The following is a 115,343-nucleotide window of genomic DNA, read 5'->3' on the forward strand; positions in this document are numbered from 1 at the left end:
AGGGTGTCACGCGCAAAGGGCTGTTCGCACTGAGGGCAGTAACACGGCGTGGTGGTGGCATCCTCAACAATCCTTTCTTTAAAGCACTTCACCAATGCACCTTTGCCGCCTTTGCGATATTTAAACAGTGGCGCATTACAACGTTTGCAGAAAATATCGATGGTTTTGGTGGGGCTTTTTTTATTCGGTTTTGCCATTTTGATTGCCCGAGCGTCACTACATGCCGAAAGCTTGATAGTGACGAGTCGGGCGTAGGCTGTCAATCAGCTATCGTTTAATGACGCTTTACGTTATTAACGTGCTGCGTTGCTATTGGGTTTATGATTCGAACGTTTAAGTGCAAAGATGTCGAAATCGTTGACTATCACTAGGAGGTCGCTCATGCGTACTGTAGAAGCTGTCACACCTGGCGAGTTGCTAAAAGAAGAGTTCCTGACTCCGATGGGGATTTCGCAATATCGTTTGGCTAAAGAAATCGGAGTGCCCGCACAGCGTATTGGTCAAATTATTGCTGGTAAACGGGCTATAACGGCTGATACAGACCTGCGTTTATGCCGTTTTTTTGGATTATCGAAGGGCTATTGGCTGCGAGCTCAAGTCGTCTATGATACTGAAATTACTGAACATGAGCTCGAAGATCAGCTGAATAGTATTCGCCCATGGACAGAAGTCTCGACCATAAACAAAAGCCAACACGGGTGATCGTGTTGGCTATCGTTCCCGCCTCACAGCCAATGTAAGTGCAAAGGGCTTTTTTTGCTTAGTTCGCGATTTTCACGCGGATTTTGCTCTTTGCAACGCTGGCGAGGTTTAAAGCGGCCATTGCAGCGTTGGCCTGGGCATCGTCAGGCATGGTCACAAAAGCAAAACCTTTGGATTCGCCAGTCTCTTGGTCCAGCACCAGAGTGCATTCGGTGACATCACCATATTCAGAAAACAGCTGACGAAGTTGGTGTTCGGTAGTGGTGCGAGCAAGATTGCGAGCTAAAAGTTTCATTGTTGTCCGTTAATATCGAGGTAACAGCACCGATTGTGTCAGTAAAGGATGCCACGACCAAGTAATAGTTTGGCTTTCTTATCGATAAGCAACCATTCAAGCCGACGTTTATGCGTCACTCTCTCCCAAGTCATGATTGATCTTATCCAGTAGCTCGATGAGTTGCTGGGCTTGCTGATCATCAATGCTGGGAAACTTGCAGCGGATTTTCTCCGGAATAGCAGCGGCTTGGTGCTGCAGCTCAATGCCTTTGCCCGTCAATGTTACCCACCGCTTTCGTTTATCGTCTTCGTCTTTCACGATGGTGAGCAAGCCTTTATCGCTCATCTTTTTCAAAATCTGCGTCATCGCACCACCGTCGATCCCCGTCTTCTCAACTAACGTGGCGATCGATAGTTGATTTTCTTCCCACAGCGCCATCATCACCACATATTGCGGATAGGTGAGATCAAGCTCGGTCAGCCAGGTTCGGTAGGCGCGCGAAATACCGTTGGAGGCCTTGTATAAGCGGTGACAGATTTGGCTACTGAGCTTTAATTGGGGATAGGTCATGGCTTGTCATTATCAGTGTGTCTGGTTTGTATTTTATTTTGCGCGCAAAGTATTTGCAATGTTGCGTGATGTGATTTAATGTTTTGCATGCAAAATAAATAACACAAGCCGTCTTCACCGTGTTTGCTCAGTGCGATAGAGCAAGCCGCAAGTGGACTGGAACACAGGAGAGTGAAATGAAAGAGCTACAAAGTGTTGCCTATACAGCAAAAGCCACCGCTACTGGAGGCCGCGAAGGGTCTGCAAAATCTGATGACGGACGTTTAGATGTGGCGCTTTCCACGCCTAAAGGTTTGGGCGGAAACGATGGCGAAGGCACTAACCCTGAGCAGCTTTTTGCTGCCGGCTATGCGGCGTGTTTTATTGGTGCGTTGCGTTTGGTGGCCGGTAAAGCAGGCGTGACCTTGCCTGAAGACACTCACATTAACTCAGAAGTTTCGATTGGTCCTATTGATGGTGGTTTTGGTATTGCCGTGAAGCTGGCAGTGTCTGTTAGCGATCTGGATAAAGAGACCGCGCAGTCATTGGTCGAGCAAGCGCACCAGGTCTGCCCGTATTCCAATGCGACACGTGGCAATATTAAGGTCGAGCTGTCAGTGATTTAACATCGCTAGCACGCTATGATAGGGAGCGCTGTCAATCAGGGCTCCTTTTTTATGTCCGCTCTTTAAGGGAGCAGCGCGTTGTTGGGTGCTCCCTGACTAGAAGTGCTCAGCATTGACCACTAAAACTAGCGCACAGCCCTATACCAAACCAATAACAAGGATGATGAGAACTGGTATGTCAGAAACCACCACTAGTCAGCTCACCAAGATAAGCGTCGTTCCACTGACTGATGAGGACATCGACGGTGTTCGTCAGGTATCCCTACACGACCAACAAGTGAAATTTGCCGGCACCGCAGACGAATTTCTTGCTGAGGACAGTGAGACCATTCACCGCCATGTGATCAAGCGAGCGGGCAAGACGGTAGGCTTTTTTAAACTCGATACTGACTATGCGTCTCAGTATGACTTTTGCCCGCCAAAGGCGTTGGGTTTGCGCATGTTTGTAGTGGATGCGCGGTATCAAGGGCAAGGTCTAGGCACCGGTGCGGTTAAAGCCTTGCTTGAGTATTTGCCCGTTGCTTATCGTGATTTCAATTGGATGTATCTAACGGTGAACTGTCAAAACCCGGCCGCTAAAGCCTGTTACCAAAAAGGCGGCTTTACTGATACAGGCGAGCTGTACTGGGGCGGCGCGGCAGGGCCTCAGCATATTATGTATGCTGCGATTGACGCCGATAATAAGGGCAAAGCGCAATGAGAAAGGGCAGAACCACAACGTTTGGTCATACGCGACAATGGCTTAGGGCAGGCTTAGACTTGCACACGATGTGCCAACAGACAGCTCGAATCATGAGTGTGTTGTTTGTCGGGGGGCTATCAACGGGGGCTTATGCGCAAGGGTTGGATTTTCGCGTTGAAACCGGCGGGGTGACGTTTAGCAAAAATGATGTCAGCATCCCCGGAGATACTGGCACTCGCTTTGATATGACCGATTTAACCGGCCGATCCGCAACGCCTTACTTGCGTTTGTATGGCACGTATCAGTTCAATCCCCAGCACGCGGTGCGCCTAACCTTTGCGCCTCTCTCTGTCGATGGTCATGGCACGCTGTCAAAAAGCATCCAGTTTCAGGATCAGCGCTTTGCCGATGGGCAAGCGATTGACGCGGATTATCAATTCAATACCTATCGTGCGACATACCGCTGGACGTTTTACGATCATGGCCCTTGGCAGTGGGGCGTTGGTGCCGCCGCCTTGGTGAGAGATGCTGAAATCACCCTCGCGCAAGATGAAACAAAAGCAACGAAATCCAACGTTGGTGTAGTGCCCTTGCTGCATGGCTATGGGCAATATCGCCTGTCCGATCGCGCGGCGTTGATCTTGGATGTGGAAGGCGCGTGGTCACCCATGGGACGTGCGGTTGATGCGGCGCTAATGTTGGAGTATCACCTTGGTGATGGCTGGTATGGCGCTCTGGGTTATCGCACTCTAGAAGGCGGGGCGGACAACGATGAAGTCTATAACTTTTCTTGGCTCCACTATGGCCTAGCCAGCCTCCGATACCGGTTTTAGTGGGCGCAAGTATCAGTTGCAACAATCTCAGCTGCCAGTGTCATGAGGCGTGTATGAAATCTGTTTATGATTATGTAATTGTCGGTGGAGGTATTGTTGGCGCGTCTACGGCTTGGCAGTTAAAGCAGCGTCGTCCCGATTGTTCTGTGCTGCTGGTGGAAAAAGAGGCGAGCGTTGCCCAGCACCAAACCGGGCATAACAGTGGCGTGATCCACGCGGGTGTCTATTATCCACCAGGCAGTTTAAAAGCCGATTTCTGTAAACGAGGAGCGGCGCTGACCGTTGAATTTTGTGCCAAGCACGATATTGCAGTCGAAAACTGTGGCAAGCTATTGGTCGCCACCAACGAGCAAGAGATGGCTCGGATGCAGGCGCTCTATGAGCGTTGCTTAACCAATGATATCGACGTGCGCTGGTTGGATGCGGCGGAGCTTCACGCTGAAGAGCCCAATGTTAAAGGCTTAGGAGCCATTGCGGTGCGCGCGACCAGCATTGTTGATTATCGGCGGGTGACTGAGCAAATGGTGTGTGAGTTTGAAGCGCTCGGTGGTATTACCCAGCTTAATACAGAAGTCGTTGGAGCCAGCGAAGCGGCTGAACAAGTCACTCTCCATTGCCAAGCAAGCGGGGAGCCGCTAACGATTCATTGTCAGTTTGTGGTGACATGCAGTGGGTTGATGGCAGATAGAATGACCAACATGATGGGGATCCCAACCGCGTTTCAAATTATCCCTTACCGCGGGGAATACTATCAACTTGCGAGCCAGTACCAAGGCTTTGTTAATCACCTTATCTATCCGATTCCCGATCCCGATTTACCTTTTTTAGGCGTTCATCTCACGCGGATGATAGACGGCTCTATTACGGTGGGACCTAACGCTGTGCAAGGCTGGAAGCGTGAAGGCTATGGCAAGGTGAATGTCAGTCTAAAAGACACTTGGCAAATGTTAACGTTTGCCGGCTTTTGGAAAGTCACCCTCAATAATCTAAAAGCCGGGTTGGTCGAGCTGAAAAATTCCTGGTGGAAGCCGGGCTACGTCAAACAAGTAAATAAATACTGCCCGACAATCAAAGCTAAGGATTTGAATCCTTATCCAGCGGGGATCCGTGCTCAAGCCGTGCTAAATGACGGCAAATTGGTCCATGACTTTCTGTTTGCCGAAAGTGCAAGGAGTTTACACGTGTGCAATGCGCCATCGCCAGCCGCGACCTCTGCGATGCCGATTGGTGAATACATTTGTGACAAGGTGAGGGAAAAACAACACTGGCTCAGCGATGATGCTGATTAGCGTTACATATCGGAAAATGATAGCCAGCGCCTACACTCGGCCGCTGGCTTTTGCTTTGATTATTGATAACCCACGGTAAACGCTTGTTGCAGATGCTTAGGGGTTTCGGCTTCATCAAGCATGGCGACCGCGAAGTCTTCCATTGAAATGCGAGACTGTCCGTCACTATCTGTCACTAAGGTGTCTGTCCCCAATGTGTACTGACCGGTGCGAGTACCAGGTGCGATCATGGCGGCAGGCGAGAGGTAGCTCCAAATCACGTCTTGGCTGGCTAGGCACTGCTCATATTGCACTTGGCACGCGCGTGCAATCTCAACCGCTGAAGCAGGGAGAAATCCCTCTGCGTTTAACACGGTTTCACCGACAGTGCCTGGAATCATCAGTCGAGCCGCACCGCCGACAATCAGAACGCGCATTTGATGATGGGCTGCGCCTTGGACGACCGCTTGGGTTAACACGGGTAATTGTGCTTCTTCGCCTGTCGGTGGGCGTAACGCCGTAATGGCAAGATCATGACCAGCTATTACCGATGCCACCTTGCCTGCATCGTTCAAATTGGCGGCGACAGGCGTTACGGCGTCGGGTAGCTTGCTGAATGCTGCCTCGTTACGTGTCACTGCCGTGACCTTATGGCCGCGTTGCAACGCTTCCGACACAATTCGACTGCCAATATCGCCCGTGGCACCAAATACGATTATATTCATTGTGTTAGTCTCCATGTTATGACTCCTGTGTGTCCTTATGCCGCGCAATAGCCAGTAAAAAGGGTGGCTGTCATACGCTTGTGGTTAAACCATGCTGAACTGATTAAGTTATGATTAATTATTTATCTTGATGTAAAGATAGTTATTAAAAATCTTTACGTCAAGATAAATGTGTGGGTGTTTTTTTATTGAAGAAGACTGAGGGGAGCCAATGGAGATAGCGATCCGGCAGGGATGGCCGCTTGAGCAAGCACAAAACGTCGCTGAGTTATATGAGCAGGCGTTTGGGATGAAGTTCGCACGGGCAATCCCTAATCAGGCAGCGCGCGTAGCGGTGTTGTCTCAGTGTTTTGTCCCAGACTTTTCGTTTGCTGCTATGCAAAACGGCAAGGTGGTAGGGTTGGCTGGGTTTCAAACTCAAGCCGGCGCACTGACACAGGGCATGGGCGCGAAACAGTTAATCGATAATTTGGGGCCCATTAAAGGCATTTGGGCCTGTGCAGTATTGGCGCTGTTTGAGCGTAAAGCGGCACCCAATGAATTGGTGATGGATGGCATTGCTGTTGATAGCGCTGTGCGCGGGCAGGGGATTGGCTCCCAATTGTTGGATGCCATTATGGATTGTGCCCAAGCGCATGGCTTTGAAAGCGTTCGATTAGATGTCATTAATAGCAACCCCAGAGCCCGCAAGCTTTATCAAGCCAAGGGCTTTGTCGCTACCAAAGAAGAGCGTTTTCCTCACCTAAAATGGTTAGTCGGCTTTTCAGGCGCCACCACCATGGTCAAGGCGCTGAACTAAAACAACAAGAGAGACAAGGATGTTTATGATTGAAACACGTCGACTAGTGCTGCGTAACATGCAGCCAAGCGATGAAGAGGCGTTTGTTCACTTAACGCAACACCAGAAGTACCAGCGTTTTTATAGCGAAACGGACTGCCAGCCAGAGACATACCGAGACTTACACGCGCGCTTTATCGAACAAGCCAACGCAAATCCACGCGTGGCTTATCAGTTGGCGGTTATCTGCAAGCAATCAGAAAAATGTATTGGCACTGTCGGTTTAAGGCTTGAGGACAACCATCAAGCATCCATCGGGTGCGGCTTAGCTGTGGAGGCGCAAGGCGCGGGGCTAATGAGGGAGGCGGCTGTCGCGCTGGCCGACTTTGGTTTTGAGTCTCTGGGCGTGCATCGGTTATACGCTGAGACCATTTACGATAATCTTGCTGCAACCAAGCTTTGTCGTTCACTTGGCATGCGACAAGAGGCCCATTTTCATCAGCATCGTTTCTTTAAAGAACGGTGGTGGGATACGGTGGTTTACGCCATATTACGACACGAATGGGAGCAAGGATGATGAGAAAAGCACTGCTTGGGGCACTGATGGTGACACTACAAGCGTGTACCAGTGCGCCCGTTGATAATGAAACGACCGACGCTGCAGAATGTGTCGGTAGTTCGGCGTTGCCAAGCGCATGGGCAGACAAGTTTGTCGCTGTGGACGATCCTGCGTTACTGGCGTCGTCGTTGGGTCAGCCATTGGAAGGGAAGCTTTGCCAAGGCAAGGTATATCAGGCGACTGAAGGGGTGACAGTATATCGCGCGTGGAATAGCACCAACCCGCATAGTCAGTTTGGTCACTGGTGGGCGTTATCACAGCCGTCTGGCTTGGTGGCGGATTATCGCCAAGATTATGAGATTTGTTATCAATGGTCGCCGCTCGATAAATTGGTACAGTGCACCTTGCAACCGGGCACCAAGATTGTGGTGGGTAACGGTCAAAGTGCGAAATGTTCCGAGTATTTAACCTATCCAACCTCAAGTGCCCAACAAGTTTATCTGCAAGAGGCGGAGCAAGCGGTTCAACATTGTCAAACGTTTGATGCGGTGATGCGTTGGCAGTGATGCGCGGCAATCAATAACTCAATCACATCTAGGTGGCGAGCGCTAAGGCGGTGGGATGACAGGCGGTCAATAAGTGTTTATTTTTCAATATCAATGAGATAGCCTTATTCTATGACAGGAATTGGAACAAGTACATGGAATTAGTCGTCCCCGCACTCGATCACCAAGCAGCCTTTACGCGCTTTTATGATGATTTTGCTCAGTTTGACCCCGAGAATGCCGATTATTATTGGCCGGGGAAAGACGATTTCCCCACTTACGTGACTCGGTTAACGGATGAGTCATTGGGTAAAAACCTTCGTAAAGGTTATGTGCCGTGTAGTCATTTTTGGCTGCTTGATGCTGAGCAACAAATCATTGGCGCGATTCGGATCCGTCATCACATCAATACGCCATTTCTAACCCAAGAAGCTGGACACATTGGCTACGACATTGCGCCATCATATCGTGGGCGCGGATGTGGCAAGCAAATGTTAGCCTTAGCACTCCCCAAGGCGAGAGAACTGGGGATCACTCGCGCTCTAATTACCGCGAATGAAGACAATATGGCATCGCGCAAAGTAATTGAAGCTAATGGCGGCACGTTGGAAAACATCATCAATGGTGAAGTGTTCAATGAATCATTGGCGCGGTACTGGGTGGATATTAATGGATGATTCCCCGCGCGTAGACCAACTGGACAGCGATCGTCTGTTTCTGGTGGCACCCAATATGACCCATCAGCCTTTCATTTTAGAAGCCGTGTTGGAAAGCCAGCACACCCTTGCGCCTTTTATGGATTGGCTTCCGCACGCGTTGACCGAATCGAGCTCGATTGAAAACACCCAACAAGCGATTGATGACTTTGACATGTTTATTAATGAGCTACGCTACTCGATTTTTGAAAAATCGACGGGGCAATTGGTGGGTGTGATCAGCTTAATTATCCGCAACATCGCGATTCCTTATTTTGAAATAGGCTATTGGCTGCGGAGCTCCAAAGAAGGCCTTGGCTATGTGAGTGAAGCAGTGAGAACGCTAGAGCAGTACGCGTTTAATGACCTTAATGCCAAGCGTGTCGAAATCAAAACCGCCTACGAAAACACCCGCAGCCGCGCGGTAGCCGAGCGTTGTGGGTATCACCAAGAAGCGATACTTATCAATGACCGTATCCTGCCGAGCGGTGCGATTTCTAGCACTGTGGTTTATGCAAAAGTGGCGGCATTTGAAACGGAGGAGAAATAATGATCCCTGTGAATACTTCCGTGGTATCGGGCGTAGCGCTCTCTCGTATTGAGGGAGAGATAAAAATGCTACTGATGAAGCGAGTGAAAGGTGGCTTCTGGTGCCATGTTGCGGGCTCGATTGAAGCGGGCGAGACTGGAGTTGACGCCATCGTCCGGGAGTTTAGCGAAGAAACCCAAATTGCGGTGGCTGAGTTGTATAACGCGCAATTTTTGGAGCAATTTTATGAGGCGTCGGTGAATGTGATCGAGCTTATCCCTGTGTTTGTGGTGATATGTGGTGATAACCAAGCCATCACGCTTAATGATGAACACACCGATTATCGCTGGTGCTCACTTGATGAGGCAAAAGCCTTGGCGCCGTATCAAAATCAGCATGCCGTATATGACCATGTATGGGCTTACTTTGTTGATCAGCCCGTTAACCCGTTATATCACGTCAACTTACCTAACCATAAGGAATGAACCATTAGCATGGAACGCTTTTTTACTCAAGATGACATCATATTGCACGGTGACTCGGTTTCCTAGGTACCAGCTAAACCTTGATTATAAGCTGGCGCGCTACCGTGGTTAAATTCGCGTTTTGCAATATCGTCACGTAGAGTAGCGCTTTTATTGACGAGCGCGTGCTCGAGCTGCTGAGAACCCTTATGGATACACAACTCAATAACCCGCTGCACGGATTAACCCTACAAACCATATTGACCCGTTTGGTTGAACACTATGGTTGGCCAGGCCTCTACCAACATATCAATGTGAACTGTTTTTCTAACGATCCTTCGATCAAATCATCATTGAAATTTTTGCGTAGAACGCAGTGGGCGCGAGATAAGGTCGAAGCCTTGTATATTGATACCTTTTGTTCAGGGTGAAATACGTGGATTGTTTGCCGGGCGGGATATCTTTGTAAATGTTTGATTTTAAATAACTGTCGTGAAGGTGTCGGGGCGCTGTCGTGGTAATGTCGCCCCCATTTTGCATAGTGTCGATAGGGAAGAGCACAAAGGAGCAAGGATGAACGTGAAAGCACTCAGAGTTCAAAAAGGGTGGTCGCAAGACCAGTTGGCACAATTTAGTGGGCTCAGTGTTCGGACAATTCAACGTATCGAACGGGGCCACAAACCCGGATTGGAGTCGCTGAAATCGTTGGCTGCTGTGTTTGATATCGACATTAGTGATTTGCAAAAGGAGACAGACATGCAGGCAGATACTTCAATGAGTTCAGAGGAAAGAGCGATTGCCAAGCGCGTCCGCGCCCTCGGCGGTTTTTATTCTCATTTGACGCACTATGTGGTCGTGCTGGCGATTTTGTTTATTATCAACTGGCTAACCACACCAGGCTATTATTGGGCTTGGTGGGTCGCATTGGGATGGGGGATTGCCGTGGTCAGCCACGGTGTCAGTGCTATGGGCATTGTCGATCTCTTTGGTGATAAGTGGGAAAAACGTCAGATAGAGAAGCGACTGAACGCGCGGTCAAAGCGTTAACCTCTGCCCGATAACGCCGAGCGAATGTGCCTCGGCGTTTTTGTTTCTCACCAACTAACAGACATGTTTACTGAGAGGCCGCTTGTCGCTGCTGGAAGCGCGTTGCATGCTCGACTAAGCCCTTAAACAACGCACGCTGACAGCCAAGATAAAGCAAGAACTCTGGATGCCACTGAACCCCCAGTGTATAGGGGCCGTTGGGTGATTCAATGGCTTGTACAATACCATCTAAATCACGTGCGCTTACCGTTAAATCCTCGCCTAACGCGTTAATTGCTTGGTTGTGCAGGCTGTTTATTTTGCGTCTGCCTTGCCCCAACCGTTGCTGGATATGGCCGTTGACTTCACGCGATATACACAAGGTTTTCATCGGGAACACTGTCCAGCGATGAGAGGTTTTTTTGCGTTGTTCGCGCAAGCTTTGGTGCAAGGTGCCACCTAAACAAATGTTGAGAAGTTGCGCGCCACGGCAAATCCCCAGCAAGGGCTTTTGGCTTGCCAGCGCGCTTTTGATAACTGCGCTCTCTAGGGCATCGCGTTCAGAATCGTAGTTGGGTTTCACTTCGGGCTCAGCGGCGTACAGCACAGGCTCGACATCGTGCCCGCCAGCAATCACCACGCCATGATAGGCGTCTGGATCCAGCGCGGTACCGGGGTGTAGTTGTAACGGCTTGCCACCATAGAGTTTGACTGCCGCGGCAACAAAAAAACGTGGCAGCCGTGCGCCTTTGCTCGGGCCGGTTATTGCGATGACGGGTTTATCCATACATTGTGCACCTTTTCCGCCCAGTTATTAACGATACGTGCCAATGGGTCATTGATATACCCCAAATAGGCCTTGCAACACGCCTTGAGTCGCGCAGGGTCGGCGGCGAGTTTTTCCACTTCCACCCAGTCGTTCCATGCTTCGTGAATGCCCCAATCAGTCCGGCTGACTTTGCTGTCCGGCAACCGATAATGAAATGTGGGCCGCGCCTGTGTGAGCCCATCATTGATGACTTTATTCACTTTCTCGGCATCAAGGTGAGTGAATAAGGGCAACATGTCTAATGCACGGTTTCGTGTGGGATTGTCGGCAAGGTAGTCATCGATCAAGGTATTCAGATCTGGCCAGTAATCATCAGCCAGTACGCGCTCGACATACGCTTTCGGGAAAGGGTCGACATAGTTGGTCAAGCGCCGCGAGAGATCAATATCGGCGCGTTTTAAAAGCCAGTCATACAAACATAAAAATGCTTTTAAGTGCGCACAAATCGTCTTAGCGGTTAAATCAGGCAGCTCTGGATTGAGCTGCATGCCAAACGCATAAACCGGGCTGTCTTCGGTCCCTTCGGCGCCTTGCTGGCGTAGATGCGCAATGAGTTGGTCCACCTCTTGTAGGCGGTCAAGAGGGAGAGGCGGGCCGACGATTTCTACGGGAACAAAGGCTTTTGCCGCCCAGGCTAATAAGTCTTCAGCCGATTGATCCAGTCGATTGGTGACTGTGTTTTCGCTACGATCGCTTTGCCCTAACCGTTTGAGCTTGGCATAGTCGAGCTCGATGACCCAATCCCCGGCTTTGTCCCCGTTTAAGCGGCGGTCATATCGACCACCACGTTTAACGCTCAGAGAGAAAAAATCAGCCACTAGCTGGGTGATGGTATCCAGCTCTAGGCCACTGAGCTCTATCTCAACGCCTACGCGGCGCGTATTTCCCTCAGCGTTGGTGATCTGAGGCGGTGTTTTAAGTGGTGAATGTGGCGCATCCATGGTTTTTTAGCCTCATTTTTATCGATGATAGGGAATAGGTGGGGATAAACCTGTAACACTTAAAGGCCTAAGAGGATAAATAATCAACACCTGTTCAGGGACGCTGAGGACACGGAACAGGTTGATGCTTAGTCATTCATAACGGCATTTGGGCTTTATCTATTCGATCTTTAGCCCAACTCTCAACTGCCATACGCTTGATTTCATTGAGAGCGTCGCTGGGCAGAGGACGCTTTATACCGACCTGAATTGTGTCATCATGGTACAAATATAGTCGAGATAAAAACTGCTCAAAGGGTAGAGAAGCTTCCCCGTATTGCTCTCCTCTTCCTTGCGTTGATACCACCACGTTGTGTCCCCAGTCCTGGCCGCTATCATTATTGGGATTGTAGAAATATACCCGCATCACGCTGTCTTGATCGAGAGCGATACGTATCAAGGTAATGGCATGCCAACCGACAAATTGCCCCTGGCTGCTGGTGACCGCAATACCGACCGGCTGGGGATGTATAACAGGAATATTTCCATTATATAGTGGATGATAACTGCGGTAGAAGCGTTCAATAAAGCTGTCGAAATCTTTGAGCTGTCCGGTTTTAACGTCAACGGCAATCATGAACTCTCGTCCCACGTACCAACCATGAAACTCGGGATTGATCCATTCATGCGGGTCTTGCTCACGGTTAACACAAAGGCGACCCATTTCAATATAAAGTTTGTCTAAATGAGGGACGAGGACAACGGAAACGGGATCGGTGTCGAAAGGGAGTGCGGTACTAAGGCCTTGAAGCAGCGTGTGAGAGTCTAGCGACTGTCCTTCAAAATGCATGCGTAGGCTCTGATTACACGCCACTTGCACAATACAGTTAAGGAGGTAGTCAGGGTCGTTATACGCCCACATGGATATCGCACGTGCCGATTGGCAAGTCGGGTTGTTACCTTGGGCTACACCCAGCGGTTGGCCAAGCACTGACATAACACCGGCTAACAGATGAACGCGCGCAGGGAGCAGCTCACCAAACGCGAGGGTGAGTGTATTGGCGACGTCTGGGTGGAGGTTGAGATGAATCTGACGCCACAAACTAGGAGCGACGGGCGCATCGAACAGTACCCCCCGTTCAAGCATCATGGCCAAACCATATACGGCTTGGGCGGTTTGCGGATAAATGGCTTCTTTGATCAGTGTATGCACCAGTTGACGATAGGTTACTAGGCAGTCTAAGCCAGTATTACTTAAACCCAGCGCGGTAGGGAGTATGTCGTTGCCGTCATTGTCCAACAACCACCGTAAAAACATAGCGTGGTAATCAGACGCTAACCCGACATCATGCATCGCACGCGCAAACCCCAGCGCCTCTTGTTGTAAAGCATTACTGTCCATTGCATTGAGACGTTCACAGTACGCATCTAACCCCGGATCGTCATAGCAACCTTGGGTTGGCCCGTATAACGCACTTACTAGGCGATCGATGCCGAGTTTGGCTTCACCAAGGTTAATCTGCTCCTGCGACACCAAGATAGAGATTTGATTGATCATCGCCTTAATCGGGTTGACCTGAATGGGGCGCTGCGCGAGTACACGCCAAACTTCATCAACCAGCTCACTAAGAATGGTTTCATAGCCCAAGTGGCTGAGAATAAAACGATATAAAGTACTAATAGCGGGGGCCGTTGCACCGAGTCGAATACGGCTCGATTCATCGGTAAGACCCATCACCAGCGATAAATTGAGGCTTAATACCTTGGCAAGAAATTGGTGCGCTTCTTGGTGGGAAAAAAGCGGGGAAGAGAACTTCCCCTCGACGATAGCCAGCATCCTTAGCTGGCTGAGACAATCTAGCACCACGGTGGCTTTGTCGGCATGCGCGAGCGTGTCCGGCACCAGGTTCGGTACGAGGTACTCAGGCTGGCCCCAATCTGTGCCCTCAAAAAGTCCTGCTTCGGTGAGGGTCACAATGCGAGAGTACAGCTGGTTAATGTCATCATCCTGCGCCAATACACGGCCGCAAATATCAATCACGTGAAATTGGTGGCGCGCTTTGGCGATGGAACTCACTTGACCAAGTTGTTCAACCGCATGATCAAGCTTATTGAGTAAGCTAGACATAGAAATCAAGATCTTCCTGTGCTTTTAATAAGTCACGCATAACGTGTGGGTCTTCACCATAAAAGTGTAGCAAGCCCCAGTGTGTACCAAATGCACTGCGTTTAGGCACTTTCCCTTCCATAGGCGACTGTAGCTCATGAAACTCAAAGTATTTGTGACTCTCGGTCTCTTCAGGTATGGCCAGCTGGCTTACCACTCGGCGTCTTGGATATACCCCAAAGGTCCCCGCGACGCCTTTAGCATCTTTGATAGGCGTTGGGAAGAAGGCTTCTAACTCTTCGTCAGTCGTGTGTGGATCGAAGGCGACGACCATGCCTTGATAGCAGTTAAAGTCATAAACACGTTCAATAATTTCAAAGCCTTGGAAACCGGGTGGGCGGTAAGCCACTTCACCAAAGTACATTTGCCCATCGTTGGTCACAAAGTATTCAGGGTGGATAAAGCCAAAATCAATATCAAACGCTTCGATCAGCTTCTCGATTTCCTGAGTCACTTTTTCGCGATATTTTTCTAACTCGGGAGAGGCAGGAACAAATACCGAGTAGCCGAGGGTGACGTATTCGGAGATGTTCAAAAACTGGATTTTGCGGTTTTTAATAAATGCTTCGACGGCGAATTCCCAACCATCAAGGTGACTTTCCATCAATAGTGGAAACTCTTCATCGGAGACACGATCGAGATCATCAGGCTCACGCACCATCCAATGGCCTTCGCAGCCCGCTTTGTCAAAGGCTTTGAGATGGATTGGATCGTTGGGGTCGCCATCAAGTTTTAGCAATGCTTGGTTAACTCGGCGCAGAAAACGCACCACGTCGGATTTATCTTGCGCTTCTTCGAAGATCCCAACCCGAATACCGCCGATTTGTGCACGACGCTTCATCAAGGATTTATCACGGAAGAGGAGTGACTGTCCCATCAGTTTAGGGTTTTTAAGCAGCACGGCGTTAATGGCGCCGGCCCACTCTACGGTTTCCTCGAACAGTGGAATGGCCACATCGACACCCATTTCTTGCAAGGTGGTGGCAATTTCAAATGAGCGATCATTGAGGCGCTCAAAATCCCAAGGAAGGTAGGGGATATCATGCTCTTTGGCGTACTCTTCTGCCCATGTCGGGGCAACAACGACATATTTACGATCGAAACGGCTAATCGCATCAATTGCATTGAGGCTCCATCCCAAGATGGCGACGAAGCCTTTGTTTGGATCATAGTCAGCCATATTGCTTCCTTTAACGTCGAATGTGCCTCATCACTCTCACACAGCTAGGTGTAAATAGTAACCACTTGGTCCTGTTTCTCTGCTGGAAGTGTGCGCTAGCTAGCTGGAATCGGTAACAACGATGAATTGTTTCATTGACAAAGACTTACTTGCATAAGCCGGCCTGATAAGAGTGGGGAATGGGCGAAAAAGTGTGAGATTGATTGTTAAATACCTCTACCCGCATTGGTTAAAAGCTTGTAACTTATGAGCAAAAAGTAAACTACGGCATAATGACAAGCACAGGGCAATAAAACATTATTTCAAGCTATTCAGGGAGTGAAGCATGACAAAACGGGTGGTGGTATTAGGTGCAGGCATGGTGGGCGTGTCGGTGGCGTGGCACCTTTTAAAGCGCGGATACGAGGTCACCGTCATTGATAGGGTTGCGCCAGGGCAAGAGACCTCGTTTGGTAATGCCGGAATTATTCAGCGCGAGGCGGTGAGACCTTATGCCTTTCCGCGCGATCTTGCCACCTTGTTGCGCGTGTTACCCAATCGTTCGGTCGATATTCGCTACCGTCCCACCAGTGTGATCCGCGCTGCGCATCCACTGTTGCAATACTGGCACTACTCCAGTGAGAGTAAATATAAAAAACTGGTGCCAGAGTACGCGGCGTTAATTATGCAATCTTTAGAGACTCACGAGGAGATGATTACGTCTGCTCAAGCAGGGTCATTGATCCGCAAAGAGGGTTACCTAAAATTATTCCGCACCCAAAAAGCTTTAGACGAAGAGTGTACGCGAGCTGCGTCAGATAAGGCGCTTTACGGCGTGGAATACCAGGTGCTGGACGGTGAGCAAGTGGCGCGAATGGAGCCCGGTTTAACCGCTTCGGTTGCAGGTGCGATCCACTGGAAACAACCTTGGACAGTGACCGACCCAGGCGCCTTGGTCAAGGCCTATGCCGACGATGTCATGGCCAAGGGCGGTGAGGTAAAGCTCGCGAGCTTGCAATCATTGCAACAAACTGTCGAACAATGGGTGATTGAAACCGATCAAGAGCGTCTGCAAGCTGATCACGTGGTGATGGCAATGGGTCCTTGGTCTGCGTATTGGCTGAGGCAACAAGGTTTGGAGGTGCCTCTGTTCACCAAGCGTGGCTATCATATGCATTACCAATGCGATGATAAAAAGCCACTTAATCATTGGATCATGGATGCCGAAGTCGGATACTTGCTCGCACCGATGCGCGCAGGCATCCGTTTAACTACGGGCGCAGAGCTAACCGCCTTAGATGCGCCCATGGATGAGAGTCAGCTTCTAGCAGCAGAACAAGAGGCGCGTGCTTTATATCCGATCGGTGAACGTATTGATGGAACGCCATGGAAAGGGGGACGTCCATGCATGCCCGACATGAAGCCGGTGATTGGTGAGGCCCCCGGGCGTAAAGGGCTGTGGCTATCCTTTGGCCACGGACATCAAGGGTTCACGCTAGGCCCAGCCACAGGCAAATTGTTAGGGCAAATGATGGGTGGGGAGGCCACGGATGTGGATATGCAACCCTATTGTGTTACCCGATTCGGCGGATAGCCCTATGATGAGGCATGAATCGCACGCGATGAAAACGAGTCACCGCGTGCGACGCTTGATGCGCTCAGAGGCATAATAGCGACACCGCTAAGCAGAGCGTGCAACCCGCCATTGGCGTGGATGAGGGAGGCGTGGCAGCAACAGTCCTGCGATCACAATGACAATGCCTACCACCTGAAGCTGGCTCACGGCTTGTCCCATCAAAAACGCGGTGAGTACCGCGAACACAGGCACAAAGTTAAAAAAGAGTGCCGCATTGGCTGAACCTAGATGGCGCACGCCGTTGAGCCAGAGTAAGTAACCGGCGACAGTACCCAGCACCCCGATATACAGGAGTTCGGAGACGGTCAGCGGACTTGCAGCCCAGACTTCGCCAAATGGATGCACGTTTGGTGTCAGTGCACACATGATACCAATCACAGTCGCGCCACTAAGCATGCCCAAAAACGTGTAGGGGATCACCGGCATCCAGCGGCCAATGCCTTGGCTGAAGAAGGTGTACGCACTCCATGCAAACATGCCAGTGAAAATCATCTGATCGCCTTGGTTAAAGTTTAATTGGCTGAGCATCTGCCATTGACCATTGGTAATCACCATGAGCACGCCCGATAAGCTCACCACCAAGCTGAAAACTTGGCCTTTACGCGGCAACGCACGAATCGCTATACAGGCGATAAGTGAGGTCACCAACGGGCTGAGCGCCATGATTAATGACCCATTGGTCGCTTGGGTGTACTCGAGCCCGGTGAACAAACAGAGGTTAAGGCCGCCTATCCCGACGGCGCTGACGGTGGTTGCCCACAGCCATTGTTTAGCGCTGAGTGTGGGAACGCGGGTTCGGGTGAGCTTGAGATAAAAGCCTAGACACATTGCGGCGACGGCAAAGCGCCAAAAGACCAAGGTGAGCGCATTCACTTCATTCAGCGCATCTTTACCAATTGGGAAAGTGCTGCCCCAAAAAAAGGCACATAAAATGAGAAGGGCAACGGCTTTCCACAGTGAAGTAGTAGTTGTCATAGCAAGACCTGACTTGTTGAGTGATGGGCGCTAGTGTATAAGTTTCAAAATATGAATAAACCGACAATATCAGAACGGTAGATTCCAAATATGAAACCTAGCTATTCGTTAGACGATTTGCGCTGTTTTTGTACCGTGGCGCGATTGGGGAGTTTTAAAGCCGCGGCGCAGCAGCTTGCCATGCCGCAATCGACCCTCAGCCGTCGTATTCGCCAGCTTGAGCAGGATCTTGCTCTGCGTTTACTCAATCGCGATGCACATCGTATTTCTCTGACCCAAATTGGCCATCGCTACTTTGCTCGTGCCGCAGGACTGTTCGATGAGTTGCAGGCACTCAATGATGATTTAGTGGGCGAGAAATATCACCCCCAAGGCAAAATTCGTATTAGCGCACCGATCAATGCCGGTAAGCAGTTTTTACGCCGCGTCTTTTTCGACTTTATGCGTGAGTATCCGGAGATTCAACTGGATCTTAACTTTTCCAATAGCTTGATAGATATTGAAGCGGAAGGCATGGATGTGGTGTTTCGAGTCGGGAATCCAGTGGTAGAAAATTGGATTGCGCGGCCGCTCACCGATATTCATTTCATTTTGTGTGCTAGCCCTGACAGTGACTATCACAATGTGCGCTCACCCAATGATCTGAGTGGTCAGCCGGTGGTGATTTGCCATCCGATGACGGTTTGGGAACTTACACACCATCAAACGGGAGAGGCGTTTGATTATCAAGCCACCACCGGCATACGTGCAGAAGTGGATGAAATTCAAATGTTAACCCATGCCGTGCAAGCTGGATTTGGTATCGGCTATATTCCTGATTATTCCGCGTTACCTTTGATAGAGCAGGGCGAATTACAGCGCGTGTTGCCGCAATGGTGCAGTCGAGCGCGCACGCTATTTTTGCTCTATCGAGACCGAGAACAGGTGCCTTTGCGCGTCCGATTGCTGGTGGAATTTGTCCTCGCACGTTTTATGTCCTCTTAGAGCGTAATCGGACATAAAAAGGCTGTTGCCCGATGCAAAAGGGGCCACGTTTCAGTGGCCCCAATGGGTACTATTTTTCGATTAATCGCTATGATGCGTGTGCGCTGGCGATAACTCGGTGGATGCCGGCGTGATGGTTTTGGCTAAGAACAGATACATGGCAGGCACCACGAACAGGGTAAACAAGGTGCCCAATGTCATCCCACTGGCAATCACCAGCCCCATAGCAAAACGAGCGCCTGCACCGGCTCCAGAGGCAATCAAGAGCGGGATCATGGCGAGCACCGTCGCCGCCGTTGTCATCAAGATAGGGCGTAAACGGATGGCGGTCGCTTCTTCAATCGCCTCACGTTTGCTCCGTCCTTCTTGTTGGAGCTGATTGGCGAACTCGACGATCAGTATCCCGTGTTTGGCAATCAGGCCAACGAGGGTAAGCAAGCCGACTTGGGTGTAAATGTTCAAGGTGGTAAAGCCGAGGCTGATAAATATCAGCGCGCCACAGACACTCATTGGCACGGTGACCAAAATAATGATCGCGTTTTTAAACGACTCAAACTGCGCCGCCAAGATCAAGAAAATCACGATTAAAGCAAAGAAGAAGGTCACGACCAGTTGCTGGCCCTCGCTCATAAACTGGCGTGACTGTCCGGCATAATCGACACTGAAGCCTGCTGGCAATTCTGTCGCCGCAATCTCTTCGAGCACACCCAGGGCTTCCCCCAAAGGCACGCCAGGGCGGGGCACACCGGAAATTTTCACCGCATTCAGCTGCTGAAAACCGCGTAACGCTTGAGGTTGCACACTTTCTTCTAAGGTCACTAACGTTGATAGCTGAACCAATTCACCGTCTTGGTTGCGGGTATAAAACTGGCGCAGTTGTTCTGGCGTGAGACGTTCACTCCGCGCCACTTGCGGGATCACGCGATATGAGCGATTTTCCAGTGAAAAGCGTCCCGCATCTGCCCCAGATAACAGTGAGCCCATATCCGCGGCAAGCTGTTGCATGCTCACGCCCATCAAAGCCGCTTTTTCACGGTCGATGTTGACCGTTTGTTTGGGGCGGTCAATGCTCAGATCGGTATCGACGAAGATAAACCGCCCCGTTTGCATTGCTTTGCCCACGATATTGTTCGCCACCTCATTAATGGCTTCAAAGGGTTGTGTTGAACCGATAATAAATTCAACCGGCGTGCCGCCGCCCGGAGACGGCAGTGAAGGGGGCACCAAGGCAAAGCTGCTTAAGCTCGGTTGGCTGTCCATAAAGGGTTGAATCTCGTTTTCCAAGATCGCTTGGGTACTGCGCTCTCGCTCATCCCATGGCGCGAGTACAATACCCGCTATTGCGTTGTTGGTGCCGCCAGAGCCATTGATAATAAAGACGTTGTCGATTTCTGGTACATCGTCAATCAGTCGGTTTAATTCGTCGGTACTGGCAGACAACGCATCCAGCGTGGTTTGACTGTCAGCTTCGAGTATGGAGAACACAAACCCTTGGTCTTCAGCGGGCTCAAGCTCAGAAGGACTGGTGATAAACAAGAAATAGCAAGACACTAAAACAATCGCGCCGAACGTGAGGATCACCGCATTGGTATTCAACAAGCTATGGAGTGTGCGTTGGTAGCGATGATGCAATCGGTCAAACTGCTTATCCAGCCAGTGCTCAAGGGAGCGCTCTTGGGTCGCTTTGTCCGCCTGATAGGGCTTGAGGACATAGGCACACATCATGGGCGAGAGCGTAAGCGCCACCACACCGGATAAGATCACCGACGCGGCGAGGGTAAAGGCAAATTCAACAAACAGTACCCCGGTTAAGCCACCAACAAAGCCGATGGGCAGGAATACCGCGACCAAGGTGGTCGACATGGTGATAATCGGCCACGCCAGTTCGCGCGCGCCCTCAAGCGCGGCTTGTGTTCGGCTTTTACCTTCTTCGATATGGCGGTGCACGTTTTCAAGCATGATAATCGCATCATCAACTACCACACCAATGGCAAGCACCATAGCCAGCAGTGTCAGTAGGTTGATGGAAAACCCTAACAGCCACATTAAAAAGAAGGTGCCGATGAGCGATACGGGGATCGCGATCGCAGGAATAATCACCGAGCGCAACGACCCCAAAAAGCCATAAATCACAAACACCACGATGGCTAGGGCGAGAATAATCGATATCACCACTTCATCAATGGCGTTATCAATATACTCGGTAGAATCATAGGCGATATACGCCGACAATCCTTGAGGTAACTGGGTGATGATATCGGCATCCCATACCTGATTTACCGCCTCAATCACATCCAGTGCGTTGGCATCGGGCGAGACTTCGATACCGATAAAGGTGGCATCGAGCCCGTTAAAGTTCACCGACGTTTGGTAACTTTCGGCGCCGAGCTCAACGGTCGCCACATCACTCAAACGCACAACAGATTGGCCATCACTGCTGATCACCAAATCTTCAAACTGTTGAACGTCATGAATGTCGGTGGCGGCGTTTAAATCAATCGCTACGTCTTGCCCTTTGGTGCGCCCCAACGTAGCCAGCACATTATTGCTGCGCAGGGCGGCAATCACATCCGTGCCTGTGAGATCGTAGGCGGCCATTTTGACCGAGTCGAGCCAGATCCGCATCGCAAAGCTACTGGCACCCAACACATCAGCACGCTGTACGCCGGGAATCGTCGACAGCTGTGGCTCGACCACCCGGACCAAGTAATCGGTAATTTGATTGTCAGTGAGGACGTCAGAGTAGAAGGCGAGGTACATAGCCGCGACCGTTTCCCCCACCTGCAGGGTGACGACGGGCTCACGGGCATCATCAGGTAGCTCAGAGCGCACCTTATTCACCTGTGCGGCAATTTGCGTGAGTGCTTCGTTCGGATCGTAATCAAGACGCAAGTAGGCTTCGATGGTGCTCACACCGGCGGTCGAGGTGGAGACCAAGTAATCAATCCCTTCAGAGGCAGCAATTTCACGCTCCAGCGGCGTGGTGATAAAGCCTTGAATCAGGTCGGCATCGGCACCGATATAAGTGGTAGAGACACTCACCACCGCATTTTTAATCTCGGGGAATTGGCGCACATTCATGTCGGTGATGGCGCGTAAGCCGAGCAGGATAATGAACAGGCTCACCACGGAGGCCAACACGGGTTTCTTGATAAAGACGTCGGTAAATCGCATCGAATTGCTCCTATTGATTCACAACGTTGGGATCAAGATCTTCGCTCGGCTGAACACGCTCATTGTCACTGATCTTGATGTTGCTGCCGTTACGGAGCTTGAGCAGGCCGGAGGTGACAATACGATCACCGGGTTGAAGGCCGTCTTTAATCACAATCATATCACCGCGTCGCGCGCCCGTTTGCACAAAGCGCTGTTGTACCGTCAATGCATCGTCTTGCTCCTGGATCACGAAGACTGCGTTGCCATACGGATTAAATTGAATCGCGCTTTGTGGTGCCAGCAAGACATTTTGCGTTTCTTCACCCTGATCAAGGCTCACGCGTGCGAACATACCTGACCGTAAAACAGCATCTGGATTATCAAAGGTGGCTTGAATGTCGACACTGCGACTCGAGGGCGTGACAACCGGCGAAATCGCAGTCACTGTGCCGGTAAAGACCTCGTCGGGCCGTGCGCTAATCGTGGCAGAAACGGTTTGGCCATTTTTCAGCGTGCTGAGCTGCTGCTCGGGCAGGGTAAAGTTGAGGTGGATGGGAGTCACTGACGTGAGTGTCGCAACGGCTGTCCCAGGCGCGATGAGCTGGCCAAGACTGACGTCACGGATCCCAATGATGCCGTCGAAAGGCGCGGTTAACGACTTTTGCTCAATGCGCGCTTGTTGGCTGTCGACAGCGGCAATCGCTTGTTTGGCTTCGCTTTCTTTGCGCTTTAGCTCGGATTCAGAAATGTTTTTGTCTTTAAACAGCCGTTGATAGCGTCTTAACTCAAGTTGGGCTAGCTCTGCCACGGACTCGAGCCGACGTAATTCTGCTTCATCAACGCTGGCATCTAGCGTGAGGAGCAGTTGTCCCTTTTTCACCGACGTCGCGTTATCGAACAAGATATTGTTGACGATGCCGCTTGCCTCGGTAGTGAGCTGGGTTTCATTAATGGCCGCAAAACTACCAATGGTGGTTTGTTGTTCTCGCCAAGGATGGGTTGAGACTGTAGTGGCCGTCACGGTGACCGTAGGGGCAGGCATGTTGTCAAAGAATTGGTTCATAAAATGATTGCCTACTGCTTTGTAGGCAAAAATTCCCCCAAAAACGAGCCCACATGCGACTAACATAATAATCAAACGTTTTATCATAAAAATCCCTGAACAGAGTTGCTATCACCACCCTTGGCTAACAAGTACAGACGAAGGCGCAAAAGGTCGATTAAACCAATAACAAATATCGAACTGACCAATACAAACCTTATCACTGTTTGGTTCATTAATTGCGAGTAAATTGATGATCTTGTGGTATGACGCAGCTTAACGTTATCTGTCAGATAAAATAAGGAGAAAGCGAATGCTATTAAATGCAAACAGTACGGTGAGTGAAGCCGCGCTGCGTGCCATGGCGCATATGCCAACGCGCAGTTTGCCGGTGCTGGTGGATAACAGCTTCAGCCAAAAACTGACCGATGCCGACTTGATGCGCATTGCGGTGTTATTAGCCCAAAAAAGCGCGGATGAAGGAGGGTGCCCCATCGGCGCGGTGATTATTGACAATGAGACACGTCAAATTGTGGGCAAAGGACATAACACCTTGGTGCAAGACAATCACCCCTACAACCATGGTGAAACGGCCGCGATACGTGATGCTGGGCGAATTGATTTTAGCCAAACAACCTTGTTTACCAGTTTAAGCCCATGCGATGTGTGCGCGACATTGATTACCATGCGCGGTTTCTCTCGAGTGGTGGTAGGGGATGTCACCAGTGCGAGCGGTAACGAGACGATGCTGCAAGAAAAAGGGGTGACGGTTGATGTGCTGGAAGATCCCCAGGGCATTGCGTTGTATCAGCAATTTCGATCCGAGTACCCCGAACAAGAGCTAGAAGATTGGCAAGGTGTAAGTGCCGTCAAAGCACGTTTAGCCAAGCGTGAATGAGAGGAGAACGACATGGATGTTGCAATAGGTCCGACAACGGATGCGAAGTACAGCCAACGGCTGACCCAAGAGAATATGGCCCTTTACTACAAGGCGAGGAATATCACTTGGGATCCCCAGCGATTCATGGAAAGTTGGCGAATATTTGATAACTATGAAATTCGCCATGAGCGAAAGCGTTGTGGCGTGATTCGCTTGAAGTCAGACGGTGAAACGCTTTTTATCCGCGATTTACAGATTGAGCCGAGTAAACAGCGGCAAGGGATCGGCCGCGAGGCCATCACTTGGGCGATGGCTTATGCTCAAACGTCTGGCTATGCGCAGTTAGCGTTGCGTGTCTTTGCAGAAAACCCAGCCGTTTCATTGTACCAAGCGCTGGGTTTTGTGGAGACAGGGCGCAGCCGAGATGCGGTTCTCACGCTTTCGTTGTCTTTAAGCGCAACGTCCGAATGAACAACAAGGCGCTTGAGTATGTCGATAGAGAGGGCATGCTAGTCTTATAGACAGCTTAGCGAGTCAACAAAGTGAGTGGCTGGATGACCCATTGGATACAAGCTTGTATTGCGATTTGGCTAACCCTATTTTCATTTCGAGTATGGGCAGGGCCATCCATCTCAGATCCGCTCAATGTTTGTGTAGGGGATGGGAGCCCTTGGCCTCCTTACACTTATTGGCAGGGAGAAACGCGGCAGAAAAAAGCGGATACCTTGACTGGGTACGCCACAGATTTGGTGCTCACCGCATTAGATCGTAATGACATTGCCTATCAGCTGGTCTTTATGCCTTGGGCGCGCGTGCAACATGAACTGGCGCGAGAGTCCGGCCGTTGTGATCTTACTTGGGATGCGAGTTACAAACCCAAGCGAGCACAATATAGTCGCTTCACGCAGCCACTCTATTCGATATCCTTGGGTTACTTATACGTGGGAGCCCCTGACACTCAAGCACAACCGAATTTATCGGCGACACAATCGGTTTGTGGTGTGAATGGCTACAATTATGCCGCGTTTGGCGATAACCCCCGACCGAGGTTTGAAGCTAATACCTTGCAGCAAGCGTTGCGGATGTTAGAAGCGGGTCGGTGTCGCTTTCTTGCCAGTGAAATCGAGCCCGTTTTAGGTGGAATACGGCTCGGGCTCTATCAGTTTTCAAGCGATATCGCTTACATCACACTGCCCAACCCGAAAGCATTTCATGCTCAAGTGAGCCGCTATGCGCCACAAGCGAATGACTTAGTGGCGCAGATTGACGCGTATTTGGACAGTGCGGCTCAACGTGGTGAGTTACAAGCGCTTCGTGCACAGTACTTTCAGTCAGTTACCTCGCAGCCCCAGCCGCAACCAACGTCAGAGTAATGCGTTATCGCGTGCTACGCACAGAGGGTAGAGGGCGCTTGGCCCAGCGTGTGGGCAGCTTGGTCGTTGCTAAGTGAGTGTGTAGCTTTTTAGCATGTCGATGATAGGTCACTTGACGACCCGAGTGAAAACTCACCTTGAGTACCATGTTTCTCTCTTTGTGATTAATGTTGCGATAAAGTTACATTTTTATTCTGAATAAGTGTATTTAATTATTCTTAAGTCACATAAGAAAGCCTAATAGTGAATATGGGCTTGCTGGGCGTACTATTACCTAACGGATCTGTGCCCTTAGGCTCGGATGGAGACGAATAAGCTAACTAATAAGGAACAGCATGACAGGGACGCCACCACTTTCAGGTCAACAGACTGCGCTGCTTCATAGCCTCAAAGCGCACGGTATTTCAGTAAAAATATACCGCCATCAGCCTGTCTATACGTGTGAACAAGCAGACGCACTCGGTTTGCATACTGATGCAAACCCGACCAAGAACTTACTGTTGAAAGACAGAAAGAGTAAACAGTTTTTCTTGGTCGTGTTACCGGGTAAAGCCACCGTTAATTTAGCCGGATTGAGTGAAGCCTTGGGGACGTCTCGCTTATCGTTTGCGTCATCGCAGCAACTCGACACCTATTTGCAGGCGCAATCTGGTGCCGTATCGGTATTTGATGTAATGAACGATCCTGAGCATCGCGTCAGTTTGGTGATCGCGAATGCGATATGGCGAGTCCAAGCGGTGGAATGCCAGCCTTTTTGTCATGATCAAACGTGGGTCATTGCCACTCAAGATCTCGCCCGTTGGTTGCAAGGCATAGGCCGAAGGTATCAAACGGTGGATCATCAATGAGCCGATATTTCTAACTCAACGTAATACCAATACTATTACCAGTCGCACTAGCTCAGCACCGCTGAGCCTTTTTGCGTTATCGCCGCCATATCGACTTAAGTTGAATAGCGCAAGCTTGATGACATGCTAGGTTGATCTAGTTATCTAGACAAAGTCAGCAAGGAGCGCGTTATGTCAGCCAGCAACATCTATGAGCTTGGTTTGGACAAAAGTCCAGCCAATTATCAAACACTGAGTCCACTTTCTTTCCTCGAGCGAGCCGCTAGCGTCTATCCAGATTATCCGGCTAGCGTTCATGGTCATTTATGTTGGAGTTGGCAGCAAGTGGATATGCGTTGTCGTCAATTTGCGTCGGCATTGACTCAAGCCAGCATTGGGCTGGGTGATACGGTGTCGGTAATGGCCCCCAATCTACCTGAAGTCTTTGAGTTGCATTTTAGCGTGCCGATGACAGGTGCCGTTCTCAATACCATTAATACCCGGCTAGAAGCGGAAACCGTCGCATTTATCCTCGAACATGCAGAAAGTAAAGTCTTTATCGTCGACAAAGAGATGACAGCCGTCGCAAAGCGGGCGTTAAAAATGATCAAACACCGTCCGTTAGTGATTGCGATTGATGATCCCTTGTATCCGCATGGCGAATGTATCAGTGAGATTACGTACGAAACCTTTTTAGCCCAAGGCGATAGTGATTATCAGTACACATTGCCAGACGATGAATGGCAGGCCATTTCACTCAACTACACCTCAGGCACCACGGGCAACCCCAAAGGGGTAGTGTATCACCATCGCGGTGCCCATCTGAATGCGGTGAGTAATGTGTTGTCTTGGAATATGGATGCGCATCCTGTTTATCTTTGGACGCTACCCATGTTCCACTGTAATGGTTGGTGCTTCCCATGGACGGTGGCCGCAACGGCAGGGGTGAGTGTCAGCCTACGGCATGTGCGGGCAGAGCCTATCTTTGATGCAATAAAAACCCACAAAGTGACCCATTTTTGTGGTGCGCCGATTGTGCTGAACATGATGAATAATGCAGATCCGGCGCTAAAAGCTGAGATTCACCATACGGTTAAAGCGATGACCGCAGGGGCGGCACCACCGGCTTCTGTGATTGAAGGGATGGAAGCGATGGGGATTGAAGTGACCCACGTTTATGGCCTCACTGAAACTTACGGCCCTTGTGTGGTGTGTGACTGGCAACACCACTGGGATCAACTCTCGCAACGAGAAAAAGCACGCATGAAAGCACGCCAAGGTGTACGGGCGCCGATGCAAGGGGAGCTAATGGTTGCTGATCCAGTGACGTTTAAACCAGTGGCAAAAGATGGTGGCACGCTGGGTGAGATTTTTGTTCGCGGTAATATCGTGATGAAAGGCTACCTAAAGAACCCGAGTGCGACGGAAGATGCCATGAGTAACGGCTGGTTTCGTACTGGTGACCTAGCGGTATGGCATGCCGATAACTACATCGAAATCAAGGACAGACTCAAAGACATTATCATCAGTGGCGGGGAGAATATTTCCAGTATCGAAGTGGAAGACGTCCTGTACCGTCACCCTGATATTGAAGAAGTGGCGGTGATTGCGATGCCCGATGAAAAATGGGGTGAGGTCCCCTGTGCGTTTGTCAAAACGACCGAAACATCCGCCGTGACCGAAGCAGACATTATTGCTTTTTGCCGAGAGCAAATGGCGCACTTCAAGGCGCCGAAAAAAGTGATCTTTACCGCGCTCCCGAAAACCTCGACAGGCAAAGTGCAAAAGTATGTACTTCGTCGTAAAGTCACTGAAAAGTCAGTGTAAATCACGAAGCGGTGGCCAAAAAGTGCCACCGCTAGCTTACCGCTACAGCAGGGCGAGAATCGCCTCGGCACTGGAGACTTCAAAGCTTTTTGGCGCTTCAAGGTTCAAATGCGTGACGATGCCATTGTCAATTACCATCGCATAACGCTGCGAGCGAATACCACCAAACTTCCCTGAATCCATCTCTAGTCCGAGCGCTTGGGTAAAGCTGCCATCGCCGTCGGCCAGCATATGGATCTGATTGGCGTTTTGTGCTTCGCCCCACGCCTGCATCACAAAGGCATCGTTGACGGAGACGCAAGCAATCATATCGATGCCTTTTGCTTTAATCTCATCCGCTTTCACCACAAAGCCCGGTAAGTGCGACTCTGAACAGGTTGGGGTAAAGGCACCTGGCACTGCGAACAGCACTACCTTCTTGTTGGCGAAAAGGGCAGGGATATCGTGGGTTTGCATGCCCTCAGCGGTGAGTTCACTGAGGGTGGCGCTCGGTAGAGATTGTCCTTGCTGAATCATGATGACTCCTTGGTTATTGTCTTTGCGTTTTGCTCCAGCTTAGCATGGACGCGGTGTGCTTATATACTCAGACTGACGAAGGGTTACCCAGTCGAGCTCCTTGTAGAAAGGCGCTTTTTATATGTGTTGGTTTATCGTAAACTCTTATCATTCATATCGATTTGTAGAAGAATCTAAATGTCTCGAATCATTGACTTTCCAAACCGCCACCAGGCTTACCACGCCCATGTCTACTACGAGGCTGACACCGAAGCGCAGGCGGATGCTATCTATCAGGCTGCCGCTGCATCATCACTGCCCATCGACCTTGGCCGCTTTCATCGCAAATGTGTTGGCCCACACCCAAGATGGAGCTTCCAAATCGCCTTTGATAAGGCTGCGTTTGACGAGGTGATGGCATGGCTTGAGGCGCATCGCGGTGATTTAACCGTGTTTTTGCATGGCGTGACGGGCGATGACTACATTGACCATACGGCTCACGTGGGTTGGATGGGCCCGTCTGTTGAACTCAATCTGGCCATATTTAAGCCCAAGCAATGAGTGCTTTTCTTGCATACCCAGCACTGCTGATTTGGCAAGGCGATGATGAACTCTCATTTGCGTCAGACTCGGCGTCGCTTGAGGCGCTGAGTGACAGCGTGATCACTGAAGACGATCGGTTGGTAGATAGCGAAGGTGTTTGTTGGTTGAGCGAAAATGGGGGGCAGCACTGGCAGCCAAGTGGGCAAGTCATGCCACTTGAGCAGCTTGTGGCGCGTATTCAAGCGCATTATGCGCAGCAAGGGCAGTGTTGTGTGGGAAAAATCCAGTTTAAAGATAGGGCCGCCGCCATCAACAGTGTGGCGACGGTCCCTGGGAATTAACGGCTGTCAGCAATCCGACGTGACACTTTCAACGAAGAGTGCGGACGAATACACTTGATGTTCAAGCGCTGCTTGTTACGCATTCGAATGTGGCAGAGTTCAAGTATCAAACCAAATGCCATCGCAACATACACGTAGCCTTTGTTGATATGAATGCCGGCACCTTCGGCCATCAGTAGCAAGCCTAGTAGCACCAAGAACAGTAAAGCTAAGGTTTTAAATCCAGGGTAACGGCTGACCAGATTGTTCACGGGTTCGGCCGCGATCATCATAATGATGGCGGCGGTAACAATGGCGGCGACCATCACGGGCACATCTTGGGTGAGACCCACCGCGGTGATTACCGAGTCCATCGAAAACACCGCATCTACCGCAACGATTTGCAGCAAAATAATTGCCATCCCGGTTAGGACTTGTGTCGAGTGGCTTACGGGCTCGCTATAACCTAACCACGCCCACAGCTCTTTGGCACTTTTTAGCAGCAAAAAGCCACCACCAAACAGCATGATAAGATCTTTACCGGTAACCGGTTCCGTCCCAATCGTAAACAGGGGCACAGTCAACGACATGACCCAAGCGATGGAAAGCAATAAGCCAATCCGGCTAATCACGGCCAGACCAATACCCAAGGTGCGCGCAAAGCGGCGTTTCTCTTTAGGGAGACGTTCACACAGTACGGAGATAAAGACTAAGTTATCAACACCCAATACCACTTCAAGGGTTAGAAGGGTAAAGAAGACCACCCAGGTTTCGGGTTCCAAAAAGAGTGTTAACATACGATGGCCTCCTGGTTAAAGGAAGCGGGGAAGGGCATAACACGACATCGGTCGCTGTCCATGGATTGTGATTACCTCTGTAACTAAAGAGCGCTTATATAAGCACCAGTTTGGCGCCTTGGCAAGCAGAAAAACAGCGAGTTGACCAAAAATTGACAAAGCATGTAAACGATAAAACCTGTTGCTGAGTATGACTTATCATGTTGGGTTTAAAGAGGGAATAAGGATGAAAAGAGGCTGGGTGATTGGGTTATTATCCTTAATGTTAACTGGGTGTTTAGGCATGCCAGAACAGGTTACACCCGTAACAAACTTTGAGATTAACCGCTATTTAGGTACTTGGTATGAAGTAGCGCGACTGGATCACTCGTTTGAACGAGGATTGTCGGATGTGACCGCAACCTATACGTTGCGTGAAGACGGTGGCGTTAAAGTGATAAACCGAGGCTATAGCCGTGAAGAAGAAAAATGGCAAGAAGCAGAGGGTAAGGCGTACTTCGTTGAAAATGATAAAACGGGGTACCTGAAGGTTTCATTCTTTGGGCCTTTCTATGGGTCGTATGTGGTGTTTGAGTTGGATGATAACTACCAATATGCCTTTATCTCGGGGCCTGACCACGATTACCTGTGGTTGTTATCGCGCACACCGAGCGTGTCGGAGTCAGTAAAAAATAAATTTATTACAGAAGCGAAGCAGCGAGGTTTTGCTACTGAAGCGCTGATTTTTGTCGATCACACCCGCACGGACCCCAAAAACAAAAAAATCGAGCAGTAGAAGAGACGCATCATGCGAAAGACAGATAAGAAATATGACAAGGCGGTTCGAGAAGCGCTGACAGATGTTTGTGAATTGACAATGGAAAAAGTGGAGGGATTTGAATGGCTGACGCATGAGGTGAATTATCAGCGTTTTCCACAAAGCTTAATCGTGCGGCTGATGTTTAAAGACCGACAGACGCTAGCCAGCTTTGAACGAAGTGATGACTACCAAGTCGCTCTAAATGATATACAAAGTCGCCTTGCTGCTGTTGGTATCACACTGAAAAACATCAATCGACATGTTGAGTTAGCGACACTGTAAGGCTGTGATTACTCGCACACTTACCTTATGGCTGACACGCTACAGTGTAAAGTCGGCCATGAGGGGGATGCTGTGTATCAACTCGATACGTCAATTTGGATCGCTGATGGTGAAGCGGTCCCTTTCTTTACCTTACCCTACACCACACGTATGGTGGTGGTGAGGCTTGCTGATCACTCCCTGTGGATTCACAGTCCGATAAAGCTTACCGACGCATTGCGCACTGAACTAGCGTCGTTAGGGGTGGTGCGTTATTTAATCGCTCCTAATCAGTTGCATCACCTCTTTTTATCCGAATGGGTTGAGGCGTTTCCTGACGCACAACTAATGGGTACCCAACAAGTGGCGAAAAAACGAGATGATCTTTGTTTTGACCACTGTTTTGAGGACTTACCAGAGCCAGCTTGGCACAATGAGATCGCGCAATGTTTGATTTCCGGCTCGCCAGTGATGACAGAATGCGTGTTTTTCCATCGGCAAAGTCAAACGCTGATTGTCACTGATCTGATTGAAAATTTTCGCCCTGAGGCATTTTCACCTTTTAAACGCAAAGTTGCCGAGTGGGCAGGCGTGACAGCACCCAATGGTAAAACACCACTCGATTGGCGATTAAGTTTTTGGTTTCACAAAGACGAATTAGCAAAACATATTCGTACCTTGATTAATTGGGCACCGCAGCGTCTTGTCATGGCACATGGCGAGATTGTGGAAGCGGCTGTCCCTCATTTATTGCGCGCATTTTCATGGCTAGGTGAAAATCGTCTCAATGTCCCCACTCATTAAGCGAAGGAGCAGCGGTATGGAAGCAAGAATTAGTATCATCACATTGGGGGTTGCGGATCTTTCTCACTCTTATGAATTTTATCGCCAATTGGGCTTTCCAACGCACAGCCACCCTGAAGAAGGCATCGTGTTTTTTAGTACCGCAGGTACACGATTAGCGTTATATCCCGCAGACTCGTTAGCCGATGATATCAAACCCGGACTCACCGTTAACGAGACAGGGTTTGGTGGTATCACATTGGCGCATAACACGCGATCCAAAGAAGAGGTCGACGAGGTGCTTGCGCTGGCAGAGCGGTGTGGCGGTCGTATTGTTAAACCTGCACAAGACGTATTTTGGGGAGGCTACAGCGGCTACTTTGCCGATCCGGATAACTATCTTTGGGAAGTGGCTTATGGCGATTGTTGGCAATTTGATGATAACGGCAGCCTTGTATTGGACTAATGGCTATGGACGACTTACTGGAAAAGCTGCAAATGCAGGGGACAGAGAATGATGCCCTGCAACAGGATAAAAGTAAAAAATGGCTGAATATTACGCCTGGAACCGGAGAATTCTTAGCGCTGTTAGTGGATGAAATTCAGCCTACCCGCATTTTAGAAATTGGTACATCGATGGGCTATTCAACGTTATGGCTTGCGCACGCGGGCGGCAATAGCGTGCAAGTGGTAACGATTGAGTGCGATGAAGCAAAACACCAACAAGCGCAGCAGCACTTTAGGCAAGCCGGCATGGATAACCGGATAGATGCGAAATTGGGCGACGCGAGTGACTGGATTACTCGCCTTGAGGGACAGTTCGAACTCATTTTTCTTGATGCCGACCGAAGTCAGTACCTGTCCCTAGCGCCACGCTTATTCCAACTCCTCAAGCCTCAGGGCATGCTGGTGGTCGATAATGCGTTATCCCACGCTGATGATGTGGCTCCTTTTAAGCGATGGCTGGAGCAACAGCCTGAACTTGATGTGGGCGTACTTCCCATTGGTAAAGGTGAACTCGTCGTCTACTTACATGATGACTTTCGATAAAGACATGGAGAGCGCAACAAGCTATGGAAAGCAAAAACCATCAATCGGATACACATGTTGTTTTTAATCAACCCAAACCGCTGGAAAATTATAATGCCTTCACTGCCGATCGTATTTTGCAGTATTGGGTTGCGCAATTTGGCGGGCAATGGGGTGAAGACCGTTTAACCTCGTTTGGTGGCCGTATTGGCGGCGACTTATTAGAGGCGGGTATGAATGCTAATCAGTATCTCCCCACTTTCCGGCCTGTTGACCGCTTTGGCTATCGAATTGATCAGGTTGATTATCATCCTGCGTACCATCAACTCATGGCACATGCTATCGAGCACGGCCATTGCGCCATGCCTTGGAGTGAAAAAACCTCGGGGCGTCATGTGGTTCGCGCTGCCATGGCATTTCTTCACACCCATGCCGATCCGGGCTCTGGCTGTCCGCTCACCATGACATTTGCCAGCGTACCCGCATTACAAGCTCAAGCAGATATCGCAGAAAAATGGCTGCCTAAAATCGTGAGTGGTCGCTACGATGGACGTAATATTCCTTGGTTTGAGAAAGAGGGTGTCACTCTCGGAATGGCGATGACTGAAAAGCAAGGAGGATCGGATGTGCGGGCTAATACAACCTATGCAACGCCTTGTGAAGCGCCCGGAGGAGGTAAACGTTATTCACTGGTGGGGCATAAATGGTTTTGTTCAGCACCCATGAGTGATGCCTTTCTTGTTCTCGCAAAAACTGACCACGGTTTGTCCTGCTTCCTGGTTCCACGTTGGCGAGAAGACGGGAGTAAAAACTCGATTCACATTCAGCGTCTGAAAGACAAGCTAGGAAACCAATCAAATGCCAGTTCGGAAATTGAGTTTCGCGATGCGCAAGGATGGTTGTTAGGTGAGCCGGGAAAGGGGATTAAGACCATTATTCAAATGGTGGCATTAACGCGGTATGACTGCATGATAGGCTCTAGTGCTCTTATGGCACAAGCCACCAAAGAGGCCATTTGGCATACTGCAGGCCGTGAGGTATTTGGTAAACCTTTGCATCATCAGCCACTAATGCAAAATGTCTTGGCTGATTTGGCCTTAGAATCAGAAGCCGCGCTCGCGATTTCGATGCGATTGGCTCGGGCGCTTGAGCAACTAGATAACCCACATGAAGCCGCCTTGGTTAGGATTGGCACGGCTGTTGGTAAATATTGGATTTGCAAGCGCGCGGTACAGCACACCTACGAAGCGATGGAGTGCCTAGGTGGAGTGGGTTATGTAAACGAAAATGTCGCCAGTCGGCTTTATCGTGAGGCCCCTGTTAACGCCATTTGGGAAGGATCGGGCAATGTGCAATGTTTGGATTTGCTCCGAGTGCTGACTCGAGAGCCGGATACCGTATCGGTCTTCATTGCAGAATTACGCTATGCGATAGGGGCGAATGACGCTTTTGATCGTGCGGTGGATGGGCTTGAGGAGCAGCTAGGTAATGCTGAGATGTTAGCTTATCGTACTCGCCAAGTGATAGAGAAAATGGCGATATTGTGGCAAGCTGCGACATTGTTGCGTTATGGAGAACCAGACATTGCCGAGGCCTTCGTGCAAGCGCGTGTCGAAACGTCAGAATATCATCAATATGGTACGCTCCCTTCGCACATTGATATGACCGCGATCATCTCGCGCGCGATGCCGCAGTCCAGCGGATGAGCAAGGGGTAACATGAAGGCGTCTGGAAAGACGCCTTTTTAGTCTCTAAACCCCGTTTCCTTACGCGGCTGCTAGCGTTTGTGCTTGACGGTTTGCATGCCAGACCAAGCCAAAGCCAATAATCACCAGCGCACAGGTGGACAGCATGACGGTGGTGACGGCGATCAAGCCCGAGGCCGCAAACGCAGACACCACGGCGCTCGCCAAGAAGCAGATCATCATTTGCAAGAAGTTCAGCAGCCCCGCAGCGGTCGCGCTACAGGATTTAAAATATTCCAAGGCGCGATTGACGACCAGTGGGTAAATGGCGCCGTTCGCCGCCGCAAGGAAGCAGAATGGGCCAAGAATCACCCAGATATTAGTCACATCGGTGCGCCAGCTGATCAAAAAGATAACCACTACGCTGGCAACAAACAGCTTAAGCAGCCAAGGCAGGATACTGTGATCTTTGAGTTTGTTGAGGGCATGACGACACGTGTATCCGCCGACAACAAACGCGATCGTTTGTGGGATGTAGCTTAGGCCAATGTCTGCTTCGGTATAGCCCATCGCTGACATAATAAACGGCGATCCAGTGAGATAGGCAAAGAAAGCGGCCGAGCAACCGGCAAAGATAAGCATATTTCCGATGAACTTTTTTGATTTAAAAACTTGCTGGTAGTCACCCTTAAGTTTATCAATAATTTTAGTATCTTGTGCTGGGCTAGTTAAGCTTTCTTCCTCACGAAGGGTCAGTGCAACAAAAATAATACCTAGTGCGAATAAAACCACAAAAATACTGCGCCAATCAAAATGCTGGAGTAAATAGGAACCTAATAATGGTGCGAGAGCTGGAGACAAGGCAACTAAAGGCATGATAGTGGCGAACACTTTCTGCCCCAGTTTTCCCTCATAGCGATCAATGACCACGGCTTGCCAAATCACAATTGCGCTGCACGCGCCCAACGCCTGAACAAGGCGCGCACCGAGTAACAGATAAATATTATCTGCAAACAGACATACCACGGTCGCAACGCTATAGAGACTTAAGCCAATTAACAGCGCAGGTTTACGGCCAATACGGTCGGAGAGGGGGCCATAAACGAGCTGACCACAGGCCATGCCAAGCAAAAAGATGCTCAAGGTTAAACCGATATTGGCCGACGAGGTCGCAAAATCGATTTGCATGGCTTCAAAGGCGGGAAGATACATGTCGGTGGCTAAGAAGCCAAGCATACTGAGCCCTGCTAGCCAAAACAGCGTGATAAATGGCAAATTTTTGTTCATTTTTTATCTCTTGATACAAAGATTAATGTAAAGAGCAGTTTATGCCTAACAATTGATACTGTGAAACGCTATGATTTGAATACTACTTTCAAAATATTTGATGTGAATGTTTTCTTACCAAGATTTTCAAGTGATTGACGTGGTTGCACGGCGAGGAAGTTTCTCCGCGGCGGCTGAAGAGCTGCACAAGGTACCGAGTGCGGTGAGCTACACGGTACGACAGATTGAAGACAAGCTGGCCGTCACCCTGTTTGAGCGGCTTCATCGTCAGGTTCGGTTGACCGCCGCGGGTGAGTACTTTGTCTCCCAGTCACGTGAGATGATTAAGAATATGGAAGCCATTCGCCAGCAAACCCAACGTGTTGCTAATGGTTGGACGCAAAGTGTCGCATTGGCACTGGATAACGTCGTAAGAGAGGATAGCGTCAATACCTTGGTACGTGACTTTTATGATGCGTTTCCTGATGTCGAGCTGTTACTGACCATGGAAGTATTCAATGGTGTGTGGGATGCGCTGGCGGATGATAGAGCCGATATTGCCATTGGTGCTACAGCTGCTGTGCCAGTGAGCGGCGCGTTTCGCTATCGAGAAATGGGCACCCTGCGTTGGCGATTTGTGGTGAGCCCATCGCATCCACTCGTCCAGTGTGCCCAGCCACTGGCTAATGATCAGCTCGCGCCGTATCCGGCGATATGTTTGGAAGATACTTCGCGCCGTTTGCCGCGTCGTACTACCTGGCTATTGGATAATCAGCGCCGTCTTACCGTCCCCAATTGGCACAGTGCCATGCAATGCTTTAAGGCCGGGCTGGGCATTGGTGTGATGCCTTCACACATGGCAGAAGACGCGATTGCGCGAGGAGAGTTGGTGGAGCTTGCCCTTGAAGAGCCGCTATTAAGTAGTCCGTGTTGTATTGCATGGCGCTCGGATAAAGAGTCGCCACCGGTGCGCTGGCTGCTCGACTACTTGGGCGATAAAGAGCAACTGCAGTACCAGTGGTTATAAACGAAGAGCGCTTTGAATACAGTTGTTTCAAATCCATTAAACAAAGGATAATATCGTTAAAACAAACTGATAACATTTGAGTCTGCTTTGACGTATTGGAACAAATATGAAAATCAAACCGCTTCCGCCATTAAATAGCCTAGTTGCATTTGAAGCATCGGCACGACATTTGAGTTTTACGCTCGCAGCCGAGGAGTTGAATGTGACTCAAGGCGCAATTAGTCGACAAATTAGGCAATTAGAAGAGTACCTTGGTAAAGCGATTTTCACGCGTGCAAATCGCAACATTCATCTCACCGCAACGGGACTTCAATATTACCAATCGATCAGTCAAGCCTTGCTTGATATCGCGCAAATCACGGGAGAAGTGAGAAAGTGGCAGGGTGAACATAAGATAACAGTCGCAACGACCAATGCTATGGCTGCCTTATGGTTATTGCCCAAAGTTGCAGAATTCCAAAACTCGAACGATGAAATAGACATCCGTATACTTGCGTCAGACAGTGTGTTGGATTTACGTCGGTTGGAATGCGACCTTGCGTTATTTTACTGTCGAACTCCGCCGGCCGATATGCACGTCACAACCCTCTTTTCTGAAGAGGTCTTTCCCGTATGTAGCCCTGCTTATTTAGACAAAATTGGAAATCCGTCAGAACCTGAGAACATTTTTAGCAATACATTGCTTTACTTAGAAGAATCACAAAGAGACTGGGTGAATTGGGAGCAGTGGTTTTCGAGTGTTGGCCTACCTAATATCCAACCGCGCAACCGGATGAATATCAATAATTATCCTATGCTGTTACAAGCAGCCATGAATGGCCAAGGAATCGCTTTGGCATGGGGCTCGTTAGTGGATGATTACCTTCAGCGCGGTGCACTTGTGAGACCCGTTGAACATGTTCTTTCAACCCCTTCTAATTTTTTGATGTTGCAGCCGATGAAGCGAGGCGTTATTCCCTCGACAGTCAAGCAATTTAAACAATGGCTGCTTGAGCAGTTACCTAATGAAATTGGCGATCGTGGGCTCGTTTAAGTAGGGGGAGCATTGACGATTCCAGCATAATAAAAGGGGGACATATGTCCCCGCTTTGCGAGTATGATTGTTTTACCATTAACCTGGAATAGGTTTATCACGCAGTGGTGTGCTCGTGGAGTCACTTGACTGACTACGATCATTTTTACTATTCACTAACGGTTCAACCGGACCATAAAGCGTATCAGCACGAGGGTGAACATGTTCCGGTAGCATCGCCCATGGCTTGGGTTCGCGGCGAATACTGTAAAACAATGTCAGACTCATTATTGTAATGAAAATTGCAATGGGAAATCCAGCAATGATGGATGCGGTTTGCATTGCCTCTAAGCCACCAGCGTATAGCAATACACCTGCAAGAGCGGCAATTAAAATACCCCAAAGTACCCGGATCGATCTGGGTGGTTCGGGATGGCCGGCCGCATCAAGTGTGCAAAGCACCAGTGTCCCTGAGTCAGCAGAGGTGATAAAGTAAGTTGCTAATAATAGACAGGCCAATAGGCTTAGTACTTGGCCGAATACCCCGGAATCTAAGCTATCGAATAATGTGAATAACGCACGAGTCGTATCATCTTGAGTTGCGCGAAGAATAGGGCCGCCAATAAACTCGCCTGGAGGTGATGTGCTTGTTTCTTGCGCAGACGCTACCTGGGTTTGATGAGCGATGCGCGCATCTTTCTCTACGCTTAAAGCCGCCCCTCCGAATATGGAAACCCAGAGAAACGTTATTAGTGTCGGAACAATTAAAGCGCCGCTTACGAGTTCGCGAACCGTACGTCCTTTGGATATTCGCGCGATAAACATGCCGACAAACGGTGCCCAAGTCATCCACCATGGCCAATAGTATGCCGTCCACCAGTTTTGCCAATCGGTGTCATTTTGTGCATCGCTCCACAAACTCATTTGGACAATGTTATTGGCATAGAAGCCAAAAGTCTCAAGAAAAGTGTGAAGAATATAGCGTGTGGGGCCAACATAAAGCACCACCATTACGAGCAAGATAGACAACAGCATATTCCATAGGGAAAGGCGTCGGATGCCTTTGCTCACTCCTGATAAAACAGATGCAATGGCGCACGTGCACAAAATGACGATGATAAAAAGCTGGACACCTAAGCTGATATTGACTCCGAACGTTTGATTCAATCCGGAGTTTATTTGTATCACGCCCATACCGAGCGTTTGAGATATCCCAAAGGCGGTGACTGCCACCGTTAAAATGTCAACAGTATGACCGATCGGACCGTAAATTCTTTCACCGATCAAAGGGTATAATATGGATCGCAATGTAAATGGTAAATCTTTACGGTACGAGAAATAAGAGAGTGCCAATGCTACAATGATAAATACTGACCAAGGGTGAAGCCCCCAATGGAAAAAAGTTAGTTGCATTGATGTGGTAGCTGCCTCGCTGGTCAATCCCTCACTAAAAGGGTTGTCGGCATAGTGCCACATTGGTTCAGCGACAGACCAAAAAATCAAACCTATTCCCATACCGCCAGAAAACAACATCGAAATCCAGGATGCATAACTAAAATTCGGCCTTTCATCATCTTTACTTAATCTGACGTGACCAAATCGGCTGAGCATCAAGTAAAGAAGAAAACCCACCACTAGCGAAACAGCGCCAAGGTAAAACCACTTCATGTTATGTAACAGTATTCCAGAGACAGTCTCAAAGTACTGACCTGCTTTGTTAGCCAATATTGCGCAAAAAAGTACGAAGCCGATGACAACGACCTTAGACGCAATAGTCACGGTTGGATTAAGCCCTCTAAGTAACCCAGATTTTGCTCTCATAATTAGTACGCCCCATTGCTTTTGTTTAATTATTGTTAAATTTGTAAAAACACTAGATGACTAAGAATAGGGTTTCAACTGATTATTAATCAGGCACTCATGACTTTATGTAATGGGTAAGTAGAGCCTATCCAGTTAAAATTCTTCAAATTATTATCGAATGATTAAAACTCATAGAGGCCCAGCAAAAAAGTCGTTTGTTTGTTTCATTTTTGTTAACCAGAATGACGGTGACTTACGCAACTAGGTGATGTTGCACTGGAGAAAATCGATCTCTTGGAGGAACAACCATGAGCAATATTAACGAATCCATTATCCCTATTGAATTTTTTGACAAGGTTCTAAATCCAATCAGTGAAGCGACAGGAATGCCTAATCAAGCCTATGTAGATGAAGAATACTTCATTTTCGAGCGTGATGAGGTGTTTGGTAATACTTGGGTCTGTGTTGGGTTTGCGTCCGATTTGCCCAAAAATGGTTATGTAATGCCGATCGAATTCATGAACCTTCCTTTGCTAATGATGCGCAATCATAAAGGCGAGGTTCAGGTATTTCACAACGTATGCAGTCACCGTGGAATGAAGCTGGTGCATGAAGCAGGTGAAGTACAAGGCATGATTCGTTGCCCGTATCATTCTTGGACTTATGATCTTGATGGAAAATTGAAAGGAACGCCACATATTGGCGGGATCGCTAAGCATAAAGATGAGCGCTTTCAGTGTGAAAATCATGGCCTGAAACCGGTTCGTTCCGCGATATGGATGGATATGGTCTTCGTCAACCTATCGGGAGACGCGAAAAACTTTGAAGACCATATTGCCCCGTTGGAGCAACGGTGGAAGTCTTTTGTCGGAGACGAAGGGTTCAGTCTGCTTCGTCGTGTGAATATGGGTGGCAATTTAGAGATAGAAGTCAACAGTAACTGGAAACTTGCAGTAGAAAACTATTGCGAATCGTACCATTTACCTTGGGTTCACCCCAGTTTAAATAGTTACTCTCGCCTCGAAGATCACTACAACATCATGTTTTCAGATAACTTCGCAGGCCAGGGGAGTCTTGCTTATAACTTGGCTGACACCGCTGGAACACGGTTACCCAAGTTTCCAGGTTGGCCGAAGGACAAAGAGCGGCACGCGGAGTATGTTGCGATGTTTCCAAACGTCTTACTGGGCATACAAATTGATCATGCATTTGCCATGATGATTGAACCTATTTCTTCAGGCAAAACGGTTGAACATTTGCGTGTTTTCTATGTAGGAGATGAAGCAACCAATGACGAGTTTGCTGCTTGTCGTACGGCGACTGTCGAATCTTGGCGTGTTGTATTTGGTGAAGACATCGGTGCGGTGGAAGGGATGCAAAAAGGGCGACATTCCCCTGGATTTAGTGGCGGTGTGTTCTCCCCTGAAATGGATGTACCGACTCATTTCTTTCAATCTTGGCTGGCTAAGCAAGTAAAATCTGCGATGGAGCGGTAGAGGCATGCATTATCTCAATTATATCGATGGTGATTGGTGTAACTCTGATCAAACAATGACCGTCATGAATCCAGGTAGCGGAGAAGCCTACGCAACAATTGCAAAAGCGAGTGTCACGGATGCAGACCGCGCGCTCGCTGCGGCACGACGGGTTGTGGAGCAAGGTTTACTCTCCGACATCCGGCCCGCTGTAAGAACAGAATGGATGCTTAACGCTGCGCAAGCGATACGTGAGATCGCTGACGAAGGTGCATTAGTCGCGTGCCGGGAAAACGGTAAGTCTTTACAAGATGCGAAAGATGAGTTTATCGAATCGGCCCGTTATTTTGAATACTACGCAGGTATGGCCGATAAACTTGAGGGCTCGTCGATTCCGCTAGGTAGAGAATATGTCGACTTCACCCAATATGTCCCCCTGGGCGTGTCTGTCCAAATCGTCCCTTGGAATTTCCCCGTGTCGATTTGTGCTCGCTCCTTGGCCCCGGCGCTCGCAGCGGGTAATGCGGTCGTGATCAAATCACCTGAACTTTCGCCATTGGCGGTGACATTATTGGTTACGGCAGTAGAAAGTGCTGGTTTCCCAAAAGGTGCCGTGAATTTATTGTGCGGAACAGGTTCGATAGTGGGTAGCCATCTGGTAAAGCATGGTGAGACAGATCAAATCGTCTTCACCGGCTCTGTGCCGACAGGGAGGCGTATTCTGGAAGATGCTGCGTACCGAGCGACTCCATCGGTGATGGAATTGGGAGGGAAGTCGGCAGGAATTGTCCTACGTGATGCTGATGTGAAAAAAGTACTACAAAGTGTTCGCTCCGGTATTTTTTTTAATTCAGGCCAAGTGTGCTCTGCCATGTCTCGTTTGGTCATTGATCAGGCACGCTATACAGAGGTCGTTGATGCGGTGGTTACTCTGGCGCAGTCACTTACGATTGGAAGTGGTGAGAGTCAGTCGGATATCACACCGCTTATCTCGGCGGAACAGCAGTATAGCGTGCTTGACATGATTGAAGAGGCTAAACGGGAAGGGGCAAAGGTATTGACAGGTGGTTATGTGCCAGATCTCTCTGGCTATTTCATCGCACCAACCATTATTGAGGCAACGCCTGATATGCGCATTGCACAGCAAGAAGTATTTGGACCGGTGCTAGTTGTGATGCCATTTGAGACAGAGCAAGAGGCGGTCGCTATTGCCAACGGCACAGACTTTGGGCTAGTGGCTGGTGTTTTTGGGGAAAGTCTCAGTCAAACCTTACGTGTGGCCCAAAAGCTTCGTGGTGGACAGGTGTACGTGAACGAGTGGTTTGCCGGTGGTGTTGAAACGCCCTTCGGTGGTGTTGGTTTATCTGGTTTTGGCCGAGAGAAAGGGCAAGAAGCAATTTATAGCTACATGCAAACACGTAATATTGCCGTTCGTTTGTAGGTATTCAGGCCGTAGCCTTGTACATAGAGGTTCGCCCGAATCATGACGGTTATATAATCAAAACCTTATAAAAAGTAGCGCAGTTTAACACTCACAAGAGCTGGTCCAGTCAGCTGTGAAACGCGAACACTGTAACGGAATAGTGGGAGTGAAAAGATGAAAAAGTGGCTCTGTATTATTTGTGGCTTTATCTACGATGAAGCACAAGGTTGGCCTGCTGATGGTATTCCCCCCGGTACGGCGTGGGAGGACGTTCCCGAAAACTGGGTATGCCCTGACTGTTTGGTGGGGAAAGCGGATTTCGAAATGATCGAAATCACCGAAGATATCCCAGAAGAGTCAGTGTATGTAGACACCGGTAGCTCGGAGAGAGAGGCAGAGGTATTGTCAGCCTTTGCTTCTTCTAGTGCTCCCATCGTTATTATTGGCAGTGGCCATAGTGGCTACCAACTCGCTGCTCAGCTCAGAGAGCATGATGCGAGTGTTGCGATAACTGTGTTCACGGCTGACGATGGTGCGCTGTACAGTAAACCCAGTCTTTCTAATGCACTAACGATGGCAAAAGACTGTAACGCGCTACAAACAGCAAGTGCACTAGATTGGGAACAACGCTTAAACATTCGTGTTTATCCGAATACCTATGTTGAGCACATCGATCGTAATACTAAGACGCTAGAAACCTCAATTGGTCATTACCGATACAGTCGCTTAGTGATTGCAACGGGGGCATCTCCGATTGAGACCTCTATTGATGGTGACTGTTCATACCTATTCCATGTCAACAATTTAAGTGACTATCGCCAAGTTCGCGCCCAACTCACGCATAAAAAGCGGATTGCAATTCTAGGAGACGGATTAATCGGTTGCGAGTTTGCCAATGATCTTATCGGAAGTGGTTACGAAGTCACGGTCATAGGGCTGGGGGATTGGCCAATGTCGCGGATACTGCCTGAGAAAGTTGGCCAGGCTTTACAGAAAGGACTTGCTCGGCTGGGAGTAAGGTGGGAACTACAAGAGAGTATCAGGCGCATTGAGCCGGTGACAGAATCCAGTGCTCGCGTTTATTTGACCAGCGGAAAATACATTGATGCCGACTTAATCTTAAGTGCTGTCGGACTCAAGCCCAACGTAAGACTGGCCGAACAGGCTGGGTTAGAAGTGGGGCGCGGCATCAAAGTTAACCAGTATGGACAAACAAGTGATGAGCATATCTTCGCATTGGGAGACTGTTCAGAGACGAGTCAGGGTTGGCAACCTTACATTGCGCCAATTAATCAAATGGTGCCAGCGATTGCGGCGAACTTATTGGGTGATGACTCGCCAATAACTCTACAGCCGTCTCCAGTTATCGTAAAAACGCCTGTCCTCCCGCTGAGTGTTTACCCTGTACCGATTAATAGGGAGGGACGCTGGGTTGTTGAGCCTCAAGGCAACGAACTCACCGCGAGGTTTTACTCTCCTGAGGGCGAGATATTGGGCTTTGCTTTATTGGGTAAGCATGTTCAGGCTCTGAGAGGACCTTGGCTACAGCAACTTTCACCTCAACAGTCCGTAGCATAAAAGGGGCAATGAATAATGGTACATCTACCAAACGATGATGACCAATGTGGTTGGTATCACGCACTGCCAAAAGTACCAGCCAGACCGTCTTTGGTTGGCGAGCAAACAGCTGATTATTTGATATTGGGCGCGGGGTTCGCGGGGTTGGCAATGGCAAGACGTGTTGCGACGCATAAGCCCAATTCACGCATAAAGCTGATAGATGCGCAGAGAGTTGGTCAGGGGGCCTCTGGGCGAAACTCCGGCTTCGTGATTGATTTGCCACACAAGTTTGCTTTAGAACACCCTGATCCTGAGCATAAACAGAAACTACTGGCGCTGAACCGCTCTGCTATTGCGCAGCTCGATCAACTTGTTAACCAATATAGTATTGACTGTCAATGGTCAGCAAAAGGGAAATATCAAGGTGCGGTTGGTGCTCGAGGTGAAGCCTACCTTGATCACTTTGAGCATCTGATGAAGGAGCTTGGTGAGCCATATTATCATGTTGATAACAAAGAGCTATCGGAAGTCCTTGGTACCCCTTACTACCGTCGCGCGATTTATACCCCGGGGAGTTATTTAGTTCAACCAGCGGCTCTTGTTCGTGGATTGTCGGAGAGTTTGCCAGACAATGTCTCGGTGCTTGAGAACTCACCAATTCGTCACTTAACCAAAGAGAATGGACAGTGGGTACTTTATGGACACGAAGGAGTGATTAAATCACCAGTACTATTACTGGGAACCAGTATTTTTACGCGAGAATTCGGGTACTTAAAGAATCGCCTGTTGCCCGTCATGACATTTGCAAGTTGGACGCGGCCGTTAACCGATGACGAAATGCGTAAGTACGGGGGAGAATTGGACTGGGGGCTAACGCCTGCTGATCATGCCGCAACAACGATGCGTATGACCGCAGATCGTCGCATCATGGTGCGCAATAGCTACAAACATACGCCCAAATATGGGCGTAGTATTAGTCATGCAATGAAAGCAAAAATAAGAAACGATCACAGGCAAGCGTTTTTATTACGTTACCCAGCACTAGAGGATGTTCCTTTTACTCACACATGGGGAGGCGTGTACGCGATTTCACGTAACTTTACTAACTTTTTCGGGCAATTGGATGAAGGCCTTTACGCCAGTGCTTGTGATAATGGTGTCGGTGTCGCTTGGGGAACGATTTCTGGGACGTTATTGGCTGATCATGCGGTGGGCGCAACATCTAACCAATTAGACGATATTAAATATGTTACCGGGATGCCATCGTTAAACCCACCCGAACCTTTTTTAGGGATAGGTGTTAAAAGCCGTATTCAGCTGGCCAAATGGCAGAGCAGGAGTGAACTATGAAACAAGTAAAGCTGATCGACAGTGAAAGTTTAGAGTTTAGTGTTCGAGGCGACTCACCAGGTATGGCCTATGTCGCAAGAGCTGTTAGTTCGGAAATATCACCGCACATCGGTGTTGGTTTCGCAAAATGGGAAGGAGCAGTCGTGCCTTGGACGGTGTTATATGACGAAGTCATTTTTGTTATCGAAGGCTGCTTCGAACTTACCGCCAATGGTCAGACGCATTTTGTAAGGCCCGGACAAATGCTTTGGATCCCGGAGGGGACGGAACTGGTTTATGGTGGGGAGGCATTGTTTGGATATGTGGTCCATCCAGGTAATTGGAAGGCGTTACACGGTATTGAATAGCAGCCTCCGTGGCATTGACGAAACCGTTTATGCACAAGTTCGATGTAAGGCGGTAATGCTCTCTGCGATCTGGGAAGCCTTAGTTGACTTCGACGTCATGTAGTGTCCGATATCCCGCCCAAACCCGTGTTGCTGCCGTCATTAAACAGGCTGCGCCAAAAACGCCGGCAATCCATGCCATGTATGTAGGGAAAAGACACATCAACACAAAGCTGGCGATGGTTTCCGTGCCTTCGGTGATCCCGCCGATGTAATACATCGACTTGTTGGCGTACACCGGGTTATCAATCTGGTGTTTGCTCGCCATTATCGCAAACGCTAAAAAGCTTGCGCCTGTACCCATAAAGCAAAACAGCAGAAAGCTGGCGGCGATGGCGTTACTAGCGGGATCAGCCAGCGCAAAGCCAAAGGGAATGGCAGCGTAGAAGATAAAATCGAGGGTGATATCTAAAAAGCCCCCTGCGTCCGTGAGTCCTTGCTCGCGGGCGAGCGCGCCATCAAGGCCATCGAACAGTCGGTTAATGATAATGAACACAAGCGCCAGCCAATACACTTGTAGCGCCAGAGCGGGCACCGCCAGCAAGCCAATCAAAAAGCCCGATAGTGTGACGGTATCAGGTTTGATCCCCCATTTTGTGAGCTGCACCGCTGCCTGCTTCAATGGCCAACGGATCACGGCGATGGCATAGCGATCAAGCATTTTGTATCTCCTCTTGCAGTACTGAGCTAGCTGGGCGTTTAGGCCAATTTAAACAGCGGCTCTGGTGCGCAATATCCTCGGCATCATGTGTCACAATCAGCGCGGGGATGTTGCGCTGCGCGATTTGCTCAAACACGAAAGCCCGAAAATCCCGTCGTAGCGGCTTATCCAGCTTACTAAAGGGTTCATCAAGCAAGATAGCATCGGGCGCGGCGAGTAATGCACGCAACACACTGATCCGCGCGCGCTGCCCGCCGGAGAGCTGGCTGGGGGCATAATCGGCAAACTCCGCTAAATTGACAGACCCTAATGTTGCGATGGCCTGATCACGTTTTTGCGCTTTGCTCATCGATGAAGGCAGGGCAAAGGCCAAGTTTTGCCAGACGTTGAGATGCGGAAAGAGCAAATCATCTTGAAACAAAATCCCGATACGGCGCTGCTCCGGCGGCAAGTGATCAAAGGGTTCACCATTTAAGGTTAGTTGGCCGCTGTAATGCATGGGCGGTTGAATGTGTCCTGCCAATACGCTCAGCAGGCTCGATTTTCCGCAGCCACTGGGACCCATTACGGTGAGTATTTCTCCCGGGGCGACCGAGAATGATAAATCACGCACCAAGCATTGCTCAGGCGCGTTTATGGTGAGTTGATTGACACACAGTGTCATGGTGTTTCGCTCCTGAATAAGTCGGTGTTGATGTGGGTAAAAGGCGGCGCTCCGCAATACGGCTAAGCACGGTGGCCAAGGCGAAAACAATAAGGGGAAGCATCGCTTGCATCAGTCCATACAGGCCACTAATACGGCGATCGAGGCCGCTCGATAAGCTAACTGCCTCGGTAGTGAGCGTATTAATGCGTCCCGCGCCCAACAACTGCGTTGGCAGATATTGCGCCAAACTGACACTCGCGCCGACCGCCCACGCCAAGATGATCGCAGGCAAAAGCAGCGGTAGTTTAACGCGCCACCATGCGAGTGTCGCACTGACACCGAGGCTCCTGGCGGTTTGCATGAGCCGCATATCAAATTGCTGCCACGGCCCATCGAGCGCGAGATACACATAAGGAAACGCGAAAAAGATATGCGACCAGATAGTAGCTGGCACGTGCCACTGGCCGGGGAGGCTGTACACCGCCACCTGAATACCGAACAAGATAGAGAGTTGCGGAACCAATAATGGAATGGCGATGACGGCTCTCGGCACCGAGCGTCGCTGATTGGTTGAACGCTCCAAACACCCGATGGCAAATAACAAGGCGACACTGGCGCTGATCACCGCGAGAACAATGCTGTTTCCCACCAATGACCATACATAGCTCAGTTCTTGTTCCCAAAACCGTAAGCTATATCGACTGGGCAGCCAATCGGGAAATGACCAACGCAGCGCGAATGACCACACCAGCAACACAGGCATAATCGCAAGGGGAGTGATAAACACTGGCCACCAGAGTAACTTGCCAGGCAGCCATGCGTGGCGGCGGCCCGTGTATTGCCAGCGATTGAGACATTGGCAGCCAAGCCACTCCAAAAAGCGGAATAGCAATAACGCTAAGCCACATAGGGCAAATAACAGCAATGCCCCAGCTGAGGCTCTGGGCAATAACGCCAAATCAGGGTCATTGAACCATTGCCATACCAATACCGCATAAGTGGGCGGCGTATTGGGCCCGAGGATCATCGCCACATCAACCACCGACAGACTGTAGGCGATGACGGCAAAAATCGGGAACCGCATTTTGGCCAGCCAAAGCGGAAGAATGACTTTTAGCCAGGTTGCGGTGCGGTTATACCCGAGGCTGGTTGATACCATGGTCAGTCGAGCGACATCAATTTGACGCAGCACTGACAGGCTCATCAATAATAAAAATGGGGTCTCTTTTAGCGTTAGCGCCAAGGTGAGCCCGATAACATAAGGATCTTGTACTAACGCCCAAGTTACAGGTTTCTCACCGAGAAGGGGACTTAACAGGCGAAACAGCCAACCCGAGGGGGAAAGCAGTAAAACCAGACCAATCGCAAAGGCGACGTGTGGCAATGCCAGTAGCGCAGGCAAGCGCGTACTGATCTTTTGCCAAATGGGCGTGTGCCAAGCGGCCTGTAAAATTATAAAGCTAAATGCCACCGCGAGCAGGCTACTGCCCAACCCCGAGATGAGCGTCAGCTGAATTGATTGCCAAAGTGCCGGCCATGCCATGACTTGGTGCCAGCCGCTAAAATTGGCCTCTGTCAGCCCCAGGGTGGGCAAGAACGCAAAGGCACTCGCGAGCAAGCCGCCGACCCCTGGCAACAAGGGCAGGCAGCATACCGTTAGGGTGATGGCAAACAGCAAACGTGCCATATCAGCCTCGTTTCTATTGGCCGTAGCGTTTCAGCCAAGCAGCCTCAAGCGCGGTTTGCCAGCTTGGATGTGGCTCGGGCTGGGTATTAAAGCGGCTGACCTCGGCGGTGTCGGATAATTTAACGACCGGTGGATCGCCCCATACTTGGGTGTCGGCTTTACGCAGCTGTGCCTTTTCGCTCATCAAGAAATTGATAGCGACCATGGCGCCGGCTTTGGCATTGGCGTTGTATGGGATCGCCATAAAGTGAATGTTAGATAGCGCACCTTGGTCAAAGGCAAACGCACGTGCTGATGGGGCGAGCTTTCCAGATGCGACTGCCGCTTTTGCCGCATTGGGGTTAAACGCTATCGCCACGAGAAACTCGCCGTCGTCTAGCAGTTGTAGGGTTTCAGCACTACTTGAAGGAAATTGTGAGCCTTCGCGCCAGGCCACTTGATGTAATTGGTCCAGATAGCGCCATAATGGCGCGGTCACGGCGTTAAAGTCTACCTCATCAACGGGCAGGTAAAGGGCTTCGGGCGAATCTGTCAGCTCAAGCAGCGCCGCTTTCAAAAAGCTGGTGCCATGGAACTGCGGCGGTTTTGGGTAACTCACTCGACCTGGGTTCGCTTGCGCGAGACTCAGTAATTCAGCAAACGAGCGAGGCGGGTTGGCAAGTGTGCGCTTATCGTGGATAAATACCAGCTGTCCCACCCCCCAAGGCGCTTCGAGGCCGTCTGTTGGTTCCGTGAAGTCCTCTTCAACCGGTAAGCTTTTATCGACAATTTGCCAGTTGGGCAGCGTGCTAACAAAAGGGCCGTACAGCAAATCATTTTCTTTCATTGATTTGAAGTTTTCGCCGTTAATCCAAACCATATCGACGCTGCCGCCGCTATCCTTACCCGCCGTCTTTTCGGCAAGCAGGCGATTGACGGTTTCAGCGATATCCGCCACTTTGACATGTTTAAGCGTGACACCGTAATCGCGTTGCAACTCCCGATTTGCCCAACGTAAGTAAGCATTGATCTCTTGATTGCCACCCCATGCGTTAAAGTAAACGGTTTGGCCGTTGGCTTGTTGCTCAATACTTTCCCAACGGTCGTTTTCCGTGCTGGCGGAGGCGGTTAAACTTACGACACTTGCGATCGACAGTGTCATCGCCGCTATCCAATGTTTCATTTTAATCTTCCTTTTCAATTAGTGACGCATCCAACGGTGATATTTTTCGACCCATTTCAGCAGCTTCTCGGGGGCATGGGCTTGCTTCCACATCCCGGCAGTATACTTCACCGCTTCACTCATGGTGGGATAAGGGTGGACGGTGCCAAGGATCTTATTCAGCCCAAGCCCGTGCCGCATGGCGAGAGTAAATTCTGCGAGCAAGTCGCCCGCATGTTCGCCAACAATAGTTACCCCTAGAATGGTATCTTTTCCTTTCGGTGTCAGCACCTTAATAAAACCATGATCATTGCCATCAGCAATCGCGCGATCCAGATCATCAATGCCGTAATAGGTCACTTCCACCTCTTGCTGATTGGCCTTGGCTTCTTTTTCATTGATACCCACGCGCGCGACTTCTGGCGAGGTGTAGGTCGCGGCAGGCATCACTGAATAATCAGCACGAAAGCGCTTAAATTGACCAAATAGCGCATTCACGGCGGCATACCATGCTTGATGGGCACTGGCGTGGGTGAGCTGAAACGGCCCCGCGACGTCGCCCACCGCGTAAATATTGGGATAGGCGGTTTGCAGATACTCATTGACTTGAATTGTGCCACGCTCGGTCACTGGAATATCGAGCTTTTCGAGACCAAAGCCTTTGGTGTTAGCGCTGCGCCCTAACGCGACCAGTACTGCATCAAACGCGACGGATTTCTCCCCATCAGGACCGTCGAGTAACGCGACTTGTTGATCATTACGATGCTCAAATGCTTTCACCTTATGCTGAGTTAAAATCGTGACACCGTCACGCTCTAACGCCTGCTCAACCAATTGGGCGGCATCTTTATCTTCACGGCTGAGAAGTTGGTCGGCCATTTCTGCGAGCGTTACTTGGCTGCCTAGACACGCAAAACTTTGCGCCAATTCCGCGCCAATGGGACCCCCGCCTAACACCAATAACCGTGGTGGCAGTTGAGCCAAAGACCAAATCGTATCCGAGGTGTAATGCGTGACCTCAGCCAAACCGGGAATCGGGGGCAACATAGGGCGCGCGCCTGTGGCAATCACGATGTTGCGGGTAGTGAGGCGTTCGCCATTCACCTCGACTTCCCATGGCGAGACGATGTGTGCTTCGCCTTGCACGCACTCCACGCCGAGCTTGGTGTAACGCTCGACCGAATCGTGAGGCTCAATGTGGGTAATCACTTGCTTAACCCGCGCCATGACTGCCGGAAAATCAACAGATGGCGCTTGGGTATGAATGCCAAACGCCTTGGCCTTGCCAATTTCTCGCATGGTTTTCGCTGCGCGGATCAGCGCTTTAGAAGGCACACAGCCCGTGTTTAGGCAATCACCTCCCATCGAACCTTTTTCGACTAGCGTGACTTTTGCTTTCACCACGGCTGCGATATAGCTCGACACCAGACCGCCTGCGCCGGCACCAATGACCACCATATTGCGGTCGAACTGACCAGGCTTGCTCCAACCTTGATAGCGTTTACGACGCGTGATCCACGCCATAACCCACTTTGCCAGCAGTGGGAAGACACCCAGTAATGCGAGAGAGCCAAGCACCGAGGGTGACACCACGTCGCCGAGTGTGTCGATTTGGGCGAGTTGAGTCCCTGCATTCACGTAGACTGCGGTACCCGGCAACATCCCGAGTTGACTGACCCAATAGAAGGTGCGGGTTTTGAATGAGGTTAGCCCCATCACTAGGTTAATCAGAAAAAACGGGAAAATCGGGATCAGGCGCAGGGTCAACAGATACAAGCTGCCGTCTTTCTCGATACCACGATTAATGACGTCGAGCTTATTACCGAACTTGGCCTGGACCCAGTCGCGCAACATAAAGCGACTCACCAAGAAGGCGAGGGTGGCGCCAATCGAGCTGGCAAAGGAGACCAACACCAATGCCCACCAAAAGCCAAACAGTGCAGCGCCCAATAAGCTCGCCACCGCCGCTCCCGGTAGCGACAATGCTGTCATCACCACATAGCCGACAAAAAACACCAGACTTGCGGTGGTCGCGTTTTCGATAATGTAATCGTTTAATGCCGCTTGTTGTGCTTTGGCGTTTTCAAGCGTCAACCATTGGCTGAGATCAAAACTAAACCACAGGGCAATAAGCGCAACAATCACTAAACCAAGCAGGATTTTTTTTACTGGCATACTATGTCTCGTCAGGTAGCAAATAGGGCCCAGATATAACATTAGGTGCTTTAGACTAATTAACTGGCTGATTTTTTTAGTTGCATTAAGAAACTGTGCTCTTAATCGTACCTAGGATCAGACCTGTCCGATCGCGAGAGACTTTCAAATAGAGTGTGAAAAACGTGTGGTTGATGCTTTTTTGAGCGAAAAGCGAGGCGACACCGCCGAGAGGCGGTGTTGAACGCGAACATTGCTCACAGAAAAGATTAGAGCGTTATACAAGGGAGACTGTGAGAGGTTATTTTTCTAGATGTTGTAATAATTCTTGGCGGCGTTGAGGTGGGACAACTGACCAGTGTTTGCCAGTAATTGCGCCCTCTAGTGACCATAATAGCTCCAAGCTCAGGTCTTTATCGTGCGCCGATACCAAGGCTTTGTATGCGTTGACTGCGCCATGTTTTTGCAGCGTTTCGGGGGTGTCAATCCCTGCCTTTTTCAGCATTCTTTCTGTTGCTAACCGGAGGTTAGGGAGGTCTTTTAATCGCGACGGACTGGTTTCGGTTTTTAGCGAACGATCGCGAATAGCGACATCGAGTGCACTTTTAGCTTCATTGATGAGTTTTTGGTGATCGTCCCACCAAGCATCAGGAATGGCAAAGTACTTGGTCACCACCGGGAAACCACGCTTTTTGTAAACGTAAGGGGTAAGGCCCTGCTTCTTAAGTAAGGTTTCGTTTTCTTTGCCGGCGCGTAGATGAAGGGTGTTGTTGACGACAAGGGCGAACATGGTGTCTTCGCAAAATAAGCCAAATCCGCCGAACATGGATCGGGATTTGATATTGCCAAAATCGGCAAATAAACGCATCGCGTCTTTTAAAGCTGGTTTATCCATTAATAACAATCTCGATGAATGCAAATGCCTAAAAATAATGTGTCAGTGTAACAAGGCAAACAGGCAGGATTGTCAATAAGTTATCAGAATATCAATAATGATACTTCATATTGCATTGACGCCATCTTCAGCTTTATAACAACGATGCTGGCAACCCCGCTACCGTGACTGACTGAAACGATTGATCAGTGTCCGTAGGCCGGTGGCTTTGCGTCCCATGCTTTCGCCATGGTTTGCCTTGTTCAAACAGGGATAAGCATATAATACTTAGACAGTGATGTCGCCCTCACTAACCATACAAAATGTGATTTTGGTTCAAAAAGGTTGTAATTGATAAGTTAAAGTAAAGGCTCTTTTTGGCTCGAAAGACTAAAAAAGCCACCATACCCAAAGGCATTGGCGGCTTAAAAAACTTCTATAAAACACTAATTTATCGTTTTTACTGATTCACGACTAATGAGCTCGAGATCCATTTCAAATACTTGCTGTTGCGTATCATTATCGTTAATGCGTGCGAGCAAGAGTTTAACGGCGGTTTTACCGAGCCGCCGTTTAGGTTGGTGCACGGTAGTGAGTGGTGGTGAGTAATACTCGGTGAGATCAATATTGTCATAACCAATCACGGACATATCCTCAGGTACCTGCAACCCAGCTTGGTTAAAGGTGCTAATTGCCGCAAGCGCCATGATATCGTTGAAGCAAAACACGCCCGTGGGGCGGTGGGTCATATCAATGAACTGTTGTGCAGCGACTTTGGCCTGGTCTGCCTCGAAGTCAGCCTCTACAATCCAGTCAGGGTTCGCAGCTATATTGGCTTCATTCAGTGCGCGGTAAAACCCTGCTAGTCGTTGTTTACAGGTATTTTTATCCATTTGACCGGAAATGCAGCCAATTTGGGTATGGCCATTGTCAATAAAGTGTTTGGTGGCCAGATAGCCGCCTAATTCAGCGTTATCTTCGATGCGATCGGTGTTGATATGATGACTCCCCCAGTCCATAACCACCATGGGCAGGTCACGCTTTTTTTCCAATAGCAGCATGAGGTCTTCATTGAGATCCGAGCACACCACAATCAAGCCGTCGACGCGTTTTTCTGACAACATGCGCAAATAGTCACGCTGTTTTTCTAAGTTACCCTCGGTATTACATAAGATCAGGGTATAACCTTGCTCATAGCAGTAGTCTTCTACACCGTGAACCAGTTCAGCGAAAAAGGGGTTAGTCGATTTGGTCACCAACATGCCAAGCGTGCGCGTCGTATTGCATTTTAAGCTGCGCGCCACCGCACTTGGCGCATAGTTTAGATCATCAACCGCTTGCCACACCTTTTCGGTGGTCTTTTCGGCGACAAAGCGGGTTTTATTGATAACGTGTGAAACCGTCGTGGTCGAAACGCCCGCGAGACGCGCGACATCTTTAATCGTTGCCATCTTAATTCTTCTATATTGTGAAGCCTTGGGATCGTTACTCGCGACCTTACAGAAAAACGCCGCTGTAACGCAGCGGCGATGTCTTTCACAATCCCGGCTCATTAGACGGTTGCGAAGGTAACGAATCCGATTTCATCCATTCTCATAGTTAATCGGTTGCGATCTCAGTTTACTTAGGTTGCTGCTCAGTCGCAATTGGTCTGATGAGCAAGCCATCATCAACAGGTGGTTTTGTGACCCAGCTATGCTCTTGGAGAGTGATATTATTCTCTTCACTGTCGACAACCTTGTTATTAGGTCACTATCAGTGGGCAAGTATGCGTTGGGTGTGTCATTACTGTCAGTGGGTGTTGATAAATCTCAGTCATCTGATGGTGAGTAAAGCATTGCCAAGGCGTTCCCGAGAGAACCATTTCGCCTTGCTTCATAAAATACAGATGATCCGCATAGCGACTGGCTAGGTTAAGGTCATGAAGAACAATGATCACCGTCATGCCTTGGTCAACCAGTGCTCGGCACCGCATTAGCGTTTGGTGCTGGTGACTAATATCAAGAGCAGACGTCGGCTCATCAAGCATCATCATGGCGCGAGTCGGTTCCGTGTGCGCCAATTGCATGGAAATACGCGCCATATGGACTCGCTGCTTTTCACCGCCTGACAGTGTGGGGTAGGGACGATGGGCAAGATGAGATATGTGCCACTGGCGTAACTGAGCTTCGGCTAACGCTTGGATTTGTTTACGGTTTGCTTTCAATGGTGTGCCGCCCATTTCAACAACTTCTCTAACCGTAAAAGCAAAGGTTAACCCACTGGTTTGCGGCAAAAAAGCAACCTGTCTCGCGAATGCGTCGCGAGGCCATGCCTCTCTGGACGCTGACCAAAATGATACGTCGCCTTGTTGGTGTTGCTCACTCATTAGCTGTTTGAGTAAGGTGCTTTTTCCTGCTCCGTTCGGACCGAGTAAGACATGTAACTGTCCACTTTGAAACGCGACATTGATGTCGCGAAGCAGTGGGCGTTGGCCAAGGGTGTACTGAAGGTGTTGAACATGAAGCGCAATACGAGCCATTAGTGTACCATTGTTTGTCGTTGCTGAATAAGCAGCCAAATAAAAAAGGGGGCGCCCATCAAAGCGGTAATGATGCCGACTGGCAACTCCGCTGGTGCGACAATCACTCGGGCAATAATATCGGCAAGCGTAAGCAAAAGTGCGCCTAATACCGCCGATAAAGGGATGAGCATACGATGATCGGGCCCAGCGAGCAGGCGGCCAATATGCGGTACCACTAAGCCAATAAACCCTATTAATCCCGCAGCACTGACGGATATTCCCATCCCGGCAGCGGTTGCAATGATCAGTAAGCGTTTTAGTCGGTGAATATCGATCCCTAAATACGCAGCTTCGTTTTCACCGAGCAATAAAGCATTCAGCTGATGAGCCCGACAATAAGCAAATACCGTGAGGACGACAGCCGCTACGCCAGTTAAACCGATTTGCCCCCAACTGGCCCCGGTTAGGGAGCCCATCGACCACAGTGCGATATCGCGTAGGGTTTGGTTGTCGGCCACATAATTGATCATCCCTAACGCCGCGCCTGATAGCGCACTGATAGCGATACCGGCTAATAGCATGACGGTCACGGACGTGCCCATCGCGGTGGTGCCGATTCGGTATACAAATAGCGTCGCTAAAAGCGCACCGAAAAAAGCGAATAAAGGCACGGATAGGTGAAAGGCCAAATTTATACTGCCAAATGACAATAACAACAGCCCCAATGCCCCGCCGAGAGATGCGCCCCCAGAGACACCGATAATCCCAGGATCAGCGAGAGGATTACGAAATAGCCCTTGCATCAAAGCACCGCAAACAGCGAGCAAAGCGCCCACAAATAAGCAAAGCAGCGTACGAGGCAGCCTGACTTGCTGGACGATAGCGAGTACATGAGGCGCGAGCTGATCTTGCCAAGGCGTTAAACTTTGTAGACTGACCAGCCAACCTAGCTGCCATTGACCAACTGCAATCGAGGTCACTGATACGGCAAGCAACAGAATGAGCAACGCGGGAAAGAGTCGCTGATAAGGGTGCTGTATCTGCAATGACATCACTGATTACGCTCGATTAGCTGTGATTGCACACGAAGCGCCTCATCTAGCGTTTTCAGGCTCAAGCCGCCAACCAATACACTGCCATCAATCGCGAGGATCTTGTTTTGCTGAAATGCTTGGGTTTTTTCCAACAAGGGGACGGCATTGGCAAGTCCCGTTAGGCCGCCCAATTGGTCCAAAGAACGTTGCATCACCAGAATAAAGTCAGGGTTGAAACCGAGCAGCGCCTCGGGTGACAGGGGCTTATAACTGGTAACCGTATTGGCGGCCGGATTCGTCGCGCCGATAAGCTCAATGAGCGTATTGGGTGTTGTGTTCGCACCGGCAATACTTGCGGGACGACCTTGGTGGACGAGCAAGAAAATCCCCTGTTGGGTCGATGTCAAGGCATGACGTTTGAGTTGCGCACGTTTTTCATCGACGGCACGGAGCAGGGGGGCCGCTTCACTTTGTTTGTCTGTGAGGTTGGCGACTTGGGTTATGCGCTGCTTCAGTGCCGCGACCGTCGGTGCACTCGGTAGCGTAACCACCTCAACCCCGGCATTGTCGAGCTTTGTTAACACAGGTTTGGGACCCATTTCGTCAGAGCCCAATAAAAGCGTGGGTGATAATGAGAGCACCCCCTCCACCGCTAGCTGACGGTGATAGCCGATATTGGGAACATCTTTACTATCGAGCTGGCTCGTGGCGTCAATCCCCACAACTTGTTTTTCTGCACCAAGCTCAATCAGTAGATCAGTGACGCTTGCCCCCGCGCTCACTATACGTGGCGATGCAAAAATCGAAAATGAAGCGAGTGTCATCATCAGGGCAAGCAGTCGAACAGCAGCGGTTGCCATGTTTTATCCTTATTTTTCAGAGTCATTCGTGTCTAGAGGTTTATGTGCTGGTTAGATCGTCACACCGTGTGACATCAACGGAGACAATATATTACTCAATACAAACAAGATCAATTATCGTTTGCATTCCTGTTCTCGATCAATAGAATTGCCTTCAAATGATGATAAGTCGCATTTGCAGTAAGGCATAGAGAACCGTTATGAAAACCAGAAAGGATATTTGGACAGTAAAGCATAGCCACCGTGTCGCCCTGGCAGTCGGTGCCGTGTTGAGTACGATGAGTGTTGCGCCTCAGGCCGTCGCTGAGAGTGCCGACAGCCAGTCTAAAGAGGCGAACCCTGTAGAGACGCTCTCTGTCTACGGAAGCCGCATGAGCACACAAAAAGCGAACGCTGGTGTGGCCGTGAGTACCGTATCATTGGAGGAGATAGAGAAACGGCAGGGAAGTAACGTTACCGACTTAATCCATCACTTACCTAATGTGTCTGTGCTGGGCGGTGGGCGTGATGTGGCTCAATCTGTGACTATTCGTGGACTAAGCAGTGAAAACGGCCGCGTCATCCAGTTAGTTGATGGCACCCGCCAGAATTTCTCGGTCGGCCATCGCTCTAGCCTATTCATCGATCCTGAGTTACTCCGTTCAGTCGAAGTGGTCCGTGGCCCTTCCAGTACCTTGTGGGGATCCGGTGCATTAGGCGGTGTATTCGCCCAAAACACCAAATCAGCTAGCGATTTTCTTTCTGGCAGTCAGACCTTAGGTGGTTACCTTAAGCAAGGTTTCCATAGCAACAATAATGCTTCACGCACCAGCGGCGCGGTATTTGGTCGCACGGAGACGGTTGATTGGCTGGTACAAAGTTACTACAACGATAGTGATGATAATCAATTAGGCAATGGCAAAACCTTGTCTTATTCAGCCGAGCGAGAAAAAGGCGGGTTTGCCAAACTGGTGTTTACGCCTTCTTTGGATCACCAGTGGACGTTCACTGCTCGTCAAGGCGAACTTGATGATATGTCTCCATCAAATCCCTCAGTCAAAGAGCCGTCAGGTTCTTATCCGTTAGTATACCGTGAAACAAGGGACCAGAGCCTTTCCGTTGCCTACGATTATAGCCCCGCCAGTCATTGGGTCGATATTAACTCTCAGTTGTATTTCAATAATACTGAGATGAAAGAGCACCGTGTTGCATCGCAAGAACGTGACAATAATGAGACCCAAACCATAGGCTTCTCTATCACGAATACGTCCAACATAAAAAATATCGATTTAATTACAGGTCTGGATTTATATCGCGATAGTTATGAAACAAAACGTGATGACAGTAGTGCACCTGGAGAGCGTCCAGCAGGACAAGATGCAAATGCAGAAAGTATAGGGGCGTTTGGTCAAATAAATATTCCTGTATTCGACCAGCTTCGTTGGCAAGCGGGTGTTCGATTTGACTCATACCAAGGTGAAGATAATCGACCGACATCACTGGATAGTGAGAGCCGCGATCATGCATGGTCCCCATCGACGGCATTGACATGGAATGCAACCGAACAGCTAGCATTGACTGCCAGCTATCGCGAAGCTTTTCGCGCACCGAGCTTAGAAGAAATGTATGCCAGTGGTACTCATTTTACTACTCACATGGGGATTAACCAATTTGTCCCTAATCCGGACTTGAAACCCGAGCACAGTGCCAACAAAGAATTAGCCATCACGTACCGATTTACTCCGACGAGCTATGTCGATAACGCCTATGTTGATGCGCGCCTGTTCCGTAACGATGTTGACGATTTTATTGATATGAACGTTGACTTCATGGGCGGCACAACAACGCGCGAAAACGTTCAAGATGCCAAACTTGAAGGCATCGAGCTAAGCCTTCATCACCAACTCGGTGGTTTTACCAATAATCTAAGCTACAGCCAAACTGAAGGGAAAGACAAAGAGACCGGCAGTTACCTCGATAACATCCCAGCCCACAAGTTTGTCGCAGAAACCGACTATGCGCTGGCGACGTTACCAGTGAGTATTGGCGGTCGAGTCTCTCATTATGCCGAACAAACCGACACTAACGATGCCAAAACTTATGACGGCTACACCTTGTGGGATGTGTATGCAAGCTATAGCCCTAATGGCGAGTGGGATGGTGTGAAGTTCGATCTCGCGATCGATAACTTGACCGATGAACAATATACCCGAGCCTGGGCGCAAGTAGCCTCTCCTGGGCGTGATATTAAACTCAATGTTCGTTACCAATTTTAATCAAACACATACAAAGGGCAGGTAAACGCCTGCCCGCACTGATAGCACCTATCACAATACAAATAGGCTGGGAGTGATCAATGACAACCACCACGTTAACGGAACAGGTCAGCGCATTACTGAACGACAATGCCTCGATGCTACCTGCCGATATGGCAACAACTCTGGGGGTGAGTGAGGGGGAAGTGGTACGCGCTATGCCCGCAGACTATCAAACTTGGGTTGAGGGGCAGCATGCTGAAACCGTGCTCATGAAAGTGGCCGAATGGGGTGGCCCGGTCACGGCGATTGTGCATTCCGGCGGCTCAATCTTTGAAGTAAAAGCGCCGTTTCCCAAAGGAAAAATCGCTTACGGCTATTACAACTTAATGGGTAAGCCCGGCGAGATGCATGGCCACCTAAAGCTAGAGCGTATGGCGGGTATTGCTTTTGTCAGCAAGCCCTTTCGCGGCAAGACAACCCATTACATCGGCTTTTTCACCGAGCAGGGGGATTCAATCTTTAAGATTTACTTGGGGCGTGATGAAAAGCGTCAGCTTCTCGGCCATCAGGTTGAAGCATTCCATCAACTAAAAACGCAGTTAGCGACCTCAACACCAACAGACCTGGAGCAATAATTATGGATCAAGCGACGAAACAACAACGCCTACAAAACCGCCTTGGCCCTGAAATTAAAGAATTTCGTGAAAACTGTCGTACCTTGCAGCTCGCAACCGTCGATGCGCAAGGAAAACCTAACGTGAGTTATGCGCCATTTGCACAGCTAGAGGACGGTTTTTATATTTTAATCAGTGAAATAGCTCGCCATGCGCGGAACTTACAACAAAACCCTCAGGTCTCGTTGATGATGATCGAAGACGAAAGCGGCGCAAAACAAATTTATGCGCGCCAGCGTCTCAGTTTCGATGCCAATGCTGAATTAGTGATGCGTGACACCACGGCGTGGCAAACGGGGATTTCGGCGCTGTCCCACCGCTTTGGCGATATTATCGACAGCTTAAGCGGGTTGGCTGACTTCCATTTATTCCGCCTCAAGCCGGAAAACGGCCTTTATGTCAAAGGGTTTGGTCAGGCCTTTCAGGTTGGCAGTGATGACTTTGTCGATATGGTACACCTTGATCAGGGCCATCGAAAACTTGGCGACAGCCAGGATGTTCGTTCGACGGATGAGATAGCGGTTAACGACTAACCGAGTACGCTTTCCTCAAACGGCAATGTGTGATGCATTGCCGTTCTTGTGTCGCTTCAATCGGGCTTTACTTGGTAACAACCCAGTGATGAATATGATAAAGTTGCCGGCATCATAGAGCGTATAACCTGATTAACATGAATTATCTCCCGTTGTCTGAATATAAAAGGAAGTGGATCTTTACCCACCAGTCTTTACCTATTCCCGAACAGGAGCTGGCTGATATTAAACCCATGACAGAAGCTCGCGCCGCGCAGTTATGGCAAGAATTTATCAGCAAAGACAGCCCGACACCGGATCATTTTGGCAAGCAAGATTGGCCGACCCATCAAAGTGTTTGGACCCAGCGGCTGGTTTGGCAACAAGCCTGGGATGATGACGGTGACCTTCCTGATGAGTTTCTCGCTCACTTTCCATGGGAAGACAACATCACGGTCTACTTTTGTTATGACAAACACAATATCGTCGAAACGCACTGGGGGGTGTTTAAACGGTATTGGAAAAACTTTCTGTTCTACGACGATAAGCCTATTTTACTGGGGCGTCGGCGTAAGGAAGTGGCGATGTTTGAGCAATCAGGAGAAGTGGTAATTGGCAAGCGTGACTGACCTCAAGTTATCAGTGGTGGTGCCGTTATAAGTGATAGCAAGACGTCATTGTGACAGTAGACATGGTTTTATGGCGCAAACCTCTTGATAAGTAGCCTTAGAGAGAAGAGTGGTATTTGGTGCTGAGCGTAGGAAGAAGCGATGATTAGGATAATGGCAGCGGTGTGCTTGTCGATGTTGTTGGTCGGTTGCTCACTGCCAAAAATGTCGGACTTATGGCGCAATTACAGCACCATTGGCCTCAACGAAGCACTGCGTGGCGCGCAACAAGATCTTATCCATTGCCGCTATGATAAAACACTTGATACGGCGCAGCGTTATACCGTGATTGGTACGGCGCGAGAGAAAACACGTGCGTTTGAGCTAATGGGTATTGTCTACAGCGAACAAGAGAACAGCGCTGAGTTTGATCATACCTTGCAGCGCTTTTTGTTTTCAGAGCCGGGACGGACAATGACGGCCTCTCAGGTGCAGATGCAATGGCGCCAAGCCCAAATTGATATTGAACATCAACGCGAGGCTGTATTGAGTCAAACTCATTGCCTGCAATCGACCGACTCACCCAAAACAGGACCGCTAAAATAGCGCGAATATGACATTGAATCGTGGTTAATCAAATTAAAAAGGCAGCCACCGTAACCTGGCTGCCTTTTTATTATTCGAAACGCACTGACACTTAGGCTTTGAGAATACTCTCTGCCAGGGTCATCAGGCGTGGGTAGGCAAACTCGCTTTCTTTGGCGATTTCACCCTGTTCCGCCAACACTTCTTGCAAAATATCCGTGGTGGTGAGCGGATTGGCCAACACGACACGGAAAACCGTGGTGGTGCGTCGTTGCCATTGTTCTGGGGTGAGACGCGTGCGGGAGACAAAGGTTTTGCCTGATTCGCGCTGGCGCTTTTGAATAAACTTGGTTAAGTCGTTAAGCAAATTATGCATCAACTCAACTTGCTCTTCACTGGCCACAGCCAGTGCGGTTTGTACTTTGGCAGGGACAAAGCGGTAGGTGAGTAGGCACAACTCGGGTACCGAGATTAGCTCAAAATCTGAATGGGCAGTGATCATGTCTGCAAACGTCGCCGCTTTATCAATACTTTGATCAATCAACAACTCATAACCGCGGCGAGAGATAATGTTCATACAAGCAAACACCAACATTGCCATGCCACTACGAGAGCCCTCGAGTGTGTGACTGCCCAGATCTTTTGCTCCTTTACGGAGAATATACTCGGCGTGGTGCTCGATGGATGCGACCACGGACGGATCTTTAAACAGCACCATCCCCGCGCCCATCGGGACATAAAGCTGTTTGTGCGCATCAATGGTGACAGAGTCGGCACGTTCAATCCCACTCAGTTTATGTCGCTGGTTATTCGACATTAACGTCGCGCCGCCCCACGCGGCGTCAACGTGGAAGTGAATGCCCTCACGCTCCGCAATATCCGCCAATGCGTTGAGTGGGTCGATACTGCCGGTTTCTGTGGTGCCCGCGACACCCACGATGGCGACCGGCTTAATATTGTCTCGATTCAGTTGCGAAATGGTGTCTTCAAGTGCATCAATACATATGCGATTTTGGCTATCCGCAGGCACCGAGATCAGTTGGTCGCGACCAATACCCAGCACATCAGCCGCCTTACCCAGTGAATAATGACCACGCTCTGACACCAAAATAGCGAGGTCGCGATAGCCGTAGTGGCGCATCGCGCCAAACAAGCCAGCCTTGTTGATGCCAGGAAACTCTCCGTCAGGCTTGAGGACGTTATTTCGCGCGACCCATAAAGCGGTGATATTCGCCACTGTGCCACCTGAGCAAAAAGCACCGAGTGAATGGTTGGCGCTGTGCATCCAACTCTGATAGAAGGCGTCGTCTTGCTGATAAATCAGGTTATGCAACATGCCAAGCACTTGCCGCTCAAGCGGTGTAAACGCTTTAGAGGTTTCAATTTTGACCGTATTTTGGTTGAGGCCAATCATGATTTTAGACAGTGGCATCAAAAAATAGGGCAGTGCAGAGGTCATGTGGCCGATAAATCGCGGTGAAGCGGTATGTACTGATTGAGCAACGAGTTTCTCGAGCAGAAACTGCGTATGATCAGAGACAAAACTGGGATCTTCAGGGATGGCCGGGTCGCTAAAATCGCGCTCAATATCAGCGAGCGATCGCTCGGTGGCAGTAATATGGTTTTGTAAAAACCGGTTTAGATTCTGAGAGATCGCTTGCTCAATTTGGCTGAGCGTTGAATCTGGGGCTTCGGGGACAGTAAAAATCCGGTGCAAGGTTTCCGGTGTGGCGTCCGCGGCTTTATTGTGTGTTGCCATGACGTTCTTCTTATATCTGCTTGGCTGTCCAAATAGTGACTCTCTCTCAAGCGCATTGAGACTAGGGTCACGATCACTGACTGAAATTAGGCCTCAACATAGCAAAAAAAAGCCAGAGCATCAGGCTTTTTTTACTGAAGGATGACAGCTGAAACAGCGCACGCGATAGAGAGTAGAGTTGATAAGAGGAGCCAGCGATTGCTGGCTCTTACATGAGAGCGTGTTTACTGACACTGACGTTGGTTAATACTGTTCATTTGGTCATTATACTGATTGAGAGCTTTGTCAATCTCTTTTGGATGGCTTAGCAGATCAGCCAGTGCACTGCGAAGGGTATAGTTTCCGTCCATGGCTTCGCCTTGGCGAAAGTTAAACACTTTTTCAGCCAGCGTTGAGGGTGGCAATGAGCTTTGCGCGAGCGTTTTTACGTCTTCTTGACTTAGTTTTAGCCAAGACTCCACCGGTGCTTCCAAATTGAGCTTGGCACTGTCATTTTCTAGATAATAATCAAAAGCTTGTGCATTGAGATTGAAGTGATTTTTTCGGCCTTTCAAGAACCACGCGGCGACCTCATCCAGTGTCGGATCTTTTTTTACTGTCATATCGACCAGCGCTTGGTACCAATTGATCGATGCATCCACATAATCATGATATTTGGCCGAATAACAGTCTGCATTTTTGATAGGGGCAGCGTTTGACATTATTGGCAATAGTGCCGCGACCAGTGCAAGGGCATAGCGTTTCATAACATTATCCTAATCGTTATCGTGTTTGCGCTTTATGATTATACGCACTAACCGTGTGCGGGGCGCAAACAATGAGGTTTGGGCATCTTTGTGAATGATAAAACGCAGATATTGTAGAACGAGCCAGTTACAAAGTTAAATAACACATTGATATAAAAAGCCCTGTAGCAGAAAAGCTGTGACATCACGCTCAGTTAGCGCGTGACATGCCTTGCTGGTTCGACAATACCGACAGCCACTGGCGGGTAAATTCGGCAAAACCAAACCCTCCCGGCGCATCCGTGATCCAAGTTGGCGCGGTGGTCAATGCTGGAAGGTGAGGAGCAATATTCGCAACGCCGACGCTCAGAGGAAAGTGGGCAAACATGTCACTGTCGTTCGGTGAATCGCCAATAAACGCCGCGCGTTGCTGAGCCTGCCCACCGGTGACATTGTAACGCTCTAACCATGCTTGCGCTGCGCGTCGCTTACTATGGGTACCGAACCAAGCATTAATGTGAATCGAGCTGGCTGTTGCATTAATACCCTGTCCATGAAACTCGGCGAGCAATGCATTGATCTCATCTGTGGATGCACGTGACGTATGCTGGCCAATATCAACCGCTACTTCACAAAGGCGATAAGGCTGATCCGCAGCAAGTGCGCGATCTGGATAGCGCTGAAGTAAGCGGTTTACCCAGTCGACGAGGGCGGCTTGTTGTTGGCGGGCGGCTTGATTGATTTTCGTGAAGCGCTGACCGTTTTCTTGCCATAGGATCACCCCACCGTTTTCGCTGATCACCGTATCAACGGGCCACGCGTTAATCATGTGATCGCCCCAGCCGGCGCACGCGCCAGTAACAGGGACAACGTGAATGCCGGCTTCACGGAGATCGGCCATCGCCTTCAGTGTTTGCCAGGGCAGCTCACCTTGCCATGTCAAGGTGTCATCCACGTCAGTAAATAGCCATTGCACGTCACGCCAGCGTGTGGCGTGATCATGCATTGACGAGATGGGCAAACACTGATTCGGCATAGGTGTCGCGATCCTCGTTAATTAAATAGCCGCCACATGGCGATGATTAACCTGACGCAGATTAAGAGCCAGTCGTTTCCCTTGTTCATTGTCAAATACGTGGAGGTCGTCAGGGGAAATCGTCAAGGGAAGGTTATCGCCTTCAACCACCTTACTGTGCCCCTCTAAACGCAGTGTGATGAAGCTATCGGTATCGGTTATATGACCATAAACCAGCAAATCAGCCCCTAAAGACTCGGTCAAGGTGACTGCAAGCGTAAAACTGGCCTGATCGGCCGATACCACTTTTAAATGCTCGGGCCGCAATCCGACGGACACGGATTGTGTATCAACGTCCTGACACGCCGCCAAAACGTGTTTACCTATCGAGAGGGCATCACTGTCGATTTGACCCTCGACAATATTCATCGCTGGAGAGCCAATAAACGTGGCGACAAACAAGCTAGCCGGTGCATCGTAAACGTCTAACGGTGTACCAATTTGCTCAACGTTACCACCATTCAATACCACTAAGCGGTCCGCGAGGGTCATCGCTTCAACTTGGTCGTGGGTAACATAAACGGCAGTGGTATTCAGCTTCCTTTGCAAACTTTTGATTTCTAAACGCATTTGTACACGTAGTTTAGCATCAAGGTTGGATAATGGCTCATCAAAGAGAAAAACCTTGGGACGACGCACAATCGCACGGCCCATTGCCACCCGTTGTCGCTGTCCACCGGACAATTGATTGGGCCGTCTGTCGAGCAGGTGTTCTAGCTCGAGCATCGTCGCAACCTCGGTCACAAGCTGTTGAATGGTCGCTTTGGGTGTGCCGCGGTTTTTAAGGCCATAGGCCATATTGTCGAATACACTCATGTGTGGATAGAGCGCATAGTTTTGAAACACCATGGCAATATCGCGCTCGCCGGGCTCAAGATCATTCACTTTTTTATCGTCAATGACCAATTGGCCGCTGGAAATCGCCTCGAGGCCGGCAATCATGCGCAGTAAGGTTGATTTGCCACAGCCGCTGGGTCCCACCAACACAATCATTTCGCCATCTTTCACTGATAAGTCGACGCCGTGAATGGCTTTAAACCCATTAGGGTAGGTCTTTGCCATCTGTTCTAGGGTTACCGTTGCCATTTACTTCTCCGTTTCCACTAAGCCTTTCACAAAGAGTTTTTGCATGCCGAGCACCACGATCACGGGTGGTAGCATGGCCATCAGGGTTGTTGCCATTACGCGATTCCATTCCACTTCACCGTCGCCGACCGACAGCATGCGCTGAATACTCATCACAATGGTGTAATACTCATCATCCGTGGTGATCAATATCGGCCAAAGGTACTGGTTCCAACCGTATATGAAGGTGATCACAAACAGCGCGGCGATATTGGTACGCGAGAGAGGGAGCAGGATGTCTTTGAAAAACTTGAACGGGCCCGCGCCATCAATCCGCGCGGCTTCAAGCATTTCGCCAGGGACCGTCATAAAAAACTGACGGAACAAAAAGGTCGCGGTAGCACTGGCGATGAGTGGAATGGTCAGTCCCGACATCGAGTTGAGCATGTTCAGGTCGGCAATGACCTGGAACGTAGGCATAATGCGCACCTCCACGGGCAGCATCAGGGTCATAAAAATCACCCAAAATGCCAACATCCGACCCGGAAAGCGAAAATACACCACCGCATAGGCCGATAAAATAGAAATAGCCAGTTTGCCGATCGATATACCCATCGCCATTAAAAATGAATTCCACAGCATGCCGGCAACGGAAATATTTAACTCACGGGATGTCCCTTCGGTTAATACCTCTTTGAACACAGATAAGCCTTTGTCACCAAACCATAACGGCGTGACACCACTGACAAAGGCGCTGCTGTCATGGGTCGCAGCGGTTAACGCTAGCCACACAGGGAGTGCAACCGAGGCCACCCCTAAAATCAACACCAAATGCGAGAACACAGTAAGCCAAGGGCGACGTTCAACCATTAGTAAGCCACCTTCTTTTCAACATATTTAAACTGAATCACGGTTAATGCACCCACGAGGATCATCAACACCACGGATTGCGCGGCGGATGAGCCCATATTGAGGCCGACAAAACCGTCTGCATACACTTTATAAACCAGCGTCGTGGTGGATTGCCCAGGCCCACCTTGTGTCATGGCATGAATCACCCCAAAGGTTTCGAAAAAGGCGTACACCAAGTTCACGACCAATAGGAAAAAAGAGGTCGGAGAGAGCAATGGGAAAATGATGGTAAAAAAGCGTTTTACCGGGCCTGCGCCGTCAATGGCTGCCGCTTCCACCAAAGAGCGTGGGATGGATTGTAGCCCGGCGAGGAAGAAGAGGAAGTTGTAGCTAATCTGCTTCCATGTGGCGGCAATGATCACCATGGTCATGGCATCGCCAGAATGGATAAACGGATTCCAGTCTAAACCCATGGCTTTTAGCGCATGGGCCAATACACCGACAGTGGGATTGAACATGAATAACCACAGCACCCCTGCGACAGCGGGAGCGACGGCGTAGGGCCATACCAATAGCGTTTTATAGCCAGCCGCCCCTTTAATGACTCGATCGGCCATCACCGCAAGCACAAGCGCCGATAGCAGTGCGATGCCTGCAACAGAAAAACTAAATAATAAGGTGGTCAAAAAAGAGCGATAATAGCTGGCGTCTCCCAGCAACTCAGTGAAGTTTTCGCCACCGACAAACTCGGTACTGAGACCGAATGGATCTTCCAACAAGGTGGATTGCCATACTGCCTGCGCCGCTGGCCAGATAAAAAAGATAAAGGTGATCAGCAATTGAGGCGCGAGTAGTAAAATGGGAAACGCACAATGATTAAATGTGGGTTTATTGGACATAGGCTTTCTCAAAAAGTGGAGCGGCAGTTTATACCGCTCCGTCATACAACAAGGTTTTTTATGGAAGGAATTAACTGTCTATTGATTAGCTTTCGCAAACTTTGAAAGCAAGCCATTAGCGCGCTCAACGGCTTCATCCAGCGCTTCTTGAGCCGATTGATCGCCGGACCATACAGTCTCAAGCTCTTCGTTAATCACGTCACGGATTTGCACGAAGTTACCTAAGCGGATCCCTTTCGAAGCAGGCGTTGGTTCGACCTCGGTCATCTGCTTAATTGCGATGTCCGTGCCTGGGTTTTTGGCATAAAAGCCTTGCTTCTTGCTTAGCTCATAGGCGTCGTGGGTAATGGGTAAGTAACCGGTGAACTGGTGCCAGTCGGCTTGGATTTCAGGTTGAGACAAGAAGGAGAAGAACTGGGCGACGCCTTTATACTCTTCTGACTCGTGGCCTTGTAGAACCCAAAGCGTTGCGCCACCGATGATGGTATTTCTTGGCTGCTCAACGGCTTTGTCCCAGTAAGGGAGTTTCGCCACACCAAACTCGAAATCTTTCACGCTTTCACGCACACCGGCATAAGACGCTGACGAGTTCATATACATGGCACATTCACCACTGTAGAACAGCGGAGCACTGTCAGAGCGGCGACCGCCATATTCAAAAATGCCAGCCTGTTGCCAATCCGCCATTTTGGCAATGTGATCCACAAACGGAGACTGGTTAATCAGCATCTTGTTATCGACACTGCTAAAGCCATTGTCATTGGTGGCAATGGGGGCATTGTGGCGAGCGCCGAGGTTTTCAATTTGTACCCAAGATTGCCAACCAGTCGTGAAGCCGCACTGAGCACCATTGGCAAGCAGTTTCTCAGATACTTGCTCAACCTCTTCCCAGGTTTTGGGAGGATTAACGCCAGCTTTAGCAAATAGGTCTTTGTTGTAATACAGCACGGGCGTTGAGCTATTAAACGGCATCGACAGCATATTGCCATCTTCATCTGAATAATAACCCGTGACAGAAGAGAGGTAGTCAGATTGGTCAAACGGGACGTTAGCATTTTCCATCAGCTCATAGACAGGGTACACCGCTCCTTTTGCTGACATCATGGTCGCGGTGCCGACTTCAAACACCTGGACGATATGAGGTTGCTTGTTGGCGCGGAATGCCGATACGGCGCCTGTCATGGTTTCGGTGTAGTTACCCTTGTAGACGGGTTTGACGGAATAGTCATCCTGACTGGCATTGAACTTCTCGGCTATTTCATTCACTTTTTCGCCAAGATTTCCGCCCATTGCGTGCCACCATTCGATTTCGGTTGTCGCGTTGGCAGAAAAAGAGGCCAGCAACAGGGCCGAAGAAAGCGCGGTTAAGCGTTGGGTTTTCATGCGTCACTCCTTTTGAGGATTGGGTAATGTTCATTCGGCAACTTAATGAACAAAAATGAACATAATATGAACCCAAACGAAAAGGGAGATGACAATTGTATGACTTTTGACCGCCGTCTCATGCTGTGTGAAAAAAATGTTAAATAGAGCGTGTTTTGATGATGAAAATGCTGTAACCGCAACCACTTATTCGTAAAAACACTGTCATAGTTACGCGAGACAATGCGGTGAACGCTGTCCTACAATACCCGAATGACCGATTGAAATGAGACTGTTCAAATGAAAATCGCACCACAACAATTATGCGGGCATCGAGGTGTCGCCGCTCATGCACCAGAGAATACGTTAGCGTCTATTTCAAAGGTGCGAGAGATGGGGTTAAGCTGGGTGGAGGTCGATGTGCAATTGACCCAAGACGGGGTGCCCGTGGTGTTTCATGACCACACTTTGTTACGTTGCACGAATGGGACAGGGGCGCTAAAAGATACCGCCTTGGCAGACTTGCAGCAGCTTGATGCAGGCGGACATTTTTCACCCGTGTTTGGGTATGAAAGGGTACCCACGCTCGCGGCCGTTTTAGCCCAAGCGCACCGTGATGCACTTCATATCAACCTTGAGATAAAAACCTACCCGGATAGCGATATTCCTGCCTTATGCCGCGCGATATTTGCTTGCTTGTCGGCAAGCCCTATCAGCACCGAGAAGGTATTAGTCTCGTCTTTTTCTCTTGAAGCACTCGCGATTGTTCGTGATGAAATGCCTGAGTTAGCGCGGGCGATTTTATGGGAAACGATCCCTGACAATTGGCATGAGTTTCGGGACTTAGCGACGTTTAGTATTCACTGCAACTATCGCCACCTCACGCAAGACAAAGCGAAATCCGTGAAAGAATCAGGTTTAGTATTGAAGTGTTATACCCCTAATGAGCCAGCTGAAGTTGACACGTTATGGGCTTGGGGCGTAGATATGATGATCACCGACGACCCGGGCAAATACTTAACACACCCGTGCTAACACAGGGTTAAACGACTCGGTCGATGAGCGGTCGAGCATTTTCTGACAGCAAGGAGCATACGTGCCACAAGAGGCAGAGTTAAATTGGCGTCAGCGCGAAATATTAGCGCAATTAGCAAAAACAGAGCACCTAGAAACGGATGATTTAGCCACGCAGTTTTCGGTTACGACGCAGACGGTTCGTCGTGATATTAATCAGCTTTGTGCGCTGGGCTTAGCTCGACGTCACCATGGTGGCATTAATATGCCCTCTGCGCATGTCAATAGCGATTACCAGCGCCGTTTGCAACGGCACAGTGGTGTGAAAACGGCGATTGCACGGGCCGTGGCCGAGCACATTCCTGAGGGGGCGACCGTGATGCTCGGGATAGGGACCACGGTTTCTGCGATTGCTGAGCAGCTATTAACAAGACGCAACCTTCGCGTGATCACCAATAACGTCCAGATCGCGCACATTTTGGGGGCGAACCCCGACCTTGATATTTGGCTGGCAGGGGGGAAGTTGCGCGCCAATGACCAAGACATGGTTGGCCACTCAGTGCTTCAGTTCCTATCCCGTTTCCAACCGGATATCGCCATTATCGGCTGTGCGGCGGTCAATGAAGAGGGATGGGTGTGTGAGTTTTCACCCGATGAAGCAGATGTCAGTGACACCATGCTTAGCGCGGCGAGTGCGCGTTGGTTGGTGGCAGATGGGTCAAAGTGGCAGCGCAGCGCACCGGTGAAAGTGACAACCTTAAGTCAGTTCGACTATGTGTTCACTAACGATGTACTGAGCAACTATTCGACGCTGCCGCCAGATATCGCTTTTATTCCTTGTGACTAGCGCGATCCCAGCCCTACGCAAGCGCCCATTACCGGTTGAGAAGGGCTGGCTATACCTGTGTGGCGACATACCATAGCGGGGATCACGCTTGCGCGGATAAAATCGCGCGATACAGTGCCTCGGTGGCTTCACGCGGCGTTTGCTCAGGGTTATAGAAGAACTCATTAATCACATCGAACACCGCGCTTTGTACATAACGTGTGGTAGAAAGACCGTGTGACATGCTGGGACTTAAGGTGCCATTCTCCTGCGCATAAATAAACGCATCACGCGATTGCTGTGCACATCGGTCCCCTTGGGGGAGGGGCACATCAAACCGAATAGGCAACGAGCCTTTGTAACGGTTAAAGTCACGCTGGAACTGTGGTGTGAGTAGGTACGAGGCCATGTCTGTTTGGCTTTGTCGCTCACTTTGATTATTGGGTTTGAAAAACACAAAGCTGTCGACGTTGTAACTAAAGGCTTTTCTTGTTCCCGGGAAGGCGACACAGGTAAAGGCGTTGCCTTCTTGTTGGTTGGCGGCAAAAAACTCGCCTTTAGCCCAATCACCCATCACTTGCATACCCGCTTGATTTTCAATGAGCAGGCGTGTGGTGTCGCTCCAGTTGCGCCCTTGGCCTGAGTCATCCACGTATTGGCGCATCTTCGCCAACAGGGTAAAGGCTTTAACCACATCGTCACTCAGCAGCGCTTTGCGGTCAAAGTCTAAAAAGGCTCGTTGATAATCTTGTGGTCCCAACACTGATAGCGCCAAACTGTCGAAAAGTGTCGCGACCTGCCATGGCTCGCCGCCTAAGGCGAGTGGGATATAGCCTGCTTGCTGCAGTTTATCGGCGGCAGCAAAAAAGCTATCAAAGTCGGTCGGGATGTCGGCATTGGCCGCTTCAAAGGCGCGTAAGTTGACCCACAGCCAATTCACGCGGTGAATATTGATGGGCGCCGCTACATAGTTACCTTGGTACTGCATGACATCACGTAGTGGGGCAGGGATTTTATCTTCCCAGTGTTCCGCTTCCGCAATCTCATTGAGGTTGCGTAAAAAGCCTAAACGGGCCCATTCGGTGATCTCTGGCCCTTTGATTTGTGCCGCAAGGGGCGGGTTACCACTGATGGCACGGATCCTCAGGGTGTTCATCGCGCTTATCCCTGCGCGACCACCGACCGCGAAGTCTTGCCATTGATGGCCTCGTTGCTCAATACCTTCTCGCAAGACAGAGGCGGCTTTGGCTTCACCGGCAGATGTCCACCAGTGTAAAACTTCAACATCACTAGCGGACACTGCAAGGCTGTAGGTGGCAAGCATGCCACTGATGATCCAGTGAGAGAGGTATCTATTTAAGCGTGCCATTATTCTTCTACCCGCGGAAAACTGATATCAACTTGCAGGCCACCTTCACTGCGGTTACTAAGCACCATATCTCCGCCATGCGCGTGGATGATATCGCGTGCAATCCCCAAACCAAGCCCGGAACCGTCGTTATCATCGTGTAAGCGTACATAAGGGTCAAACACTGAGTCGAGCGCTTGCTCAGGAATACCTGGCCCTTCGTCAATCAGGGTAATATCTAATGTGTGTTTGGCGTCCATGACGTAAATCGTCACTTTATCACCGTATTTCACACCATTATCAATTAAATTGGATAAGCAGCGTTTAAAGGCGAGTGGCTTGCAAGTAAACGGAGGCACCGCGTCACTTTCAATACTGACTCGGATACGGTTTTGATTGTGTGGTTCGACAATCATCGCCAAGAAATCAATGACATCAATAGCCGCCATGTTTTCATGGATATCGGTGTCTCTGACGGTTTGTACCGCGCCTTTAACCATGATTTCAAGATCATCTAAATCTTTATTGAGCTTCGCTGCTTGTACGTCGTCATCGATTAATTCTGCCCGTAAACGTAAGCGGGTGATGGGCGTTTTTAAATCATGCGACATGGAGCGGAATAAGGTCTCACGCTCACGCAGGTGGCGTTGTAAGCGACGCTGCATACGGTTAAACGCTCGTGTCACAATCGCGATTTCAGCCGCGCCTTCTTCCTTAAGCGGTGGCTGCTCGATATCGGTGCTAAATAAGTTTGCTGCTTTAGCGAGTCGTTTCAATGGTCGAGCTTGCTGGCGAATCAAGATGTAAGTAAAAAACAGTAATAGCGCAGTGATCACCACAATAAAGACCACTTGATCGGCGGTAATCAGGGTGTCGTCGAGCGTCACATAGGGCGCAGGCAACAACGCGGCGATATAGATCCACTCATCTTGTTTCAGCTCCATTTGTACCACCAAAATGGGTGGGTTTAATGGCTCTAAACTTAACGTGTGATGTGCCCAGGACTTGGGCAAGTCTTGCAATAAAATGTCGTTATTCAGCACGCGTAAGGTTTCAGGGCGCGAAAAATCAACATCAATCGTATTCAATGACGGGAGCTGCTCATGGAGAATGCCCGATACGGTGCGGGTCGCGACTTTTTTCGCCTGTGTCTCTTCAATGGGCGTGATTTCGATTTTTTCTTTGTTGAAGGAGACAAAAAACCGTGTCCCGCCCATATTCCTTAACTGGTTAAGCGCAACATGCCGGTAAGCAACGGGCAAGGATTGAAAAAAGGTGGTGGTTGAGGCAAACATGTTAGCCAAGCTCGCCGATGCGGACTCTAATCCCTCTAGCTGGGTTCGCTTTGACTGGGTATACCAGATTGACGTCGCGATCCCTTGTGCTAAGACCACGGATAGCAGCGTTAATAGCAGGGTTCTGGAAAGCAAAGAGCGGGGGATCAGCTTTTCTAGCCAGTCATGATTCATATTGGATCTCAGCCACAAACATATAACCCGCACCACGCACGGTTTTAATCAAGTTCGCTTTGCCAGTATCACGTAAGCGCTGGCGTAAGCGGCTAACTTGTACATCGATGCCACGCTCTTGCGCCTGAGCATCGCGGCCTCGTGTCGCTTGGCTAATCGCATTACGATCGAGCAATTGGTGTGGGTGGTCGATAAACAACATCAGCAGGGCATAATCAGACGCCGACAACTCTATTTCCATACCTGTGACAACGTGATGCAATTGCTGGGTGGCAGGCTCAAGACGCCACTGGCCGAACCGAATCGCTTTGGGTCGGGACAAGGTGGTTTCCTGCAATTGCTGGGTGCGACGTAGTAATGCACGAATACGGGCGATCAATTGGCGCGGACTAAAGGGCTTGGCGATATAGTCATCGGCGCCTAACTCTAACCCTACAATTTGATCGGTTTCGTCTGACACGGCGGTGAGCATGATGATAGGCACACTCGAATCTTTACGAATACTTTTGCACAGGGTAAAGCCATCATCCCCTGGAAGCATCACGTCGAGTAAAATTAAATCCGGGTATTGGACAGCCAGTTTAGTTTGCATCTCATGACCGTTTTGCGCGGTCATGACTTCGTAACCCGCTTTGGTGAGGTAAGCTTGGAGAAGCTCACGAATTTCGACATCGTCGTCGACCACTAAGATGCGTTTGGCTGAAGCCATATCGCCATTGTCCTCGTTGTTATAGTCAGTGTCCCCATTATCGGTGCTTTATCGTTGAGATGCTACAAACAAAGCCGCACTTTGTGTAAATAATCAGCGACTTGTTGATAGCCGTATTGGTGATGATGTCAGAGCAGACACCCAGGAGGGGTAAAGGTATAAAAAGGCAGATAGTGCATCGCATGACGACGCGAGAGCGTGAAAAAGACAAAGCCCTCCATTGAAGAGGGCTTTGGTTGACATCACAGTGTGTTATGAACCGTGACGCGCTATTCGCTATTCGCTATTGCTGTGCATGGCTTTACGAATACATAAAGCCGCGCCACCCCAAGTGACGGCAAAGCCGATAAGCATCATGATAATTGCGCCTGTTGTCATGCGTCTGTCTCCATATCGCGAGCAGGGGGTGTGGTGCTATTAACGATAATCCCTACCACAAGCATGGCAGCGACCAAGCCCCAACCTAGGGTCAGTAATTCGAATTGTGCGTAACCACCGTAGCCTTCGTTGAAGGTGTCAATCAGGTTTTTCACCAAGATCACCGCCAGCATAATGGGGCTGATAAAGCGGATACAAATTTCCATCCACTGTCCCACGCTGAACTCAGAGATACGGTTAGCATATTGACGGATGTCTGATAGTTTAACCAGCCAGCCGACCAAGAGTAGCTCAAGCAAGCAGCTTGTGAGCAGTGCAACGTTGTTAACAAAGTAATCGACCAAATCTAGCAGCAACAAACCGCCGTTAGTGGCGAACGCCATTGAGACGACAAAACCCACACCACAGACGGCTGTCGCCGCTTTTTGGCGAGTCACATTGAGTTTGTCCATGATGGATGATGTGACGGCTTCGATGATGGAAATGTGCGAACTCAAGCCAGCAACAACCAACGCCAGGAAGAACAGCGGGCCAAGAATATAAGGGATAGGGAGCAGATTAATCGCCGCGGGTAAGGTGACGAACGCTAGACCAACCCCACCACTGACCACGTCGGTGATCCCTTTGCTCTGCTCCGCGGCCATATAACCAAGAATGGAGAAGATCAGCACGCCGGCGACAATCGAGAAACCACAGTTGATCAACACCGTCATCAAGGCGTTATTGTTGACGTCAGACTTTTCTGGCAAATAGCTAGAATAGGCAAGCATGATGGCAAAGCCCACTGACAGTGTGAAGAAGATCTGTCCGTAGGCGGCGGACCACACACTGGCATCGGCCAATTTGCTAAAGTCAGGCGAGAACAGATAGTTTAAACCATCTAGCGCACCAGGCAGCATTACCACGCGGCCAATGAGCAACAACACCATGACAAATAGCAAAGGCATCATGATTTTGCTGGCTTTCTCTATGCCGCCTTTCACGCCACGGAAAACCGCTGCATAGGTGATAGCCCAAGCGATGATCATTGGAATCGCGATGTGCCACTGCCAATCACCCAAGCTGGTGGGAGAATTTTCCCCGAGTTTTAGGTAATCGGAGAAGAAGAACGCGTTGGTATCCGTGCCCCAATCTTGGCCAAACGAAAAGCCAAAGTAGGAAATGGCCCAGCCAATCACGGCCACGTAGTAAATCCCAATGGTGGCCGCGATTAAAACTTGAAACCATCCCAGCCATTCAAATTTGGTATTGAGCTTGGAAAAGACCACGGGCGATGAGCCGCGCAGTTTTTTCCCTAGCCCAAATTCCATAATCATAAATGGAATACCCGCGGTGAGCATGGCGAAAAGGTATGGAATAAAAAAGGCCCCGCCACCGTTCTCATAGGCCATGTAAGGGAACCGCCAAATATTCCCTAGGCCGACTGCTGACCCCACGGCAGCCAAGATAAACCCAGCGCGTGAGCCCCATTGTTCTCTTTTCATATCTACTTACTCCTTTGCGAATCGCCTTTCTTTACGTCCATCCAAATATGCAGTGTTGTGAGGCTGCGTTTTTTGGGTCGATATGAAAGAAATAGCACATTCCCGCAATATTGATTTTTAACTTCCTGTTGCCCGAATGTTGAATTTTTTATCTAAAGCGGGCAGTCATTGCACATTAAGCACAGCGTGAGGGTAAATCAATAGCCTTAAAACCAACAAGTTAGCAATAAAATGGGGGTTAACCTGCTATCTGTGCATATAGACAGATATAAATCATGTCTTTTTGCGATAAAGTAGTTAAATGAGCTGTCTAAATTGTCAATAACTGGTGATTAATGGTTATTTTTTGTCGGTCGCCAATTGATGAAAAAAACAACGGGAATACGTATCGAGCCCGTGCCACAGCGCCAAAAAACATGATCTCATTAGCAGAATTTTAGGCAACAAAGACGCACACTAAACATGGTTTATACTTGTTATAGCAGCGTGATCATCTAGGAGAACATCATGAATACGACCCTCACTTATGCATTGCTGACGACAGCCTGCGCACTCGGCCTTATTTTTACATTTGCCGCCGTGGCGGTGCTGGCATAAACATCACCGAGGTGGCCGCTAGCTCGATAACGATGCCACGGCGCGCTAAGCGCTAGCACAGTATCACACGACGCGTTAGACTATGAGCTATAGCTAACTAAAAATATTCAATAAAACATAAGCATAACGCTAAGTGTGATGGTAAGGGGCGAACGTGGTAGAAACTAATCAAGCCGTGCAGCCCACGGTATTGACCGACAACGCGTTGACCGCTAGTGCACAGAGCGGGACGCGCGCGCGGCCGCAGCGCATCGCCCTAGTGCTTCAAGGGGGCGGACAACGAGGCATTTTTACAGCCGGTGTGCTAGATGCTTTTTTAACCCACCGATTTGATCCTTTTGAGCTTTATTTTGGCACCTCAGCGGGTGCGCTTAATATGAGCGCGTATGTGTGTCAGCAATATCAATATGGCTACCGCTTTATTACGCAGCTCACCACGCAAGAACGCTTCTTCCATTTGATGAAGTATGTGCGTCGCCAGCATTACATGGACTTGGATTGGGCGCTCGATACGGCCTTGCCGGGCAAAGAAACCGCGTTAGATATGGAAGCCGCGCGGCGCCACCTGCAAAGCCGCTATGCCTACGCGTGTGCGACAGACGTCGATACATTGCAACCGGCCTTTTTCTCACTGACAGAAGACAGCTGGCCAGATGCTCTGAAAGCGACCTGTGCGATACCGCTTCTTTACCCGCATCCGGTGACTATCGGGACGCACCGCTATGTCGATGGCGGGGTCACCGCGGCGATCCCGGTAAAGGAGGCGTTCGCGCGCGGGGCAGATATTATTGTGGTTGTACGTACCGAGCCTGTGATAGAGCAAGAAAAGCGCGATGACGAAAACCGCCGCTTTCTTGAGACACTGCGCGAACGCTTTGAGGCGAAAAGACCGCAATTTAAGCTCTCCGACTATTTATCAAATTTTGAGTCGAAATATCGACTCGCCCGCTTTGAAACCTTCCAGAAAGAGCTGAGTAAGCAGCTCGGGGAACTATCAGAGCGCTATAAGTCTAGCCGCGAGCAACTGGTTAATCGTGTGCGCGACAGCATGAAAGAAAAAGCGATGCAAAATGGTGGTCGTTGGCTGTTTGGTGGTGACACGATTTATCGGTTGCAGTCTTTATCGGGCAAACCATTGAATACGGAAATGCTCAAGATGCTGACCACGCATTACCAAAGCTACCAAAGTGAACTGCAGTTTTTGGCGTCACCGCCAGCGCGTGCTCAGATAGTGCAAATTGCGCCGAGCGCGCCGCTGCAAAGCAGTGCCTTGCTGAGTAAGCCGGCGGCATTAGAAGCCGACTATCAGCTGGGGGCCTCGCTGGGAAACCAATTCTTGCGTGAATACGGTGACTCGCTGGTCTCTTTGTCGACAGTGGATAACCCCGGCTTTGAGTCAACGTCGTTACAAATGCCGCATCAAGGGTAGCGCCGATGACAGAGTTTGAAAAAATGCAACGCGGCCTGCCTTATTGTCCCGCGGATGAAGAGCTGACTTTGTTTCGATATGCCGCGCGTCGACTTTGCCAACAGTTTAATCGACTTGATCCTGAAGATGCCGCCAGTTTAGCCGTGGTAACCACCAAGCTATTCGCCCGTATTGGCGATAACGTTGAAATCGATGCGCCTTTCTTTTGCCATTATGGGATGAATATTCATCTTGGCAGTAATGTAAGCGTCGGTCCCAATTGCACCATTTTAGACGGCGCGCACGTCAGTATTGGCGATAATGTGAGTATTGGCCCTAACGTGGGGATCTATACCACGCGTCATCGCGTATTACCGCTAGACATTGCCCGAGGTGAATGTGAGTCCTCTCAAGATGTCATCATCGGTAATAACGTCATCATCGAGGGAAATACCGTGATAAAAGCGGGTGCGGCGATCGGTGAAGGGGTAGTGATTGAAGCCGGATCAGTGGTTGATGCGGACATCGAACCCTTTTCTATTGTGGCTGGTAATCCGGCTGCGGTCGTCCGTCGTTTGCAGTGATGAGGGTAGAGACAACGCGACAGGTGCCTCCCAACACGATGTTATCGCATCCTCCCTATAAATGTTATAATATAACATTTTTGAATTGGCATACTGATGTGGGTGTAGTAATGTTAGCGCCCTCAATCGGGTATCAGCAGTAAGAGATAGACGCAGAATGGTTAAAGTTAGGGCCCGAGTGCCGTTGAAAGTCGGGGTGGGAAGTCAGATCCCAGCAGAGATCCTTTCCTTCCATGGTTTAGAATCTGAGCAAGAGCACGTCGCGCTAATTTTCCAACAAGCCGATAAGAAAGCTGATCCGCCTTTAGTTCGTATGCATTCCGAGTGTTTAACCGGTGATGTCTTCCATTCCTCTCGATGCGATTGTGGTGAGCAACTTGAAGAAACCATCCAAAAGATGGGTGAAGATGGCGGTATTATTCTTTATTTGCGCCAAGAAGGGCGCGGGATAGGGCTGTATAACAAGCTGGATGCCTACAAGCTACAAAGCGAAGGGATGACGACGTATGAAGCGAACAACCACTTGGGGTTTGCCGATGACTTGCGTGATTTTTCCGAAGCGGCGCAGATGCTAAAAGCGTTAGACGCTCACCGTATTCGCTTGATTACCAATAACCCCAAAAAGATCGAAGAGCTACAAGCGGCAGGGATTACTCTCAAAGAAGTGATTGGCACCAAAGCCCACCTTAAAGACGGTAATCGTAACTATCTTAAGGCAAAGATTGAGCACGGCAAGCATCGTCTCAATATTGAGCAAGATTAAACATTCGTCGATAAAAATGGGCTAAATTGCTCGCAGGGCAGTGACAATCACTGCCCATATTCGCTACATTATTGCCATTATATCAGTCATTGCTCAAGGACGAGTCATGCGTGTGCAAACATGGCATTATCTCTTTCCCCCATTGCCCCCTGTGGCGATGCTCATTGCGGTTGCAATTGGCTTATTACTGAGCCATTTCTTTCCTTTTTCGCTGGTGCTGGGTGCGCCGATTTGGGCTGCCTTGCCTCTGGGGTTAGCTGTGGGGTTATTAGCCGCAGCTAAATGGGCGTTCCATCGCCATCACACCACACTTGATCCGCTGCAAATGCCTTCAGCGTTGGTGACCACTGGGATCTATCGTTATACCCGCAACCCCATGTATCTGGCGTTGGTACTCATCATCGCTGCGGCTGGGCTGTATTTTAATGCGCTATGGTGCTGGGGGATGATTCCCGCTTTTATGGCCTACCTATCCGCCACATTTATTCCTGCTGAAGAAGCCCGTTTATCACGCCAATGGCCTGATGATTTTGACGCTTATGCAGCTCGTGTCCGACGCTGGCTTTAGGATTAGTTAAACTAATCTTTAATATAATAAAGAATCGGGATCGTTATGATCGACTCTGATTGCGACATGCTCTCTTAAAGCCTATCATTCGCCTGTCTATCATTAGGTGGCAGAGTGGGTTAGGCCTTTATCCTTAATCTCGCCACCTATTCCTTACTTATTTTCGCATAATTATTTTTAGGAGTGCTGGTATGTCCTCGGCAATGCCTATGGGCAAGCTATTGCTATTGATCGTTCTATTAGCGGCGGTTGGGCAAATGACCCAAACCATGTATGTACCATCCATCGGTGCAATGGCGGACGACTTCGCCGTATCGCCCGCTTGGTTGCAAGCGGTGATGGCTTGTTATCTTATTCCCTATGGGTTATCACAGTTTGTTTATGGCCCTGTCTCCGATCGCATCGGCCGCAAGCCGGTTATCTTGTTTGGTTTAGCATTGTTTTTAGTCGGGACGGCTATCACCTTATTGGCGACCTCCTTTGCGATATTTTTACTGGGCAGTATTGTTCAAGGCGCGGGGATTGGCTGCGGCGGTGCCATGGCGCGCACCTTAACCCGAGATTGTTTTGCAGGAGCCAAACTGCACCGCGCCAACAGCCTAGTCAGTATGGGACTGATCTTTTCTCCCTTAGTTGCCCCGCTTCTGGGAGGGTTTTTAACCGAGGCTTTACATTGGCGTGCCAGTTACTTCTTCTTATTGTTACTCGCGGTATTGGTTTATACCATTATGGCTTGGCGCTTTAGCGAGACCTTGCCCGCTGATTTACGGCAACCTGGGCATTTTGGCGCGCGCTATCGTCATGTGATGCGATCACGTCAGTTCAAAGGCTATTTGCTATGCTTGATTACCGTTTTTTCCGGTGTGTCTTTGTTCGAGGCAGCGGCGGGCGTGATCATGTCAGATGCGTTGGGGTTATCTCCGAGTATGATTAGTTTGCTGTTTGTCGTCCCCCTGCCGGCTTACTTAGTCGGGTCAGGCCTGTCGAGTCGGCTTTCCGAGAGCATGGGGTATTATCCTACCCTGACATTGGGTGGTGTCTTAGCCTTGTTAGGGGCAGGAGTTATAGGTTTACCCGGTATGCTCGGTGACGTCTCACTCTATGCGTTGGTCGGTGGCGGCTGTGTGTATTTTGCTGGCGCAGGTATTCTCTTTCCGGCTGCCAGTACGGGGGCGATTAACCCTTTCCCTCACCATGCGGGTACCGCAGGGGCCATTCTTGGCGGCGCGCAAAATCTATTGGCAGGCCTAGTAACACTCGCGGCCAGTAGCCTCGGTGTGGCGAGCCAATTGTCGTTAGGGATAATCATGCTGACATTGGCGACCCTGGCAAGCTTAGGACTGGTGACCAGTTATCGCGCTCAAGCCCATGATGACGCGGATTCTGTGACCGTACTGTAATCATTCAACCGGGGATTATTCCATGAAGTCAGCACCAGTCCGCACCGATAACGCTTAAGTCATGTCTCCGCGACAGGGTATCCACAACTGACTGGACGCTATGGGTGGGACAGTCGCATCCACAACGGCAGCACCTATCGCTGCCGTTATCCTGTGGGGCAGGGCTAGTGGAGCTGTGTTGGGCTGCGCTTCCACAATAAATGACAGAATTTATTATCGGGATCTCGGCTGATGAGCATACGCACAAAGACTTCATCTAACACCTCAGCGCCAGCTAAACCCATTTGCACCTCGGCACACTGAGACAAGTCAACATCGGCGCCCACATGCTCTGGCCAATCACTATTGACCTCAACCACCACAGCGCCCCCTTCTTCTTCAAAACGGGACTCATAGAGCATTAAATCGTCGAACTCCAAGTTGTCTGGGGCCGTTTCGGCAAAAATCTCGAACGCGATCTCTAACACGGTCTCCAAGCTGAGTTGATTCTCTTGCGTCATGATAAGCTCTCATTGTCTGTATGTATGCGCACTATATCATGCTGTACGGGGTATCTCAGCCGCGCCGTACCGGTTGCCTTTTACAAAGACGTACCTAGAGCGTATACGCATTCCTCCTCCCAACCGTCGGTGTCCATGGTGAAATCGACAACCTCTGGCTAAAATAAAAGCAGACCCACAGTTAGAGCGTTGATTTGTTTATGCAGATGACCAACAATAGCGCGCGTACCCAAACCTGTGTGAAAGTCGTGACTCAGTTGCAACCCAGAAACGCCTATTTACCGGAGCCCGACCGGCGCGCCCCGTTCCAATCTGAATTTATCCCCGTGATGATTAAAGCGGTGAAGCAACTCCGTGGCTTGCTCGGCAAGCGGCTTCACAGCGTCTATGTGAGTGGAGATATTGTTTGGCGGCGGGCCGTGGTGAATGAAAGTGTGCTATCGCTGACGGTGGTGTGCCAACACGCCTTGACGCTTGATCAATCGAACGCATTAAACACCTTGCTCTGGCGATTAAAAACCAGCCATAGCAAGGTGATCAGTGATTGTCATATCGATATCGTGACCGTGTCACATGTTAGAGATCTCTCACAAATCTTTCACTGGGGATTCTTTTTTAAGCACAGAGCCATTTGCCTCTATGGCCAAGACTTGTCGGCCAGTTTTGGTTTATTTGAAGCCAGCTGGGAAGTGGCGAAGGCGATGAATCCAGATATCTCTGACAAACTCGCGCGTGCCAAACAAAAGATCACTGCCGCCACCACATGGAATACCCAGCTCAATACAGCTCAAGCGATTGCGGATACCTTGATACGCGGTGCATTTGGTTTGGTACTTCATAAAGAAGCGTATTGGAGTGAATCACTCAACGAGTGTGCGGATGCCTTTATCAAACACTACCCGGATAAAAAAATGGCGATTGAGCGACTTTTTATCCTGCTAGAGCGCAAACCGGTAAAAAAACGTGCTGTCATGACCCTCCTCAATGACTTTGGCGATTGGTTGATCAAAGAATACGCGCGCATTGACTTTAAAATTGGTTAACGAGCGTTTGGCAACGATGCGGGCGTTGGACGCTTGAGCATTAAGCGTATTCTGTGAGCCAACCCGCCTCATTCTCTACAAGTGAGTAACAGAATCTGATCTTGGTCAATAAAACGACGTAACAAACTTTTCACAAAAGGTGGTTTGTTGAACTATAAAACCACCATTAGGCATGTGCAATCTGCTTTTGGGGTGTATTTATTCAGTATTTATGACTAAATAGTTATTTACATCCTGTGCATGATTCGATAATCTGCATGTCAGTTAGTCACGGTGAGTGAATAATTAATCAGCAAAGGCGCTGATACTCGCGGTGAGATAAATATAAATTCAGGATTCAGACGTATGCAAAAAACTGACACTCTCTCTACGAAGTCACCTTCGATGAGAAACATTCTGATGTTCGCAATCCCATCACTATTGGGGTTGTTCCTTTTCATGACGCCCGTCAGTTTCGGTGACAGTGTCACTATTCCGATTGCGGTGATGGCGAGCAGTGTCTTGGACTTACTAGGTAACAGTGCAACAGCGGTCGTCACTGCCTTAGTGGTGTTGAGTGCCGTTGTTTCAGTGTTGGTTACGCTGACCAAACCTGCTGTTATCATGCGAAATGGCTTTCTTAATGGCTTGTTTAACGTCTCACCCGTATGGCTTGTCACCCGTGTTTTCGGGGCTGCCTTTATCGTGATGGCGTTTTATGGCTTGGGCTCGCCGGTCATCATGGGAGAAACAACGGGGGCCTTTGTGCTCAATGAGCTGCTGCCTACCTTGTTGTCTGTGTTTATCTTTGCTGGCCTATTACTGCCGCTATTGACCAGTTTCGGTTTGCTTGAGCTGCTTGGCGCGATTTTCACCAAGGTAATGCGCCCACTATTCGGTTTACCGGGGCGTTCTGCGGTTGATTGTGCCGCGTCTTGGCTAGGCGATGGCAGTGTCGGTATCTTGATGACCAGTAAACAATATGAGCAAGGTTTTTACACCCAGCGTGAAGCAGCAGTGGTTGGTACGACGTTCTCTGCGGTTTCAATCAGCTTTAGTTTGGTGGTGATAGCCCAAGTTGACTTAATGCACATGTTTGCCTGGTTCTATCTCACCGTCTGTCTAGCGGGGATTGCCGCGGCGATTATCGTGCCTCGTCTACCGCCTCTGAGCTGGAAAAAAGATGCGCTTATCGATAACGCTGAGCGTGAAACCAATGATGAAGTCTTACCGGCTGGTCACAATACGTTGAGTTATGGACTGCACTGTGCACTGACACGTGCCGAGAAAATTCGCTCGGTAAGCAGTGTGCTAAAAGAGGGCGTACAAAACGCCGTCGATATGGTTCTCGGTGTATTGCCGGTTGTGATGGCGATTGGTACTGCCGCGTTGATGGTCGCCGAATACACCGATGTGTTCAGCATCCTAGGAGCACCGTTTGTACCATTGCTTGAACTGCTGCATATCCCTGATGCGGTGAAAGCGTCTGAGACCATGGTGATTGGTTTTGCAGACATGTTTATCCCGGCCATCTTAGCCGCAGAAATCGACAGTGAAATGACCCGTTTTGTGATTGCTACGGTATCGGTGACCCAGCTGATTTATATTTCGGAAGTTGGGGCGTTGTTGCTGGGCAGCAAAATCCCAGTCAAGCTGTGGGAGCTGTTCGTGATCTTTATTTTACGTACGCTGGTCACACTGCCTGTCATCGCGGGGATTGCGCACCTGATTTTCTAATTAGACATCACGCATAAGCCGCCATGCGCGTCCCAATACATCATCAACGCCTCACTGTTTGTGGGGCGTTTTTTGTTAACGCGTCCTCGTTGTTGTGATGCAAGCTCTCTGTCGTATCAACCCCCTATGGGCAGCAAGGGGCATACCTTGGTATGCTGGACGCAGCGGCGAATGGGAGGCGGGATGAAAATAGTGACTCTTCATGGGTTATACATGCATGGCGTATTTTTGATTCCGCTGTGCGAGCGCTTGGAAAAACAAGGGCATCAGGTACTGAATGTTTCTTATAATACGCTTAATCCGGATCTGGATGATATCACCGCTAAGATAAATGCTTTTATTGGCGACCAGCCCGCGGTCTTGGTTGGTCACTCGATGGGCGGACTCATTATTCGCCGTTACTTGGAACAGCACACAGAGCAGAACGATAGACCACCTCTCGACATTCGTGCCGTGATCACCTTGGGCACACCGCATCAGGGCGCGAAGTTGGCACGTATCTTTGGCGATCTGGGGTGGGGCGGCTGGTTGTTTCAACGCAGCGAAGAGATGCTTATCCCTGACAAGGTCAAACCCTGGCAAAACCTTCCGCCATTACATAGCCTTGCCGGCGATTGCCCGTGGGGACCCGCTGGATTGTTATTAAAAGACCAAGTTTGCGATGGCACTGTGCTGGTTGAAGAGACCAAAATCGAGGGCATGATCAGTCACGATCTGTACCCGGTGACCCACATTGCCCTCCTATTTTCTCGTCGGGTCAGTGATCGTGTGATTCAGTTAGTCGCTCAATATACGTCGGCGGCTGTGCCAGCCGCCGAGGGCTAAAGTGGTGATTTTATAAGGTCACTTTAGTTCGGATGATTCGTGTTCTCCCACCCAAGTCTTAACAAATGTGCCATCGGGATCGTACTGTGCTGCTTGTTTATCGAGATTAAATCGGCGGCTGCCGCGCGGATCGGCACCAACGCCTGCTAAGTATTGCCAATTGCCATAATTAGCCGCTACATCAAAATCAATCAGTTGTTGTTCGAAGTACGCCGCGCCATAGCGCCAATCAACGCCTAATTCATGGATTAAGCAGCTGGCGACCAATTGTCGACTGCGATTAGAGAGCCAACCCGTTTGCTTAAGTTGGCGCATCGCCGCATTGACGATAGGAAAAGGCGTGGTGCCTTCACGCCACGCCATAAAGGCTTCGGCATAAAAGGTCGTGAGTGGCCGTTTGTTGGCAATGCCTTTAAAGGCAAAAAAACGGGCACCGTAGTGATACAGCATCCATTGGAAATACTCGCGCCACAATAGCTCGAAATATAGCCAATAGGTGGACTCGTTCTTCTCGACATTGCGCTCATAGCGATCGAGCTCTGCAGCGACCCAGCGCACGGATAAACTGCCGTTAGCTAGCCAGGCCGATAAGCGTGACGAAAAATCCCAACCATCCAAGCCATTTCGCGTTTCTTTATAACGCTGAATGCGGTGAGTATCCCAAAGGTAATGATTGAGCTGCGCGCGGCCGGCTATTTCACCGCCCTGATAAGGGGCTATTCGGCGATCAGACAAGGGCGCGGGGTCGGACTTAATCGCTGTGATGGGGGCAGGCAACGACTCAGGCACCGGCAGCGGCAGGCGCGGCATGAGCTCCCGTTTTTCCACCGCTTTACGGAATTGGGTAAACGTGGCAGGGATATCCGGTAAATCAAAAGGTAGTTGGTGCTGGGTAAACAAGGTGTGAGCATCCGAGACGACCACTCGCTGTGGAAAGCGCTCGACCAGCATATCAACCTGATGACGCTCGCGCGTGCCTGGGTGATCCGTCACGCCAATAAGATCAAACGCGTGATCCATACACAAATTCGCCACCACCTCGAGCGGCTTGCCGGTGCGAATGATCAGCTTTTGTCCCATCGCATCCAGCGCGCGATGCAGCTCGGTTAAGCTTTGCCATAAAAACGCTTCTCGTGGAGCTCCGAGGTGCTTGCTTTGAAAGTGATCCGCGCGATACCAATTTGGATCAATCACAAACACGCAGGTTAGTTGATCGCAGCTCGAGGCTAAATTGGCGAGTGCAGGGTTATCATGTATTCGAAGGTCGTGGCGAAACCACATTAATCCGCGTTGCATACATCTCTCCTTTTTCTCACCAATACGCCAAGAGGCCACCGCCGGATTGCTTGATGTGTCTCGTTGGCGGACAATTCATCGATATCATGTAGCAAAGCCTCTCGCTCACATTCGTAACTCAACGGTTGTGGGTGAGTGTAGTGGCTAGGCGTTAGATTTGTCGCTGCCGTTGTGCCCACATACCAATAAAAATAAAGGTCGCGACCAAGCCGGCAAAAAGCCAATGATCTGGCCATCCGCGCATTTGTCGTGCCAACCAAGGGGAGACGGCGATAATAAAAGCACCGTAACCAAAGGCATTGATCGCCACAAAAACGAGTGTACGCACGATAAAATGATGGCCGGTCAGTAAACGGCGTAGCGTCCGGTTGATATCATTGCCAAAAACCACCAACAGTGACGCGACAATCGCCACTGCAATATCACTGAGCCAGGGTGTTAACCATGCGCCCGCCTGAGAAAACCAAGAGATTAAAATATTCATAACGATTTACACTGTGTAGAATGCAGCTAGGTTACTGATTTCTGCTGGCGACTTCCAGCGCGGACTTGGCCCGCGGGAACGCACGATGTAAGGAGAAGGCATGAAGATCGCATCGATCGGGTTAGGGGACATCGCACAAAAAGCCTACCTGCCATTGATGGCCAACTGGCCGGGGCTGGAGTGGGTATTGTGCAGCCGTGATAGCGCGAAACGGGCGGCGCTGGCCACGCAATATCGTGTGAGTGAGACCGCAAGTGATATCCACGAGTGCTTAGCCTTAGGGGTGGATGGGGTGATGATCCACAGCGCGACCGACTCTCATGCGGCCTTGATTCGTACCTGCTTACAAGCAGGCGTGCCAGTGTTTGTCGATAAACCCGTTGCTCAATCAGGCGCGGAGGTTGAAGCCTTATTCAACCTTGCAGAGCAACAACAAACCCCCTTATTTGCCGGGTTTAACCGGCGTTATTTGCCTTTGCTCAACACCCACCTTAATGGCCAGCGCCCTGAAGATGAGCTGGGCACACCGCTTTTATCGTTGCGTTGGGAGAAACACCGTCATGCGCTGCCCGATGCGCCACGTCGTTTTGTTTTTGATGATTTCATTCATCCGCTCGACAGCATTAATGTCCATGGTGACATCAATATTGATGACTTGGATGTGTTTGCGCAATTTAGCGAGGGCTTGCTCGGGCGTTTAGATGTGCGTTGGCACCGCGACAATAGCTTGTTTGAGGCCAGCATGAACCGCCAGTATGGGGTCACCAAAGAAACCATTGCCGCGGCCTATCGTAACGAGTGCTATTTCTTTGATGGCTTTACCCGCGGTGCGCGCATGCAAGACAACGTCACCACACAGCTGACCTTGCCAGATTGGACGGGTATGCAAGCGAGCAAAGGTTTTGCCGCGATGCTCAGCCATTGGTTTGAGGTAGTCAGCGAAGGGCGGATTGATGCTGCTTTAACCGCTCGTAATGTGTCGAGCCACTGGGCCGCGGAAGATTTGGTCGCCTATTGTGAGGCGCTGCGCGATAGCCCCTAGGACACCGCGCCGCACGCTGTGGGTGGTTACGCTTCGACCGACTTCGCCGTGTGTGAGTGGATTAAATAAGGCAGCAACAACTGGCGGACATTAAAGCTGACGTTTAACTTGGCCGCCAGCAAATACAACCCGGCAATTTTACGGTGTAAAAACAGCGCATCCGCCGGCGGCGTGTGCCAATAGCCTTGCTCCATGCTCAGCGCCATCCCTCGGTTACGTAAACGGGTCGCTAAATCGGCGTCGCCAAAATTAAATGGCGCATCCGTTGCGATCGGCTCACACGCCGTGTTCACAAGCTCCAGCACGCTGGCTTTTTGCTCCGGCAAGATGTGCTCGGCAAAAAAGCCAATTTGGGTCAGTGCCGCCTCAATACCCACGTTGTCTTTTTCAATCGCCGCTAAAAATAGCTTGCGATAGCCATCGGTAAAGGTCGGGGCATACTGACGGGTGGCGCCAAAATCGAGCAACACCACACGCCCGGTGTCAGGCTGATACAAATAATTGGCAAAGTTGGGGTCGGTTTGTACTTCACCGAATACAAAGACTTCCTCAAACAGCAACTGGAATAAGCGACTGATCACACGATGACGAATTGTCTCTGAGGCGTTGTTGAGCCGCTCAATCGGTTCTCCTGCCATATAGCTCATGGTGAGAACGCGATCAGAGGTAAGGGCTGCGTGCACTCTTGGCACCATTAAACCGTTGGCATTTTTCAAATGGTCGCCAAACCGTGTCAGTGCTTGTGCTTCTTTGCGGTAATCGGCTTCGTCATGCAGCTGCTGCTTGGCTTCATCGAGTAAGGCTTGATAGTTGGCTTCTTTGGGGAGCAGGCCACTGAGGCGCAATAAGGTGATCACATTATCCACATCGCTATCAATGCTGTCTTTGATGCGCGGGTACTGTACCTTTACCGCCACTTTTTCACCGGCATCGGTATAGGCCTCGTGCACTTGGCCAATCGATGCTGACGCGATGGGTGAGAAACGAAAATGAGTGAACTCAGCCTGCCAATTATCGCCCAGCTCGTCATTAAGTACTGCTTTAAGCTGCGCCGGAGGCATGGGCGTGGCGTTACTGCGTAAGCGGGCGAGCAAATCACTAAGCTCTGGCGGGATCAGATCTCCTGCATCCATCGAAAGCAACTGACCAACCTTCATCGCCGCCCCACGCAAATCCGCCAGTTTATCCGCCACGTGGGCAATATTGGTCGGCGACATTACCAGGTCCTTACGACTCGGCCGATTACCCTGGGCAAACTTTTTGGTTCCTTCCCACGCCACATTCGACGCCACCCGTCCCGCCAACGAAGCCAGTGCACCAAAGCGAGAAAACTTACCATGCGGCACTTTACGATTTTTCATAGCCACCTCCTGAATACGCCACTAAGAATACGGGATAAATAGCAGAATGGTTTGGTGAGACGAGTTGCTCGCTCTCACACAGACGCGAGTTAAAGAGTTAAATCCACACCAGGATATGACAAAGACCTTTCCATTTACATGACATTCCAACCCGGGTCACAGCCCCGGGGGTGAAACTGCGTTTAGATCAAATAAAACAGCAGTTTATATTTTTGTCTGTCTAGTTAAGTAGTAGCATTTGCTTACAAAGTTAGTCTGCAGGGTAATTGCCAATGAAGCTGATGTTTAAAACGAAGATACTGCTACTTGCCATCGTGCCACTGATCGCCTCGATGCTGATTATGAGTGCGGTAACGGCCTATAACGAACAGGCATTAATAGAGGAAAATATTGCTACGTTTCGGGACAAGCTGGTTAACGAGCGTAAAAAGCAACTAAAAGAAGTCACTCAGGTGGCGGAAAACATCGTTAAGCGTATTAATCCTGGCACCAGTGATGATCGCTTGGCCGAGGTGAAAACAGCGCTCACAGATGTACAGTTTGGTGACGCGGGTTACTTTTTTATTTACAACAAACAGGGGATCAATGTGTTTCATCCTGTTAAGCCTGCGCTTGAAGGGAAAAACCTGATTGATTTTACCGATCCGAAAGGCAACAAGGTCATTCAGGGCCTGCTTGAGGCCGCACAACGTGGCGATGGCTACTTCAATTTTATGTTTGATAAGCCGGGTACCGATGCGCTGATTGATAAAATAGGCTATGCGGTAATGGTGAATAACGGTCAGTGGCTATTAGGCACAGGTGCCTACACCGATGACATTGAGCAAGAGGTCGCAGCCTATCGCACCGACGCAAAGCAAACCCTGGATGCGCAAATTTTCCGTTTAACCTTGCTTGGGCTAGGTACGGTAGTGATTACCGGCTTATTAGTGAGTTGGTTTGCGCAGCGTATTGGTGAGCCGGTGAAAAACATGCTCGATAAGCTTAATGATATCGCCAGTGGCGAGGGTGATCTCACTCAGCGCTTGCACGTGCATGGCCATGATGAGATCGCTCAACTTGGCCATGCGTTTAATCGTTTTGTAGAGAAACTGCAGCAGACTATTCAGCGTGTGGCGCAAGTGACGGCACAAGTAAACAGCACCGCCAGTGATATGGCTCAGCAAACATCTGCGGTAGCGCAAAAACTACAAACCCATGATAACGAGACCGAGCAAGTGGTCACCGCGGTAACAGAAATGAGCTCTGCTGCGCAGGAAGTGGCACAGAACACTACTCAGGTTGCTGATGCCGCTACGTCTGCCACCCAAGACGCCCAGAATGCACAAACCCAAGTGCATGAATCTATCTCGTCGGTTGAGCGGTTGGTAGCGAAAATGGGTGAGTCGAGCGGGCAGGTGGACCAGCTTAAAGCCCAGTCGGACAAGATCACCTCGGTGCTGTCTGTGATTGGTGAGATTGCCGAGCAAACCAATCTACTGGCGCTGAATGCGGCGATTGAAGCGGCCCGTGCGGGTGAGCAGGGGAGAGGCTTTGCGGTAGTGGCTGATGAAGTGCGCACCTTGGCCAGTCGCACCCAAACCAGCACTCATGAGATCCGTGACATGCTCGATGGCCTGCATGTGCATGTGGATAGTGCGGTCAAAACCATAGCCGACAGTGATCAAGAGTGCCAAAACATGGCAACGATCTCATCAGAAATTGGCGAGCGAATCACCTCGGTGAGTGCGGCTTTTTCGCAAGTGAACGATATGACCTCGCAAATTGCCAGCGCAGCATCAGAGCAAACCACGGTCACCGAAGATATTCATCGTAACCTCATATCAATACGCGACATTGTCACCAGCTTACTAAACGCGAGCGAGACGTCGTCACACGCGGCGGAAGAGCTGAGTTCGCTTGGCCAAGATCTCGATACCTTGGTCGGGCAATTTAAAGTCGCTTAAATCACGCTTAACTCGCTCCCACGCGCAAGCATAGGCGCGAGGCATGATAAAAACGTTAAAGGACGCTTACGGCAAGCGTCCTTTCGCTTTACAATAGCTATTTTAGCGGTATTATGCTCACGCAAACGTTTGCTTTAAACATATTGTGCGCTGTTGAGAGGGTTTCATGCTGCCTGATGTCGAGATTTGTCGTAATACCACACTCGCTCCCATATCTACCATTGCCAAGCAAGCTGGCCTCATTGACTCAGAGTTTAAAACGCAAGGTAGCTATAAAGCCAAAGTTTCTCTCGATTGCGTAAAGCGTCTTGCCTCCAACCGAACGGGAAAGTTGGTTCTGGTCACCGCCATCACTCCCACGCCCTTGGGTGAAGGAAAAACCGTCACCACCATTGGCCTGGCGCAAGGCTTAGCGAAGCTGAATCATTCTGTGACAGCGTGTATTCGTCAGCCTTCGATGGGGCCCGTATTTGGTGTGAAAGGTGGCGCAGCTGGCGGTGGTTATTCGCAAGTGGCTCCAATGGAGGAGCTCAACCTCCACCTAACGGGAGATATTCATGCGGTGACCGCGGCGCACAACTTGGCTGCTGCGGCTATTGATGCGCGAATCTATCACGAGCAACGCCTAGGCTATGACGATTTTGAGGCGCGTAGTGGCTTAAAAGCGTTAAAAATCGACCCAAGTCGTGTGGTATGGAAGCGGGTGATGGATCACAACGATCGCGCCTTGCGTATGGTAACTGTGGGTAAAAACGAGCCTGGCAAAACCATCAACGGCTACGAGCGTGAAGGCGGGTTTGATATCTCGGCCGCCTCCGAACTAATGGCGATTTTGGCGTTGGCGAGCGGTCTTCGCGATCTGCGTCAGCGCATCGGCCGCATAGTGTTGGCTTATAGCCATACCGGTGAGCCGATCACCACCGAGGATTTGCAGGTGGCCGGCGCGATGGCGGTGAGTATGAAAGAAGCGATTGAACCCACGCTCATGCAAACCTTAGAGGGCGTGCCGACGCTAATCCATGCCGGCCCCTTTGCCAATATTGCCCATGGCAATTCGTCGATTATCGCCGATAACATTGCCCTCAAACTGGGTGACTATACCGTCACCGAAGGCGGCTTTAGCTCAGACATGGGGTTTGAAAAAGCCTGCAACATCAAAGCGCAAGCATCGGGTAAAGCGCCAGATTGTGCGGTGATTGTGGCGACATTGCGTGGCTTAAAAGCCAACTCAGGTCACTACAATTTACAGCCTGGTCAGCCCATGCCCGACGCGCTCTTTGCGGATGATAATGAGGCATTAGTAGCAGGGTTCGAAAACCTCAAATGGCACATCAACAATGTGAATCAATATGGTGTACCGGCGGTGGTGGCAATTAATCGCTTTCCACAAGACAGTGATGCCGAGCTTGCGACACTCAAGGCGATGATTGAAGCCCTGCCCTACAAGGTAAGAGTAGCGATCAGTGAAGGCTTTGCCCAAGGTGGTGAGGGTACGCGTGAACTGGCGGAACAAGTGGTCGCGCAATGTGAAACCGATGCATCATTCTCGCCCTTGTATCGTGCCCATCAAAGTTTGGAAGAAAAACTGATGGTGGTTGCGGAAGTCGGTTATGGCGCGGGAAGCGTGACGTTAAGTGAAACCGCGAAACAGCAACTGCAACAATTGAAAGCGCAAGGGTATGACGGTTTGGCGGTCTGTTTGGCGAAAACGCCGCTGTCTATTTCAACCGATGGTGCGATAAAAGGCGCTCCCAAAGGCTTTGATGTACCGATCCGCGAGTTGAAACTATGCGCGGGTGCCGGATTTGTCTATGCCTTATGCGGCAACGTGATGACTATGCCTGGCCTACCGGAAAAACCGGCATTTATGCACCTCGACCTCGATGATGAGGGTAATATTGTTGGATTGAGTTAATGACTTAGCGTCCGAGCAGAGTGCTAGGACTGGATGACGTTGCTGGTTTAAAGGCGAATTCAATGGATGATCAACAAATTACGGATAAAGCTATAAAGCAAGCAAAAGCAATGAAAAAAGTGATTGCTAGAAAGCTTGTTGATCATTTGCCCGAGGAGGAGGAAGCGGCTTCTGTATTTATGGCAGGGTCGCCAGGCGCAGGTAAAACGGAAGCGGCTAGAGCGATGGTTCGTGCTTTTAAGAATGAGCACGACCTGACATTGGTGCACATAGAGAACGACGAGTTAAGAAAGGAGTTTGAAGATTATCAAGGTTATAATTCGCCCTTGTTTCAGCGTCCAGCTACAATCTTGGTAGAGGCTATTCATGATCGTGCTTTGAAGCGAAGAGTCAGCTTTATTCTTGATTCAACGCTTTCCAATTTCGATAAAGCGAAAGATAATATTGAGCGATCTTTGAAAAAAGGCCGCTTTGTTATGATTGTTTTTGTATATCAAGAGCCAGTGCAAGCTTGGCGGCTAGTGAAAGCGAGAGAAAGTGTTGAAAGCCGTCGTGTCCCTAGTGAAGTCTTCATCAATCAGTTCCTAAAATCGCAACGTGTGGTGAGTGAACTAAAGAAACTATTTAGGGATCAGATTGATATCACTTTTATTGAGAAAAACGTCGATGGCGATAACAAGAGACCACACTTTAACGTCAGTGACATTGACGCGTTATTGCGCAAAAAGTACAATCGAGAATCGCTTGAACGTATCGTCGGTATAACGAGAGGAGGAAGCCATGCAGAACAAGCGTAATAAGGTAAAATCTACCGCTTTCTCTGACTTCGTACGTCACTCATCGTCGAGAGAAAAGCGAAAGTTTTTCGATAAAATAGTAAGAGAAACGATCAAAGAGCAGCAAGACATGCTCACAAAGGCAGAGCAAACGGCTAAGTGTCAGTAATCGTTTATATTTCTCGTGAGAGCCGCTGTTGTCAGCGGCTTTTTTGTTTTGGCTAGACGCGGCGACGCTTGTGATTGTCTTCAAGGTCGCGTGATGTGGTATCCTCTCTGGCTTCAATTCTCCCACCGACTGTGAGCCTGACTTGAAAAAAATCGCGGTTTTTGTCGACGTTCAAAATATCTACTACACCACACGCCAAGCCTACGGGCGTCAGTTTAACTATCGCCAGTTGTGGCAAACCCTCAATGACATGGGGGAGGTGATAACCGCGTATGCCTATGCCATTCGCCGTGATGACGATCAGCAAATCAAATTTCAAGATGCCCTGCGCCACATTGGCTTTACCGTCAAGCTCAAACCTTATATTCAACGCGCCGATGGCAGTACCAAAGGCGATTGGGATGTGGGGATTGCTATTGATGTGATGGAAACCGCTCCCGAGGTCGATACCGTGGTGCTGTTATCTGGCGACGGAGATTTTGACTTGCTGATGAACAAAATCCGCGCGCGCTATCACACTGAAGCGATCGTGCTTGGTGTGCCTTCCCTAACGGCTAATTCCTTGGTGAGCAGTGTCGATCGCTTTATTGCGATTGAAGACGATATGTTGTTGTAGGCACGGCGTTTAGTTTGTGGTTCTGGGACAATTTCTGATTTTATTTTGATGTTGAAGTGAGTAAACGATGTACAAATTAATCGCCTTGGATATGGACGGCACCTTGTTAAACAGCGAGAAAGCAATCTCTGCTGAGAATAAGCAAGCCATTGCCCGCGCGCGTGAAAAAGGCGTGACTGTGGTATTGGCGTCCGGTCGGCCGCTTGAGGGCATGCAGCCTAAGCTGGATGAGTTGGGTATCCATTCAGATAAAGACTTTGTGCTTTATTACAATGGCTCGATGGTGAAAAACGTGGGGACCGATAAGGTGATCTTGCAAAAAGGGCTCGACGGAAAAGCCGCTAAAACATTGGCTCGGCACGCCGAGGCACTGGGAGCCTCTGTGCATGCCTTTAGTACTGAACATGGTTTGATTACCCCAGCACAGAATCCGTACACCGAGATTGAGGGCAAGATCAACGGCCTGGATATTACCGTGATGGATTTCGAGACCCTAAGTGATGATCATCCGATTATCAAAGTGTTGATGGTGGCGGAGCCAAGCAAGTTAAATGAAGTGATCGCCGCTTTACCATCCGCGCTGCGGGAGGAGTTTACAGTCGTACAAAGTGCGCCTTTCTTCCTCGAGTTTTTAAACCCTGAGAGCAATAAAGGGACGGGGGTGGCCGCCATTGCGGAGCATTTAGGTATTCAACCTAACGAGGTGATTTGCATGGGCGATGCTGAAAACGATCACGCGATGTTGGAATATGCGGGCCTTGGGATTGCGATGGCGAATGCCATGGAAGCAACCAAGCAAATCGCGGATTACATTACCGAGAGCAATGATGAGCACGGTGTGGCCAAAGCGATTGAAAAGTTTGTGTTAGCGGCCGATAGCGCCGTAGCGTAAAACGAACAAGCAAGAACAAATGGGGTGGGTGTTTGTGCCTGCCCCGTTTTTATTTCATGGTATTGATGGCGTATTCGTAGCGCGTTTTGGCGTGAGCCTATCTAGCTTTAATGAGCCGATAGCGGTATTCGCGCAAAACAAAAAAGCCTGCTTAAAAGCAGGCTCTCTGGAAATGGTGCGTCCGGGCAGACTCGAACTGCCGACCCCCGCCATGTCAAGGCGGTACTCTAACCAACTGAGCTACGGACGCGAATTTCAAAATGTGGTGCGTCTGAGTGGACTCGAACCACCGACTTCCACCATGTCAAGGTGACACTCTAACCAACTGAGTTACAGACGCATAGTTTAATTTTTCAAGCAACGTGGTGCGTCCGAGTGGACTCGAACCACCGACCCCCGCCATGTCAAGGCGATACTCTAACCAGCTGAGCTACGGACGCACAGTGCTTGAAAGCGGGATGAATAGTAGCGAGTTCATCTGTGTCACGCAAGCGCTTAAGCCCATATTTTTGCGTAGAAACGACTGTTTGGCGATTTGATCGTCAATATGGCGATGTTTTCGCTATCTGTCATGCGTGAGTGACTGTTTTAACGGTGACGCGCTGATTGTTGATGCGTTATTGGCCGAGTTTGACATCGCAACGCTGGAACAATTGTTGCCAGACATCAGCATGATGTTTAATCGCCGCTTTGTAGGCCTGATAAGCGTCTCCCTTCCAGTAGGCGTTTTTGTAATCGTTAAATGTGTCAGGCGTGTTTAAGCTCGCAAGACGCGCAAGAGCCGGGGCAAGATCGCGATACAGCCCATCTACCCGAGCCAGATATGGCTGCACATCACCCACGTAAAACTTATAAAAGACAGTCTGCAGGCGTTTTAAACGGGTGGTATCGAAATTACCGCCGCAACGCACTTTATCTTGATGGTTAGCAATCAGTTCACTGGTTTGGTTAAGCCAAGCGGTGTGATAGCTCAAGCTCACAAACAAATCGCCTAAAATTGGCTGTTTTTCGATGCTTTCTTGCCAGTCTGTAACAGACTCTGTGGGCGCTTGGGTTGAGGGTATTAATTGGCTAAATTGCGCAATGGTGTTGACCGCATTGCTATGTGCCGGAAGCTCGATGGGGAGCGTAAACGCCGGCAAGTTGAGCTGCGCGCGCCAAGCATCACTATCAATCAAGGTATTCCAGATCACTTTCTCCCGCTGCTGGCGTTTAAGCGCCAGCGCCTTTTCTAGCTCAGCGTGAATACTTGGATCCTTCACTTGCGGCAAACACTGCGCCGCGGTATCGATGAATTTGAGCTCGTAGTCAAGTTGGCGAAAGCGATCCGCGACTTTACCCAAGGATGAGTTACGTTCTGCAATAAGGTTGAATAAGCCACACTGGCGAAGCTCATAGGCATCGAGCACCCCCATTCGCAGTTCATCAAGCGGCTGAACCAGATCGCGTTTACGTGGCAATGTCGGTAGCTCAGGGGCGGTGAAATCGGGGGTTGGCGCATCCAACACATTCCCAAGTCGCTGATAGTAGTCGGTCATCATGTCCTTGGCTGGATCATCTGATTGGCATCCCGCTAATGCTGCTAACGATATGACGAGTATTGCGGTTTGTATTCGGCGCATGATGTCGTTTTTATCCTTTACCTTTTCAGACTCACTGCTTCATTTTACGCGAGCGATCCAACCCGCGATCGCTCTGCGTAGTGTTAGCTTAAGCGCATTGGCGGGGCTATGTCATTTATTTACCGCTCTGCCATGGCTAGTTGGAACTCGGGGGATTGTTGGCGCATCCAGCGTAAGCGTAGACCCAACAATACAGCCGCACTAGATAGGCCGATAATAATGCCAACCCAGAAACCATGTGCGCCCATGGCCGGCACCAGCCAGTCTGTCATACCAAGCACATAACCGAGCGGCAAGCCCAGCCCCCAGTAGGCGATTAGGGTGCGTTGGAAAATCGCGCGCATGTCTTTGTAGCCACGCAGGGCACCGGCGGCGACTACTTGAATGGCATCGGTGATCTGATAGATAGCCGCTAATAACATCAATGATGAGGCCAGCGTGGCGACGTCGGGGTTATCCGAATACAGGGCGATAATGAGATCGCGTAGCCATACGGTGAGTAGAGCAGTGATTACGGCCGTGCTGACACCAAGCCAAATACCAATTTTAGCGGAATTGGCCGCGCCTTCGGTGGTGCGTTTGCCCAATAGGTGGCCGACACGAATGCTGACTGCCACGCCAAGGCTCATCGGTAACATAAAGATCATGGTGGAGAAGTTGATCGCCACCTGATGCGCGGCCACGGTTATCGGCCCAAGTGGGGCGATTAAAATAGCAATCGCCGCAAACAAGGTCACCTCGAAGAAGAGCGAGGCCGCCACGGGGAAGCCGAGTTTAAATAAGCGGATTTGCTCTTTGATAATCGGCGTGTAAAGGGTGGCGAATAGGTGTAGACCACTTAGCTTTTTGCTTATCATCACATACGCGGCCATCAGCGCTGCCATCAGCCAGTACACTAGCGCGGTGGCAACGCCACATCCGACGCCGCCAAGTTCTGGGGCCCCCAGCTTACCGTAGACGAACATCCAGTTAAGCGGCACGTTAGCGGCCAGGCCGATAAAACCTATTACCATTGCTGGAACTGTGAGTGACATGCCTTCACATAAGTTACGAATCGCTTGGAAAAGCAAAAAAGCCGGGACGGCCCAAACCACGGCATGTAAGTAACCAATGGTCTTAACCGTGAGCGCCGCTTCGACATCCATCAAGTCAATAATAAAGCCAGCTTTATATAAAATGAGCCCAATCGGCACGCTTAATAGCAGTGCCATGTACACGCCCTGCTGAAATTGAAAAGGGATCTGGTTTGCTTTACCAGCCCCGTTGAGCTGGGCAATCACCGGGACCATCGCCATTAGCAAGCCGATGCCAAATAAAATCGCGGGCATCCATATGCTTGAGGCTACCGCCACGGCCGCCATATCGGTAGCACTGTAGCCACCTGCCATCACGGTATCGACAAACCCCATAGAGGTTTGCGCTATTTGGGCAATAAAAACAGGCACACTCAGCCGAACAATGGCTCTTGCTTCATCATGGTATTGCTGCACGTTGGCCTCAACATGTTTAAGTGAAAGGAAGGGAGGAATCGATTGCGCGCAATTATACGTGCGAGTGGAAGAGAAAGGAAAGCGAAAGCACTATCAATTTCGCACCTGCGACGATGCAATGATTTTAAGATAGCGAGTGGCGGTGGCTGCGAGCCTAACGACTAGAAAATTTGCTCATCGTCTGCATCAATAAACAGATTAATGGTTCGATGAGATTCATCAATCTGCATATCGTAATGAATGGCATTGCAACAGTTTGGGCAATCTTCATAAAACTCTTGGTTACCACCACTCAGATCCAATGTGATATCAAAGCGATGGCCACAGTGCGGGCAATTAACGATCCGGTCAGTCATATCGTCCATGGTTACACACCTCTTTTCGGTTCTCTGTACTTAAGGTCAGTATAGATGAGGATGGTAAGGGGATAAACGTAGGGAAGAATATGATCGATAAACTGGGCTTTGCGTCGCGACAAATGGCATATCACCTGAATGCCGGTGAATGCCATTTATGCTGCTATTACGACGTCGACGGCGAGAGCGATTCGAGATTATCTGCGCTAAATGCGCGAAGGCTCGCAAGCTTTTGGTCGGCAATCACGAAACGGGGATCTTCCCACTCGTGAGCGGCGGGCACAACAATGGTTTTCATTGAGGCCGCCTTGGCGGCAAGTAGGCCGGTAAATGAGTCTTCAAAGGCAACACAGTGCTCGGGATCCACATCCAAGGCGTTGGCGGCGTTAAGATAAACCTCTGGATGAGGCTTGCCGTATTTAAGCGCGCCCGCTGACTCGACAATGGCAAATTGCTCACTGAGTCCTAACGCATCGAGAGTTGGATGAATAAGCGTAAGGGGCGATGACGAGGCTAAACCCACTTTAAGTCCGGCTTGATGGCAAATTGCTATCGCGTCTTTAACGCCCGGCATCATCGGTTTTTCGTCTTTCACTAACGCCACCACACGGTCGACGATCCGCGCTTGTACGTCGGCATTGGAGGGACCCTGCCAAGGCTGAGTGCGTGCGTAGTATTTGACTATCTCGTCAATTCGAACGCCTGTGGTATCACGTGTGTCTTGCAAACTGATGGAAACACCCAGCTCGCTCAATACGTCAATTTGTGCACGTTGCCAAAACGGCTCTGAGTCAACCAACAGGCCGTCCATATCAAATATTGCGGCAGATAACATTGCCAACCTCATTCTCAGTTTGTGTGCTCCGCATCCTACACCGTGAGTGTGAGTTTTGTCAGCAATTGTTCTGCTTGCGTGAGGTATGGCCCGCCGAATAAGTTGACGTGGTTAAGCACATGATAAAGGTTATAAATATCTTTTCGTTGTTGATAGCCCTCATCTAACGGCCACTCGGCTTGATAGCCGTTGTAAAAGCTTTGCGGGAAACCGCCAAAGAGCTCTGTCATGGCGATATCGGCCTCACGGTCGCCCCAATAACAAGCCGGGTCAAACACCACAGGGCCGTTGACCGACAGCCCCATGTTGCCCGACCAAAGATCCCCATGCAGTAACGAGGGCTTAGGCGTGTGGCCGACAAGTTGGGCTTTAACATTTTCGGTAATGGTATCGATGTCGCCAAAATGCAGCGAGCGCTCAGCCGCCAATTGCAATTGCCAACCAATGCGTTGTTCAGCAAAAAAACGACACCATTTGCGGTGCCAACAGTTTCTCTGCTCCGTGGTGCCAATGTAATTATCATCATCAAAGCCGTATTCTGCTTGTTCCCCCCAACGATGATGGCGCGCTAAGTGTTGCCCCAGCAAATACGCTTGCGTATCGTCTATCGGTTTGATGGGCAGATAGTTGAGCACTAAGACAGCGTTATCTTTCACGGGACCAACAAAATACACCTGAGGCACACGAATATGGCCGCTCATCGCGAGTTGACGTAACCCTTCTGCTTCGGCTTCAAAGGCGGGGAGTAGGGCACGCTCGTTCACCTTGACGAAAATCGTTCACCTTGACGAAAAAACGTTGATCGCCGCCATCGCTAATGCAATAGGCATCATGGATGTCGCCACCACTGAGAGCGTGTTTTTCGGTGATCTCAAAATCAATCCCGAGTTGATCGGATAGGTGTACAGACAGGGCATGCCACATAAGCGACTCCGTTACATCGAGGTAAAGGGGGAAGTAACAGTAACTGGTTATATAGTAGCCTAGGATGTCGCCTAATATCTGTGGATATGACAACAGTTTGAATAAAAAACGGCTCATAAAGAGCCGTTTAACTGTCGGTTTGGTGTTTATTGCCACGGTTAAGAGACGGTAGACAAGCTCGGCAAGAGGCTATTTGGCATTAAGCGATTATAGGTGCCGGTTTTAAGCAGTGCATTAGCCTTTTCGATATCGGGGGCAAAGTAGCGGTCTTTATCATAAAACGGCACCACGCCACGCAATTCCGCTTTGGCTTGCTCCAAGCGCTCAGAACTTTTATGAGGGGCACGAAAGTCAATGCCTTGACTGGCTGAGAGCAGTTCAACGGCCAAAATACCGCGTGTGTTGCTGCTCATATCATGTAGGCGGCGAGCAGCAAAGGTCGCCATAGAGACATGATCCTCTTGGTTTGCAGAGGTAGGCAGGCTGTCAATCGAGGCGGGGTGGGCCAGGGTTTTGTTTTCACTGGCCAACGCCGCAGCAGTGACCTGTGCGATCATAAACCCAGAGTTAACCCCCCCATTGTTCACCAAAAAGGCAGGGAGTTTACTGAGGTTAGTGTCGATGAGCAGTGCCATCCGACGTTCCGACAAGCTGCCAATCTCTGCAATCGCTAATGCGAGGTTGTCTGCAGCCATGGCAACGGGCTCGGCGTGGAAGTTGCCCCCAGAAATGATGTCGCCATCTTCTGGGAACACCAGTGGGTTATCGGATACCGCATTGGCTTCCGTAATGAGCACGTCGGCGGCTTGGCGAATTTGCTGCAAGCAAGCGCCCATCACCTGTGGTTGGCAGCGCAGTGAGTAAGGGTCTTGAACCTTTTCGCAGTTTTGGTGGCTATCGCCAATTTCACTGGACTCATTCAATAGGTGGCGATAGGCGGCAGCGGCATCCATTTGGGTTTGGTGGCCGCGTACGGCGTGAATGCGTGGATCGAAGGGGCGGCGGCTGCCGAGGGCTGCTTCCACTGATAATGCACCACAAACCGTGGCGGCGGCGTACAGATCTTCGGCCTCGAACAGGCCTTCGAGGGCAAAGGCCGTAGACGCCTGAGTACCATTAAGTAGCGCCAGACCTTCTTTTGGCCCCAGTGTAATAGGCGATAACCCAGCGATTTTTAACGCGGCTTCACCAGAAATCACTTCGCCTTTATAACGCGCTTGGCCTTCTCCCAATAGTACCGTGCTCATATGCGCGAGAGGCGCAAGGTCGCCTGAAGCGCCCACGGAGCCTTTTTTGGGGATGCAGGGATACACCTCGCGGTTGACCAACTCTGCCAGCGCTTTGACGACCTCAAAGCGGATCCCGGAATAGCCACGCGCCAAGCTCGCAATTTTGAGCACCATCATCAGGCGCACGGTGGCATCGTCCATAAACTCACCAATGCCCGCTGCGTGAGACAGCACAATCGAGCGTTGGAGTGTTTCCAGATCGTCCAGCTCAATGCGGGTATTGGCCAATAAGCCAAAGCCCGTATTGATGCCGTAGACCACCCGTCCTTGCTCAAGGACGTTGGTGACAGTGTCGGTGCTGGTTTTCATAGTGGCTTCAATGCCGTCAGCAAACGCCAGTTGCACGGGCTCTCGGCTGACTTGTCGTAGTTGGTCTAGGGTGAGCTCACCAGGTTGTAGCGTTAATGTGTACATCTTGCTCTCCTTAGCGCAGCGGTTGGTTAGGTAAGTCCAACAGCGGCAGATCGAGTTGTTCTTCTTTGGCGCAATCAATGGCAATATCGTACCCGGCATCGGCGTGGCGCATGACGCCGGTCGCGGGATCGTTGCGCAGCACGCGTGCCACACGTTGGTGTGCATCGTCGGTACCGTCACACACTATGACAACGCCAGAGTGTTGTGAAAAGCCCATACCAACACCGCCACCATGGTGCAAAGATACCCAGGTGGCCCCTGATGCTGTGTTTAGCATCGCGTTGAGCAATGGCCAATCTGACACCGCATCTGAGCCATCAAGCATGCCTTCGGTTTCACGGTTCGGGCTCGCCACTGAGCCTGAGTCTAAGTGGTCACGGCCAATCACCACGGGCGCTTTGAGTTCGCCATTTTTCACCATTTCGTTAAAGGCAAGGGCGAGGCGGGCACGGTCTTTGACACCCACCCAGCAAATACGAGCCGGTAAACCTTGGAACTGAATGCGCTCTTTGGCCATATCAAGCCAGTTGTGCAGGTGTGGGTCGTCCGGGATCAGCTCTTTGACTTTCTGATCGGTTTTATAGATATCTTCCGGATCGCCTGACAGGGCCGCCCAGCGGAACGGGCCAATTCCTTGGCAGAATAACGGACGAATGTAGGCAGGGACAAACCCTGGGAAATCAAAGGCATTGTCAACTCCTACCTCGAGCGCCATTTGGCGAATGTTATTGCCATAATCCAAGGTTGCTGCGCCGCGCGTTTGCAAATCAAGCATCGCTTTTACTTGTACGGCCATTGACGCTTTCGCCGCTTTCACAACCTCTGCTTCGTTTTCTTTGCGCTGAGCAGCGGCTTGCTCCATGGTCCAACCTTGCGGTAAGTAACCATTGAGAGGGTCGTGGGCTGAGGTTTGGTCGGTGACCACATCGGGGGTGATATTGCGCTTCACCAGCTCAGGGAAAACATCAGCCGCATTGGCCAGTAACCCAATGGAAACGGGCTTGCCAGCTTGATTGGCTTGCTCAATCATCTCCAGGGCTTCGTCAAGCGAGGTAGCTTTGCGATCGACATAGCCAGTGCGCAAGCGATAATCGATACGGCTTTCATCACACTCAACCGCAATCATTGAAAAGCCAGCCATGGTGGCTGCCAGTGGCTGTGCGCCACCCATGCCACCCAGACCACCGGTCAAGATCCAACGCCCCTTGGCTTCACCATCGAAATGCTTCTTAGCGACGGCAACAAAGGTTTCGTAAGTGCCTTGAACAATGCCCTGTGAGCCGATATAAATCCAGCTCCCCGCGGTCATTTGGCCATACATCATTAACCCTTGCTTATCGAGCTCATTGAAATGTTCCCAGTTTGCCCAGTGCGGCACCAAGTTTGAGTTGGCAATAAGCACACGGGGTGCATCTTTGTGGGTCGGGAATACCCCGACAGGCTTACCGGATTGCACCAACAAGGTTTGGTCGTCATCAAGACGTTTAAGCACCTCGACAATTTTATCGAAACATTGCCAGTTGCGTGCGGCCCGTCCAATTCCCCCGTAGACAACTAAGCCATTAGGGTGTTCGGCCACGTCTGGATGTAGGTTATTCATTAGCATGCGAAGGGGGGCTTCGGTTAGCCAGCTTTTTGTATTTAGCTCTGGTCCGGTTGGGGCTTTAACCGTGCGTGAATCAAAACGTGGATCCGTCATGGTTACTCTCCTTGTGAATCAATGTGGTGCGACGTCGCGTGTAGCATGGTCCAAGCCATGCGAGCCGCTAATCGACTGGTTTGCTGGTCGCGGTCGTAGTTGGGATTAACTTCAGTGATGTCGAACACGGGGACACGAACACCTTGTCGGTCGGCTTCACCAAAAATAAACTGAATCAGTGGTTCAATGACCTGTACTGGCACGCCGATTGTCCCTGGCGCGCTCACACCCGGCGCGGCACTAGCGGGAAAAACATCCATATCAAGCGTGAGGTATAAGTAATCACACCCTTGGATAAATTCGCTTAATTTCGCCTTCAGCGCGGGGATAGCCGCCACATGCATCTCAGTATCGTCTTCTACCCAGCATCCAAGTTGATCGGCTTTATCAAATAGTGCCTGGGTGTTGCTGGTTTGGCTTACGCCTAAGCAGGCGTAGTGAAATGGCCAGCCTTTTTGCTGACAAAGCTGGGCGATCTGCGCGAAGGGTGTGCCTGAGCTGCCGGCTTCGCTGATCCCTTGTGGCGTACGCAAGTCAAAGTGCGCATCAAAATTAATGATGCCAATCTTGGGTGCCTTCTGGGATGAGACATGACGTGACAAGTAGCCGGATAAACCTTGAAAACTGGCCCACGCGGTTTCATGTCCGCCCCCCAGCACCAGAACATTATGCTGTGATAGTGTTTGGTGAATGTGTTGACTTAGCCCTTGCTGTGCAAGAACGAGGTCGGTGTCATCACAGACGATATTGCCACCATCATAGAGGGCAGGGGCGTTGTGCCAGGCAAAGTTCGCTAATGCCTGCCGAATGGTATCCGGTGCCAGTGCCGCACCTTGACGACCTTTGTTGCGGGCGACACCTTCATCGCAAGCAAAACCGTAGATCACTACGCCGCCTTGTTCACAAGAAGACGTGTACGAGGTCACCGTTTGGTGCAAGCGTCGTCCGCGCTCGCCGTCCTCTGGGTCAACACGCCCTTGCCACAGCGTCATATCAGCCGGTAAGTGTTTCATCAGCGGCTCCCCTGGTTGTCATACCATGTTCCGCCAACGATGCGCCCAGCCAGTGGCGCAGTGCCCACCATGTAACTAAGCTCAGCCGGGGATTGGCAATGCCAAACCGCCAAATCCGCATCAAATCCGACAGCGATTTGCCCTTTGTTGTCTAGCCCCATGGCTTGTGCAGCATGGCGGGTGACACCGTAGAGGTTCTCTTTAGGCGTCAATTTAAAAAAGGTTGAGGCCATGTTCATCATCAGGGTTAACGAGGCAAAGGGTGACGTTCCTGGGTTAAAGTCCGTCGCGAGTGCCATGGGTACTTGGTTGTCACGCAATGCTTGAATCGGAGGGAGTTGAGTTTCACGGAGAAAGTAAAACGCACCAGGAAGCAAGGTCGCAACTGTGCCGCACTCTGCCAAAAGCTGAGCGTCGGCTTCTGATAAGTATTCAATATGATCCACCGACAAGGCGCCTGCTTTTGCGGCTGCCACACTGCCACCGAGATCGCTGAGCTGTTCGGTGTGCGCTTTAATCTTTAATCCATGCGCATTGGCTGCGGCATAGACTTTTTCTGCTTGGTCGACGCTAAAGGCTATTTTTTCACAAAAGACGTCTACGGCGTCAGCCAGTTGCTGTTCTGCCGCGGCGGGGATCACCGAGTGACAAATATAATCAATATAATGGTCGGCATCGTGTTGATACTCAGGCGGTAATGCATGCGCCGCTAACAAAGTCGTTGAGATCTTGATAGGCAAGTGCTGTTCAATGGCTCTTGCTACACGCAGCATTTTGAGCTCGTCTTCGAGGGTAAGCCCATAGCCTGATTTGACTTCGATTGTTGTGACACCGTCACGCATTAACGCCTCTGCCCGAGGGAGAGCAAGCGCCAGTAATGTCTCTTCGCTGGCCGCACGGGTAGCATTCACGGTCGATAAAATCCCCCCACCTTGTTTTGCAATGGTTTGATAGGGCACACCGTTGAGGCGCTGCTCGAATTCACCGGCGCGGTTACCTGCAAACACGAGGTGGGTATGACTGTCGATCAGTCCCGGGGTGACGAGACACCCTTTTAACGACTGCGTAGGCCAATCGAGCTGCTTGGCTTGCTGTCCTACCGCAACAATTTTGCCGTTCTCGACGGCGATCGCTGTATTGGGTTGGCACTGGTAGCCAGTACTGTCACGAATATCGCTCGCCATACTGACCACATTTGCGTCGGTAAATACCTTCTTCATGGCGAATACCTTACTGCTTTATAAATGTCTATACAAATGTATAGACAAATAAGGGCGCGAGCACAAGAGGGGTTGTAAAGGTTTTGTGATCGGCTCGATCGTTTTTCGGCGAGAAGCGAGACGTTTAACGTAGAAGGGGAGGATGAGCCTTAATCATAAAGGCCCACTTTAAAGTCTGAACCCGTTCATCATAGCGGCCGGATTGACGCGGCCGGATTGACGCAATTGTTGTAAACCTTGATTTAGCGCTGAGAGGTATTCATCCAACAAGCATCGCCTAACGAGACGCTAGGCTATCTGTCTGTACGTGATGTTAGCTTATAACGTGAACCAGGATGGTAGAGTAATGCGGCGCTGACCAGCGTTTGCTGACTCCAGGTGCGGCGGTGGAGTAAAAGGCAGGGCTCATCAGACTTCATCGCCAATGCCTCTTTGACTGCTGCTGATGGATTAATCGCTTCGACACTATGCTCAATGGTGTTAACCGGGCATACTGAAGACAAGTACTCATTGGGGGTGGTCTGGTTGAAGTCTTGTTCCAGATAGGCAGGCGCAAGCGCCGGGTTCACCCAGCGCTGCTCGAGCTGGAGCGGTATCTCATCACCGTAGTGGACAATTTCGCTGTAGTAGACGTCGGTGCCTAACATCACACCCAAGCGCATTGCCACATCAACGGGCGCAGAGAGGCGTTTCAATGCATGGATGACGCTGTGATAGTGCTGACCGCGTGCAGTGACTTCATCGGCAATATTGCGAATGTCCATCAACGGTGATTCCGCTTTGGGTTCAGTAACAAACGTGCCTAGCCGCGGCGTGCGTTCAAGTAACCCATCAGTCACCAAGTCACGAACCGCCTTATTGACCGTCATCCGGCTAACATTGAATAGGTCGCACAGTTCGTACTCGGTGGGGATACGCGTACCAACCGGCCAAACCCGTGTCTCAATTTTTTCTTCAATATAGGCTTTGATTTGTTGATAACGGGGCGCATTGGCCATACGGTTTCCTTGTCAAAATTGTGTATACAAATCAGGGTTAATGAAGTTTCATGTAAAATCAAGTGAATGATAGAAAACTTGATTGTTTATCACGCTGATTCTCGCGTAGAAATTATTATTGGGATGACTTGCATCACAAATGCGGGATCTTCATAATCGTCATTCTACTCGCACTGTGCGGTTACTTACTAATCGCCAAAATACACTTCATGTGCCACTTGGTGTGTGGCACCACTGAGAAGGATTGTTATCAATGCCTCTAATTACTCTCCCTGACGGCAGTCAGCGTTCTTTTGACCACCCTGTTTCGACTTATGATGTTGCCAACGATATTGGCCCAGGCCTTGCCAAAGCCTGCATTGCCGGCCGTGTAAATGGTGAGCGTGTTGACGCGTGTGATCTTATCGAGCACGACGCGCAACTGGAAATCATTACCGCGAAAGATGAAGACGGGTTAGAAATCATTCGCCACTCTTGTGCGCACCTTTTAGGTCATGCGATTAAGCAGCTTTTCCCTGACACTAAGATGGCGATTGGTCCAACCATCGACAACGGTTTCTACTACGACATAGACATGGATCGCTCGCTCACCCAGGATGACCTGGACGCCATTGAAAAGCGTATGAAAGAGTTGGCGAAAACCAAATATCAGGTCGTGAAGAAAAACGTCAGCTGGCAAGAGGCGCGCGACACGTTTGAAGCGCGTGGTGAATCATACAAGATGGAAATCTTGGATGAGAATGTATCACGTGACGACCGTCCGGGCTTGTACCACCACGAAGAATACGTTGATATGTGTCGTGGCCCACACGTGCCAAACATGAGCTTTTGTCAGAACTTCAAAGTCCTGAATGTGGCGGGTGCTTACTGGCGTGGCAATAGCGACAACAAAATGTTGCAGCGAATCTATGGCACGGCGTTTGCGGATAAAAAGCAACTTAAAGCGCACTTAGTGCGTCTCGAAGAAGCCGCGAAGCGCGATCACCGTAAGCTGGGTAAGCAACTTGACCTGTACCATATGCAGCAAGAAGCACCTGGGATGGTATTTTGGCACCATAACGGCTGGACTATTTTCCGTGAACTTGAGCAGTTTATCCGCGACAAGTTGACTGAGTATGATTACCAGGAGGTCAAAGGGCCGCTGATCATGGATCGCGTGCTTTGGGAGCGCTCGGGCCACTGGGATAAGTATGCGGACTACATGTTCACGACGAATTCTGAGAACCGTGAATACGCCCTTAAGCCGATGAACTGCCCCGGTCATGTTCAGATCTTTAACCAAGGTCTGAAGTCTTACCGTGACCTACCGTTGCGTATGGCGGAATTTGGTAGCTGCCACCGTAATGAGCCCTCTGGTGCGCTGCATGGCTTGATGCGTGTTCGTGGCTTTACTCAAGACGATGCGCATATCTTCTGTACCCCAGAACAGGTACAAGAAGAAGTCAGCGCGTGTATCGAGATAGTCTATGAGACGTATCAGACTTTTGGCTTTAACAACATTGAAGTCAAGCTGTCGACACGTCCTGAAACACGTGTCGGCTCTGACGAGATGTGGGATAAAGCCGAGCAAGCCTTGAATGAAGCCCTAACGGCAATGGATATTCCATTTGAAATTCAAGAGGGTGAAGGTGCATTCTACGGACCTAAGATTGAGTTTACGCTACATGATTGTCTCGATCGCGCTTGGCAGTGTGGTACAGTACAACTTGATTTCGCGTTGCCCGAGCGCTTAAGCGCGACCTATGTAGGGGAAGACAACGAACGCCATACGCCGGTTATGATTCACCGCGCTATTTTGGGCTCGTTGGAACGTTTCATCGGGATTCTTATCGAAGAATACGCGGGACACTTCCCAGCGTGGTTATCACCACAACAAGCGGTTGTGATGAATATCACGGATAAACAAGCAGGTTACGCGCAAGAGATTGCGAAAAAACTGCAAAAAGCTGGATTTAGAGCCTCTGCGGACTTGAGAAACGAGAAGATTGGCTTTAAAATCCGCGAACACACTTTGAAGCGTGTTCCGTATATGTTGGTTTGTGGTGACCAGGAAATGGAAGCTGGCGAAGTCGCAATACGGACCCGTAAAGGTAAAGATTTGGGTAAAATTAAGATTGATGACTTCTTAGCGCAGTTGCAGCAAGAAGTGCAAGATCGAACACTCAATATTGTGGAGGAATAAGGTATTAAAGGCGCAAGAAAAGCCCCGGCAAAGAAAAACGCTCATCGTCTAAACAACGAAATTCGTGGTGTTAAGGAAGTCCGTCTGACTGACGCCGACGGTGAACAAGTGGGGATTGTCCCATTTGACGAAGCACTCGCCAAAGCAGAAGAGGCGACTCTTGACTTGGTAGAGATCAGTCCGAACGCTGAGCCGCCGGTTTGTCGTATCATGGATTACGGCAAATTCCTTTACGAGAAGAGTAAAGCTGCGAAAGAGCAGAAGAAAAAACAAAAGACTATTCAGGTTAAGGAAGTTAAATTCCGTCCTGGCACAGATGTAGGCGACTATCAGGTAAAACTACGCAACCTGGTTCGCTTCATTGAAGAGGGCAACAAGGTCAAGGTCACTATCCGATTCCGCGGTCGCGAAATGGCGCACCAAAGCATCGGTGTTGACGTGCTGAACCGCTTGAAAGAAGACACTGCTGAAATTGCTTCAGTAGAAAGCTTCCCTTCACGCATCGAAGGCCGTCAGATGATCATGGTTCTGGCCCCAAAGAAGAAGTAATTCTGGCTTCCAAGTAACAAGCGGCTGCGCCTGCTGGGTGCAGCCGCTTTGTTCGCCAAATTGCTATGTTATTAACACAATGCGGAGTTATTCATCATGTCTAAGATGAAATCCAACAAAGGTGCTGCTAAGCGTTTCAAAAAAACGGCTGGTGGCTTCAAGTACAAGCGTGCAACCAAGCGTCATATCTTGACTAAACGTACTACTAAGAACAAGCGTCAGCTTCGTCCAAATGCGGTTCTTCCTGCGTGTGAAAACGCGCAAGTTGCTCGCATGCTGCCATACGCATAAGTTTTTAGTTTTATTATTTAGTTTAGGAGAGAGACAATGGCTCGCGTAAAACGTGGTGTACAAGCTCGTGCACGTCACAAGAGTGTAATGAAGCAAGCGAAAGGTTACTATGGTGCGCGTTCACGCGTATACCGCGTAGCTTTTCAGGCGGTAACGAAAGCAGGTCAATATGCTTACCGTGACCGTCGCAACAAGAAACGCCAATTCCGTCAACTGTGGATCGCACGTATCAACGCTGCGGCTCGCCAAAACGGTATGTCATACAGCCGTCTGATTAACGGTCTTAAAAAGGCATCGATCGAAATCGATCGTAAGATCCTTGCCGATATCGCGGTATATGACAAAGCAGCATTCTCTGTGCTGGTAGAAAAAGCGAAAGCTTCACTGTAATTTTTACAGTAAAGAATTGCTGAGAAAGGAGAGCTTCGGCTCTCCTTTTTTGTTATTTGTTGGTGTCTAGATAATTGCACTTTGTGCATATGAAAGTGAGTGGTGCATTATACCATTTAACTAAAATATCGTGTTATATTGCTTACATAATAAGATGCATAATGCCTTCGCACTTTAAGCAGGCACAGTGTCACTGATGCTTTGTTGAGCTATTAAATCTTCATCTGCCTCCGGCCTTAGTTAGAAGGATAATAGCATGATAACTGTAAATAAGTGGGAAGCATTTTCTGATAGCTTCGAGCAGAGAAATACCTACGTTGTTGGGCAGGCCATTATAGACACAGTCAAATAGAGGCTTGCTGGATTACAGAACCTCGGGGTAGTACTTGAGCTTGGTTGTGGAAATGGTACGTATACGAGCAGCCTTCTCCATAATGCTACATCGATCCTAGCGACTGATTTATCAGAGAAAATGGTCGAAACCACAAAGCAGCGTTTTCAAGGTCATGCAAATGTCCACGCAGATGTCGCTAATTGTACGCAGTTACCATATTCAGATGATCAGTTTGATACAGTCTTGATGGCTAACCTTTTGCACATCATTCCCTGTCGACATGCAGCATTACTTGAAGCAAAGCGAGTATTAAAACCTGGTGGCCGATTGATTGTGATGAGTATGACTCAATACAGTATGGGGTTCTTCCAGCAGTTTGGGCTCATATATCGTTATATCAAAATGTACGGTAGCAAGCCTGCCGGTGCGATTAAGCTCACCCCTAAAAGAACACAGCATTATCTTGATGCGGCGATGTTTGAGGATGTTCAAATCGAAGTTCTAGGAAATGGAGTAAAAGCGTTGTATGCAGAAGCAGTGAAAGCGCGCCGTTAACAACAGGTTCTTGGCGCTAGGGGGGCCACTCATCAATACTAAAGATTTACATAGACTGTTAATGCATTGGCCTTACATCGGTCAGTGCTCGTCTATTGAAGAAATCGAATGCGGGGCAGTGAATGTTACGTACAAGGTCCATGCTAGACACACTTACTTTTTACGCGGTTATCAAACGTTAACGGACGCGCAAATCTTACAGTCTCATCAGATTCAGCGCTCGCTAGCAACCCAGCTGCCATTTGTGATTGCCCCTTGCTTCACGGAAAAAGCGCTAACGTTGATCAAATTTAATGGTGCATCTTACGCTTTGTACTCTGCTGCTCATGGAAAATCCGTGAGCAAACTCTCGTCAGTTCAGGCTCAATCGGCGGGTTTTGCTCTCGCACTAGTGCATAGCGCGCTAGTTCAGCATGATGGTAGCGCCTTTCCAACTATTACCCTTAGTTGGGAAAAAGAGGTTTGGTTACGCAAACTAGAAACGATCATTAAACAAATTCGTCAAGCACCTACCAGTGATGACAGCTACTGGGCAATGCGGCGTGCTGAACAACAGCAAGAGTACTTAGCGAATAACAACAGTGAGCACCAATATAAGATAGTCACTCAGCGTCAGCTAATCCACGGCGACTACCATCAGGCTAACCTCTTTTTCGATAGGCATAATGCAGTGTCAGGGCTGATTGATTGGGATTTATTGCAGAATATGCCACGTGCCTATGATGTGATTCGGGCATGTGCATATATGTTTCAAATGGATCCTCTGCTATCAAGTGCCTTTATTAGTGGCTATACGTCGCAATTACCACTGACTGCCGAGGAGCTAATAGATGATGGAGCCAGAGCTTGGGGTATGTATGCGGATCACCATATTTGGCCGCTAGAGCAGGTGTACTTACATAATAATGTTGCTGCAAAGCGCTTTTTTCCTAATCAAGATTTTCTGCCTTTTTCTCAGCAGTGGTGTCGCGTCGCTTACCACCTAAAAAACGATAAGGATATACGATGAACCAATACGTCTTTTTTTGTCAGCCTAACAATTGTGACCAGTTTACTTACTTGATCAAGGAATCCCCCAACTACCTAGCCGAAAAAGAAGCATTGTTAGAGCAGGGGTTGATCATCGAAGGAGATGTGATTGTTGCTGATTGTGCGGAGACTGCGATTGAAAAATTCCGCCAGATTAATCTCAATGCAATCGAGGATTACATTCAGCACGATCCTACCGTTGGCTTTACGACTTTTATCGTGGAAATCTATCATTCGCTGCGTCGCCGGCTTGGAATGAAATCATGATTGTTGATATTTATCAGGTTGATGCCTTTAGCGCGTCATTGTTTCAAGGAAACCCGGCAGGGGTGTGTATCTCGACGTCCATGTTGGATGAAGCAACTATGTTATCCATTGCCGAGGAAATGACTGTCTCTGAAACGGCGTTTCTTGCCTTAGATACCATGTCCTTACGCTGGTTTACACCGAGAGTAGAAGTCGCACTCTGCGGTCATGGCACGCTTGCAACAGCACATATTTTAGCTGAGCGCGGTGATGTTAACATGGGTGACAATGTCACTTTTTATACCCAGTCTGGACCGCTTGAGGTGACGATACAACGCGAGGGGATCGCGATGGCATTTCCTGTTCCAGAGCTGGTAGAGGTAACGCCAAATCCATTGCGGCTAGAAGGTTTAGGTATACATGGCTCTGTTATCCGCGCGAGTTATTGCTTTGGCGAAAAAGAGCTATTGGTGGTTAATACTGAAGACGATGTAAAAGCGCTGTCTCCTGATTTTGCTGCGCTAACTACGCAGCCTGGACGTGGCGTGGTGGTGACTGCAGCAAGCTCTGATAACACGGTCGATATTGTCTCTCGCTACTTCGCCCCTTGGGTAGGGGTGAATGAAGATCCCGTGACGGGTTCGGCGCATTGCGCGCTGGCAGCGTATTGGTCACAAGCATTGAGTAAAAAGCAGCTTATCGGTTATCAAGTGTCCGCGCGCGGTGGGCATATCAAGATGACGCTTACCAACGAGCATGTGTTGCTACAAGGCCAAGCAGTGACCGTATTTGGCGGAAAGTTAGATTTAAGTAAGACC

Annotated in this window: 113 protein-coding genes, 3 tRNA genes, 2 pseudogenes and 1 riboswitch (2 of these 119 cut by a window edge); of the genes and pseudogenes, 64 read left to right on the forward strand and 54 right to left on the reverse strand. The window is 49.8% G+C overall.

Going from position 1 to position 115,343, the window contains the following annotated elements:
- Positions 1-197, reverse strand: the 5' portion of a protein-coding gene (locus FCN78_RS05900) for a hypothetical protein (protein ID WP_077658566.1). The gene continues 55 nt to the left of window position 1, outside the view; the window shows 197 of its 252 coding nt (coding positions 1-197); the start codon lies at positions 195-197; its stop codon lies off the left edge, out of view.
- A 184-nt stretch (positions 198-381) separates the two neighbouring features.
- Between FCN78_RS05900 and FCN78_RS05905 the strand changes: the two genes are divergently transcribed.
- The gene (locus FCN78_RS05905) at positions 382-702 is read left to right on the forward strand and encodes a HigA family addiction module antitoxin (RefSeq protein WP_077459600.1); all 321 of its coding nucleotides are present in this window, start codon (positions 382-384) and stop codon (positions 700-702) included.
- Positions 703-760: 58 nt separating this feature from the next.
- Here FCN78_RS05905 and FCN78_RS05910 read toward each other — a convergent pair whose 3' ends face one another.
- Both FCN78_RS05910 and FCN78_RS05915 read right to left on the reverse strand, forming a co-directional pair.
- Positions 761-997 (reverse strand): RNA recognition motif domain-containing protein, encoded by a 237-nt coding sequence (locus FCN78_RS05910; RefSeq protein ID WP_077658567.1) that lies wholly within the window; start codon positions 995-997, stop codon positions 761-763.
- Positions 998-1,105: 108 nt separating this feature from the next.
- Positions 1,106-1,549, reverse strand: coding sequence for a MarR family winged helix-turn-helix transcriptional regulator (locus tag FCN78_RS05915; RefSeq protein ID WP_077459602.1), 444 nt, complete (start codon positions 1,547-1,549; stop codon positions 1,106-1,108).
- Positions 1,550-1,725: 176 nt separating this feature from the next.
- Between FCN78_RS05915 and FCN78_RS05920 the strand changes: the two genes are divergently transcribed.
- From FCN78_RS05920 to lhgO, 4 genes are all read left to right on the forward strand, one after another.
- The gene (locus FCN78_RS05920; protein ID WP_077658568.1) at positions 1,726-2,154 is read left to right on the forward strand and encodes an organic hydroperoxide resistance protein; all 429 of its coding nucleotides are present in this window, start codon (positions 1,726-1,728) and stop codon (positions 2,152-2,154) included.
- Positions 2,155-2,329: 175 nt separating this feature from the next.
- Positions 2,330-2,854: a GNAT family N-acetyltransferase gene (locus tag FCN78_RS05925; protein WP_077658569.1), complete on the forward strand. Its 525-nt coding sequence runs from the start codon at positions 2,330-2,332 to the stop codon at positions 2,852-2,854.
- A 92-nt stretch (positions 2,855-2,946) separates the two neighbouring features.
- Positions 2,947-3,669: a hypothetical protein gene (locus tag FCN78_RS05930; RefSeq protein ID WP_077658570.1), complete on the forward strand. Its 723-nt coding sequence runs from the start codon at positions 2,947-2,949 to the stop codon at positions 3,667-3,669.
- 53 nt (positions 3,670-3,722) lie between these two features.
- The gene (lhgO, locus tag FCN78_RS05935) at positions 3,723-4,958 is read left to right on the forward strand and encodes an L-2-hydroxyglutarate oxidase (protein WP_077658571.1); all 1,236 of its coding nucleotides are present in this window, start codon (positions 3,723-3,725) and stop codon (positions 4,956-4,958) included.
- Positions 4,959-5,017: 59 nt separating this feature from the next.
- Here lhgO and FCN78_RS05940 read toward each other — a convergent pair whose 3' ends face one another.
- Entirely contained in the window at positions 5,018-5,662 is a 645-nt protein-coding gene (locus FCN78_RS05940; protein ID WP_077658572.1) for an NAD(P)-dependent oxidoreductase, read from the reverse strand.
- Positions 5,663-5,873: 211 nt separating this feature from the next.
- Between FCN78_RS05940 and FCN78_RS05945 the strand changes: the two genes are divergently transcribed.
- The 8 genes from FCN78_RS05945 (at position 5,874) to FCN78_RS05980 (ending at position 10,279) form a co-directional block, all read left to right on the forward strand.
- The gene (locus FCN78_RS05945) at positions 5,874-6,461 is read left to right on the forward strand and encodes a GNAT family N-acetyltransferase (RefSeq protein ID WP_077658573.1); all 588 of its coding nucleotides are present in this window, start codon (positions 5,874-5,876) and stop codon (positions 6,459-6,461) included.
- A 19-nt stretch (positions 6,462-6,480) separates the two neighbouring features.
- Positions 6,481-7,017, forward strand: a complete 537-nt coding sequence (locus tag FCN78_RS05950) for a GNAT family N-acetyltransferase (protein ID WP_077658574.1) — start codon at positions 6,481-6,483, stop codon at positions 7,015-7,017.
- The gene (locus tag FCN78_RS15995; protein ID WP_077600518.1) at positions 7,017-7,565 is read left to right on the forward strand and encodes a hypothetical protein; all 549 of its coding nucleotides are present in this window, start codon (positions 7,017-7,019) and stop codon (positions 7,563-7,565) included. Before FCN78_RS05950 ends, FCN78_RS15995 begins: the two co-directional genes overlap by 1 nt.
- Before the next feature lie 134 nt (positions 7,566-7,699).
- Complete coding sequence (locus FCN78_RS05960) at positions 7,700-8,221, forward strand: GNAT family N-acetyltransferase (RefSeq protein WP_077522243.1); 522 nt, start codon at positions 7,700-7,702, stop codon at positions 8,219-8,221.
- Positions 8,214-8,789, forward strand: coding sequence for a GNAT family N-acetyltransferase (locus FCN78_RS05965; protein ID WP_235607514.1), 576 nt, complete (start codon positions 8,214-8,216; stop codon positions 8,787-8,789). Before FCN78_RS05960 ends, FCN78_RS05965 begins: the two co-directional genes overlap by 8 nt.
- On the forward strand, positions 8,789-9,253 hold the full coding sequence (locus FCN78_RS05970) for an NUDIX hydrolase (RefSeq protein WP_077658575.1): 465 nt from the start codon (positions 8,789-8,791) through the stop codon (positions 9,251-9,253). Before FCN78_RS05965 ends, FCN78_RS05970 begins: the two co-directional genes overlap by 1 nt.
- Before the next feature lie 188 nt (positions 9,254-9,441).
- Positions 9,442-9,663 (forward strand): VF530 family protein, encoded by a 222-nt coding sequence (locus tag FCN78_RS05975; protein ID WP_077600504.1) that lies wholly within the window; start codon positions 9,442-9,444, stop codon positions 9,661-9,663.
- A gap of 142 nt (positions 9,664-9,805) precedes the next feature.
- Complete coding sequence (locus FCN78_RS05980; protein ID WP_077457991.1) at positions 9,806-10,279, forward strand: 2TM domain-containing protein; 474 nt, start codon at positions 9,806-9,808, stop codon at positions 10,277-10,279.
- 67 nt (positions 10,280-10,346) lie between these two features.
- Here FCN78_RS05980 and FCN78_RS05985 read toward each other — a convergent pair whose 3' ends face one another.
- The 4 genes from FCN78_RS05985 to FCN78_RS06000 form a co-directional block, all read right to left on the reverse strand.
- Positions 10,347-11,045: a gamma-glutamyl-gamma-aminobutyrate hydrolase family protein gene (locus FCN78_RS05985; RefSeq protein ID WP_077658576.1), complete on the reverse strand. Its 699-nt coding sequence runs from the start codon at positions 11,043-11,045 to the stop codon at positions 10,347-10,349.
- Entirely contained in the window at positions 11,021-12,028 is a 1,008-nt protein-coding gene (locus FCN78_RS05990) for an amidoligase family protein (protein WP_069361319.1), read from the reverse strand. The genes FCN78_RS05985 and FCN78_RS05990 overlap by 25 nt, the downstream gene beginning before the upstream one ends.
- Positions 12,029-12,164: 136 nt before the next feature.
- Positions 12,165-14,135: a hypothetical protein gene (locus FCN78_RS05995; protein WP_077658577.1), complete on the reverse strand. Its 1,971-nt coding sequence runs from the start codon at positions 14,133-14,135 to the stop codon at positions 12,165-12,167.
- On the reverse strand, positions 14,128-15,354 hold the full coding sequence (locus FCN78_RS06000) for an ATP-grasp domain-containing protein (RefSeq protein ID WP_077658578.1): 1,227 nt from the start codon (positions 15,352-15,354) through the stop codon (positions 14,128-14,130). Before FCN78_RS06000 ends, FCN78_RS05995 begins: the two co-directional genes overlap by 8 nt.
- A 325-nt stretch (positions 15,355-15,679) precedes the next feature.
- Here FCN78_RS06000 and FCN78_RS06005 point away from each other — a divergent pair, with 325 nt between their 5' ends.
- Positions 15,680-16,927: an NAD(P)/FAD-dependent oxidoreductase gene (locus tag FCN78_RS06005; protein ID WP_077600509.1), complete on the forward strand. Its 1,248-nt coding sequence runs from the start codon at positions 15,680-15,682 to the stop codon at positions 16,925-16,927.
- An 87-nt stretch (positions 16,928-17,014) separates the two neighbouring features.
- On the opposite strand, the gene FCN78_RS06010 is transcribed toward FCN78_RS06005, so the two are convergent.
- Positions 17,015-17,944, reverse strand: a complete 930-nt coding sequence (locus FCN78_RS06010; RefSeq protein ID WP_077658579.1) for a DMT family transporter — start codon at positions 17,942-17,944, stop codon at positions 17,015-17,017.
- A gap of 90 nt (positions 17,945-18,034) precedes the next feature.
- Here FCN78_RS06010 and FCN78_RS06015 point away from each other — a divergent pair, with 90 nt between their 5' ends.
- Entirely contained in the window at positions 18,035-18,928 is an 894-nt protein-coding gene (locus FCN78_RS06015) for a LysR family transcriptional regulator (protein ID WP_077486178.1), read from the forward strand.
- A gap of 81 nt (positions 18,929-19,009) precedes the next feature.
- Here the strand turns inward: FCN78_RS06015 and FCN78_RS06020 are convergent, their stop codons facing one another.
- Positions 19,010-22,102, reverse strand: coding sequence for an efflux RND transporter permease subunit (locus FCN78_RS06020; protein WP_077658580.1), 3,093 nt, complete (start codon positions 22,100-22,102; stop codon positions 19,010-19,012).
- Between the two features lie 10 nt (positions 22,103-22,112).
- Complete coding sequence (locus tag FCN78_RS06025; RefSeq protein WP_235607515.1) at positions 22,113-23,147, reverse strand: efflux RND transporter periplasmic adaptor subunit; 1,035 nt, start codon at positions 23,145-23,147, stop codon at positions 22,113-22,115.
- Between the two features lie 292 nt (positions 23,148-23,439).
- On the opposite strand from FCN78_RS06025, the gene FCN78_RS06030 reads away from it, so the two are divergent.
- The 5 genes from FCN78_RS06030 to FCN78_RS06050 all read left to right on the forward strand — a co-directional run bounded on the left by FCN78_RS06030 (position 23,440) and on the right by FCN78_RS06050 (position 28,033).
- Positions 23,440-24,024 (forward strand): nucleoside deaminase, encoded by a 585-nt coding sequence (locus tag FCN78_RS06030; RefSeq protein ID WP_077600513.1) that lies wholly within the window; start codon positions 23,440-23,442, stop codon positions 24,022-24,024.
- A gap of 12 nt (positions 24,025-24,036) precedes the next feature.
- Positions 24,037-24,477 carry a GNAT family N-acetyltransferase gene (locus FCN78_RS06035; protein WP_077658581.1) on the forward strand — a complete coding sequence of 147 codons (441 nt, stop codon included), beginning with the start codon at positions 24,037-24,039 and terminating at the stop codon, positions 24,475-24,477.
- Positions 24,478-24,560: 83 nt separating this feature from the next.
- The gene (locus FCN78_RS06040) at positions 24,561-25,379 is read left to right on the forward strand and encodes a substrate-binding periplasmic protein (protein ID WP_077658582.1); all 819 of its coding nucleotides are present in this window, start codon (positions 24,561-24,563) and stop codon (positions 25,377-25,379) included.
- Positions 25,380-25,714: 335 nt separating this feature from the next.
- Positions 25,715-26,227 carry a YbaK/EbsC family protein gene (locus FCN78_RS06045; RefSeq protein WP_077658583.1) on the forward strand — a complete coding sequence of 171 codons (513 nt, stop codon included), beginning with the start codon at positions 25,715-25,717 and terminating at the stop codon, positions 26,225-26,227.
- Positions 26,228-26,398: 171 nt separating this feature from the next.
- On the forward strand, positions 26,399-28,033 hold the full coding sequence (locus tag FCN78_RS06050) for an acyl-CoA synthetase (protein ID WP_077658584.1): 1,635 nt from the start codon (positions 26,399-26,401) through the stop codon (positions 28,031-28,033).
- Between the two features lie 42 nt (positions 28,034-28,075).
- Here FCN78_RS06050 and FCN78_RS06055 read toward each other — a convergent pair whose 3' ends face one another.
- Complete coding sequence (locus tag FCN78_RS06055; protein WP_077658585.1) at positions 28,076-28,549, reverse strand: peroxiredoxin; 474 nt, start codon at positions 28,547-28,549, stop codon at positions 28,076-28,078.
- Between the two features lie 177 nt (positions 28,550-28,726).
- Here FCN78_RS06055 and FCN78_RS06060 point away from each other — a divergent pair, with 177 nt between their 5' ends.
- Complete coding sequence (locus FCN78_RS06060; protein WP_077457967.1) at positions 28,727-29,089, forward strand: DOPA 4,5-dioxygenase family protein; 363 nt, start codon at positions 28,727-28,729, stop codon at positions 29,087-29,089.
- A complete protein-coding gene (locus FCN78_RS06065) occupies positions 29,086-29,412 on the forward strand; it encodes a DUF4144 family protein (RefSeq protein WP_077658586.1) in 327 nt (108 codons plus the stop codon). The genes FCN78_RS06060 and FCN78_RS06065 overlap by 4 nt, the downstream gene beginning before the upstream one ends.
- On the opposite strand, the gene FCN78_RS06070 is transcribed toward FCN78_RS06065, so the two are convergent.
- Positions 29,409-30,188, reverse strand: a complete 780-nt coding sequence (locus tag FCN78_RS06070; RefSeq protein WP_077457963.1) for a TerC family protein — start codon at positions 30,186-30,188, stop codon at positions 29,409-29,411. The two genes, FCN78_RS06065 and FCN78_RS06070, sit on opposite strands and share 4 nt — an antisense overlap.
- A gap of 226 nt (positions 30,189-30,414) precedes the next feature.
- On the opposite strand from FCN78_RS06070, the gene FCN78_RS06075 reads away from it, so the two are divergent.
- Genes FCN78_RS06075 through FCN78_RS06100 form a run of 6 tightly spaced genes read left to right on the forward strand, consistent with a single transcriptional unit; the run spans position 30,415 to position 34,766 of the window.
- Positions 30,415-30,963, forward strand: coding sequence for a lipocalin family protein (locus tag FCN78_RS06075; protein WP_077648782.1), 549 nt, complete (start codon positions 30,415-30,417; stop codon positions 30,961-30,963).
- A 12-nt stretch (positions 30,964-30,975) separates the two neighbouring features.
- Positions 30,976-31,269, forward strand: coding sequence for a hypothetical protein (locus tag FCN78_RS06080; RefSeq protein WP_077457959.1), 294 nt, complete (start codon positions 30,976-30,978; stop codon positions 31,267-31,269).
- A 27-nt stretch (positions 31,270-31,296) separates the two neighbouring features.
- Positions 31,297-32,052, forward strand: a complete 756-nt coding sequence (locus FCN78_RS06085) for a DUF4336 domain-containing protein (protein ID WP_201258636.1) — start codon at positions 31,297-31,299, stop codon at positions 32,050-32,052.
- A 16-nt stretch (positions 32,053-32,068) separates the two neighbouring features.
- Positions 32,069-32,497, forward strand: coding sequence for a VOC family protein (locus FCN78_RS06090; protein ID WP_077457957.1), 429 nt, complete (start codon positions 32,069-32,071; stop codon positions 32,495-32,497).
- Positions 32,498-32,502: 5 nt separating this feature from the next.
- Positions 32,503-33,081 (forward strand): O-methyltransferase, encoded by a 579-nt coding sequence (locus FCN78_RS06095; RefSeq protein ID WP_158014664.1) that lies wholly within the window; start codon positions 32,503-32,505, stop codon positions 33,079-33,081.
- Between the two features lie 23 nt (positions 33,082-33,104).
- Positions 33,105-34,766: an acyl-CoA dehydrogenase family protein gene (locus tag FCN78_RS06100; RefSeq protein ID WP_077658587.1), complete on the forward strand. Its 1,662-nt coding sequence runs from the start codon at positions 33,105-33,107 to the stop codon at positions 34,764-34,766.
- A 60-nt stretch (positions 34,767-34,826) separates the two neighbouring features.
- On the opposite strand, the gene punC is transcribed toward FCN78_RS06100, so the two are convergent.
- Positions 34,827-36,032: a purine nucleoside transporter PunC gene (gene punC, locus FCN78_RS06105; protein WP_077658588.1), complete on the reverse strand. Its 1,206-nt coding sequence runs from the start codon at positions 36,030-36,032 to the stop codon at positions 34,827-34,829.
- 106 nt (positions 36,033-36,138) lie between these two features.
- On the opposite strand from punC, the gene punR reads away from it, so the two are divergent.
- The gene (gene punR, locus FCN78_RS06110; protein ID WP_077658589.1) at positions 36,139-37,038 is read left to right on the forward strand and encodes a DNA-binding transcriptional activator PunR; all 900 of its coding nucleotides are present in this window, start codon (positions 36,139-36,141) and stop codon (positions 37,036-37,038) included.
- A gap of 106 nt (positions 37,039-37,144) precedes the next feature.
- On the forward strand, positions 37,145-38,071 hold the full coding sequence (locus FCN78_RS06115; RefSeq protein ID WP_077457947.1) for a LysR substrate-binding domain-containing protein: 927 nt from the start codon (positions 37,145-37,147) through the stop codon (positions 38,069-38,071).
- Between the two features lie 78 nt (positions 38,072-38,149).
- Here FCN78_RS06115 and FCN78_RS06120 read toward each other — a convergent pair whose 3' ends face one another.
- Positions 38,150-39,871 (reverse strand): BCCT family transporter, encoded by a 1,722-nt coding sequence (locus FCN78_RS06120; RefSeq protein WP_077658590.1) that lies wholly within the window; start codon positions 39,869-39,871, stop codon positions 38,150-38,152.
- A gap of 290 nt (positions 39,872-40,161) precedes the next feature.
- Here FCN78_RS06120 and FCN78_RS06125 point away from each other — a divergent pair, with 290 nt between their 5' ends.
- The 5 genes from FCN78_RS06125 (at position 40,162) to FCN78_RS06145 (ending at position 46,008) form a co-directional block, all read left to right on the forward strand.
- Positions 40,162-41,349 (forward strand): aromatic ring-hydroxylating oxygenase subunit alpha, encoded by a 1,188-nt coding sequence (locus FCN78_RS06125; protein ID WP_077658591.1) that lies wholly within the window; start codon positions 40,162-40,164, stop codon positions 41,347-41,349.
- Positions 41,350-41,353: 4 nt separating this feature from the next.
- On the forward strand, positions 41,354-42,769 hold the full coding sequence (locus FCN78_RS06130) for an aldehyde dehydrogenase family protein (protein ID WP_077658592.1): 1,416 nt from the start codon (positions 41,354-41,356) through the stop codon (positions 42,767-42,769).
- A gap of 156 nt (positions 42,770-42,925) precedes the next feature.
- The gene (locus FCN78_RS06135) at positions 42,926-44,329 is read left to right on the forward strand and encodes an FAD-dependent oxidoreductase (RefSeq protein ID WP_077658593.1); all 1,404 of its coding nucleotides are present in this window, start codon (positions 42,926-42,928) and stop codon (positions 44,327-44,329) included.
- A 15-nt stretch (positions 44,330-44,344) separates the two neighbouring features.
- Positions 44,345-45,661 carry an NAD(P)/FAD-dependent oxidoreductase gene (locus FCN78_RS06140; RefSeq protein ID WP_077658594.1) on the forward strand — a complete coding sequence of 439 codons (1,317 nt, stop codon included), beginning with the start codon at positions 44,345-44,347 and terminating at the stop codon, positions 45,659-45,661.
- Positions 45,658-46,008 carry a cupin domain-containing protein gene (locus FCN78_RS06145; protein ID WP_077658595.1) on the forward strand — a complete coding sequence of 117 codons (351 nt, stop codon included), beginning with the start codon at positions 45,658-45,660 and terminating at the stop codon, positions 46,006-46,008. Before FCN78_RS06140 ends, FCN78_RS06145 begins: the two co-directional genes overlap by 4 nt.
- Before the next feature lie 79 nt (positions 46,009-46,087).
- Here FCN78_RS06145 and FCN78_RS06150 read toward each other — a convergent pair whose 3' ends face one another.
- The 10 genes from FCN78_RS06150 to FCN78_RS06195 all read right to left on the reverse strand — a co-directional run bounded on the left by FCN78_RS06150 (position 46,088) and on the right by FCN78_RS06195 (position 57,607).
- Positions 46,088-46,708, reverse strand: coding sequence for a CDP-alcohol phosphatidyltransferase family protein (locus FCN78_RS06150; protein ID WP_077457933.1), 621 nt, complete (start codon positions 46,706-46,708; stop codon positions 46,088-46,090).
- Positions 46,701-47,372 carry an ATP-binding cassette domain-containing protein gene (locus FCN78_RS06155; protein ID WP_077651312.1) on the reverse strand — a complete coding sequence of 224 codons (672 nt, stop codon included), beginning with the start codon at positions 47,370-47,372 and terminating at the stop codon, positions 46,701-46,703. The genes FCN78_RS06150 and FCN78_RS06155 overlap by 8 nt, the downstream gene beginning before the upstream one ends.
- On the reverse strand, positions 47,332-49,041 hold the full coding sequence (locus tag FCN78_RS06160; RefSeq protein ID WP_077658596.1) for an ABC transporter permease: 1,710 nt from the start codon (positions 49,039-49,041) through the stop codon (positions 47,332-47,334). The genes FCN78_RS06155 and FCN78_RS06160 overlap by 41 nt, the downstream gene beginning before the upstream one ends.
- Positions 49,042-49,054: 13 nt before the next feature.
- On the reverse strand, positions 49,055-50,203 hold the full coding sequence (locus FCN78_RS06165; protein WP_077658597.1) for an ABC transporter substrate-binding protein: 1,149 nt from the start codon (positions 50,201-50,203) through the stop codon (positions 49,055-49,057).
- An 18-nt stretch (positions 50,204-50,221) separates the two neighbouring features.
- Entirely contained in the window at positions 50,222-52,357 is a 2,136-nt protein-coding gene (lpdA, locus tag FCN78_RS06170; protein ID WP_077658598.1) for a dihydrolipoyl dehydrogenase, read from the reverse strand.
- Between the two features lie 280 nt (positions 52,358-52,637).
- A complete protein-coding gene (locus tag FCN78_RS06175; protein ID WP_069361291.1) occupies positions 52,638-53,231 on the reverse strand; it encodes a TfoX/Sxy family DNA transformation protein in 594 nt (197 codons plus the stop codon).
- A gap of 146 nt (positions 53,232-53,377) precedes the next feature.
- Positions 53,378-53,479, reverse strand: a riboswitch (cyclic di-GMP riboswitch).
- 177 nt (positions 53,480-53,656) lie between these two features.
- On the reverse strand, positions 53,657-54,661 hold the full coding sequence (locus FCN78_RS06180) for a substrate-binding domain-containing protein (RefSeq protein WP_077658599.1): 1,005 nt from the start codon (positions 54,659-54,661) through the stop codon (positions 53,657-53,659).
- Between the two features lie 293 nt (positions 54,662-54,954).
- Positions 54,955-55,731, reverse strand: coding sequence for a heme ABC transporter ATP-binding protein (locus FCN78_RS06185; RefSeq protein WP_077658600.1), 777 nt, complete (start codon positions 55,729-55,731; stop codon positions 54,955-54,957).
- The gene (locus FCN78_RS06190; protein ID WP_077658601.1) at positions 55,731-56,765 is read right to left on the reverse strand and encodes a FecCD family ABC transporter permease; all 1,035 of its coding nucleotides are present in this window, start codon (positions 56,763-56,765) and stop codon (positions 55,731-55,733) included. The genes FCN78_RS06185 and FCN78_RS06190 overlap by 1 nt, the downstream gene beginning before the upstream one ends.
- Positions 56,765-57,607 carry a heme/hemin ABC transporter substrate-binding protein gene (locus FCN78_RS06195; RefSeq protein WP_069361288.1) on the reverse strand — a complete coding sequence of 281 codons (843 nt, stop codon included), beginning with the start codon at positions 57,605-57,607 and terminating at the stop codon, positions 56,765-56,767. The genes FCN78_RS06190 and FCN78_RS06195 overlap by 1 nt, the downstream gene beginning before the upstream one ends.
- A 200-nt stretch (positions 57,608-57,807) precedes the next feature.
- Here FCN78_RS06195 and FCN78_RS06200 point away from each other — a divergent pair, with 200 nt between their 5' ends.
- The 5 genes from FCN78_RS06200 (at position 57,808) to FCN78_RS06220 (ending at position 62,244) form a co-directional block, all read left to right on the forward strand.
- On the forward strand, positions 57,808-59,862 hold the full coding sequence (locus FCN78_RS06200; protein ID WP_077658602.1) for a TonB-dependent hemoglobin/transferrin/lactoferrin family receptor: 2,055 nt from the start codon (positions 57,808-57,810) through the stop codon (positions 59,860-59,862).
- Positions 59,863-59,942: 80 nt separating this feature from the next.
- Positions 59,943-60,479: a heme utilization cystosolic carrier protein HutX gene (gene hutX / locus FCN78_RS06205; protein WP_077658603.1), complete on the forward strand. Its 537-nt coding sequence runs from the start codon at positions 59,943-59,945 to the stop codon at positions 60,477-60,479.
- Positions 60,480-60,481: 2 nt separating this feature from the next.
- The gene (hutZ, locus tag FCN78_RS06210) at positions 60,482-61,051 is read left to right on the forward strand and encodes a heme utilization protein HutZ (protein WP_077457919.1); all 570 of its coding nucleotides are present in this window, start codon (positions 60,482-60,484) and stop codon (positions 61,049-61,051) included.
- A gap of 137 nt (positions 61,052-61,188) precedes the next feature.
- Positions 61,189-61,659 (forward strand): DUF2947 domain-containing protein, encoded by a 471-nt coding sequence (locus tag FCN78_RS06215; protein WP_077522174.1) that lies wholly within the window; start codon positions 61,189-61,191, stop codon positions 61,657-61,659.
- 141 nt (positions 61,660-61,800) lie between these two features.
- Positions 61,801-62,244: a hypothetical protein gene (locus tag FCN78_RS06220; protein WP_131825554.1), complete on the forward strand. Its 444-nt coding sequence runs from the start codon at positions 61,801-61,803 to the stop codon at positions 62,242-62,244.
- A gap of 91 nt (positions 62,245-62,335) precedes the next feature.
- Here FCN78_RS06220 and panP read toward each other — a convergent pair whose 3' ends face one another.
- The 7 genes from panP to ugpB all read right to left on the reverse strand — a co-directional run bounded on the left by panP (position 62,336) and on the right by ugpB (position 69,981).
- Positions 62,336-63,982 (reverse strand): pyridoxal-dependent aspartate 1-decarboxylase PanP, encoded by a 1,647-nt coding sequence (gene panP, locus FCN78_RS06225; protein WP_077648799.1) that lies wholly within the window; start codon positions 63,980-63,982, stop codon positions 62,336-62,338.
- Between the two features lie 224 nt (positions 63,983-64,206).
- Positions 64,207-64,728, reverse strand: a complete 522-nt coding sequence (locus FCN78_RS06230; protein ID WP_069361282.1) for a hypothetical protein — start codon at positions 64,726-64,728, stop codon at positions 64,207-64,209.
- A 190-nt stretch (positions 64,729-64,918) separates the two neighbouring features.
- Positions 64,919-65,743 (reverse strand): HAD family hydrolase, encoded by an 825-nt coding sequence (locus FCN78_RS06235; protein ID WP_077599857.1) that lies wholly within the window; start codon positions 65,741-65,743, stop codon positions 64,919-64,921.
- Between the two features lie 21 nt (positions 65,744-65,764).
- The gene (locus tag FCN78_RS06240; RefSeq protein ID WP_077658605.1) at positions 65,765-66,868 is read right to left on the reverse strand and encodes a sn-glycerol-3-phosphate import ATP-binding protein UgpC; all 1,104 of its coding nucleotides are present in this window, start codon (positions 66,866-66,868) and stop codon (positions 65,765-65,767) included.
- Positions 66,869-67,717 (reverse strand): sn-glycerol-3-phosphate ABC transporter permease UgpE, encoded by an 849-nt coding sequence (ugpE, locus tag FCN78_RS06245; RefSeq protein ID WP_069361280.1) that lies wholly within the window; start codon positions 67,715-67,717, stop codon positions 66,869-66,871.
- Positions 67,717-68,598, reverse strand: a complete 882-nt coding sequence (ugpA, locus tag FCN78_RS06250; RefSeq protein ID WP_077658606.1) for a sn-glycerol-3-phosphate ABC transporter permease UgpA — start codon at positions 68,596-68,598, stop codon at positions 67,717-67,719. The genes ugpE and ugpA overlap by 1 nt, the downstream gene beginning before the upstream one ends.
- A gap of 78 nt (positions 68,599-68,676) precedes the next feature.
- Positions 68,677-69,981, reverse strand: coding sequence for a sn-glycerol-3-phosphate ABC transporter substrate-binding protein UgpB (gene ugpB / locus FCN78_RS06255; RefSeq protein WP_077648803.1), 1,305 nt, complete (start codon positions 69,979-69,981; stop codon positions 68,677-68,679).
- A 279-nt stretch (positions 69,982-70,260) separates the two neighbouring features.
- Here ugpB and FCN78_RS06260 point away from each other — a divergent pair, with 279 nt between their 5' ends.
- Both FCN78_RS06260 and FCN78_RS06265 read left to right on the forward strand, forming a co-directional pair.
- Positions 70,261-70,995 (forward strand): glycerophosphodiester phosphodiesterase family protein, encoded by a 735-nt coding sequence (locus FCN78_RS06260; protein ID WP_077605262.1) that lies wholly within the window; start codon positions 70,261-70,263, stop codon positions 70,993-70,995.
- Between the two features lie 61 nt (positions 70,996-71,056).
- A complete protein-coding gene (locus tag FCN78_RS06265; protein ID WP_069361276.1) occupies positions 71,057-71,821 on the forward strand; it encodes a DeoR/GlpR family DNA-binding transcription regulator in 765 nt (254 codons plus the stop codon).
- Positions 71,822-71,903: 82 nt separating this feature from the next.
- Here the strand turns inward: FCN78_RS06265 and FCN78_RS06270 are convergent, their stop codons facing one another.
- From FCN78_RS06270 to FCN78_RS06290, 5 genes are all read right to left on the reverse strand, one after another.
- Entirely contained in the window at positions 71,904-73,169 is a 1,266-nt protein-coding gene (locus tag FCN78_RS06270) for an ABC transporter substrate-binding protein (RefSeq protein WP_235607517.1), read from the reverse strand.
- Complete coding sequence (locus FCN78_RS06275; RefSeq protein WP_077457903.1) at positions 73,169-74,617, reverse strand: ATP-binding protein; 1,449 nt, start codon at positions 74,615-74,617, stop codon at positions 73,169-73,171. The genes FCN78_RS06270 and FCN78_RS06275 overlap by 1 nt, the downstream gene beginning before the upstream one ends.
- Positions 74,607-75,326, reverse strand: a complete 720-nt coding sequence (locus FCN78_RS06280) for a response regulator (RefSeq protein ID WP_069361274.1) — start codon at positions 75,324-75,326, stop codon at positions 74,607-74,609. Before FCN78_RS06280 ends, FCN78_RS06275 begins: the two co-directional genes overlap by 11 nt.
- Before the next feature lie 276 nt (positions 75,327-75,602).
- Positions 75,603-75,704 (reverse strand): MetS family NSS transporter small subunit, encoded by a 102-nt coding sequence (locus tag FCN78_RS06285; protein ID WP_100297978.1) that lies wholly within the window; start codon positions 75,702-75,704, stop codon positions 75,603-75,605.
- On the reverse strand, positions 75,701-77,188 hold the full coding sequence (locus tag FCN78_RS06290; RefSeq protein ID WP_069361273.1) for a sodium-dependent transporter: 1,488 nt from the start codon (positions 77,186-77,188) through the stop codon (positions 75,701-75,703). Before FCN78_RS06290 ends, FCN78_RS06285 begins: the two co-directional genes overlap by 4 nt.
- A gap of 751 nt (positions 77,189-77,939) precedes the next feature.
- Here FCN78_RS06290 and FCN78_RS06295 point away from each other — a divergent pair.
- The 5 genes from FCN78_RS06295 to emrD all read left to right on the forward strand — a co-directional run bounded on the left by FCN78_RS06295 (position 77,940) and on the right by emrD (position 82,508).
- Complete coding sequence (locus FCN78_RS06295; protein ID WP_077658607.1) at positions 77,940-79,214, forward strand: patatin-like phospholipase family protein; 1,275 nt, start codon at positions 77,940-77,942, stop codon at positions 79,212-79,214.
- Between the two features lie 5 nt (positions 79,215-79,219).
- Positions 79,220-79,777, forward strand: a complete 558-nt coding sequence (locus tag FCN78_RS06300; protein WP_069361271.1) for a sugar O-acetyltransferase — start codon at positions 79,220-79,222, stop codon at positions 79,775-79,777.
- A gap of 157 nt (positions 79,778-79,934) precedes the next feature.
- The gene (locus tag FCN78_RS06305; protein ID WP_069361270.1) at positions 79,935-80,540 is read left to right on the forward strand and encodes a GTP cyclohydrolase II; all 606 of its coding nucleotides are present in this window, start codon (positions 79,935-79,937) and stop codon (positions 80,538-80,540) included.
- A 106-nt stretch (positions 80,541-80,646) separates the two neighbouring features.
- Positions 80,647-81,108, forward strand: coding sequence for a methyltransferase family protein (locus FCN78_RS06310; protein WP_077522154.1), 462 nt, complete (start codon positions 80,647-80,649; stop codon positions 81,106-81,108).
- A gap of 191 nt (positions 81,109-81,299) precedes the next feature.
- Entirely contained in the window at positions 81,300-82,508 is a 1,209-nt protein-coding gene (emrD, locus tag FCN78_RS06315) for a multidrug efflux MFS transporter EmrD (protein WP_077658608.1), read from the forward strand.
- 164 nt (positions 82,509-82,672) lie between these two features.
- Here emrD and FCN78_RS06320 read toward each other — a convergent pair whose 3' ends face one another.
- Positions 82,673-83,008, reverse strand: a complete 336-nt coding sequence (locus FCN78_RS06320) for a DUF440 family protein (RefSeq protein WP_069361267.1) — start codon at positions 83,006-83,008, stop codon at positions 82,673-82,675.
- 200 nt (positions 83,009-83,208) lie between these two features.
- Between FCN78_RS06320 and FCN78_RS06325 the strand changes: the two genes are divergently transcribed.
- From FCN78_RS06325 to FCN78_RS06335, 3 genes are all read left to right on the forward strand, one after another.
- Positions 83,209-84,051, forward strand: coding sequence for a hypothetical protein (locus FCN78_RS06325; RefSeq protein WP_077486213.1), 843 nt, complete (start codon positions 83,209-83,211; stop codon positions 84,049-84,051).
- Between the two features lie 345 nt (positions 84,052-84,396).
- On the forward strand, positions 84,397-85,767 hold the full coding sequence (locus FCN78_RS06330; protein WP_412458333.1) for a YjiH family protein: 1,371 nt from the start codon (positions 84,397-84,399) through the stop codon (positions 85,765-85,767).
- Between the two features lie 183 nt (positions 85,768-85,950).
- A complete protein-coding gene (locus tag FCN78_RS06335) occupies positions 85,951-86,592 on the forward strand; it encodes an esterase/lipase family protein (protein WP_077658609.1) in 642 nt (213 codons plus the stop codon).
- 18 nt (positions 86,593-86,610) lie between these two features.
- Here FCN78_RS06335 and FCN78_RS06340 read toward each other — a convergent pair whose 3' ends face one another.
- Both FCN78_RS06340 and FCN78_RS06345 read right to left on the reverse strand, forming a co-directional pair.
- Positions 86,611-87,888, reverse strand: coding sequence for a DASH family cryptochrome (locus tag FCN78_RS06340; RefSeq protein WP_077605484.1), 1,278 nt, complete (start codon positions 87,886-87,888; stop codon positions 86,611-86,613).
- A gap of 151 nt (positions 87,889-88,039) precedes the next feature.
- Positions 88,040-88,372, reverse strand: a complete 333-nt coding sequence (locus FCN78_RS06345) for a DUF3392 domain-containing protein (protein WP_069361264.1) — start codon at positions 88,370-88,372, stop codon at positions 88,040-88,042.
- A 100-nt stretch (positions 88,373-88,472) separates the two neighbouring features.
- On the opposite strand from FCN78_RS06345, the gene FCN78_RS06350 reads away from it, so the two are divergent.
- Entirely contained in the window at positions 88,473-89,414 is a 942-nt protein-coding gene (locus tag FCN78_RS06350; protein WP_077658610.1) for a Gfo/Idh/MocA family protein, read from the forward strand.
- Positions 89,415-89,440: 26 nt separating this feature from the next.
- Here FCN78_RS06350 and FCN78_RS06355 read toward each other — a convergent pair whose 3' ends face one another.
- A complete protein-coding gene (locus tag FCN78_RS06355) occupies positions 89,441-90,781 on the reverse strand; it encodes an ABC1 kinase family protein (protein ID WP_201258637.1) in 1,341 nt (446 codons plus the stop codon).
- 266 nt (positions 90,782-91,047) lie between these two features.
- On the opposite strand from FCN78_RS06355, the gene FCN78_RS06360 reads away from it, so the two are divergent.
- The 5 genes from FCN78_RS06360 (at position 91,048) to FCN78_RS06380 (ending at position 97,089) form a co-directional block, all read left to right on the forward strand.
- A complete protein-coding gene (locus tag FCN78_RS06360) occupies positions 91,048-92,721 on the forward strand; it encodes a methyl-accepting chemotaxis protein (RefSeq protein WP_077658612.1) in 1,674 nt (557 codons plus the stop codon).
- A 166-nt stretch (positions 92,722-92,887) separates the two neighbouring features.
- Complete coding sequence (locus FCN78_RS06365) at positions 92,888-94,636, forward strand: formate--tetrahydrofolate ligase (protein WP_077658613.1); 1,749 nt, start codon at positions 92,888-92,890, stop codon at positions 94,634-94,636.
- 62 nt (positions 94,637-94,698) lie between these two features.
- On the forward strand, positions 94,699-95,433 hold the full coding sequence (locus FCN78_RS06370; protein ID WP_077658614.1) for a zeta toxin family protein: 735 nt from the start codon (positions 94,699-94,701) through the stop codon (positions 95,431-95,433).
- 290 nt (positions 95,434-95,723) lie between these two features.
- A complete protein-coding gene (locus FCN78_RS06375) occupies positions 95,724-96,197 on the forward strand; it encodes an NYN domain-containing protein (RefSeq protein WP_077658615.1) in 474 nt (157 codons plus the stop codon).
- Positions 96,198-96,264: 67 nt separating this feature from the next.
- On the forward strand, positions 96,265-97,089 hold the full coding sequence (locus FCN78_RS06380) for a Cof-type HAD-IIB family hydrolase (RefSeq protein WP_077522130.1): 825 nt from the start codon (positions 96,265-96,267) through the stop codon (positions 97,087-97,089).
- Between the two features lie 173 nt (positions 97,090-97,262).
- Here the strand turns inward: FCN78_RS06380 and FCN78_RS06385 are convergent.
- From FCN78_RS06385 to hutC, 13 genes and pseudogenes are all read right to left on the reverse strand, one after another.
- A tRNA-Val gene (locus tag FCN78_RS06385) sits at positions 97,263-97,339 on the reverse strand.
- Between the two features lie 13 nt (positions 97,340-97,352).
- Positions 97,353-97,429: transfer RNA gene (locus tag FCN78_RS06390), tRNA-Val, on the reverse strand.
- 23 nt (positions 97,430-97,452) lie between these two features.
- Positions 97,453-97,529, reverse strand: a tRNA-Val gene (locus FCN78_RS06395).
- Positions 97,530-97,706: 177 nt separating this feature from the next.
- A complete protein-coding gene (locus FCN78_RS06400; RefSeq protein WP_077658616.1) occupies positions 97,707-98,711 on the reverse strand; it encodes a DUF3080 domain-containing protein in 1,005 nt (334 codons plus the stop codon).
- Positions 98,712-98,830: 119 nt separating this feature from the next.
- Complete coding sequence (locus tag FCN78_RS06405; protein WP_077599842.1) at positions 98,831-100,201, reverse strand: MATE family efflux transporter; 1,371 nt, start codon at positions 100,199-100,201, stop codon at positions 98,831-98,833.
- Between the two features lie 161 nt (positions 100,202-100,362).
- Complete coding sequence (locus FCN78_RS06410; RefSeq protein WP_069362368.1) at positions 100,363-100,566, reverse strand: CPXCG motif-containing cysteine-rich protein; 204 nt, start codon at positions 100,564-100,566, stop codon at positions 100,363-100,365.
- 157 nt (positions 100,567-100,723) lie between these two features.
- On the reverse strand, positions 100,724-101,392 hold the full coding sequence (hxpB, locus tag FCN78_RS06415; protein ID WP_077658617.1) for a hexitol phosphatase HxpB: 669 nt from the start codon (positions 101,390-101,392) through the stop codon (positions 100,724-100,726).
- Between the two features lie 35 nt (positions 101,393-101,427).
- Positions 101,428-102,316: pseudogene (locus FCN78_RS06420) on the reverse strand (fructosamine kinase family protein).
- A gap of 158 nt (positions 102,317-102,474) precedes the next feature.
- The gene (gene hutH, locus FCN78_RS06425; RefSeq protein WP_077459456.1) at positions 102,475-104,019 is read right to left on the reverse strand and encodes a histidine ammonia-lyase; all 1,545 of its coding nucleotides are present in this window, start codon (positions 104,017-104,019) and stop codon (positions 102,475-102,477) included.
- Positions 104,020-104,029: 10 nt separating this feature from the next.
- Complete coding sequence (hutU, locus tag FCN78_RS06430) at positions 104,030-105,718, reverse strand: urocanate hydratase (RefSeq protein WP_077459457.1); 1,689 nt, start codon at positions 105,716-105,718, stop codon at positions 104,030-104,032.
- A gap of 2 nt (positions 105,719-105,720) precedes the next feature.
- Complete coding sequence (gene hutG / locus FCN78_RS06435; RefSeq protein ID WP_077658618.1) at positions 105,721-106,731, reverse strand: formimidoylglutamase; 1,011 nt, start codon at positions 106,729-106,731, stop codon at positions 105,721-105,723.
- Entirely contained in the window at positions 106,731-107,951 is a 1,221-nt protein-coding gene (hutI, locus tag FCN78_RS06440; RefSeq protein WP_077658619.1) for an imidazolonepropionase, read from the reverse strand. Before hutI ends, hutG begins: the two co-directional genes overlap by 1 nt.
- A gap of 293 nt (positions 107,952-108,244) precedes the next feature.
- Positions 108,245-108,949, reverse strand: coding sequence for a histidine utilization repressor (gene hutC, locus FCN78_RS06445; RefSeq protein WP_046073262.1), 705 nt, complete (start codon positions 108,947-108,949; stop codon positions 108,245-108,247).
- Between the two features lie 253 nt (positions 108,950-109,202).
- Between hutC and thrS the strand changes: the two genes are divergently transcribed.
- From thrS to FCN78_RS06485, 8 genes and pseudogenes are all read left to right on the forward strand, one after another.
- Positions 109,203-111,131 carry a threonine--tRNA ligase gene (gene thrS, locus FCN78_RS06450; RefSeq protein WP_077658620.1) on the forward strand — a complete coding sequence of 643 codons (1,929 nt, stop codon included), beginning with the start codon at positions 109,203-109,205 and terminating at the stop codon, positions 111,129-111,131.
- A gap of 3 nt (positions 111,132-111,134) precedes the next feature.
- The gene (infC, locus tag FCN78_RS06455; protein WP_077459463.1) at positions 111,135-111,680 is read left to right on the forward strand and encodes a translation initiation factor IF-3; all 546 of its coding nucleotides are present in this window, start codon (positions 111,135-111,137) and stop codon (positions 111,678-111,680) included.
- Between the two features lie 96 nt (positions 111,681-111,776).
- The gene (rpmI, locus tag FCN78_RS06460; protein ID WP_025673304.1) at positions 111,777-111,971 is read left to right on the forward strand and encodes a 50S ribosomal protein L35; all 195 of its coding nucleotides are present in this window, start codon (positions 111,777-111,779) and stop codon (positions 111,969-111,971) included.
- Positions 111,972-112,007: 36 nt separating this feature from the next.
- The gene (gene rplT / locus FCN78_RS06465) at positions 112,008-112,361 is read left to right on the forward strand and encodes a 50S ribosomal protein L20 (RefSeq protein ID WP_025673305.1); all 354 of its coding nucleotides are present in this window, start codon (positions 112,008-112,010) and stop codon (positions 112,359-112,361) included.
- A 376-nt stretch (positions 112,362-112,737) separates the two neighbouring features.
- Positions 112,738-113,250 (forward strand): annotated as a pseudogene (locus tag FCN78_RS06470) (class I SAM-dependent methyltransferase); the annotation flags it as partial.
- 61 nt (positions 113,251-113,311) lie between these two features.
- Complete coding sequence (locus FCN78_RS06475; protein WP_077658622.1) at positions 113,312-114,259, forward strand: phosphotransferase; 948 nt, start codon at positions 113,312-113,314, stop codon at positions 114,257-114,259.
- Positions 114,256-114,546 (forward strand): hypothetical protein, encoded by a 291-nt coding sequence (locus FCN78_RS06480; protein ID WP_077658623.1) that lies wholly within the window; start codon positions 114,256-114,258, stop codon positions 114,544-114,546. The genes FCN78_RS06475 and FCN78_RS06480 overlap by 4 nt, the downstream gene beginning before the upstream one ends.
- Positions 114,543-115,343, forward strand: partial view of a PhzF family phenazine biosynthesis protein gene (locus tag FCN78_RS06485; RefSeq protein WP_077658624.1) — the 5' portion only. 3 nt of this gene lie beyond the right edge of the window; only the first 801 of its 804 coding nucleotides appear in the window; its start codon is at positions 114,543-114,545; the stop codon falls past the right edge of the window. Before FCN78_RS06480 ends, FCN78_RS06485 begins: the two co-directional genes overlap by 4 nt.

The organism is Salinivibrio kushneri (assembly GCF_005280275.1).
GTDB lineage: Bacteria > Pseudomonadota > Gammaproteobacteria > Enterobacterales > Vibrionaceae > Salinivibrio > Salinivibrio kushneri.

Coding starts and splice junctions, on each gene's coding strand:
- hutG (WP_077658618.1), bottom strand. CDS start 106,731: ATGAAACACTTACCGGCTGATATGACGCTGTGGCAAGGGCGTGTTGAC.
- FCN78_RS05920 (WP_077658568.1), top strand. CDS start 1,726: ATGAAAGAGCTACAAAGTGTTGCCTATACAGCAAAAGCCACCGCTACT.
- thrS (WP_077658620.1), top strand. CDS start 109,203: ATGCCTCTAATTACTCTCCCTGACGGCAGTCAGCGTTCTTTTGACCAC.
- FCN78_RS06130 (WP_077658592.1), top strand. CDS start 41,354: ATGCATTATCTCAATTATATCGATGGTGATTGGTGTAACTCTGATCAA.
- FCN78_RS06125 (WP_077658591.1), top strand. CDS start 40,162: ATGAGCAATATTAACGAATCCATTATCCCTATTGAATTTTTTGACAAG.
- emrD (WP_077658608.1), top strand. CDS start 81,300: ATGTCCTCGGCAATGCCTATGGGCAAGCTATTGCTATTGATCGTTCTA.
- FCN78_RS06475 (WP_077658622.1), top strand. CDS start 113,312: ATGCATTGGCCTTACATCGGTCAGTGCTCGTCTATTGAAGAAATCGAA.
- FCN78_RS06040 (WP_077658582.1), top strand. CDS start 24,561: ATGACCCATTGGATACAAGCTTGTATTGCGATTTGGCTAACCCTATTT.
- hutH (WP_077459456.1), bottom strand. CDS start 104,019: ATGTACACATTAACGCTACAACCTGGTGAGCTCACCCTAGACCAACTA.
- hutZ (WP_077457919.1), top strand. CDS start 60,482: ATGGATCAAGCGACGAAACAACAACGCCTACAAAACCGCCTTGGCCCT.
- ugpE (WP_069361280.1), bottom strand. CDS start 67,717: ATGGTTGAACGTCGCCCTTGGCTTACTGTGTTCTCGCATTTGGTGTTG.
- FCN78_RS05945 (WP_077658573.1), top strand. CDS start 5,874: ATGGAGATAGCGATCCGGCAGGGATGGCCGCTTGAGCAAGCACAAAAC.
- punR (WP_077658589.1), top strand. CDS start 36,139: ATGTTTTCTTACCAAGATTTTCAAGTGATTGACGTGGTTGCACGGCGA.
- FCN78_RS06220 (WP_131825554.1), top strand. CDS start 61,801: ATGATTAGGATAATGGCAGCGGTGTGCTTGTCGATGTTGTTGGTCGGT.
- FCN78_RS06030 (WP_077600513.1), top strand. CDS start 23,440: ATGCTATTAAATGCAAACAGTACGGTGAGTGAAGCCGCGCTGCGTGCC.
- FCN78_RS06275 (WP_077457903.1), bottom strand. CDS start 74,617: ATGAATCATGACTGGCTAGAAAAGCTGATCCCCCGCTCTTTGCTTTCC.
- FCN78_RS05960 (WP_077522243.1), top strand. CDS start 7,700: ATGGAATTAGTCGTCCCCGCACTCGATCACCAAGCAGCCTTTACGCGC.
- FCN78_RS06010 (WP_077658579.1), bottom strand. CDS start 17,944: ATGACAACTACTACTTCACTGTGGAAAGCCGTTGCCCTTCTCATTTTA.
- FCN78_RS06035 (WP_077658581.1), top strand. CDS start 24,037: ATGGATGTTGCAATAGGTCCGACAACGGATGCGAAGTACAGCCAACGG.
- FCN78_RS06195 (WP_069361288.1), bottom strand. CDS start 57,607: ATGGCAACCGCTGCTGTTCGACTGCTTGCCCTGATGATGACACTCGCT.
- FCN78_RS06025 (WP_235607515.1), bottom strand. CDS start 23,147: ATGAACCAATTCTTTGACAACATGCCTGCCCCTACGGTCACCGTGACG.
- ugpB (WP_077648803.1), bottom strand. CDS start 69,981: ATGAAAACCCAACGCTTAACCGCGCTTTCTTCGGCCCTGTTGCTGGCC.
- FCN78_RS06400 (WP_077658616.1), bottom strand. CDS start 98,711: ATGCGCCGAATACAAACCGCAATACTCGTCATATCGTTAGCAGCATTA.
- FCN78_RS06285 (WP_100297978.1), bottom strand. CDS start 75,704: ATGACAACAGGCGCAATTATCATGATGCTTATCGGCTTTGCCGTCACT.
- FCN78_RS06000 (WP_077658578.1), bottom strand. CDS start 15,354: ATGGCTGACTATGATCCAAACAAAGGCTTCGTCGCCATCTTGGGATGG.
- FCN78_RS05925 (WP_077658569.1), top strand. CDS start 2,330: ATGTCAGAAACCACCACTAGTCAGCTCACCAAGATAAGCGTCGTTCCA.
- FCN78_RS06215 (WP_077522174.1), top strand. CDS start 61,189: ATGAATTATCTCCCGTTGTCTGAATATAAAAGGAAGTGGATCTTTACC.
- FCN78_RS06135 (WP_077658593.1), top strand. CDS start 42,926: ATGAAAAAGTGGCTCTGTATTATTTGTGGCTTTATCTACGATGAAGCA.
- FCN78_RS05950 (WP_077658574.1), top strand. CDS start 6,481: ATGTTTATGATTGAAACACGTCGACTAGTGCTGCGTAACATGCAGCCA.
- ugpA (WP_077658606.1), bottom strand. CDS start 68,598: ATGTCCAATAAACCCACATTTAATCATTGTGCGTTTCCCATTTTACTA.
- punC (WP_077658588.1), bottom strand. CDS start 36,032: ATGAACAAAAATTTGCCATTTATCACGCTGTTTTGGCTAGCAGGGCTC.
- FCN78_RS06060 (WP_077457967.1), top strand. CDS start 28,727: ATGTCTCGAATCATTGACTTTCCAAACCGCCACCAGGCTTACCACGCC.
- FCN78_RS06155 (WP_077651312.1), bottom strand. CDS start 47,372: ATGACACTGTGTGTCAATCAACTCACCATAAACGCGCCTGAGCAATGC.
- FCN78_RS06120 (WP_077658590.1), bottom strand. CDS start 39,871: ATGAGAGCAAAATCTGGGTTACTTAGAGGGCTTAATCCAACCGTGACT.
- FCN78_RS05970 (WP_077658575.1), top strand. CDS start 8,789: ATGATCCCTGTGAATACTTCCGTGGTATCGGGCGTAGCGCTCTCTCGT.
- FCN78_RS05995 (WP_077658577.1), bottom strand. CDS start 14,135: ATGTCTAGCTTACTCAATAAGCTTGATCATGCGGTTGAACAACTTGGT.
- FCN78_RS06070 (WP_077457963.1), bottom strand. CDS start 30,188: ATGTTAACACTCTTTTTGGAACCCGAAACCTGGGTGGTCTTCTTTACC.
- FCN78_RS06160 (WP_077658596.1), bottom strand. CDS start 49,041: ATGGCACGTTTGCTGTTTGCCATCACCCTAACGGTATGCTGCCTGCCC.
- FCN78_RS06345 (WP_069361264.1), bottom strand. CDS start 88,372: ATGAATATTTTAATCTCTTGGTTTTCTCAGGCGGGCGCATGGTTAACA.
- FCN78_RS06280 (WP_069361274.1), bottom strand. CDS start 75,326: ATGGCTTCAGCCAAACGCATCTTAGTGGTCGACGACGATGTCGAAATT.
- lpdA (WP_077658598.1), bottom strand. CDS start 52,357: ATGCCAGTAAAAAAAATCCTGCTTGGTTTAGTGATTGTTGCGCTTATT.
- FCN78_RS06325 (WP_077486213.1), top strand. CDS start 83,209: ATGCAGATGACCAACAATAGCGCGCGTACCCAAACCTGTGTGAAAGTC.
- FCN78_RS05930 (WP_077658570.1), top strand. CDS start 2,947: ATGAGTGTGTTGTTTGTCGGGGGGCTATCAACGGGGGCTTATGCGCAA.
- FCN78_RS06020 (WP_077658580.1), bottom strand. CDS start 22,102: ATGCGATTTACCGACGTCTTTATCAAGAAACCCGTGTTGGCCTCCGTG.
- FCN78_RS06055 (WP_077658585.1), bottom strand. CDS start 28,549: ATGATTCAGCAAGGACAATCTCTACCGAGCGCCACCCTCAGTGAACTC.
- FCN78_RS06065 (WP_077658586.1), top strand. CDS start 29,086: ATGAGTGCTTTTCTTGCATACCCAGCACTGCTGATTTGGCAAGGCGAT.
- FCN78_RS05965 (WP_235607514.1), top strand. CDS start 8,214: ATGGATGATTCCCCGCGCGTAGACCAACTGGACAGCGATCGTCTGTTT.
- FCN78_RS06180 (WP_077658599.1), bottom strand. CDS start 54,661: ATGGCAACGATTAAAGATGTCGCGCGTCTCGCGGGCGTTTCGACCACG.
- hutC (WP_046073262.1), bottom strand. CDS start 108,949: ATGGCCAATGCGCCCCGTTATCAACAAATCAAAGCCTATATTGAAGAA.
- FCN78_RS06190 (WP_077658601.1), bottom strand. CDS start 56,765: ATGTCATTGCAGATACAGCACCCTTATCAGCGACTCTTTCCCGCGTTG.
- FCN78_RS05915 (WP_077459602.1), bottom strand. CDS start 1,549: ATGACCTATCCCCAATTAAAGCTCAGTAGCCAAATCTGTCACCGCTTA.
- FCN78_RS06085 (WP_201258636.1), top strand. CDS start 31,297: ATGGCTGACACGCTACAGTGTAAAGTCGGCCATGAGGGGGATGCTGTG.
- FCN78_RS06365 (WP_077658613.1), top strand. CDS start 92,888: ATGCTGCCTGATGTCGAGATTTGTCGTAATACCACACTCGCTCCCATA.
- FCN78_RS06165 (WP_077658597.1), bottom strand. CDS start 50,203: ATGAAACATTGGATAGCGGCGATGACACTGTCGATCGCAAGTGTCGTA.
- hutX (WP_077658603.1), top strand. CDS start 59,943: ATGACAACCACCACGTTAACGGAACAGGTCAGCGCATTACTGAACGAC.
- FCN78_RS06335 (WP_077658609.1), top strand. CDS start 85,951: ATGAAAATAGTGACTCTTCATGGGTTATACATGCATGGCGTATTTTTG.
- FCN78_RS06095 (WP_158014664.1), top strand. CDS start 32,503: ATGGACGACTTACTGGAAAAGCTGCAAATGCAGGGGACAGAGAATGAT.
- FCN78_RS06090 (WP_077457957.1), top strand. CDS start 32,069: ATGGAAGCAAGAATTAGTATCATCACATTGGGGGTTGCGGATCTTTCT.
- panP (WP_077648799.1), bottom strand. CDS start 63,982: ATGGCAACACACAATAAAGCCGCGGACGCCACACCGGAAACCTTGCAC.
- FCN78_RS06150 (WP_077457933.1), bottom strand. CDS start 46,708: ATGCTTGATCGCTATGCCATCGCCGTGATCCGTTGGCCATTGAAGCAG.
- FCN78_RS05985 (WP_077658576.1), bottom strand. CDS start 11,045: ATGGATAAACCCGTCATCGCAATAACCGGCCCGAGCAAAGGCGCACGG.
- FCN78_RS06080 (WP_077457959.1), top strand. CDS start 30,976: ATGCGAAAGACAGATAAGAAATATGACAAGGCGGTTCGAGAAGCGCTG.
- FCN78_RS06200 (WP_077658602.1), top strand. CDS start 57,808: ATGAAAACCAGAAAGGATATTTGGACAGTAAAGCATAGCCACCGTGTC.
- FCN78_RS06330 (WP_412458333.1), top strand. CDS start 84,397: ATGCAAAAAACTGACACTCTCTCTACGAAGTCACCTTCGATGAGAAAC.
- FCN78_RS06290 (WP_069361273.1), bottom strand. CDS start 77,188: ATGAAAAGAGAACAATGGGGCTCACGCGCTGGGTTTATCTTGGCTGCC.
- FCN78_RS05975 (WP_077600504.1), top strand. CDS start 9,442: ATGGATACACAACTCAATAACCCGCTGCACGGATTAACCCTACAAACC.
- rpmI (WP_025673304.1), top strand. CDS start 111,777: ATGTCTAAGATGAAATCCAACAAAGGTGCTGCTAAGCGTTTCAAAAAA.
- FCN78_RS06320 (WP_069361267.1), bottom strand. CDS start 83,008: ATGACGCAAGAGAATCAACTCAGCTTGGAGACCGTGTTAGAGATCGCG.
- hutU (WP_077459457.1), bottom strand. CDS start 105,718: ATGACGGATCCACGTTTTGATTCACGCACGGTTAAAGCCCCAACCGGA.
- FCN78_RS06360 (WP_077658612.1), top strand. CDS start 91,048: ATGAAGCTGATGTTTAAAACGAAGATACTGCTACTTGCCATCGTGCCA.
- FCN78_RS06100 (WP_077658587.1), top strand. CDS start 33,105: ATGGAAAGCAAAAACCATCAATCGGATACACATGTTGTTTTTAATCAA.
- rplT (WP_025673305.1), top strand. CDS start 112,008: ATGGCTCGCGTAAAACGTGGTGTACAAGCTCGTGCACGTCACAAGAGT.
- FCN78_RS06045 (WP_077658583.1), top strand. CDS start 25,715: ATGACAGGGACGCCACCACTTTCAGGTCAACAGACTGCGCTGCTTCAT.
- FCN78_RS06340 (WP_077605484.1), bottom strand. CDS start 87,888: ATGCAACGCGGATTAATGTGGTTTCGCCACGACCTTCGAATACATGAT.
- FCN78_RS05910 (WP_077658567.1), bottom strand. CDS start 997: ATGAAACTTTTAGCTCGCAATCTTGCTCGCACCACTACCGAACACCAA.
- FCN78_RS06305 (WP_069361270.1), top strand. CDS start 79,935: ATGGTTAAAGTTAGGGCCCGAGTGCCGTTGAAAGTCGGGGTGGGAAGT.
- FCN78_RS06410 (WP_069362368.1), bottom strand. CDS start 100,566: ATGGACGATATGACTGACCGGATCGTTAATTGCCCGCACTGTGGCCAT.
- FCN78_RS05940 (WP_077658572.1), bottom strand. CDS start 5,662: ATGAATATAATCGTATTTGGTGCCACGGGCGATATTGGCAGTCGAATT.
- FCN78_RS06370 (WP_077658614.1), top strand. CDS start 94,699: ATGGATGATCAACAAATTACGGATAAAGCTATAAAGCAAGCAAAAGCA.
- FCN78_RS06350 (WP_077658610.1), top strand. CDS start 88,473: ATGAAGATCGCATCGATCGGGTTAGGGGACATCGCACAAAAAGCCTAC.
- FCN78_RS06015 (WP_077486178.1), top strand. CDS start 18,035: ATGAAACCTAGCTATTCGTTAGACGATTTGCGCTGTTTTTGTACCGTG.
- FCN78_RS05990 (WP_069361319.1), bottom strand. CDS start 12,028: ATGGATGCGCCACATTCACCACTTAAAACACCGCCTCAGATCACCAAC.
- FCN78_RS06075 (WP_077648782.1), top strand. CDS start 30,415: ATGAAAAGAGGCTGGGTGATTGGGTTATTATCCTTAATGTTAACTGGG.
- hutI (WP_077658619.1), bottom strand. CDS start 107,951: ATGAAGAAGGTATTTACCGACGCAAATGTGGTCAGTATGGCGAGCGAT.
- FCN78_RS05905 (WP_077459600.1), top strand. CDS start 382: ATGCGTACTGTAGAAGCTGTCACACCTGGCGAGTTGCTAAAAGAAGAG.
- FCN78_RS15995 (WP_077600518.1), top strand. CDS start 7,017: ATGAGAAAAGCACTGCTTGGGGCACTGATGGTGACACTACAAGCGTGT.
- FCN78_RS06145 (WP_077658595.1), top strand. CDS start 45,658: ATGAAACAAGTAAAGCTGATCGACAGTGAAAGTTTAGAGTTTAGTGTT.
- FCN78_RS06140 (WP_077658594.1), top strand. CDS start 44,345: ATGGTACATCTACCAAACGATGATGACCAATGTGGTTGGTATCACGCA.
- FCN78_RS05980 (WP_077457991.1), top strand. CDS start 9,806: ATGAACGTGAAAGCACTCAGAGTTCAAAAAGGGTGGTCGCAAGACCAG.
- FCN78_RS06050 (WP_077658584.1), top strand. CDS start 26,399: ATGTCAGCCAGCAACATCTATGAGCTTGGTTTGGACAAAAGTCCAGCC.
- FCN78_RS06175 (WP_069361291.1), bottom strand. CDS start 53,231: ATGGATAAACCAGCTTTAAAAGACGCGATGCGTTTATTTGCCGATTTT.
- FCN78_RS06260 (WP_077605262.1), top strand. CDS start 70,261: ATGAAAATCGCACCACAACAATTATGCGGGCATCGAGGTGTCGCCGCT.
- lhgO (WP_077658571.1), top strand. CDS start 3,723: ATGAAATCTGTTTATGATTATGTAATTGTCGGTGGAGGTATTGTTGGC.
- FCN78_RS06270 (WP_235607517.1), bottom strand. CDS start 73,169: ATGGCACGCTTAAATAGATACCTCTCTCACTGGATCATCAGTGGCATG.
- FCN78_RS06310 (WP_077522154.1), top strand. CDS start 80,647: ATGCGTGTGCAAACATGGCATTATCTCTTTCCCCCATTGCCCCCTGTG.
- FCN78_RS06300 (WP_069361271.1), top strand. CDS start 79,220: ATGACAGAGTTTGAAAAAATGCAACGCGGCCTGCCTTATTGTCCCGCG.
- FCN78_RS06380 (WP_077522130.1), top strand. CDS start 96,265: ATGTACAAATTAATCGCCTTGGATATGGACGGCACCTTGTTAAACAGC.
- FCN78_RS06005 (WP_077600509.1), top strand. CDS start 15,680: ATGACAAAACGGGTGGTGGTATTAGGTGCAGGCATGGTGGGCGTGTCG.
- FCN78_RS06235 (WP_077599857.1), bottom strand. CDS start 65,743: ATGCCGAATCAGTGTTTGCCCATCTCGTCAATGCATGATCACGCCACA.
- FCN78_RS06185 (WP_077658600.1), bottom strand. CDS start 55,731: ATGGCTCGTATTGCGCTTCATGTTCAACACCTTCAGTACACCCTTGGC.
- FCN78_RS06240 (WP_077658605.1), bottom strand. CDS start 66,868: ATGGCAACGGTAACCCTAGAACAGATGGCAAAGACCTACCCTAATGGG.
- FCN78_RS06230 (WP_069361282.1), bottom strand. CDS start 64,728: ATGAAACGCTATGCCCTTGCACTGGTCGCGGCACTATTGCCAATAATG.
- hxpB (WP_077658617.1), bottom strand. CDS start 101,392: ATGTTATCTGCCGCAATATTTGATATGGACGGCCTGTTGGTTGACTCA.
- FCN78_RS06480 (WP_077658623.1), top strand. CDS start 114,256: ATGAACCAATACGTCTTTTTTTGTCAGCCTAACAATTGTGACCAGTTT.
- FCN78_RS06115 (WP_077457947.1), top strand. CDS start 37,145: ATGAAAATCAAACCGCTTCCGCCATTAAATAGCCTAGTTGCATTTGAA.